At 46.9% G+C, this 115,343-nt stretch carries 120 protein-coding genes, 4 pseudogenes and 1 riboswitch (1 of these 125 only partly in view); of the genes and pseudogenes, 105 read left to right on the top strand and 19 right to left on the bottom strand.

All coding sequences use genetic code 11. From position 1 onward, the window contains the following. The first annotated feature begins 51 nt into the window (after positions 1–51). From rpiA to NST83_RS09675, 7 genes are all read left to right on the top strand, one after another. Positions 52–720, top strand: coding sequence for a ribose-5-phosphate isomerase RpiA (gene rpiA, locus NST83_RS09645; protein ID WP_137062641.1), 669 nt, complete (start codon positions 52–54; stop codon positions 718–720). After that, entirely contained in the window at positions 720–1,166 is a 447-nt protein-coding gene (locus NST83_RS09650; RefSeq protein ID WP_342417444.1) for a VanZ family protein, read from the top strand. Before rpiA ends, NST83_RS09650 begins: the two co-directional genes overlap by 1 nt. A 181-nt stretch (positions 1,167–1,347) precedes the next feature. After that, positions 1,348–1,806: a MarR family transcriptional regulator gene (locus NST83_RS09655; protein WP_137062642.1), complete on the top strand. Its 459-nt coding sequence runs from the start codon at positions 1,348–1,350 to the stop codon at positions 1,804–1,806. 242 nt (positions 1,807–2,048) lie between these two features. Then, positions 2,049–3,290, top strand: coding sequence for an MFS transporter (locus NST83_RS09660; RefSeq protein ID WP_342417445.1), 1,242 nt, complete (start codon positions 2,049–2,051; stop codon positions 3,288–3,290). Positions 3,291–3,322: 32 nt separating this feature from the next. Further along, positions 3,323–3,877: a nucleotidyltransferase family protein gene (locus NST83_RS09665; RefSeq protein ID WP_342417446.1), complete on the top strand. Its 555-nt coding sequence runs from the start codon at positions 3,323–3,325 to the stop codon at positions 3,875–3,877. Positions 3,878–3,919: 42 nt separating this feature from the next. After that, positions 3,920–4,342 carry a GNAT family N-acetyltransferase gene (locus tag NST83_RS09670; protein WP_044648503.1) on the top strand — a complete coding sequence of 141 codons (423 nt, stop codon included), beginning with the start codon at positions 3,920–3,922 and terminating at the stop codon, positions 4,340–4,342. A 126-nt stretch (positions 4,343–4,468) separates the two neighbouring features. Continuing rightward, positions 4,469–5,107, top strand: a complete 639-nt coding sequence (locus tag NST83_RS09675) for a GDSL-type esterase/lipase family protein (RefSeq protein WP_342417447.1) — start codon at positions 4,469–4,471, stop codon at positions 5,105–5,107. A gap of 93 nt (positions 5,108–5,200) precedes the next feature. On the opposite strand, the gene NST83_RS09680 is transcribed toward NST83_RS09675, so the two are convergent. The 5 genes from NST83_RS09680 to NST83_RS09700 all read right to left on the bottom strand — a co-directional run bounded on the left by NST83_RS09680 (position 5,201) and on the right by NST83_RS09700 (position 12,036). Then, the gene (locus NST83_RS09680) at positions 5,201–6,082 is read right to left on the bottom strand and encodes a helix-turn-helix domain-containing protein (RefSeq protein ID WP_137062646.1); all 882 of its coding nucleotides are present in this window, start codon (positions 6,080–6,082) and stop codon (positions 5,201–5,203) included. Beyond that, positions 6,079–9,159 carry an efflux RND transporter permease subunit gene (locus tag NST83_RS09685; RefSeq protein ID WP_342417448.1) on the bottom strand — a complete coding sequence of 1,027 codons (3,081 nt, stop codon included), beginning with the start codon at positions 9,157–9,159 and terminating at the stop codon, positions 6,079–6,081. The genes NST83_RS09680 and NST83_RS09685 overlap by 4 nt, the downstream gene beginning before the upstream one ends. Next, on the bottom strand, positions 9,156–10,559 hold the full coding sequence (locus tag NST83_RS09690; RefSeq protein ID WP_342417449.1) for an efflux RND transporter periplasmic adaptor subunit: 1,404 nt from the start codon (positions 10,557–10,559) through the stop codon (positions 9,156–9,158). Before NST83_RS09690 ends, NST83_RS09685 begins: the two co-directional genes overlap by 4 nt. Positions 10,560–10,789: 230 nt before the next feature. Further along, entirely contained in the window at positions 10,790–11,467 is a 678-nt protein-coding gene (locus NST83_RS09695) for a tetratricopeptide repeat protein (RefSeq protein ID WP_342417450.1), read from the bottom strand. A gap of 359 nt (positions 11,468–11,826) precedes the next feature. Further along, a complete protein-coding gene (locus NST83_RS09700; protein ID WP_137062649.1) occupies positions 11,827–12,036 on the bottom strand; it encodes an XRE family transcriptional regulator in 210 nt (69 codons plus the stop codon). Between the two features lie 238 nt (positions 12,037–12,274). On the opposite strand from NST83_RS09700, the gene NST83_RS09705 reads away from it, so the two are divergent. From NST83_RS09705 to NST83_RS09715, 3 genes and pseudogenes are all read left to right on the top strand, one after another. After that, entirely contained in the window at positions 12,275–13,672 is a 1,398-nt protein-coding gene (locus tag NST83_RS09705; protein ID WP_342417451.1) for a DNA-binding protein, read from the top strand. Between the two features lie 648 nt (positions 13,673–14,320). Continuing rightward, positions 14,321–14,398 (top strand): annotated as a pseudogene (locus NST83_RS09710) (YjcZ family sporulation protein); the annotation flags it as partial. A gap of 84 nt (positions 14,399–14,482) precedes the next feature. Then, the gene (locus tag NST83_RS09715; RefSeq protein WP_342417452.1) at positions 14,483–14,776 is read left to right on the top strand and encodes a winged helix-turn-helix domain-containing protein; all 294 of its coding nucleotides are present in this window, start codon (positions 14,483–14,485) and stop codon (positions 14,774–14,776) included. Positions 14,777–14,973: 197 nt separating this feature from the next. Here NST83_RS09715 and NST83_RS09720 read toward each other — a convergent pair whose 3' ends face one another. Then, complete coding sequence (locus NST83_RS09720) at positions 14,974–15,960, bottom strand: SPRY domain-containing protein (RefSeq protein ID WP_342417453.1); 987 nt, start codon at positions 15,958–15,960, stop codon at positions 14,974–14,976. A 166-nt stretch (positions 15,961–16,126) separates the two neighbouring features. Here NST83_RS09720 and NST83_RS09725 point away from each other — a divergent pair, with 166 nt between their 5' ends. Next, on the top strand, positions 16,127–16,762 hold the full coding sequence (locus tag NST83_RS09725; protein ID WP_342417915.1) for a discoidin domain-containing protein: 636 nt from the start codon (positions 16,127–16,129) through the stop codon (positions 16,760–16,762). A 1-nt stretch (position 16,763) separates the two neighbouring features. Here the strand turns inward: NST83_RS09725 and NST83_RS09730 are convergent. Next, a protein-coding gene (locus NST83_RS09730) for an IS3 family transposase (RefSeq protein ID WP_342417454.1) occupies positions 16,764–17,890 on the bottom strand; the annotation gives its coding sequence in 2 pieces (ribosomal slippage) (positions 16,764–17,641 and positions 17,641–17,890; 1,128 coding nt in all). A gap of 85 nt (positions 17,891–17,975) precedes the next feature. Between NST83_RS09730 and NST83_RS09735 the strand changes: the two are divergent. Beyond that, a pseudogene (locus tag NST83_RS09735) lies at positions 17,976–18,203 on the top strand (hypothetical protein); the annotation flags it as partial. Between the two features lie 155 nt (positions 18,204–18,358). Beyond that, a pseudogene (locus NST83_RS09740) lies at positions 18,359–18,532 on the top strand (transposase); the annotation flags it as partial. Positions 18,533–18,751: 219 nt separating this feature from the next. Here the strand turns inward: NST83_RS09740 and NST83_RS09745 are convergent. Beyond that, positions 18,752–19,240, bottom strand: coding sequence for a PLAT/LH2 domain-containing protein (locus NST83_RS09745; RefSeq protein ID WP_342417455.1), 489 nt, complete (start codon positions 19,238–19,240; stop codon positions 18,752–18,754). Positions 19,241–19,409: 169 nt separating this feature from the next. Between NST83_RS09745 and NST83_RS09750 the strand changes: the two genes are divergently transcribed. Both NST83_RS09750 and NST83_RS09755 read left to right on the top strand, forming a co-directional pair. Beyond that, the gene (locus NST83_RS09750) at positions 19,410–19,676 is read left to right on the top strand and encodes a hypothetical protein (RefSeq protein WP_342417456.1); all 267 of its coding nucleotides are present in this window, start codon (positions 19,410–19,412) and stop codon (positions 19,674–19,676) included. 8 nt (positions 19,677–19,684) lie between these two features. Then, positions 19,685–19,857: riboswitch (M-box (ykoK) riboswitch) on the top strand. A 313-nt stretch (positions 19,858–20,170) separates the two neighbouring features. Next, positions 20,171–20,728: a DUF1003 domain-containing protein gene (locus NST83_RS09755; protein ID WP_137062660.1), complete on the top strand. Its 558-nt coding sequence runs from the start codon at positions 20,171–20,173 to the stop codon at positions 20,726–20,728. 153 nt (positions 20,729–20,881) lie between these two features. Here the strand turns inward: NST83_RS09755 and NST83_RS09760 are convergent. The 5 genes and pseudogenes from NST83_RS09760 to NST83_RS09780 all read right to left on the bottom strand — a co-directional run. Continuing rightward, positions 20,882–21,073, bottom strand: a pseudogene (locus NST83_RS09760) (ran-binding protein 10); the annotation flags it as partial. Between the two features lie 98 nt (positions 21,074–21,171). Further along, positions 21,172–21,465: an immunity 53 family protein gene (locus tag NST83_RS09765; RefSeq protein WP_137062661.1), complete on the bottom strand. Its 294-nt coding sequence runs from the start codon at positions 21,463–21,465 to the stop codon at positions 21,172–21,174. A 59-nt stretch (positions 21,466–21,524) separates the two neighbouring features. Then, positions 21,525–22,559: a stalk domain-containing protein gene (locus tag NST83_RS09770; RefSeq protein WP_342417457.1), complete on the bottom strand. Its 1,035-nt coding sequence runs from the start codon at positions 22,557–22,559 to the stop codon at positions 21,525–21,527. Between the two features lie 85 nt (positions 22,560–22,644). Next, on the bottom strand, positions 22,645–23,547 hold the full coding sequence (gene murQ, locus NST83_RS09775; RefSeq protein WP_342417458.1) for an N-acetylmuramic acid 6-phosphate etherase: 903 nt from the start codon (positions 23,545–23,547) through the stop codon (positions 22,645–22,647). Between the two features lie 109 nt (positions 23,548–23,656). Then, positions 23,657–23,875, bottom strand: coding sequence for a hypothetical protein (locus tag NST83_RS09780; protein WP_342417459.1), 219 nt, complete (start codon positions 23,873–23,875; stop codon positions 23,657–23,659). 154 nt (positions 23,876–24,029) lie between these two features. On the opposite strand from NST83_RS09780, the gene NST83_RS09785 reads away from it, so the two are divergent. Beyond that, positions 24,030–24,452 carry a MarR family transcriptional regulator gene (locus tag NST83_RS09785; RefSeq protein WP_137062673.1) on the top strand — a complete coding sequence of 141 codons (423 nt, stop codon included), beginning with the start codon at positions 24,030–24,032 and terminating at the stop codon, positions 24,450–24,452. A gap of 72 nt (positions 24,453–24,524) precedes the next feature. Next, entirely contained in the window at positions 24,525–25,106 is a 582-nt protein-coding gene (locus NST83_RS09790) for an NAD(P)H-dependent oxidoreductase (protein ID WP_342417460.1), read from the top strand. A gap of 128 nt (positions 25,107–25,234) precedes the next feature. Here NST83_RS09790 and NST83_RS09795 read toward each other — a convergent pair whose 3' ends face one another. Continuing rightward, positions 25,235–25,702: a GNAT family N-acetyltransferase gene (locus NST83_RS09795; RefSeq protein WP_342417461.1), complete on the bottom strand. Its 468-nt coding sequence runs from the start codon at positions 25,700–25,702 to the stop codon at positions 25,235–25,237. Between the two features lie 127 nt (positions 25,703–25,829). Between NST83_RS09795 and NST83_RS09800 the strand changes: the two genes are divergently transcribed. Both NST83_RS09800 and NST83_RS09805 read left to right on the top strand, forming a co-directional pair. Beyond that, a complete protein-coding gene (locus tag NST83_RS09800) occupies positions 25,830–26,267 on the top strand; it encodes a winged helix DNA-binding protein (protein ID WP_342417462.1) in 438 nt (145 codons plus the stop codon). A 21-nt stretch (positions 26,268–26,288) separates the two neighbouring features. After that, positions 26,289–27,119 (top strand): DegV family protein, encoded by an 831-nt coding sequence (locus tag NST83_RS09805; RefSeq protein ID WP_342417463.1) that lies wholly within the window; start codon positions 26,289–26,291, stop codon positions 27,117–27,119. A gap of 227 nt (positions 27,120–27,346) precedes the next feature. Here NST83_RS09805 and NST83_RS09810 read toward each other — a convergent pair whose 3' ends face one another. Beyond that, the gene (locus tag NST83_RS09810; protein WP_342417464.1) at positions 27,347–28,573 is read right to left on the bottom strand and encodes an MFS transporter; all 1,227 of its coding nucleotides are present in this window, start codon (positions 28,571–28,573) and stop codon (positions 27,347–27,349) included. A 138-nt stretch (positions 28,574–28,711) separates the two neighbouring features. After that, a complete protein-coding gene (locus tag NST83_RS09815) occupies positions 28,712–30,739 on the bottom strand; it encodes a beta-galactosidase (protein ID WP_137062679.1) in 2,028 nt (675 codons plus the stop codon). 139 nt (positions 30,740–30,878) lie between these two features. Between NST83_RS09815 and NST83_RS09820 the strand changes: the two genes are divergently transcribed. The 5 genes from NST83_RS09820 to coaD all read left to right on the top strand — a co-directional run bounded on the left by NST83_RS09820 (position 30,879) and on the right by coaD (position 36,568). Continuing rightward, the gene (locus NST83_RS09820; protein ID WP_137062680.1) at positions 30,879–31,715 is read left to right on the top strand and encodes an AraC family transcriptional regulator; all 837 of its coding nucleotides are present in this window, start codon (positions 30,879–30,881) and stop codon (positions 31,713–31,715) included. Between the two features lie 192 nt (positions 31,716–31,907). After that, complete coding sequence (locus tag NST83_RS09825) at positions 31,908–33,725, top strand: APC family permease (RefSeq protein ID WP_342417465.1); 1,818 nt, start codon at positions 31,908–31,910, stop codon at positions 33,723–33,725. Between the two features lie 160 nt (positions 33,726–33,885). Continuing rightward, positions 33,886–35,004, top strand: a complete 1,119-nt coding sequence (locus tag NST83_RS09830; RefSeq protein WP_342417466.1) for an acyltransferase — start codon at positions 33,886–33,888, stop codon at positions 35,002–35,004. Positions 35,005–35,415: 411 nt separating this feature from the next. Further along, positions 35,416–36,054, top strand: a complete 639-nt coding sequence (gene rsmD / locus NST83_RS09835; protein ID WP_137062684.1) for a 16S rRNA (guanine(966)-N(2))-methyltransferase RsmD — start codon at positions 35,416–35,418, stop codon at positions 36,052–36,054. Further along, complete coding sequence (gene coaD, locus NST83_RS09840; RefSeq protein WP_342417467.1) at positions 36,047–36,568, top strand: pantetheine-phosphate adenylyltransferase; 522 nt, start codon at positions 36,047–36,049, stop codon at positions 36,566–36,568. The genes rsmD and coaD overlap by 8 nt, the downstream gene beginning before the upstream one ends. Here coaD and NST83_RS09845 read toward each other — a convergent pair. Continuing rightward, entirely contained in the window at positions 36,531–37,826 is a 1,296-nt protein-coding gene (locus NST83_RS09845) for a nucleoside recognition domain-containing protein (RefSeq protein ID WP_342417916.1), read from the bottom strand. The two genes, coaD and NST83_RS09845, sit on opposite strands and share 38 nt — an antisense overlap. Positions 37,827–38,058: 232 nt before the next feature. Between NST83_RS09845 and NST83_RS09850 the strand changes: the two genes are divergently transcribed. Then, positions 38,059–39,090, top strand: coding sequence for a S16 family serine protease (locus NST83_RS09850; protein WP_342417468.1), 1,032 nt, complete (start codon positions 38,059–38,061; stop codon positions 39,088–39,090). On the opposite strand, the gene NST83_RS09855 is transcribed toward NST83_RS09850, so the two are convergent. Continuing rightward, complete coding sequence (locus NST83_RS09855) at positions 39,080–40,315, bottom strand: nucleotidyltransferase (RefSeq protein WP_342417469.1); 1,236 nt, start codon at positions 40,313–40,315, stop codon at positions 39,080–39,082. The genes NST83_RS09850 and NST83_RS09855 overlap by 11 nt on opposite strands. A 357-nt stretch (positions 40,316–40,672) precedes the next feature. Here NST83_RS09855 and NST83_RS09860 point away from each other — a divergent pair, with 357 nt between their 5' ends. The 28 genes from NST83_RS09860 to NST83_RS09995 all read left to right on the top strand — a co-directional run bounded on the left by NST83_RS09860 (position 40,673) and on the right by NST83_RS09995 (position 67,172). Next, positions 40,673–41,191, top strand: coding sequence for a DUF177 domain-containing protein (locus NST83_RS09860; protein WP_342417470.1), 519 nt, complete (start codon positions 40,673–40,675; stop codon positions 41,189–41,191). 182 nt (positions 41,192–41,373) lie between these two features. Then, positions 41,374–41,547: a 50S ribosomal protein L32 gene (gene rpmF / locus NST83_RS09865; RefSeq protein WP_007429979.1), complete on the top strand. Its 174-nt coding sequence runs from the start codon at positions 41,374–41,376 to the stop codon at positions 41,545–41,547. Between the two features lie 276 nt (positions 41,548–41,823). Then, positions 41,824–42,420 carry a transcription factor FapR gene (gene fapR / locus NST83_RS09870; protein ID WP_044644904.1) on the top strand — a complete coding sequence of 199 codons (597 nt, stop codon included), beginning with the start codon at positions 41,824–41,826 and terminating at the stop codon, positions 42,418–42,420. Beyond that, positions 42,404–43,396 carry a phosphate acyltransferase PlsX gene (gene plsX, locus NST83_RS09875; protein ID WP_137062690.1) on the top strand — a complete coding sequence of 331 codons (993 nt, stop codon included), beginning with the start codon at positions 42,404–42,406 and terminating at the stop codon, positions 43,394–43,396. The genes fapR and plsX overlap by 17 nt, the downstream gene beginning before the upstream one ends. 8 nt (positions 43,397–43,404) lie before the next feature. Beyond that, positions 43,405–44,394, top strand: coding sequence for a beta-ketoacyl-ACP synthase III (locus NST83_RS09880; RefSeq protein WP_137062691.1), 990 nt, complete (start codon positions 43,405–43,407; stop codon positions 44,392–44,394). A gap of 81 nt (positions 44,395–44,475) precedes the next feature. Next, the gene (gene fabD, locus NST83_RS09885) at positions 44,476–45,417 is read left to right on the top strand and encodes an ACP S-malonyltransferase (protein ID WP_342417471.1); all 942 of its coding nucleotides are present in this window, start codon (positions 44,476–44,478) and stop codon (positions 45,415–45,417) included. A gap of 52 nt (positions 45,418–45,469) precedes the next feature. Continuing rightward, positions 45,470–46,219, top strand: a complete 750-nt coding sequence (gene fabG / locus NST83_RS09890; protein WP_137062693.1) for a 3-oxoacyl-[acyl-carrier-protein] reductase — start codon at positions 45,470–45,472, stop codon at positions 46,217–46,219. Positions 46,220–46,328: 109 nt separating this feature from the next. Continuing rightward, positions 46,329–46,562 (top strand): acyl carrier protein, encoded by a 234-nt coding sequence (locus NST83_RS09895; protein ID WP_007429985.1) that lies wholly within the window; start codon positions 46,329–46,331, stop codon positions 46,560–46,562. A gap of 220 nt (positions 46,563–46,782) precedes the next feature. After that, positions 46,783–48,021, top strand: coding sequence for a beta-ketoacyl-ACP synthase II (fabF, locus tag NST83_RS09900; RefSeq protein ID WP_137062694.1), 1,239 nt, complete (start codon positions 46,783–46,785; stop codon positions 48,019–48,021). A gap of 12 nt (positions 48,022–48,033) precedes the next feature. Next, complete coding sequence (gene rnc, locus NST83_RS09905) at positions 48,034–48,732, top strand: ribonuclease III (protein ID WP_014281046.1); 699 nt, start codon at positions 48,034–48,036, stop codon at positions 48,730–48,732. Positions 48,733–48,991: 259 nt separating this feature from the next. After that, complete coding sequence (gene smc, locus NST83_RS09910) at positions 48,992–52,561, top strand: chromosome segregation protein SMC (RefSeq protein WP_342417472.1); 3,570 nt, start codon at positions 48,992–48,994, stop codon at positions 52,559–52,561. A gap of 38 nt (positions 52,562–52,599) precedes the next feature. After that, entirely contained in the window at positions 52,600–53,616 is a 1,017-nt protein-coding gene (ftsY, locus tag NST83_RS09915; protein WP_137062696.1) for a signal recognition particle-docking protein FtsY, read from the top strand. Between the two features lie 185 nt (positions 53,617–53,801). After that, positions 53,802–54,452 carry a hemolysin III family protein gene (locus tag NST83_RS09920; RefSeq protein ID WP_342417473.1) on the top strand — a complete coding sequence of 217 codons (651 nt, stop codon included), beginning with the start codon at positions 53,802–53,804 and terminating at the stop codon, positions 54,450–54,452. A 166-nt stretch (positions 54,453–54,618) separates the two neighbouring features. Continuing rightward, positions 54,619–54,987 carry a putative DNA-binding protein gene (locus tag NST83_RS09925; protein ID WP_137062697.1) on the top strand — a complete coding sequence of 123 codons (369 nt, stop codon included), beginning with the start codon at positions 54,619–54,621 and terminating at the stop codon, positions 54,985–54,987. Between the two features lie 52 nt (positions 54,988–55,039). After that, on the top strand, positions 55,040–56,416 hold the full coding sequence (gene ffh, locus NST83_RS09930) for a signal recognition particle protein (RefSeq protein WP_342417474.1): 1,377 nt from the start codon (positions 55,040–55,042) through the stop codon (positions 56,414–56,416). A 67-nt stretch (positions 56,417–56,483) separates the two neighbouring features. Next, entirely contained in the window at positions 56,484–56,756 is a 273-nt protein-coding gene (gene rpsP, locus NST83_RS09935) for a 30S ribosomal protein S16 (protein ID WP_342417475.1), read from the top strand. Positions 56,757–56,779: 23 nt separating this feature from the next. After that, positions 56,780–57,010, top strand: a complete 231-nt coding sequence (locus NST83_RS09940) for a KH domain-containing protein (protein WP_013309863.1) — start codon at positions 56,780–56,782, stop codon at positions 57,008–57,010. 97 nt (positions 57,011–57,107) lie between these two features. Then, positions 57,108–57,623, top strand: coding sequence for a ribosome maturation factor RimM (gene rimM / locus NST83_RS09945; RefSeq protein ID WP_342417476.1), 516 nt, complete (start codon positions 57,108–57,110; stop codon positions 57,621–57,623). Next, positions 57,623–58,426, top strand: a complete 804-nt coding sequence (gene trmD, locus NST83_RS09950) for a tRNA (guanosine(37)-N1)-methyltransferase TrmD (protein ID WP_342417477.1) — start codon at positions 57,623–57,625, stop codon at positions 58,424–58,426. Before rimM ends, trmD begins: the two co-directional genes overlap by 1 nt. Before the next feature lie 243 nt (positions 58,427–58,669). Next, on the top strand, positions 58,670–59,014 hold the full coding sequence (rplS, locus tag NST83_RS09955) for a 50S ribosomal protein L19 (RefSeq protein ID WP_010346403.1): 345 nt from the start codon (positions 58,670–58,672) through the stop codon (positions 59,012–59,014). 101 nt (positions 59,015–59,115) lie between these two features. After that, positions 59,116–59,739 carry a signal peptidase I gene (lepB, locus tag NST83_RS09960; protein ID WP_342417478.1) on the top strand — a complete coding sequence of 208 codons (624 nt, stop codon included), beginning with the start codon at positions 59,116–59,118 and terminating at the stop codon, positions 59,737–59,739. Between the two features lie 87 nt (positions 59,740–59,826). Further along, positions 59,827–60,687, top strand: a complete 861-nt coding sequence (ylqF, locus tag NST83_RS09965; protein ID WP_342417479.1) for a ribosome biogenesis GTPase YlqF — start codon at positions 59,827–59,829, stop codon at positions 60,685–60,687. Positions 60,688–60,886: 199 nt separating this feature from the next. Beyond that, a complete protein-coding gene (locus NST83_RS09970) occupies positions 60,887–61,534 on the top strand; it encodes a ribonuclease HII (RefSeq protein ID WP_342417480.1) in 648 nt (215 codons plus the stop codon). A 214-nt stretch (positions 61,535–61,748) separates the two neighbouring features. Continuing rightward, positions 61,749–63,869 (top strand): DNA ligase, encoded by a 2,121-nt coding sequence (locus NST83_RS09975; protein WP_342417481.1) that lies wholly within the window; start codon positions 61,749–61,751, stop codon positions 63,867–63,869. After that, the gene (locus tag NST83_RS09980) at positions 63,866–64,165 is read left to right on the top strand and encodes an EscU/YscU/HrcU family type III secretion system export apparatus switch protein (protein WP_342417482.1); all 300 of its coding nucleotides are present in this window, start codon (positions 63,866–63,868) and stop codon (positions 64,163–64,165) included. The genes NST83_RS09975 and NST83_RS09980 overlap by 4 nt, the downstream gene beginning before the upstream one ends. Next, positions 64,165–64,548: a YraN family protein gene (locus NST83_RS09985; RefSeq protein ID WP_137062705.1), complete on the top strand. Its 384-nt coding sequence runs from the start codon at positions 64,165–64,167 to the stop codon at positions 64,546–64,548. Before NST83_RS09980 ends, NST83_RS09985 begins: the two co-directional genes overlap by 1 nt. 156 nt (positions 64,549–64,704) lie before the next feature. Next, the gene (locus NST83_RS09990; protein ID WP_137062706.1) at positions 64,705–65,256 is read left to right on the top strand and encodes a nitroreductase; all 552 of its coding nucleotides are present in this window, start codon (positions 64,705–64,707) and stop codon (positions 65,254–65,256) included. A 149-nt stretch (positions 65,257–65,405) separates the two neighbouring features. Beyond that, a complete protein-coding gene (locus NST83_RS09995; RefSeq protein ID WP_342417483.1) occupies positions 65,406–67,172 on the top strand; it encodes a YifB family Mg chelatase-like AAA ATPase in 1,767 nt (588 codons plus the stop codon). A 387-nt stretch (positions 67,173–67,559) separates the two neighbouring features. Here the strand turns inward: NST83_RS09995 and NST83_RS10000 are convergent, their stop codons facing one another. Further along, positions 67,560–67,988 carry an organic hydroperoxide resistance protein gene (locus NST83_RS10000; RefSeq protein WP_137062708.1) on the bottom strand — a complete coding sequence of 143 codons (429 nt, stop codon included), beginning with the start codon at positions 67,986–67,988 and terminating at the stop codon, positions 67,560–67,562. Between the two features lie 147 nt (positions 67,989–68,135). Here NST83_RS10000 and NST83_RS10005 point away from each other — a divergent pair, with 147 nt between their 5' ends. From NST83_RS10005 to NST83_RS10260, 52 genes are all read left to right on the top strand, one after another. Beyond that, on the top strand, positions 68,136–68,609 hold the full coding sequence (locus tag NST83_RS10005; RefSeq protein ID WP_342417484.1) for a MarR family transcriptional regulator: 474 nt from the start codon (positions 68,136–68,138) through the stop codon (positions 68,607–68,609). Positions 68,610–68,943: 334 nt separating this feature from the next. Further along, complete coding sequence (gene sucC / locus NST83_RS10010) at positions 68,944–70,104, top strand: ADP-forming succinate--CoA ligase subunit beta (RefSeq protein ID WP_137062710.1); 1,161 nt, start codon at positions 68,944–68,946, stop codon at positions 70,102–70,104. 49 nt (positions 70,105–70,153) lie between these two features. Next, complete coding sequence (gene sucD / locus NST83_RS10015) at positions 70,154–71,083, top strand: succinate--CoA ligase subunit alpha (RefSeq protein WP_137062711.1); 930 nt, start codon at positions 70,154–70,156, stop codon at positions 71,081–71,083. Positions 71,084–71,312: 229 nt separating this feature from the next. Then, positions 71,313–72,431 carry a DNA-processing protein DprA gene (dprA, locus tag NST83_RS10020; RefSeq protein ID WP_342417485.1) on the top strand — a complete coding sequence of 373 codons (1,119 nt, stop codon included), beginning with the start codon at positions 71,313–71,315 and terminating at the stop codon, positions 72,429–72,431. 217 nt (positions 72,432–72,648) lie between these two features. Further along, positions 72,649–74,751, top strand: a complete 2,103-nt coding sequence (gene topA / locus NST83_RS10025) for a type I DNA topoisomerase (RefSeq protein ID WP_137062713.1) — start codon at positions 72,649–72,651, stop codon at positions 74,749–74,751. A gap of 27 nt (positions 74,752–74,778) precedes the next feature. After that, positions 74,779–76,119 (top strand): FADH(2)-oxidizing methylenetetrahydrofolate--tRNA-(uracil(54)-C(5))-methyltransferase TrmFO, encoded by a 1,341-nt coding sequence (trmFO, locus tag NST83_RS10030; protein ID WP_342417486.1) that lies wholly within the window; start codon positions 74,779–74,781, stop codon positions 76,117–76,119. Positions 76,120–76,145: 26 nt separating this feature from the next. Beyond that, positions 76,146–76,688 (top strand): ATP-dependent protease subunit HslV, encoded by a 543-nt coding sequence (gene hslV, locus NST83_RS10035; protein WP_014281071.1) that lies wholly within the window; start codon positions 76,146–76,148, stop codon positions 76,686–76,688. 36 nt (positions 76,689–76,724) lie between these two features. Beyond that, on the top strand, positions 76,725–78,125 hold the full coding sequence (gene hslU / locus NST83_RS10040) for an ATP-dependent protease ATPase subunit HslU (RefSeq protein ID WP_137062715.1): 1,401 nt from the start codon (positions 76,725–76,727) through the stop codon (positions 78,123–78,125). Between the two features lie 407 nt (positions 78,126–78,532). After that, positions 78,533–78,940: a flagellar basal body rod protein FlgB gene (flgB, locus tag NST83_RS10045; RefSeq protein ID WP_137062716.1), complete on the top strand. Its 408-nt coding sequence runs from the start codon at positions 78,533–78,535 to the stop codon at positions 78,938–78,940. Between the two features lie 6 nt (positions 78,941–78,946). Continuing rightward, positions 78,947–79,399, top strand: coding sequence for a flagellar basal body rod protein FlgC (gene flgC, locus NST83_RS10050; RefSeq protein WP_137062717.1), 453 nt, complete (start codon positions 78,947–78,949; stop codon positions 79,397–79,399). Positions 79,400–79,438: 39 nt separating this feature from the next. Further along, positions 79,439–79,753 carry a flagellar hook-basal body complex protein FliE gene (gene fliE, locus NST83_RS10055; protein WP_137062718.1) on the top strand — a complete coding sequence of 105 codons (315 nt, stop codon included), beginning with the start codon at positions 79,439–79,441 and terminating at the stop codon, positions 79,751–79,753. A gap of 35 nt (positions 79,754–79,788) precedes the next feature. Next, positions 79,789–81,375, top strand: a complete 1,587-nt coding sequence (fliF, locus tag NST83_RS10060; RefSeq protein WP_137062719.1) for a flagellar basal-body MS-ring/collar protein FliF — start codon at positions 79,789–79,791, stop codon at positions 81,373–81,375. Positions 81,376–81,386: 11 nt separating this feature from the next. Continuing rightward, the gene (gene fliG, locus NST83_RS10065; protein ID WP_137062720.1) at positions 81,387–82,403 is read left to right on the top strand and encodes a flagellar motor switch protein FliG; all 1,017 of its coding nucleotides are present in this window, start codon (positions 81,387–81,389) and stop codon (positions 82,401–82,403) included. Further along, positions 82,396–83,232: a FliH/SctL family protein gene (locus tag NST83_RS10070; protein ID WP_137062721.1), complete on the top strand. Its 837-nt coding sequence runs from the start codon at positions 82,396–82,398 to the stop codon at positions 83,230–83,232. Before fliG ends, NST83_RS10070 begins: the two co-directional genes overlap by 8 nt. After that, positions 83,219–84,538, top strand: a complete 1,320-nt coding sequence (gene fliI / locus NST83_RS10075) for a flagellar protein export ATPase FliI (RefSeq protein WP_342417487.1) — start codon at positions 83,219–83,221, stop codon at positions 84,536–84,538. The genes NST83_RS10070 and fliI overlap by 14 nt, the downstream gene beginning before the upstream one ends. 10 nt (positions 84,539–84,548) lie before the next feature. Continuing rightward, complete coding sequence (gene fliJ / locus NST83_RS10080) at positions 84,549–84,992, top strand: flagellar export protein FliJ (RefSeq protein ID WP_044644869.1); 444 nt, start codon at positions 84,549–84,551, stop codon at positions 84,990–84,992. A 47-nt stretch (positions 84,993–85,039) separates the two neighbouring features. Next, positions 85,040–86,029 carry a kinesin gene (locus NST83_RS10085; RefSeq protein ID WP_342417488.1) on the top strand — a complete coding sequence of 330 codons (990 nt, stop codon included), beginning with the start codon at positions 85,040–85,042 and terminating at the stop codon, positions 86,027–86,029. Positions 86,030–86,055: 26 nt separating this feature from the next. Further along, complete coding sequence (locus NST83_RS10090) at positions 86,056–87,519, top strand: flagellar hook-length control protein FliK (protein ID WP_342417489.1); 1,464 nt, start codon at positions 86,056–86,058, stop codon at positions 87,517–87,519. An 18-nt stretch (positions 87,520–87,537) separates the two neighbouring features. After that, a complete protein-coding gene (locus NST83_RS10095) occupies positions 87,538–88,074 on the top strand; it encodes a flagellar hook capping FlgD N-terminal domain-containing protein (protein WP_137062724.1) in 537 nt (178 codons plus the stop codon). Beyond that, positions 88,067–88,447 carry a TIGR02530 family flagellar biosynthesis protein gene (locus NST83_RS10100; RefSeq protein ID WP_134910133.1) on the top strand — a complete coding sequence of 127 codons (381 nt, stop codon included), beginning with the start codon at positions 88,067–88,069 and terminating at the stop codon, positions 88,445–88,447. The genes NST83_RS10095 and NST83_RS10100 overlap by 8 nt, the downstream gene beginning before the upstream one ends. Before the next feature lie 105 nt (positions 88,448–88,552). Continuing rightward, positions 88,553–89,362 carry a flagellar basal body rod protein FlgG gene (gene flgG, locus NST83_RS10105; protein WP_342417490.1) on the top strand — a complete coding sequence of 270 codons (810 nt, stop codon included), beginning with the start codon at positions 88,553–88,555 and terminating at the stop codon, positions 89,360–89,362. Positions 89,363–89,422: 60 nt separating this feature from the next. Then, positions 89,423–89,647: a flagellar FlbD family protein gene (locus NST83_RS10110; RefSeq protein ID WP_014281086.1), complete on the top strand. Its 225-nt coding sequence runs from the start codon at positions 89,423–89,425 to the stop codon at positions 89,645–89,647. Then, complete coding sequence (locus tag NST83_RS10115) at positions 89,644–90,117, top strand: flagellar basal body-associated FliL family protein (protein ID WP_014281087.1); 474 nt, start codon at positions 89,644–89,646, stop codon at positions 90,115–90,117. Before NST83_RS10110 ends, NST83_RS10115 begins: the two co-directional genes overlap by 4 nt. A 42-nt stretch (positions 90,118–90,159) precedes the next feature. Further along, complete coding sequence (gene fliM / locus NST83_RS10120; RefSeq protein ID WP_137062728.1) at positions 90,160–91,158, top strand: flagellar motor switch protein FliM; 999 nt, start codon at positions 90,160–90,162, stop codon at positions 91,156–91,158. After that, on the top strand, positions 91,148–92,455 hold the full coding sequence (fliY, locus tag NST83_RS10125; protein WP_342417491.1) for a flagellar motor switch phosphatase FliY: 1,308 nt from the start codon (positions 91,148–91,150) through the stop codon (positions 92,453–92,455). Before fliM ends, fliY begins: the two co-directional genes overlap by 11 nt. A gap of 29 nt (positions 92,456–92,484) precedes the next feature. Then, positions 92,485–92,850, top strand: coding sequence for a response regulator (locus NST83_RS10130; RefSeq protein WP_014281090.1), 366 nt, complete (start codon positions 92,485–92,487; stop codon positions 92,848–92,850). Between the two features lie 12 nt (positions 92,851–92,862). Beyond that, positions 92,863–93,396, top strand: coding sequence for a flagellar biosynthetic protein FliO (locus tag NST83_RS10135; protein WP_137062730.1), 534 nt, complete (start codon positions 92,863–92,865; stop codon positions 93,394–93,396). Beyond that, positions 93,393–94,148 carry a flagellar type III secretion system pore protein FliP gene (fliP, locus tag NST83_RS10140; protein WP_342417492.1) on the top strand — a complete coding sequence of 252 codons (756 nt, stop codon included), beginning with the start codon at positions 93,393–93,395 and terminating at the stop codon, positions 94,146–94,148. The genes NST83_RS10135 and fliP overlap by 4 nt, the downstream gene beginning before the upstream one ends. 37 nt (positions 94,149–94,185) lie before the next feature. Next, positions 94,186–94,455 (top strand): flagellar biosynthesis protein FliQ, encoded by a 270-nt coding sequence (gene fliQ, locus NST83_RS10145; RefSeq protein ID WP_014281093.1) that lies wholly within the window; start codon positions 94,186–94,188, stop codon positions 94,453–94,455. A 9-nt stretch (positions 94,456–94,464) separates the two neighbouring features. After that, entirely contained in the window at positions 94,465–95,250 is a 786-nt protein-coding gene (gene fliR, locus NST83_RS10150) for a flagellar biosynthetic protein FliR (protein ID WP_137062732.1), read from the top strand. After that, complete coding sequence (gene flhB / locus NST83_RS10155) at positions 95,250–96,362, top strand: flagellar biosynthesis protein FlhB (RefSeq protein WP_137062733.1); 1,113 nt, start codon at positions 95,250–95,252, stop codon at positions 96,360–96,362. Before fliR ends, flhB begins: the two co-directional genes overlap by 1 nt. Before the next feature lie 23 nt (positions 96,363–96,385). Then, positions 96,386–98,419, top strand: a complete 2,034-nt coding sequence (gene flhA, locus NST83_RS10160; protein ID WP_342417493.1) for a flagellar biosynthesis protein FlhA — start codon at positions 96,386–96,388, stop codon at positions 98,417–98,419. Beyond that, positions 98,416–99,852, top strand: a complete 1,437-nt coding sequence (gene flhF / locus NST83_RS10165) for a flagellar biosynthesis protein FlhF (protein WP_342417494.1) — start codon at positions 98,416–98,418, stop codon at positions 99,850–99,852. Before flhA ends, flhF begins: the two co-directional genes overlap by 4 nt. Then, positions 99,849–100,736 (top strand): MinD/ParA family protein, encoded by an 888-nt coding sequence (locus tag NST83_RS10170; RefSeq protein ID WP_137062736.1) that lies wholly within the window; start codon positions 99,849–99,851, stop codon positions 100,734–100,736. The genes flhF and NST83_RS10170 overlap by 4 nt, the downstream gene beginning before the upstream one ends. Positions 100,737–100,766: 30 nt before the next feature. Then, on the top strand, positions 100,767–102,287 hold the full coding sequence (cheB, locus tag NST83_RS10175) for a chemotaxis-specific protein-glutamate methyltransferase CheB (RefSeq protein ID WP_342417495.1): 1,521 nt from the start codon (positions 100,767–100,769) through the stop codon (positions 102,285–102,287). 33 nt (positions 102,288–102,320) lie between these two features. Then, positions 102,321–104,420 carry a chemotaxis protein CheA gene (locus NST83_RS10180; RefSeq protein WP_342417496.1) on the top strand — a complete coding sequence of 700 codons (2,100 nt, stop codon included), beginning with the start codon at positions 102,321–102,323 and terminating at the stop codon, positions 104,418–104,420. A 62-nt stretch (positions 104,421–104,482) separates the two neighbouring features. Further along, complete coding sequence (locus tag NST83_RS10185; protein ID WP_014281101.1) at positions 104,483–104,944, top strand: chemotaxis protein CheW; 462 nt, start codon at positions 104,483–104,485, stop codon at positions 104,942–104,944. Positions 104,945–104,947: 3 nt separating this feature from the next. Next, positions 104,948–105,574: a chemotaxis protein CheC gene (locus NST83_RS10190; RefSeq protein WP_044644853.1), complete on the top strand. Its 627-nt coding sequence runs from the start codon at positions 104,948–104,950 to the stop codon at positions 105,572–105,574. Then, on the top strand, positions 105,567–106,064 hold the full coding sequence (locus NST83_RS10195; RefSeq protein WP_025684946.1) for a chemotaxis protein CheD: 498 nt from the start codon (positions 105,567–105,569) through the stop codon (positions 106,062–106,064). The genes NST83_RS10190 and NST83_RS10195 overlap by 8 nt, the downstream gene beginning before the upstream one ends. Positions 106,065–106,066: 2 nt before the next feature. Then, on the top strand, positions 106,067–106,489 hold the full coding sequence (locus NST83_RS10200) for a hypothetical protein (protein ID WP_137062738.1): 423 nt from the start codon (positions 106,067–106,069) through the stop codon (positions 106,487–106,489). A gap of 5 nt (positions 106,490–106,494) precedes the next feature. Further along, on the top strand, positions 106,495–107,283 hold the full coding sequence (locus NST83_RS10205; protein WP_134910108.1) for a FliA/WhiG family RNA polymerase sigma factor: 789 nt from the start codon (positions 106,495–106,497) through the stop codon (positions 107,281–107,283). A gap of 45 nt (positions 107,284–107,328) precedes the next feature. Next, complete coding sequence (locus NST83_RS10210) at positions 107,329–108,738, top strand: FapA family protein (protein WP_342417497.1); 1,410 nt, start codon at positions 107,329–107,331, stop codon at positions 108,736–108,738. A gap of 76 nt (positions 108,739–108,814) precedes the next feature. Further along, a complete protein-coding gene (locus NST83_RS10215; protein WP_342417498.1) occupies positions 108,815–109,135 on the top strand; it encodes a hypothetical protein in 321 nt (106 codons plus the stop codon). Positions 109,136–109,176: 41 nt separating this feature from the next. Further along, a complete protein-coding gene (locus NST83_RS10220) occupies positions 109,177–109,803 on the top strand; it encodes a hypothetical protein (protein WP_342417499.1) in 627 nt (208 codons plus the stop codon). Further along, the gene (locus tag NST83_RS10225) at positions 109,800–110,447 is read left to right on the top strand and encodes a peptidase (protein ID WP_342417500.1); all 648 of its coding nucleotides are present in this window, start codon (positions 109,800–109,802) and stop codon (positions 110,445–110,447) included. The genes NST83_RS10220 and NST83_RS10225 overlap by 4 nt, the downstream gene beginning before the upstream one ends. 258 nt (positions 110,448–110,705) lie before the next feature. Then, complete coding sequence (gene rpsB / locus NST83_RS10230; RefSeq protein WP_013309916.1) at positions 110,706–111,404, top strand: 30S ribosomal protein S2; 699 nt, start codon at positions 110,706–110,708, stop codon at positions 111,402–111,404. Positions 111,405–111,537: 133 nt separating this feature from the next. Beyond that, entirely contained in the window at positions 111,538–112,188 is a 651-nt protein-coding gene (gene tsf, locus NST83_RS10235; RefSeq protein ID WP_014281109.1) for a translation elongation factor Ts, read from the top strand. Positions 112,189–112,310: 122 nt separating this feature from the next. Continuing rightward, on the top strand, positions 112,311–113,039 hold the full coding sequence (gene pyrH / locus NST83_RS10240; protein ID WP_137062744.1) for a UMP kinase: 729 nt from the start codon (positions 112,311–112,313) through the stop codon (positions 113,037–113,039). Beyond that, positions 113,039–113,593: a ribosome recycling factor gene (gene frr, locus NST83_RS10245; RefSeq protein WP_137062745.1), complete on the top strand. Its 555-nt coding sequence runs from the start codon at positions 113,039–113,041 to the stop codon at positions 113,591–113,593. The genes pyrH and frr overlap by 1 nt, the downstream gene beginning before the upstream one ends. Positions 113,594–113,676: 83 nt before the next feature. After that, a complete protein-coding gene (locus tag NST83_RS10250) occupies positions 113,677–114,444 on the top strand; it encodes an isoprenyl transferase (protein ID WP_342417501.1) in 768 nt (255 codons plus the stop codon). Between the two features lie 17 nt (positions 114,445–114,461). Further along, entirely contained in the window at positions 114,462–115,253 is a 792-nt protein-coding gene (locus tag NST83_RS10255; RefSeq protein ID WP_342417502.1) for a phosphatidate cytidylyltransferase, read from the top strand. 82 nt (positions 115,254–115,335) lie between these two features. Next, positions 115,336–115,343, top strand: partial view of a 1-deoxy-D-xylulose-5-phosphate reductoisomerase gene (locus NST83_RS10260; protein ID WP_342417503.1) — the 5' end (the start) only. The gene runs 1,132 nt beyond the window's last position; the window shows 8 of its 1,140 coding nt (coding positions 1–8); it begins with the start codon at positions 115,336–115,338; the stop codon falls past the right edge of the window.

The following is a 115,343-nucleotide window of genomic DNA, read 5'->3' on the forward strand; positions in this document are numbered from 1 at the left end:
ATATAAAATGAATGAGGATCTATACTAGCCTATAAAGCGGGAGAGATGACAATGAATTTGAAGCAAAAAGCAGCTGAAAAAGCAGTTGAAGCCATTCAGGACGGCATGAAAGTAGGACTCGGCACAGGCTCGACAGCTTATTGGGCCATTCAAAAAATAGGTGAGCGTGTGGCGCAAGGCTTACATATACAGGCTGTAGCTACTTCCCAAGCCTCGGAGGATCAGGCCAGAGAACTGGGAATTCCCATCGTTCCATTTGATCAGATTGGACGACTCGACGTAACCATTGACGGAGCGGACGAGGTGAATGAGCAGCTTGTTCTGGTGAAGGGCGGAGGCGGAGCTTTACTGAGAGAGAAGATCGTGGAAAGCAACAGCAACCGGCTAATCATTATTGTGGACGAGTCCAAGGATGTGAAGGTGCTGGGTGCATTTCCATTACCGGTCGAAGTCGTACCTTTTGCCAGTGTATGGACGTTGGAGGCAATACAGCAAACAGGCTGCCAGGCTGAATGGCGCATGAAGGACGGTGAGCGTTTCCTTACGGATAACGGCAATTATATTGTCGATTGTCGTTACGGAACCATTGATAATCCGCAAGAGCTGGAAATCCGATTAAATCAAATTCCGGGTGTGGTTGATAACGGACTGTTCATTAACATGGCGGACCAGGTTATCATCGCACGGGCCAATGGGCAGATTGATATTCGAAACAAGTGATGCCTAGCGTCCGTCTGCTTCGTACTGTAGCTTTCGTGGTCTTCATTTTATATACGGGACTGTTATTATACTGGATGTTTCTTGGTTTTGGACGTACAATACGACCGGGTTCTCCATATTCGTATAATATGGTTCCGTTGGATACGATTGGGCGATATCTGAGGGCTGCGCAGTCGCTTTCTTTCCGGGTGTGGGGTGTCAATTTGCTCGGTAATATTGTTGTTTTCGTCCCGTTTGGCATCCTTCTGCCTATCATTTGGGTATCGTTACGCAGATTAGGTAGCTTGCTACTGACAGTGGTGGTCGCGCTGGTGATTCTTGAAGTGTCCCAAATGCTGCTCGGCGCAGGCACGATGGACGTGGATGATGTGATCCTGAATGTAACGGGTGTGCTTTTCGGCCGGGTTGTTTACGAGCTTCTACGAAAGAGGTTAGGGAATGAATAATGAAAGCCCTGCTCTCACGAACGGTGCTTCTGGTGCCGATTGGGGACGGGCTTTTTTACATAATAGACTGTAATTTTCACATCATACACCTTATGAACAAAGGGATAAAACGGTTGAACTTGACAAAAGTTTGCAATTAAGATATCTTTGAATAAAGATATGAGTAACGGAGGCTGTTAATATGTCAGTAAAACCAGATGATCAGGACTTGGCGCTTAACTTGTTTGTTGTGCTGGCGCGCGCCTATAATTCGGTCACATCCCGCACGAATCGGGATATTCATAGTCATGGATTGAACACAACGGAATTTGGTGTACTTGATCTGTTATATTATCGTGGTTCACAGCCCTTGCAGAAAATTGGTGAAAAGGTGCTGATCTCCAGCGGAAATATTACGTATGTCGTAGATAAACTTCAGAAAAAAAAGCTGCTTACCCGGCGTGCATCACAGGATGATCGTCGTGTGATTTATGCAGAACTGACTGACGAGGGACGTCATTTCTTTGAGCAAATATTCCCACAGCATCATCGTGTCATCATGGAGACAGTAGACGGTTTATCCGTAGAAGAGAAAGAGCAGGTTATCCATTTGCTAAAAAAGCTGGGACTCTCGGCTGAAGGCCAGAAGAGTAACGACTAATAAGCTGCAAAAATCCACGTTAAATAGGCTTGTAGATAAAATACCGGTTGTCCGGTATTTTATTTTTTTGTTGCAATTTTGGGCAACGGGGTTAATGTAGAGGCGGAAATCAGGTATAATTGACGAATAGTCACCATCAGTAATCGTTGGAATTATCCCTGTTAGACTTGCACACAGATGGAAGAGCTGGGTGCAAGTTTTTTTCTGGAGACAGGGCAGAGAAGGAGACATAGATAACAGATATGAAGGAACAGCTTCGTTCGATTCACCCACTGGCCTGGACGATTATTGTGGGTACCATATTTGGTCGGATGGCGACATCCATGAGTATCCCGTTTTTGTCTATTTATTTGACTACCCGGTTGGGGGTATCCCCTTTCCATACAGGGATGATCGTATCCGTCAGTTCATTAGTTGGCATTTTTGCCAGCTTTTATGGCGGCTACATTTCCGATCGGATCGGACGGCGTAAAGTGATGCTGGTGTCCATCGCCAGTTGGGCGCTTGTATTCGTGGCTTTTGCGCTAGCTGAAGCGGCCTGGGCCTTTTTTGTCATCAATGCTCTGAATGGTCTGTGCAGATCCTTGTTCGAGCCAACCTCGCGGGCGCTGTTATCAGATGTAACCCCCAAGGAAAAAAGATTGCTCATCTACAATATGAGATATGCGGCGATTAATGTAGGTGTAGTGGCAGGGCCGTTGCTTGGTTTGATGTTAGGATCGGCATCCTCGGGTACACCGTTTATGGTAGCGGCTGGTGTGTATGCGCTGTACGGGGTGTTGCTGTTGATCCAATTTGCTCGGTATGCATCGGATCTTCGTACAGGGACAACGGCGGGAGAGGCTCCACTACGGATGGGTGAGGCGTTCCGTACAGCCAGCCGTGATCCGGTGTTTATGCCGATTTTGCTGGGGACGGTATTTTGCGTCATGGGTTATGCTCATTCCAATTCCACGATGCCTCAATTCTTGTCCTTATCCTTCGAGGAAGGAACCCGGTGGTTTACATATATGCTTACAGTCAACGCGGTGTGTGTATTGGCTTTTCAATATCCGCTGGTACGGCTGGCAAGCCGTTTTTCCCCGGTGAATTCCTTGATTGCCGGAAATATATGTATTGCGGTCAGCCTATTGCTGTGCGGTATGTTACATTCGGGCTGGTTGTTTATACTGGATATGGTGCTGTTTACAGTGGGCGAAGTGCTATTGTTCACGATGCTGGACGTACTGATTGACCAAATTGCAGATGCTCAATATAAAGGGACCTATTTCGGTACGATTGGCTTTAATAATCTGGGTAGCGTGCTTGCTCCTTTGTTTGGTGGCTGGCTGCTGGATACTTATGGCCAAACAGCGCCGCTTGCCGTTTTTGTTCCGGTTGCGCTGTCGGTTGTGATGGGCATTCCTTTCCTGCTGGTCGCACGTCGTCGCTTGGCGCAGCGTACAGCCCGGATTGCAGCTCAAGGAGGGCAGCCCGTGCAGTAACCGTCATCATAAAAAAGGGAGCTGAGTGCAGGATGAAGTCGGAAGAGGATGTGCTACGAATCATACAATATATGAATGATCCGCAGGTGCTGGAAGACCTGCGTTATGTGCGAGATCTGAGGCTGCCGCAAGGGTGTATTGCCGCAGGCTATGTACGTAATCGGGTGTGGGACAAGCTGCATGGATATACAACTCCTACACCTTTGAATGATATAGATGTTATTTATTTTGACCCTAAAAATACGCTGGAGGAACGGGACGAGCATCTTGAGCTGTCCTTGAACCGCAAGCAGGCGGGACGCAACTGGTCTGTCAAAAATCAGGCGAGGATGCATCTTCGCAACGGGACAGCTCCTTATGCTTCGGTAGAGGATGCGATGAGCCGCTGGCCGGAAACGGCTACGGCAGTAGCGATTAGATTGAATGACGAGGATCAAATGGAGGTCGTTTGTCCGCATGGATTAAAGGATCTGCTGGATATGCGGGTACGCCAAAGCCCATTGTTCCGCCATACGACGGCCTTTCGTCAGCGTGTATTTGAGAAGCAGTGGCTGGATAACTGGCCGTTGCTTATGTTGGAGAACTAGAACGTAATCCCAATTTCAGGATATAAGGAGAGACGACGAACGATGTTTAAAAATATAAAAACAGATTCAGATCGTGAGGAGGTTCTGGAGCTGCTAACCTACGCCGTGCTGGATCACCCTGAACGCGGAGAAGCAGCTTTACGTACCTATCAAACCTCGGATGACTGGAAGCTGTTCGGTGTAGAAGATGAAGGACTTATTGTAGGTATTGTCGGATTTGAGGAGCAGGAGGATGAAACCATCGTAATCCGTCATCTGGCTGTGTTGCCTGAAAACCGTCATAGAGGATATGCCAGAGGTATGCTGCTGACGCTCATTCAGGAACGTAATCCGAAACGGCTTACTGTGGACACCGATGCGGAAGGGGCAGACTTCTTTCGCAACGTAGGCTTTGCTGTATACGGATCGGAGGACTTGTCCGAGGATGGGCAATTTCATTGTGTGTATGAAATGGACGAAGAATAAGCGAATCTCCGGGTCCTGCGTCTCTTTTTTTACATAAGATATGATATGTCGGGAATTGACATTATTCTCATGTAAAAGTTGATGTGCCTTTGGTTCCAAAGGCATTAGCGGGGGAGTTGGGTTCTAATGGGTTACCACTATACGGCTATAGGAGATTCATTAACGACAGGTGCCGGGACGCTGCTGACTGGCGGATTTGTGCCTATCTATCGACGAATGGCGGAAGCACGTCTTCGTACTCCAGTCAGTTACGAGAATTTGGGAATCAACGGACTGACATCGCAGGAACTGCTGTCTTTGATCCGCAACAATCCGCTCTTTCGGTCGGCGTTGAACGCGGCTGAACTCATAACGGTGACGATCGGCGGGAATGATCTGCGTCCATACGTCAGCGCCCTTGCTGGAGGCTCCGGTTCGTCTGCATCGTCCATTCCGCAAGCGGTGAACCGCACAAAAGAACATGTACGCCAAATCGTACATGCCCTGTATCAGATAAAATCCGGCCAGCGTGAGCCATTTATCATTCGAATGGTGGGGTTGTATAATCCTTTGCCGGGCGTGCGGGAGGCGGGGATATATGTACGCCAATATAACTCATTTCTCGCTACGCTGGGCGGTCCAAATTACCGGGTGGCGAACATTTACCCTGCGTTTGAGGGCAACGAACGGGAGCTGCTCTCGCTGGATCGGGTGCATCCGAACAGTCGCGGCTATCGCGTCATTGCGGAGGAGCTGAATCGGCTTGGATATTCGCCATTACGGTGAGCGTAGAAGGAATTTGCAACAGAAGAAAGAGGTCCATCATGGCTGTGTATCTGACCATAGTGGACCTCTTTATCTTTAGCTGAATTGAACCTTTTAAACTTCCAAAATAGCTTTCAGCTTGGTACAGTCTTCCTGTAACTCGGGTAGCTGCTCCAAAAAAAGGAGGAGTGCTTTAACGTGGGCAGTTTCCACGTTTTGTTCCGAAAGCTCCCCCTGTAGCCTGCTTAGTATTTGCATATGTTCATTCTGGATTGCTTCATCTAATTCGATTTGTTTCAAGACTGCGTCCATATGTTGAAGCACATGGGCGATTTGTCTTCCTTTGGTCCAGATTTGATCAGAATCTTCATGGAATCCGGAATCGCGGCCCCACATGATTTGATGTTGAACATCAGGGCTCAGCATACTTTGTGCCAGCATATCCGTAATGCTGACGATAAATTCAGCCAGTGTTTGATGTTCCGTCCAGGACAGCTCTGAATCGCTCATTCGGAAGGAATTGATAATAATGCTTTTGACGACAAACCCAATATCGTACGCATAGTCATTTATGGACTCTCCATAAGCATCAATTAAGAAATCAACCATCACGTTAGATAAATGGTGTTCAACACGGTCAATAGCTTGTGCGATTTTTTCTTCCTTGGAACCGATTAAAGGGACGGAGTATACCAGCAAATGAACTTTATTCTTATAAATCCGGCCCAGCGCAATCAAATTCAGTTGTCTCAACTTTTCACGGGAAGGTAGCTGGTGCTTCAAATAAAGTTCTTTAATATCTGCATCAAGAAGTTTTTCAATCAGGACGATTGTCCCCAGCAGCAACTCTTCTTTACTTTGAAAGTATTTATAAAAGGAAGCCTTCACCATCCCGCTTTCGCGGGCAATCTCATCGACCGAGGTGGCATCGTATCCCTTTTCTGAAAACAGGGAAAGGGCGGCATATATAATATCATCGCTCGTTATTTTTTTCATTGTACCCCCAATTTTTTGCTCTGTCTTTTTAATTTCCAGCGGGCAATAACCATATACAGGGACGGAACCACAAACATCGTAAGAATGGTCGAGTACATCAATCCAAACATAATGGTATACGCCAGAGGTCTAAACATAAGTTCCCCAATTAGAGCAATCGGTATCAGACCGACAATGGCTGTCAGCGAAGTAAGCAGTATGGGGCGGAAGCGCGCTTTGGTCGCTGCAATAATCGCCTCTTTCAGTTCGATCTCTTCGCGTCTTGCATCCTCTATAAACTCGATCAGCACAATACCGTTCCGTACGACAATACCTGCCAAGGTCATCAATCCCAGCACCCCCATAAAAGTGACCGGTGTGTTCAGAATGAACAAGCCGAGGAATCCACCCGCAGCCGCCATATACACGGTAGTCAAGATGATAAGTGGGGTTGAGAACGAATAAAATTGCAAAAAGATCAGCATGAAGATTAATAGTATGACGACAACATATAACCATCCTATTTCTGATAAAATGTCATCTTGTCCTGAAATCTCGCCGCCAATTTCCCAAGTGTAGCCTGGAGGAAATTTAATGTCCTGCAATTTAAGCTTGACATCCTTCATGACTTCGGAAGCTGTACGCCCGTGAACTTCAGCTTCAACAGTAATCGAACGCTTTAAATTATAATGGTTAATTTTTTGTGTTGCAAAGGATGGCTTCAACTCAGCCAATTGAGATAAAGGGATCTGAACACCATTGGCATTGGTCACATTCAATTGCTGAAACAAAATTTCAGGATTTTGATCGGTTTGGCTTAGCTTCAGCTTAATATTTATCAAATCTTTCCCCGTATCAAATCGGCTAAAGCTCACGCCATTACCCATTAACAAGAGTGTACGTGTCAGATCATTATTGCTAATCTGATATTGATCCATCGCTTGTTTATTGATTTGGAAATCCAGCGTATAGCCTTCATTTTCCATATTGTCTTGTATGTCCTGTGTTCCTCTGGTAGCCATAATGCCTTCTTTTAACTGCTGTGACAACGAACGCAACTGATCTACATCATTGCCTAAAATCCGAATGGAGATCGGCTTACCGAGAGGCACCCCCACTTTGGCTATTTTCAAGGAAATGGATTGACCCTGATAACGATCCTTTAAGATGGAGGGCCATTTGTCTGCCATTTCATCGGGATCAAATGCACCTTCTTCCCCAACAATAGCAATCTGCCCCACGGTTGTGCCTGTTTTGGCGTCAGCGGTCATATCTTGAAACAACGGGGGGGCGTCGCCGCCAGCCGCATAACTGATCGTTTCCACATGAGGCTGCTGCTTCACCCATTTGGCAATATCCTCGGTGACCCGCTTGGTTTCTTCTATAGAAGTACCTATAGGCATACGCACATTAATGCTTAATTCCGGATCGTTGGTTCTGGGGAACAGGTCGATCGGAATCAGAGCAAGTACACCGTACAGCGTGGTACTAATCAATAATCCTAATGAAGCATACAATGCAGGTCGCTTGATGACTTTGGGAATCAGCTCACTGACATATACGTTACGAAGAGCATCAATTTGTTTGCCCAGCAGTCCCGGCGGCTTCATGGTGGAGTTGGGCGTTTTTTGACTTCGTTGTCCATACCATTCTCTAAAGATTGGGATGACGGTAAAGGACATGAGCATGGAAGCCAATAACGTAAAGATAACAGCAAACGGTAATGGTTTTATAAGGGAGCCTGCATCGCCTGATAAAAAGAACAGCGGGGCAAAGGAGGCTACAGTTGCCAGAGTTGCGGTCAAAATGGAAATGGAAACTTCTTTTGTTCCATTTAATGCAGCTATCTTGGGACTCTCACCCAAGGTCATCATCCTGCGCTCAATATTATCATTAACCACCACAGCATCATCGACTAGAATCCCCATTACAATAATTAAGCCAATGACCGTAACCTGATTCAATGTTATTCCGAGCATAGGGAGAATAATGAGACCTATGGCGATTGAAATAGGAATAGCCAGTGCCACAAAAGAGGATGTAATCAGATTCAAGCCCAATGTACATACGATCACAACCGCCGCAATGGCAAACAGCAATTCACGGGTCAAGCCATGAAAAATATGATCAATCCGCTCGGTCTGTGAAAATAACGTATTCAGTTGAAACGTATTAGGCAGATCTGGTTTTAACAACTGCATCTCTTTATTTACTTTGCTATAAATCGTGTCTACGTCAGAGCCGGTATTACCGTTAATCGTCAGTGTAATAGCTGGTTTACCGTTAAAAAAGGCCATATAGCTGCTGGTGTTATGTGTAAGCAATATGGTGCCCACATCACTGAGATACACAGGAGCGCCGCTGTCCGTTCTGGAAATAATGACTTTACTCAAATCCTGAGCATTCTTGGACTGCGTTACATTCATTCGGTACGTACGTTCATTGTAATCCAGATTGCCTATCGGATATTGCTCATTTTCCTTCTGCACTGCACTCATGAGCTGTTCCCAACTGATATGGTACTGCTGTAGCTTTTGAGCATCAATCTGAATCTGAACCTCTTGATCGGGTAATCCCTTAATTGTTACTTCCGATACACCGGGAATGGTTTTTAATTGATCCTTCCACGATTTCACCATATCATTTAGTTCATACAATTGCTCTATAGAGTCCCCCGTGATGGCGTAGGAATGGATAAATACTTTATTCAAATCATCGTTAACGACAGGCTTTTGAGCATCTGTGGGCAGAGAAGACTGGGCATCGTTTATTTTTTTGCGTAATGTATCCCAGGCTTCCTTAGCATTGGCATTGCCTTTGGTCTCAATGATAATCGTCGAAAGTCCATTTTCAGATGTAGAAGAAATCTTTTTAATATGATTGATTTCTTTCATTTTTTGTTCCAAAGGCTTCGTGACCGTTTGTTCTACCTTTTGGGGTGTAGCTCCAGGGTAGAGGGTCGTGACCACAGCGGTTTTCTTGATAATATCCGGCGTTTCCTGCCGGGGAAGTTGAGAGACACTATACAGCCCGGCAACAATCACCATGATAAAAATGAAGAGGGTCAGTTTTTTCTTTCGGATAAAATATGCAATCATTTGCTGGTTCCCTCCGTGACCTGAAGAGGAAGTCCATTATAGATCAGGTTTACTCCGGTCGTAACCACACGATCCCCGACATTCAGCCCCTTGGTAATTTCGAGCTTGTTGTTGGACATCTGACCGACATTCACGATGGTTTTTAGCGCCTTGTTGTTCACCACTTTATAGACAAAGGTATCTGTACCGTTATTAATGACAGCCTTGGCCGGGAGCAAAATTTGCTCACTCTGGGTCAGTTGGCGGCCTGCCTTTACGACTTGTCCCGGGGCCCAATCACGCTGGGTGTTAGGAACAATCACTTCCACGTTGATACTGCCCGTATTGGTGTTGGTGGCCGGATAAATTTTGCTGACCGTTCCTTCTCTGTTCTCATCGTACAGTTGAAGCTGGACGGTCTGACCTTGTTTCCAGTTCGTGATTTCATGATCGGGAACAGGGAGCAGCACCTTGAGCTTGTCGATTTGTCCGATACGATATACCGGTTGTCCAGCGCTCGCCAATTGTCCGACGGTTGCTTTTTTCTCCAGAATAACGCCGGAAATCGGTGCTTTTAAAGCTGTCTTGGAGAGGGCAAGCTCGGCCTGCTTTTTGGCAATGACCGCTTGCTGGTATGCCGCAGCAGAGTTATCTTTGGAGGCTACGGCCTGTTCCTTCGCGGCGATGGCAGATTCTTTCCCGGCTTGGGCTTGCTGTAAACTGGATGCTGCCGATTGCCGATCTTCTAATGTTGCTCCCTCCTGGATTAAGGAGAGGGCTTCTTGTGCATCCTCCAGGTCCTTGGTGGCATTGGTCAAAGCGAGCTGCACATTTTCATAATCGTTTTTGGTTGCAGCTCCCTGATCATATAAAAGCTTGGTGCGTTCAGCAGTAGCCTGTACTTTAGTCAAAGCGGATTGTGCTCTTTGCACTTTGGTGCGCACCTGCGCTTTTTCCTGCTCTCTGGCTCCTTTATTCACTTTGTTAACTCCGGCCTGAGCTGCTGCCTTTTGCGCATCAGCGGATTGGATGGAGGCATCTGCGCTTGAAATGGCGGCTGTAGCATTTTTGATACCTGCTTGTGCTTCAAAAATAGTCGCATTCGCTTGCTCCAGTTGTAGCTGATAGCTGGATGGATCAAGCTTCGTTAATATCTGCCCTTGGGATACGGAGTCTCCCACATTGACAACTGTGTCGCGTATTAGTCCAGATAACTCAAAAGATACAGAGGTATCCTCATAGGGCTGTAGTGTGCCTGAAAGGTCAAAAGACGCAGACAGTGGCTCTTTTTTAACGATCATTGCTTCAACCTTTTGGTTTTGTTGTTCTGCTGCTTCATGATCACTCGATCCTGTAGATGAGCAAGCTGAGGTGAACAGAAGAATGAATATAGCAGATATGTAGAGACTGTGTTTCAACAAGATGATCATCCTTCCTGATTTGTACTTTACAGTTTATATTTAAACTCATTAGTTCATAAACGGATTATAGGGTCTGATCTGTGGCATGTCAATAACTGTTATGAAAAAACATTCCAAATTCAGGTGTCAAAAAAAGCCGATTCAGGCGAGTGGAGGTGCAGGGTGGACAAGCATAAAAACGACCTTTCTCAAAGGATGAGAAAGGTCGTTAAGAAAAAAATATAAGCTCGTTAGCCGATTAATTTACGGAATAGGCTGCGTACAGCCCACTTGCGCTCACTTCGTTTGCGGTATTTGGGCAGGGAGCGGTAGACGGCAATCGACTGGTTAAAGGCTGTCGTGGCCTCCTCCTTGCGTCCCAGCAAACGATACATCAAGCCTGTCAGATAATAGCCTTCGCTGGAAGAGGACTGAATTTCCTGAAATTGCTGAAGATAGTGAAGCGACTTATTTACATCACGTTCCTTGAAAGCTGCGGCTAAATGCAAATAGGGTTCGCCGTATTGTACCCGCGGGTTAATGTCCAGTGCTTTCAGCAAATGCGCTTCTCCATCTTCGATGTGCCCCGTATGTACCTCAGCCGTTCCCCGTGCGTTCCAATAATCTGCGGAGTCCTCATAGCGGGACTCGATGTCCAGCAGCAGCTCCAAAGCCTGATGGTATTTCTTGCTCTCGATCCAAATACGAGCCAGATCGAACTTGGCAGCCACATCATTGGTATTTAAAGCGATCTGTTGACGCAGCCGGGCAGCATTGCGCCTTCTTTTCCATGGCTTGCTGATGCTGGGCAATACACCGACAAAGCTGCGATCCAATATATAGATCACAATCAGCAGTACGAGCAACGCCAGAAACGGGTTGCCGAGCAAGCTCCATAATAGAGAGAAAATTAAAAATTTCCCGATCATTCTGCTCCCATCCTCCTGTATATGTCACTATCCATACTTTCCACATTATAGCATACGGTTATCTCAAGGGTCACTAGCATGGCGAGGTTGTAAAGGAGTGTAAAACAGGCAGTGTGAAGTAGTGTGTTCATTTATGATGTTCGATGTACATTCTTACCAGAAAGGCAACTTTGGAACGGTGGTAGCTCTCTAACTTGGTAGGGTACTTGTACGTGCTTTTGAGATAACAGTGGGCGCAAATGAAGGCACCTTTGGACATAATGATAGATTCGGTCGAATGGCAGAGTACACAACGTTCAGGCTTATGCTTATAAAAATGTCGCATGTTCAAAGTTTCCCCTCATATGTACGATAGGTTTCTATGACTCGTCCTGAATGCCAAGTATTTGGGATACTATTTTCCTGTGTCGTTTGGCTTTTCTTGTACCATGAATGAGATTCGACAGACGAGAAGGCGGAATTTGGTACGTCTCACAAAACGTTTTCTGATCCAGTTGCCTTTCCACAAGCTTCTGCTTGATCGTCCATCCGAAGGGCGTTACAGGGTGTTTTTTATTATTGTCCAACATGATTCACCTTCTCTGTGTATATAGGTTGAAAAATTAGTCTTGATTGGTTGCTAATTGGGTATTTAAAGCGTACCATGAGATAAAATAATTATCGAAAATAGATTTTCTTTGAAAATTGCAACTTCATCGTGGGTATAATTGACATTATTTATGTCTAAATTCTATAATCGGAATATTACGTAAAAAAGTAGGTTCTCTGAATGAAATTTTGAAATCATTACTGGAGGCGGGATATTCATTGGAACAAGCCATTGTGATTCGTTCAGAAATACGAAAGTGTATGCAGGAAAAAGGCTTTACGCTAGGCGGTTTCTCGAAAGCAACAGAAATAAGGGGTAGCTACCTTAGTTTATTGCTCAATCATGATCCCCATAAATATCCTCTTCCATTGCGGCATTTTGATAGTATGATCCAGGCTTTAGGAAAACCAGAGGGATGGATGTATGAGTGTTACGTAGAAGAGTGTTTTATTACAGGAAAGCCAGACCGTCGCCGGGTGGAACCTTTTTTGCTGCGTTGTGCAGAGCTTGGGAAAACCGCTTGTATTGAACGAGTATTATCTCGTTTGATAGAGAATCTAAGTCAGATTTCTACGGTGTTTGAAATTGCAGAGAAGGTACACGCAGCAGGAAATCAGCAGGGGGCGGTACCATTCTATGAATGTGTGGCTGAACATGAGAAACACCAGCATTCCGAAACCTTGGCGATTAGCCAGTATCGACTGTTTCGTGCCGCCTTGGGACAAGACTTGCAGAAAAATAGAGATGCAGCCACACGGTTTTTACAGTTTCGAAATCGTTTACCTGTACATTTCCAGTTGGATGGACTATTACAATTGGCAAACACATATTATACATTGAGTGACTGGAAACGAATGGGGGAATGCGCTGACGAGTTAATCGTATTGGCAAAGGTCGTTTATCAGGAGCAGAATCAAAGAAAAGGGAGTAAGCGAGAAAAGACTCCTTTGAATACCGAAAGACATTTGGTTGTGTATTATGGTCAAGGGTACCTATTAAAAGCAACTGAATATGAGAAGCAGGGTTTCTATGAAGACTCTAGAAAATATATTGATGGATATTCTGATTTGTCTTGGTTTAAAGACCTGAATATTATTGGAACAGAAGAAGTGAATAAGTTTAAAATGTTTGCAGTAGCTAATTCGTATATGTTGGATATGCTTATGGGTCATAATTATATGTTAACGGAATATACACATTATTTAGCCTCACATCCTCGTGAAGTTCTATTTGGATTGGCGATTATCGCAGGGACAGCAAATAAATACGGTTTTTCTATAGATAAATCCCTAGAGGAATTATCTGAAGAAATATCAAAGTTCAACCAATATGATGATATTATTGCATTAGGACGAAGATTACATTTTCATTATCATTTATCCCTGTATTATTTAGATAAAGGTGCGTCAGAACAGTGTATTCAAAATACTTTACAGAGTCTCAATTTATCAGTTACTATTAACAACAGTAGTATGTTTGCTCAGGGAGTTGCTTTGTTTGAATTATGCAGAGAACAAGCTACAGAAGGCCAACTAAACTGTTACAAAAAAATTTTGGAGGAGGTAAGAGTACATGAGAGGATTAATCTCTGCCATCTTAGTAATAAGTTTCTTTAGTTTTACTTTCTGGAGTGGACAAATTTCAACTACTTTTCCTGATGCTATTATAAAGCCAATGGATCACGGTGTAGGTTCCTAATTTCAAGACTGTCATACAAGAAATTTTCTTATCGTAATTTCTTTATATATTTATATGATTAAGGTTTCAATAAAAAAGATAATAGACCCACATACACTACATAATGACATCAACCCTTGCCAATTTTGTGACAAGGGTTTTCTGCTTTTTTTCTCTCATTTAATCACAGCAAAAAGGAGTAATATTCTGTTAAAAGATACGAAAAGGTACTTTCGGCATGGGGAAAATGATTTATTCAAGCAATCACATGGAGCGATGTAAAAGAGATATCAGGATAAAATACGGATATACGTCATTTCAACCTTCTGATAACATCGCGTACATCCTACTTTATAGTAAGCGTGGACTTATAGTGCGAATATTAGTTCCACCTGACAAACTGTTACAGATACCTGAGGTTAACAGGATTTTTTAATTGAAGTAATTTCCGTTTAGCCTTGTCAAATTAATTGAATGACACATACGGTATACAGTATCTTAAAAAAGGAGGAGTTCATGTGAGTGGATGTGTTGGAGGAGCTGAGCGTAGGGAAGAGCGTAGGGAAGAGCGTAGGGAAAACTGTTTTGGTGCTTTCACATCGCCAGCAGCAATTTTGGTGCTCTTTATTCTGTTGGTTATCATCACTAAAGCCTGTTGGGTTTAATTTTTAAAGCAATGTCACGGTAATGCCCGATCATTGTTTCGGTATAAAAGGCTCTATCGGTATGTAACCGGTAGAGTCTTTGTAGTGTGTACCTGTCATTTTTTTTCGGGTATTCCTCCAAGTGTCATTACCCCTGAATTAAAACCTGGTATCCGTCGTGACTACACCTATTGTGGAAATGCTGGTGAGCAAGCGGCCCGCAGATGTAGGTACACCTGGAAACTGACCTTAATCGCCGCTTGGATTCAGCGTGAGTTTGGACAGGGATACACCGTTCGCGGTGTTCGCAAAGTGTTGAGACGACTGGGATTAGCTTCACAAAAGCAATGTATACCCTGCCAAAGCAGATCCGCAGGAGCAGGTCGTTTTTCGGGATGACACGTTCCCGCAGCTGAAACGCAAGCTGGAGGAAAGACATCGACCATCTGTTATTTGAAGATGAGGTTAAAGTAATAGCCCAGGATACTTCTGAAAAGGTAGGACGCACTATAACGCAAGGCAGTTAATTTGAATTAAGAGTAGATGTAGAGAAGGACTCCACTGGTATGTAGCCGGAATGGAGTCCTTCATATCATTTATTTAGTTGAATACTCACTTACTTCAAACGTAAGTATTTTATTGAATATTACGTAGTCTTTACGGTTGCTGAATGGACCCTTGTTATTATTGTGCTTATCAATGGCAAAGAATGAAGCACCTCTACCAGCATCTTTAGCATCATACCAAGCGATGAAGGAATTCAGTTCTTTTTTGCTTAAATCGAATTCTTTATCTAAACCATTGTCCATTGTTACAGTCAGAATTGCACGGTCACCAGTAGGCTGGGTGGTACCATCTGTATCCGACGGATTCGGTGTTGTAGTTGGATCAGGTTTAGTAGACGGATCCGGTGTTGTAGATGGATCGGGCTTTGTAGATGGATCGGGCTTTGTAGATGGATCAGGCTTTGTAGATGGGTCAGGTGTGGAAGATCCGCCCGTAGCTTGATAAGGTAAAAATCCTTCAGGAACTGGATACTTAAACTCACTTGCTCCAAAATTAGCTTCAAAAGATATTTTCTGGCCAGTTCCGCTTAAAACAACAGGGAAAATCTGGGTCCCCTCTAGTTCAGATGGTTTAATGGAATTAGCTCCGCGTGAGACCCCATTAATGTACCAAACAATTTTATCGTTATCTAAGTCCAATGCAATGCCGATAACGTAACCAACTCCAAAACCAGAATTGTAACCTACTGCTACTGGTGATGTGATGTTATTCCAAATTTGACCACCAGCTCCATAAATCACTTGGTATTGTTTGTCCGATTCACCTGTTATTCCTACGTATGAGGCAACATTGTTTACCTTTACTTCCCAATACCATTTCCCATTTGTTTTCCCTACTGTCGCTCTGTCCCTTGTTTCTCCCTTCTCACGATCAATAGTAGTTGTTGTAGATCCATTTGTCCAAGTTACGTTTGTAGTCTCAGCTTTTGTAACTGTAGGAAATAATGAGAACACAGAAACTCCAATAAATAATGCTAACAAGATACTCCCAAGCTTTTTGAACATTTTATTATTCATGACTTCCTCCTAAAATTATGTAATAACAAAATGGATTATAAAACTGAAATAAAGGAATGTCTAAACATTTATATCTATATATTTAAATATATGTGTAGACAAATTCCGAGGAATTTATTACCTTTGTATCTGTTCAACTAGATCATTAGGGGGAAATAAAGTGAAAATGCAGTTCCTTAAAAAAGTAAGTATCTTGTTTGGAATGTTTTTATTTGGGGCACTTGCGCTTTTTCATTCAAGCATGTATGCAGCGTCTGAGCCTGGGAGTAGTGAAGGGGTAACCAATCTTATACCTAAAATGACTTCTAATACTGCACCGTCAGGCGAAGCAAGCGCAAGCAGCACTTGGAGTTCTGGACATCAGGCCTATAATGCGTTTGATCATACAGCTGAAGGAATTGGATGGGCAACTAAAGATGGGGTACCGTACGGTTGGTTAGGTTATGAATTTGAAAAACCAGTAGCTATAAATACGTACACGTTAGAACCTCGAAAAAATTATACTGAATCGGGTACAGAATCTCCGAAAGTTTGGACTTTTGAGGGATGGGACGGAGCAAATTGGGTTATACTAGATACTCAAAAAAATATTACAGACTGGAAACAAGGAGTCAAGAAAGTTTTCACCTTTAATAATGACACAACATACAAAAAATATCGACTGAATATCACAGAAAATAACGGGCGTCCTTATTATGTGACCTTAGGTGAAATGGAAATGATGTATGATCCTTCAATTGTGGCCCCTGAGCCCGCAGAGCCGTCTCAACCAACAGGCAACCGTGTGGATTGTCAACACTAAACTAGACAACTTTTTTATGGTGCCTCTGCTTGAACTCAGCCGGACTCAAGTACTCCAGAGAACCGTGAATCCGAATATGGTTGAACCAGTGCACATAGTCATGTAATTCTGTGGTTAGCTCAGCTAGACTTTCAAAATGACGTTTCTTCACAAACTCCGTTTTGAAAATTTTAAACGTGGCTTCCGCAACGGCGTTGTCATAGGGGCAGCCTTTCATGCTTAAGGAACGCTCAATCTGAAAAGCCTCCAGCGCATCGTCGATGAGCTTATTCTTGAATTCATTGCCTCGGTCCGTGTGGAAGAGCTGAATGTCATTCAGGTTGCCCTTAATCGAAGCCAAAGCACGGTAAACCAGCTTGGCATCCTTGTGTGCCCCCGCACTGTAACCGATAATTTCGCGGTTAAACAGATCCACAAAGAAGCATACGTAATTCCAATATGAACCTACTCTAACGTACGTCAGATCGCTTACGACGACAGATAACGCCTGCTCTTGCTCAAATTTCCGGTCCAATACATTCGCTTGCTTGGCTTCATTGCATTTCGTGGGATGAGGCTTGTACTGAGCGATCGTATACGAGGAAACCAGCCCATATTCTTTCATGATTCGTCCTATTCTCCGCCTGGATACCGTAAAGCCTTGTTGGTGCAACTCTTTTTTTATCTTACGCGTACCATAGTTTTGTCGGCTGCTTTGAAAAATGTCCATAATCAGGGAGGGAAGCTCATCCTCCGATGTCACTTCCACTTTGTTTTCTTCATAATAATAGGTGCTTCTAGGGAGCTTTAGGACGTCGCACATTGCTGATACCGAGTATTTATGTTTATTCTGGCGAATGACATTTACTTTCGTCCCATGATCAGCGCGGCTTGCTTTAAAATGTCATTCTCCATGAGCAGTTGCTTGTTCTGTTTTCGAAGCTCGATCAGTTCTAATTCCTCTGGAGTTCGGTTGTCTTTCTCTTTGAAGGATCCAGATGTGGAACTCTGTTTCACCCATTTATCTAACGATGAAGGATTCAAATCATACTCTTGAATGATATCCTTTCGCGGTTTACCACTCTGATAGAGTTGAACCATTTGTGCTTTAAATTCAGCGCTAAAGGTACGTCTTTCTTTTTTAGTCATCGTCCATTTGCTCCTTCTAGGTTGGTCTGTAGTCTACTATATTAGACCACAATTTTTCTGTCTAGAAGAGTGTAGCCGATCCAGTGCAATATTGGTAGTCACCATGACCACCGGCTTAGAAAAAGAGTTCGACCTGAGTATGAAAGAGGTCAACGACTTCATTACCTGGTATGAAGGCAAGCAGGCTGGAACCAGCAAAGCTTCATATGCCATAAATAAACACGACAATAATAAAGGTCCATTTAGTAGTCGTAAGGATTACATGCTATATGAGAGGATATTAACGTTTGAAGTGAGTGAATACTCAAAATAAGAATAAATCCCCGCTAAACTTAATTGGTCGGCGGGGAATTTTTCGTTGAGGTGAATTCCGTTTGCCTAGCCAAATTTATTGAATGAAACATAAGGTATGCGGTATCTATATTAGTTGAACTAAAGATTAGAAAACTATGGTAGAATTATACTTTAGAAACATTTTTGATCTTTTTGAAAAGAGTGTTAACCGAATATCCGACAGGTAAAATTGCGATGATCCTGGACAATGCGCGAATTCACCATGCGAAGCTGCTGGCATCGTTCCTAAACGAGATGAAGGATCTACTTGAGCCTCCCCATAGTCTCGAACTGAATGCAGTCGAAGGGGGCTGAAATGGCTTAGTCCGATGTGAATGTTTCTTTAATCGAATTAAGCATTAAGCACCCGTTGTGCAATCCGAAAGCAATGGTGACACGCTACTGACTACCTTGGTGGTTTTTTTGTATTTAAGGGATGAATGTTAAAGGGTAATTAATCTATATATTACAAAAGACTCCATCATTATTGACAGAGTCTTTTGTATTAACTGTTATAAGAATTTGTTATTAGGATGGGAAAAGTGTTTCGGAATCTGCGGAACCGCCATCACCAAGCCAGCGGTTAGGGCCTGCAAATGAGAAAGTTTTCCCGTTTCCAGTTATTTTAATATTAGCGATTTTCCAACCAGGTTTATATCCAGATCCATCTGTTCTAATCGTAATTTTTCTGATGTCACCAAGGTTGCTGGTGCTGATTCTTGTTGTATCAGAATCCCCCTGTTCAAAGCTTCCATTGAGTGTAGCGGTAGCATAATCTCCATTAGAACCATACAGAGTTATAGAAATATTTGAATCGGTTCCAGCATCTTTAAGATTGGCAGTGTTTACAGTAACAACATATTCAACATTAGCAAAAGGTGTAACTGACTCTATACTTCTACTAGAGTCTTGAAATGAACTATAAGTGTCACTTGTGACCTGATCGGCAAAAGAAGGCGCTGCGAAAGCTACAGATGAGATAAACAGTGCTGATGCTAGTAAAGATACTTTTTTCATTAAATTGTTACCACCTTTCTAGTATTTGTATTTAATGTTATACATGTGGCATATACTTGTACATAGTTCTTTGGTAGTGAAGAAGAATATTTTTATTGTCTTTGTTTGTCATATTTTATCCTTATGTGTCGATATCCTTGTTTCCATATGAATTACTGAGGTGATCAGCATGAATCATACATATAAAGTGTTAAAGTCGCGTATCGAACTATTTGCAGCAGCATTAAGCCAGGTAAGAGTATATGTAGTAAAGCCGTTGGGTGAGGATACGGTGGGGGTTGTAGACTACCTTTTTGCCGCACCTGAGGCACAGCGACTTTTTATTTTACATTATAAGGGGGTGTGCCAGCGCCGTTGTCACCAGGTGCATACATATGTAAAATATAGCGAATATATTTGGGTTGACAGCACATTTGGACAGCAGTATGCTTGCTAGGGAAATATGGATGTCCTCGTTAGGTGAGGCTCCTATACGAACATAAGCCACTGCCCGGAAACATCGAAAGATGCCAATGGGTATAACAGGAATTGCCGGATTAAGGCTCTTCTTAATGTGGCTAAAGAACTTTGGTTCTTTTACGTCGTATAGTGCTAAAGCTCGACTTGGGGGAATCGGATATTTGCATGCCTTATCTTGCATGCAGAACGACGCCCCTTCAGTTGAACTGAGGGGCGTTTTTATTTCAATGTGTTAGGTATTGGCAGTGACATGGTTCTTGTGAGATCAGTAAAATATGGAGCCAACAATACGATATGGGAGAGGGGGGTAACCATTCTATGAGTAGTCGAAGTTCGACTGAACCGGATCCAGAGCCAGTGAGTCTATTGGCAGTCGGGTTAAAACTAGATACCGTAATTGAGTATGGTTGCAGCTCCTCTCCTACGGGGTAGTATTGGGCCTGACTGCCTTAAAATAAGGAGGTAGTCGACATGTCAAAAATGAATTTTTTTCAAAAAAAGCAGCAAAATAAAAGTGCTGCTCAAATTCAAGGCTTTGATATTGAATTGAATCCGGAAAATACTCGTCGTATTGATCGGCTAGTCGATAGTTACGAAAATAGCATTCTTTCTCATTTAGATGAAGCGTACCAAAGAACGACAAGCTGGCAAGATCGTCTTGCGGATCGGATTGCATCATTCGGCGGTAGCTGGAGATTTATTACTTATTTTGCTATCTTTCTGACCATCTGGATACTCTTGAACAGCTTGCCGTTTACTCGCTTTCATTTCGATGAACCTCCATTTATCTTGTTGAACTTGTGTTTGTCCTTTATCGCAGCATTCCAGGCTCCAGTCATTATGATGAGTCAGAACCGCCAAGCTGCAAGGGATAAGCATGAATCGATCATTGACTTTGCGATCAACTACAAAGCGGAACAAGAGATTGACGATATGCAAAGCCACCTTCATCGGATCGAAGGCGAGCTGATTGAGATTAAAAAACTTTTACTTGTTCTAAACAACCGAATGAATGAAGAACACAAATGACCCTTTGGATTATATGGAGGCCCCGTAGTAAAGTTTTCACCTGAATCGATTAAGATTAACGGAAGCTATTTTATGAGGAATCAGTTTGAATTAAAAGTAGATGTAAAGAAGGACTCCACTGGTATATAGCCAGAATGGAGTCCTTCATATCATTTATTTAGTTGAATACTTGCTTACTTCAAACGTGAGTATTTTATTGAAGATTACATAGTCTTTACGGTTGCTGAATGGGCCTTTGTTATTATTGTGCTTGTCAATGGCAAAGAATGAGGCACCTCTACCAGCATCTTTAGCGTCATACCAAGCGATGAAGGCACTCAGTTCTTTTTTGCTTAAATCGAATTGACCGGAATTGTAATTGGACAGATAACCAATTTTGCATTATCAAAACGAGAGAAATAAAAGCCTGTTTGTCTCGAATTGCATAACTACTCCTCTTGTCTTTATTCCAAAGACTCTACCCAGTTTTTAAAAATAATCAGCAACTCATTTAGATTTTGTACACCACCGTAGCCTTTAAATGTTGTTTCGGCTTTTTTACAATGAATCCAATCTGATTCACTTCGTTCGACAGATATCGGTTCAAAATCTTTTTCAGCCAGTATCGTTCCTTCTAAATGAATGAATATAGACCAGCCTGGATTATCCAGTGTTAAAATCTGTATTCCTTCTGCATGTTCCCAGACTCCATTACAATGTTGAGCAAACCAATTTTGTATCCATGTCATAGTATCCATTGAAGTATAATACCTCTACATAATAGACTTCGACAATATAAAATAGGGCCGACTTCATTCTAAAACAGCCTGCGGGCTGTTACGAAACGTTGCTGCCATTTATCGTCAAGCGTGTCAAAATGAACGCCGCGTTCTTTGGAGAACGTATGCAGCAATTTGTTGTTCCCCGCATAGATAGCCACATGGCCGATCTCCAGCCCGCGTGCGCTGAAGAACAGCAGGTCGCCTTTGCGCAGCTCGTTTAGCCCGACCTTCCGGCCTTCTTTAGCTTGATCGTAAGAGACCCGGGGGAGCTCGATGGAGAGCGTATGCCGGAACACTTCCGCTACAAAAGAAGAACAATCAAAGGTCGATGTCTGGCTGGTTGCTGCGCCGAATTCATAAGGGGTACCGAGGAATTTCTCCCCGTAGGCGATCAGTTCTTCCCCTTGCCGTTCCGCCAGGGATGGGCTGGTATAATCGCTGTATTTTGGTTTTGCCGATATGTATCCGGTCAGATTGTCTTTGGTGCGCACTTCCAGCCAGAGGGCATTGACCTCGCGGATGACATGAACCTTTTCGCCGCCTGAAATAAGCCGCAGGGAAGGGGAAGCTCCCGATGAATCTGGCTCGCTGCGCAGGTTGACCCTGGAAAGAACCGTTGTGAAAAAATCGTTCCTGGAGACAATCCGAATCGTCCGAGTCAGTGCATCCCACTTCACTGTGCTCCCAAGCGCTTCGCTTACAAAGCGCAGCGGAATCATCGTATTACCTTGAACAATCTGTCCGGGAACATTCAGGGACAGCTCATTGCCGTTTAGGGTGGAGGTGAGTTCCCCGATACGGTAGGTCAGCACCGTGTCGTCTTTGGTTGCCGTTACGGTTTTGCTAGATCCGTTCCAGGAGAGCCTGGCTCCTTGCGCCTCAAACAACTGGCGCATGGGGACGAGCGTTGTCCCGTCTAGCAGCAGCGGCGGGGCGGCAAGCTGGAGCGGGCGGTCATCCAGATAGACGGTCGTCACTGGAGTCAGCGGCACCGATTTCGCATAAGACGGGTTCGCTTGGAGCTGCGATACGGCCAGTAGAGCCAGCAATACTCCCTTTTTGATTGTCATGCTGTCATCACCTCGTTGTTGATATGTTCATCTAAGTTGTACGAGGCTACCCTTAATTAGTTGTGTACCAAATATTGGAGCGATTCTAGCTTTCCTTCAAGGCGCCGTGCACGAATCCATCCGCCGCCGTCAACCGGCGATGTGCTTCAGCGGCGTCAACTCCAGCCAGCAGCATAACAATCGCCGTCTTCACGTGACCTTCCGATTCATGGAAGGCTTGTTCAATTTGCTCCCCGGAAGCATCTGTAGCCAGTTCGATAATGCGCTTGGCCCTGTAGACCAGCTTCTCGTTAGAGGGGTTCAAATCGACCATCAGATTCCAGTACACTTTGCCGATACGGATCATTGCTGTTGTGGTCAGCATGTTAAGAATCATTTTTTGCGCCGTTCCCGATTTCATCCGCGTCGAGCCCATGACAACCTCGGGCCCGACGACGGCTTCAATCGTCAGCTTGCCGAGCCTGGTCATCGGCGTTCCGTAGTTGTTGCAGAGGCCGATAACCACCGCTCCCCGTTCTCCGGCGCGTTTCATCGCGCCCAGCACATAAGGCGTACGTCCGCTGGCGGCAATGCCGATGACGACATCGCTCACGCTGATTGCGGCATCGTCGATATCGGAGGCGCCCAACTCCTCGCTGTCCTCCGCGCCTTCGACCGGGTCCTTGACGGCCCAGAATCCGCCGGCGATTAAGCCCTGTACCATCTCGGGGGTGGTCCCGTAGGTCGGCGGGCACTCCGAGGCGTCAAGAATGCCAATTCTCCCGCTCGTTCCGGCACCAACGTAGAACAGCCTGCCGCCATTGCGGAACGCCTCCACGATAAAGTCGGCTACTTCGGCAATCTGCGGTATCAGACCGTGGATTACCTCGGCGACCTGGCGGTCTTCATTGTTAATTAGATGCATAATTCCAGCGGAATCGAGATGGTCGATTGCATTTGTTTGGTCATTGGGCTGCTCTGTAATCAAACTACCTAAAATATGGTTCATGAGGTTCCTCCTACCAGTCTAGTATACTGAGTATTTCGCATAATTTCCCAAGCAATATTACAGCGGTATTTCAATTGAATATGCAAAATCCTGTTTCTCTGTATTGAAGCTACAACAAGGTGGATGGGGGTTCATCCTGCCGCCCGTCCACCAGTTCGCGGGCCAGCCGCGCTGCTCCGACCGAAGGCGGCGCTCCCTGGCTCCCGTCAACAAAAACCAGTCCACCGAATGACTCCTGCAGTCTACCGCACAGCATTTCGCGGAAGAGCGGGGCGTATCTGAAATGTATCTCATGCCTCGAATACCCCTTAATTTCATAATTAAACAATGTAAGTCAAAATACTCAAAGTCATTAATGAACTAAGGGTATTTTGGCTTTTTAATGCGTCTGTGAGATGAGAGCATTCATACGTTAAACTTAAAACCAGATAAGACTGACAAAAATACTTGATATATATAGATGTCTATGTAATAATACTTGTATGTTAAAAAATAACGCAGCTGCACTGATAGGAACGATCAGAGACTCGATCAATAAATTGATTGTGTCTGAACTCGAATCCTATGGAGTTGAAGGGATTGTTCCTTCCCATGGTGGAATATTAATGTTCCTCTATCAAAAGGACGGGCTTTCTATTAAAGAATTGACGCAAAAAATTTCTCGTCAGCAGCCCACAGTCACGGTTCTGATCGACAAGCTAGTGAGGCTGGGGTATGTCGAAAGAAAAAAAGAAAGGGAGGATAGCAGAGTAACCCTGATATATCTGACCGATAAGGGGAAAGAGCTGGAGCCTGTATTTGAAGTGATCTCCAATAGATTAAAAGAAACCATTTATGGTGGTCTCAAAGACGAAGAAAAAGAACAACTGGAGTATCTGCTGGAACATGTAAAAAACAGATTATAAATTTTTTTAAATTAATGTATAGATATCTATATTAAATTCAAAATAACATAAAAACATCTGGAGGTAATTAAAATGAAACATCTTATCGTTTATGCTCACTCTAACGCTGAAAGTTTCAATCACGCGATACTGGAAACTGTTGTAAATACCTTGAAAGAAAAAGGTGACGAAGTCGTTATACGCGATCTATATGCCCTTGGTTTTCAACCTGTATTAAAAATTGAGGATACTGCCGCTATGAGAGCTGGGCAAACTCCAGCTGATATTAAAGTAGAGCAGGAATACATTTCGCAGTCCGATACGATCACGTTTATTTCTCCGATTTGGTGGACAGGTCTTCCTGCTATCCTGAAAGGTTACGTTGATCGTGTATTTGCCTACGGCTTTGCATATACGGCTGGTCCGGAAGGGATTAATAAGCTCCTTACAGGTAAAAAAGGTTTTATTGTGAATACACACGGTACCCCCAACGCGATCTACGATGAAATTGGTATGAGCGCAGGATTGAAGATCACTTCGGATACGGGGATTTTTGATTTCGTTGGGATTGAATCCGTCGGTCACTTGCTGCTTGGAAGTATCGGCTACCTTGATGAAGATGGCTATAAAGGACTGTTGAAGCAGGTCCAAGACACCGTCAAATCGGTATTGTAAAATATAAGTCAGTCTTCAAATGATGAGGTCAACCAGCATTTACTGGTTGGCCTTTTCTTCTATATAAGCTGATTCCGAATGCGCAGTGGCAATTACATGAAATTTTTAAGTTCAGTTTTATATAGATGCTAATATCCTTCGACGGTTTTGGAATGTCCCTCTACGATTAAGGACATGTAAACGTCAATAGGATCCTCGCTTTCAACTTTAAAACCAAACCGTTCATAAAGACGTCTGGCAGAGCTTCCTTGCAGGACATTTAAGGTTACACGTTTTCCTTTTACATCATTTTGTTCAAGCAGATTACTTAATACTTGGTTTCCGACTCCTTTACCTTGGTAATTGGGGCGAATATAAAAATGCTCCAATAAATAACCGTCTAACGTCGGTTTAAAAGCTATGCAACCAACAAAAGAAGAATCTACTTCGATGATCCAGGTATGTACAGAGTCGAATGCATCACGGAAGCGTTGACGAACTTTTTCTTCATCAAATCTTCCTAACCTGGTTAAATCGTTACGCAGTACAGTGGCCCGTAAATGAGCAATGGTTTCAACATCGGAATTTTGGGATTGGCGAAGAGTAAATGGTTTCACCTAATGTAACAACTCCTCTATGTATTAAAATTCACAAATAATTCATTGTTATTATCGTCAGCAATTCATTATAGTACATAGTATTAATAGTTAACTATATGTATTATGCGTTTTACGGAGGTTCACTATGAAAGATTATGAATTAAGGGATGATTTGAGAGAATCCGTTAACCGGATTTATGACATGGAATTATTCAGCAGCCTGACGGAGCTTATCCAAGGGGAAAACCATGTGCTTCAATATTTAGTTCAGCATCAAGATGATGAAATTAACCCATCCTTACTCAGTGACCACCTGCATGTATCCAGATCAAGAATTACGGCAGCGCTTACGGCCTTAAGAAAAAAAGGTTATGTGACCATGGAAATGTCTGAGCATGACAGACGACGAATGTGTGTAAGGCTCACATCAGAAGGTGCATCCCTGATTAAACAAAAACAAGAGAGAATTGAGGGCTATTTTGAAGCACTGGTAGGGGGTTTGGGTGAGGACGATGTCAAGGAATTTATACGATTGATCGAGCTTTCCATAAGTATCATGAATGCGGATTCAACTGAAAAATAACATAATGTGAGGGTGTACAGGATGAAGTATAAAATAATAGCAGATAGCTGCTGTGACTTAACGACAGAGCTTAGAGAAGAAATGAAAATCACGACGATCCCGTTAAACATGACTTTGGGAGAAAAATGCTTTATAGATGATGAAACGCTAGATTTACCTCAGTTTATGGAAGAAATGAAAGCCTGTACAACCAAGATCGGATCGGCTTCACCGTCACCTATGCTGTATAAGGAAGCATTTCAAGGTGAGCATACTTCTTTTGCCATTACAATATCCAGCAATCTGTCCAGTTCGTATTCAAGTGCATTGGTTGGTAAGGATATGGCGGAGGAAGAAGGGGCTGATGTTCATGTATTCGATTCGAAAAGCGCGTCGGCTGGACAAATATTGTTAGCTCTAAAATTACGCAAACTGATCGACGAGGGGTATCATAAAGGAGAGATTATTTCTTCACTGGAAAGCTTTATCACGAAGATGAAAACCTATTTTGTGCTAGAGAACCTGGATAATTTGGTGAAGAACGGACGAATGAATAAAATTACGGGAAAGATACTTTCATTCCTGCATATCAGACCCATTTTGGGTTCAGACGGTGACGGAAATATCGCATTGTTTACCCAAGCGCGTGGTCAAAATCAAATCATTGAAAAGCTGACAGATACGATTGAAAAGAGTGGTCGGGCTACGGATGGGGAAAGCATTGTGATTACCCATTGTAATAATCCCGGGCTTGCGGAGAAGCTGATGAATGCGTTAAAGAACCGCTATCAATTTAAGGATATTCTGATTGTGTCCACCAGAGGAATCAGTTCGATGTATGCCAATGACAAAGGAATTATTATGGCGTTTTAAGCTAATGGATGAATGATACTCTCTTATTAAATCAAGGTTTATGCCAATTCGAGCCTGAGTTGGAGTAAGCCTTTTTGACATGCTGATATACACATTGAAATATTATGTCTATCTTTAGCTCAAATTAGGCCTTTGTACAAGGTACATTCGTCCAGTATGTAAAATAACGCATCGGCTGTTCCCTAGGATGATACCAAGGAACAGCCGATGCGCCGAAAGAGGCATTATTAGGATGAAGCGGTTTGAAGCCGTTTTTTGCGCATGTATAGGACGTACAGAATGCCGCCAAGCAGGCAGAGGATACAAGCAAAGCCTGCCAGCAACCAGGCTGAAGCGACTGCTCCGCCACGATCCATGCTGTTTCCAAGCCATAAGGGCAGCATAGCACCCCCGACTCCACCCGCACCAATCAGCAGGCTGGTGGTGGATTCTACTGTACCTGGCATCATTTTGCTGGCAAAAACGAGTGCGATGGAAAATATGCCGGACATGCATAGCCCCAGGAGTGCAATAAGGACAAAGGTAACAGCAGTGCCCTTGATCAGCGGGAACACGCACAGCAGCACGGTCGCCGCCAGTGAGCTTAGGGCGACAAAGACACCATAGCCGTAACGATCGGCAATGTTGCCTGCGAACAGCCGCCCGGCGGCCATCGCCAGCCAGAAGCAAGTAACACTGAGTGCCGCCTCAGCTTGTGTAAGGCCCAGCCGTTCAATGAACATAGAAGGTAGGAAATTGGCAAGGCTCATTTCTGTCCCTACATAAATAAAGAAAAAGATGATAAACAGTGCCAGTAGCAGCCAATTTCCCGCAGGGCCCCCTTTGGAAGCTCCCGTGGATGGAGAATGTGGGGCCGAGCCGGAATGTATATGCTTTTCCCCACGACCCTCATATTCGTCCAATACGGCATCCAGCTTGCCGAAGGATCCCCGTAGCCAGGCTACGACTGCCACCGTCGCACAGACGGAGATAACAGGAAAGGCCAACCGCCACCAGCCAAGGGCGATCAACTGGCTGGCAACCGCGGGCATTGCTAACGCGCCGATCCCGAAGAAGACTTCCAGGCGGCTCATAGCTGCACCCGTTCCTTGGGTAATACCGCTAATCACGATGGTGCCGATGACCGCTTCCACCATACCGAAGCCAAAGCCGGCTGCCGCTCCGACGGCATATAGCCAACCCCATGGGGGCAGCAGTGAGTAGAGCCCTTCTGCTGCACACAGCAGTAGCAAGGCGAATACCAGCGTCCGGCGTTTGCCGAATTGCCTTGCAAGCCATGGCGACAGCAGGACGCCAGCCAGAAAACCGGAAAATTGGGCGAAGATCAGACTTCCGCCCTCCGTATAATTCCGGTCATAGTGGTCCAGCAGCACGGGCAGCAGAGACCCTACAACCACGTGCGCCAGGCCAATTAAAAAATAAGATAAGCTGCCAATCCATAGCAGTCGTTTCATGATGAACTCCTTTGATACCTGAAATTGCAATTATACTGAGTATTTTGCATAAACCCAAGAGCGATTTCAAATCAGCAATATAGAGACGAAACGGTTTAGTTCGTCTATATATTGTACTTTCGAGCGTTGGGAATCGAATTATGATAATTCCAGCACATGAAAGCCATAGCCTTCGATGGTAACATCTCCTTCCAGGAATTCGCCGCTGAGCAGCTCATGTCCTTTTTGTTCATCCAGATGATAATTCTGTTTCTGGGCGTTATGGTTCAGAATGAACAAATACGATTTTCCATCCTTGGAGCGCACGCTGGCCTCCACACCCGCAGGAGCACGCAGCAAGGACGGAATCCCTTTTTCCTCACAAATATAGCCCAGCAGGCCGTCCAGGAAAGCTTCTTCAGGGTCCGAAGCCACATACCATGCTTCGCCTTGACCAAAACGATTGCGTGTCAGCACGGGCATTCCCTGATAAAAATCATCGCCATACTCCGCCAGCACCTCGGCACCTTCGCTATGCAGCAGGTCGCAGAGCAAGCCGCATTCATATTCCCCTTGTAATGCTCCTACCTGTTCCTTCAATACGATCCGATTTCGTGACTCCGGCAAAAGCGCGTCAATTTCTTCTACCCAAACTCCGAGAAGCTTACGCAGCTTACCCGGATAGCCTCCGGTTGTGACTAGATCGTTTTCATTCACAATTCCGCTGAAAAAGGTGGTGACAAAGGTGCCGCCATGTTCAGTAAATTGTTCCAGCTTTTCCGCTGTACCCGGCTTGACCATGTAGAGTACAGGCGCGATAATGAGATCATATTTCTGGAAATCTGATTCCACGGAAATCAAGTCTACCTGCACGTTACGGTGGAATAGAGCGGCATAATATTTGTGCACCTGATCGACGTAATTCAGTGCTACAGAAGGACCGCTTGATTTCTCCAGTGCCCACCAATTATCCCAATCGAACAAAATGGCTACTTTTGCGTTAACGGTTGCATCCAGCAGCGTATTACCTAAAGTGCCAAGCTCTCTGCCGAGCTGTGCCACCTCCCGGAATACGCGTGTATTCTCATGACCGACATGCTCAATCACAGCCCCGTGGAATTTCTCACAGGCTCCGATGGAACGGCGAAGCTGGAAGAACATGACCGTGTCTGCGCCATGCGCAACTGCCTGGTAACTCCATAACCGCATGACACCAGGCCGCTTGAGTGAATTGTATGCTTGCCAGTTTTGCTGGCTCGGTGTTTGCTCCATCAGCATAAACGGCTGCCCATCCTTAAGACCGCGCATCAGATCGTGGGCCATCGCGGTATAGCTCGGTGGGGTATTAGCCCGCGGATAGCTGTCCCAAGACACAATATCCATGTGCTTTGCCCATTTGAAATAGTCCAGTTGCTTGAAAAAGCCCATCAGATTAGTCGTTATGACAGCTTCGGGGATATGCTTTTTGATCGCGTTATACTCCAGTAAATAGCATTCCAGCATACTGTCTGAATTAAAGCGTGCGTAATCAAGGGAAATGCCCTGAAAGGTGGAGTGGTTTTCGCCCCAATGCTCGCTCAGATTATTTGGGGGTACAATTTCATTCCAATCATAGAAGGTGTGCCCCCAGAACGAAGTATTCCATACCCGGTTCACTTTTTCCAGTGTTCCATATTTTTGTTTGAGCCACACCCGGAATGCAGCAGCACAGTTATCGCAATAGCAATCCCCGCCGTACTCATTGGACACGTGCCACACGAGGATCGCAGGATGATTTTTGTAGCGTTCTGCCAGTCGGTCAGCCATGCTCTCCGCATATTTGCGGTAGGTGGGACTGTTCGGACAGGAATTGTGGCGTCCGCCGAATTTTCGTTTGCGCCCGTCGGCATCGACCCGGAGAATATCTGGGTATCGAGTCGCCATCCAGGCAGGGTGAGCTGCAGTGCTGGTGGCAAGACACACAAAGACACCGCTTTCATATAAACTATCGATGAATTGATCCAGCCATTCAAAATGATATGTGATTTCATCCGATTGAATTTTGGCCCAGGAAAATACGTTGACTGTGGCGATATCAATTCCTGCCAGCTGGAACATGCGTAAGTCCTCCTGATGTGTGGTGTTATCCCATTGCTCAGGATTGTAATCTCCGCCGTAAAATACTTTAGGCAGTTTACCGCTTATCATGCTAATCACCTCTATATATAAGAATAATTCTATCTTATAATACAAGTAAATGCTTTTAAATATAATAAAATGAACATGGATATAACAATATGGATCTACATTAAGGAATACATAACCGCGTGCGCCGGAGGTGCTTTTAATGATTTTAACTCCCCATCATTTGCGATTTTTTCTAACTACGCGTGAGCATTCTTTACCGCTTTTTATCGAAAGTATCGGATTTAACAGCAGGCAGGAGGATGTATCCCGTCCGGAGGGCTATCCGTGCTTTCACTGGATTCAGACGGTGTCCGGGGAAGGGGTGTTCACGTTCAAGGGGGGCTCCTTCCGTTTGGGAGAACAGGCCGGAGTTCTACTGCTGCCGGGCGAGTCCCATGCTTACAGCCGGGCGACGAAAGTATGGCGAACGCTGTACATTACGTTTGACGGACCGATAGCCGCTGCTGTGCTGACAGAGCTAGGATTGAAGCATACACGCGGGTATCATTGGGACGCCCATAGTGAACTGCACAGCTTCGGAGAAAGTATGCTTCATACTATAGCAAGTGAACGGGATTTATCAGGGCTGGACGCTTCGGCCAATATGTACCGCTTTCTAACTTTGCTGCGCAAACATGGTCAATACAGCTCTATGCCTTCCTTGTCTCATAATGTAGAACGTTTGGGGCCTGTGCTGGCTTTTATGGAACAAAATTATGCCAGCCCGGATATCGGCCTGTCTGATATGGCGGTGATGATGAATGTCAGCGCCCGTCATTTGAATACGTTATTTAAGCAGGCATTCGGTGTGACCTCTTATGCGTATCTGATCGTCATACGTTTGCGCAAGTCTAAGGAAATGATGGCTGAATCCCCGCACTTAACGGTAAAAGAGATCGCCGAGCGGGTAGGGTTCCGTGATGTCAGTCATTTTGTGGCGACTTTCCGCAAGACCGAAGGAATTACCCCTGAAAGGTTCAAATTATTGTATATATAAGGGTATTTAATCGAAATACTCTTTCTTACGCGGGAATGCTCTTTTTAGTGAGCATTCCTTATTGTTTTTTTCCGGATGAGGGAGTATAAAATAATAGTTCATTTGTTTCATCAATCTGATGTTCAGGTGACATAATAACAAATAGTTCAAAGTTCTTCTGCAAAACCCTCATCCAAAGAAGGAGTTAACGAAATGCTGAGTAAAGTCAAAAGATTACTAATCGGTCGTCCACGAAAATCGACGGCTCTTGAAGATGAGAAACTAAACAAGCTTAAGGCTCTGGCCATCCTGTCCTCGGATGCGTTGTCCTCTGTAGCTTACGGAACGGAGCAAATTCTGATTGTTTTGATTACAGCGGGCTTCACTGCTTTATGGTATTCCATTCCAATATCCATCGCGGTATTGGGATTGCTGGTTATTCTGATCCTGTCCTACAGACAGACTATTTTTTCCTATCCCGCTGGTGGTGGCGCCTATATCGTCGCTCAGGACAATTTGGGCAGGGCTCCGAGTCTGATTGCAGGCGGATCTTTGCTGGTCGATTATATTCTGACGGTAGCAGTCAGCTCGTCAGCGGGTACAGATGCCATTACATCGGCGTTTCCATCCTTGCATGATCATCGGATCGCCATTGCACTGATCATGATCATCTTTTTGACCATTATGAACCTGCGCGGAGTAACAGAATCAGCCTCAGTGCTGGCTGCACCGATTTATTTATTCGTAATTTCGATCTTTGTCCTGATTATTAGCGGTATCATCCATTACGTGGCAGGAGGAGCCCATGCTGCGGCACCGCAATTTGGAGCTACGGTATCCAACGTCAGTCTGTTTCTGCTGCTGAAGGCGTTCAGCTCAGGCTGCTCGGCGCTAACCGGGGTAGAGGCTGTCTCGAATGCCATTCCGAATTTCCGTAAGCCTGCTGCCAAAAATGCGGCAACTACGCTGATGATGATGGGTTTGATTCTCGGTTGTATGTTCATCGGAATCAGTCTGCTGGCTTATTGGTATGGTGTTCGTCCAAATCCGCACGAAACGGTCATTTCGCAAATTGCGAACGCAACTTTCGGGCGCGGTGTGATGTATTACATCATTCAGGGCGTGACGGCGTTAATCTTGTTTTTGGCGGCGAATACAGCTTATTCGGCCTTTCCGCTGCTTGCATTTATGCTGGCAAAAGACAAATACATGCCGCATATGTTCATGGTTCGCGGAGATCGACTCGGTTACTCGAACGGTATCCTGTTTCTGAGTATTTTCTCGGCATTGCTGGTTATCGTATTTGGTGGAAATACAGGAAATCTGATTCCACTTTATGCTGTAGGGGTATTTATCCCGTTTACGCTTTCCCAGCTTGGAATGATGATTCGCTGGATTCGTCTCAAGCCGTCAGGCTGGGTCGTCAAGCTTGCTATTAATACGATTGGGATGCTGACCACGCTGTCCATTACGCTTATTTTTATTTTCACCAAGTTTAGTCAGGTGTGGATGGTGTTTATCTTCCTGCCTTTGGTTTTGTATTTCTTTATGAAGATCAATGGTCATTACAAAAATACGGCTGAGCAGCTGCGGATCGACATTACGAAGGATAAGCCTATGGTCAAAGGCAATACGATCATTATTCCAGTGGCTGGTATTACACGAGTCGTGATGAATACCATCAGCTATGCCAAGACCTTGTCGGACAATGTGGTTGCTGTATATGTAGGTGTGGATGATGAAGCAATCCGCAAGATGGAGCAAAAATGGGAAGAGTGGGATGTAGGTATCCGTTTGGTGGTGCTGAAATCCCGTTATCGCAGCATTATTAATCCGCTTCGCAAGTTCATTGATACGGTGGAGTGGAAAAAAGCGGACGAGGATCATATTACCGTTCTTATTCCACAATTCATCACGAAGCACTGGTGGGAAAATATTTTGCACAACCAGACCAGCTTGCTGATGAGAGCTTATCTGATCAATTACAAAGACGTCATCGTAACGACTGTCCCTTTTCATTTAAACAAATAAATGGAACAGGCGATTATAGCATGACAAAATGAACATCTTCTGGTCGCATTTCGTTGCGGCTGGAGGGTGTTTTTTTATACCTGCATATTTACTTTAACGATACGTTTTATGTATTATTGATACAAAACGTATCGTTAAAGAATAGATATGGAGGGCTACAATGCCAGGAACCAAGGGTGAAACGGAACATAACAAGCTGCAATTTGTAGATACGCTGAGAGCGCTGGCAATTATGGGCGTGTTGCTTGTACATGTCAGCCAGCAGGTAGATGGATTAAACGGATGGTTGCAAAAGGGATTAAGCTTGGGAGCGAAAGGGGTCGCTTTATTTTATCTGGCCAGTGCTTTTACACTCTTTCTGTCATTGAGCAGACGTTCCGGTGACAGAAAAGAGCGTGTCTCGGCGTATCTGGTGCGTCGTTTTTTTCGAATTGCTCCCTTGTATTACATTATGTTAATCACCTATTTGCTTGTGAACGGAGCAGGGCCCCGTTTCTGGCTTGGGGATCAGGAAGGGATCACTGTTGCGAATATCGCAGCTCATATCTTGTTTCTGAATGGACTGAATCCGTACTGGATCAATAGCATTATCGGTGTGGAATGGTCCATAGCAGTGGAATGTATGTTTTATCTATGCGTGCCGTTATTATTTAAACTGATCCGATCGATTCGGCATGCTGCCTGGTTTGTGGTGGGAGCGCTTCTACTGAGCTTTGGGCTGAACACGGTATTTGCGAATGCTCCATGGATCGGTGATCACCTGTTGTGGGGGCATTATCTATATTTATGGTTTCCGAACCAACTGCCTGTCTTCGGACTGGGTATATTGCTGTTCTTCATATGGAAAGACGAGCGGCATTGGAAAAGTGTAGACCGATTCAGCGGCGTATTGCTGCTTGGCTCCATGCTGTTTGCTCTTTGTACAGGTATGACGGATTATCTCATCGGTGTCCTGTTGCTGCTGGGAGCCTATGCTTTGTATCACTGGAAGCCTGTGTGGCTGTTAAACTGGGGATGGTCATGGATCGGCTGCCTCAGCTACAGTATGTATTTGACGCATATGCTTGCTCTGGAGATTGTAAGTCAGATTGAGTTTCCATTTTCCCCCGTTGTTAATTTGACTCTTATGTATGTTATGACACTTCTGTTGACCACAGGTTTGTCCTGGCTCACCTATTCATGGATCGAACAACCCGGCATCCGTTGGGGGAAAAATATCATATCACGTATGAAGTCTGTACGCTCACAGGAAGATTCGGTCAATGAAAGTGTTGCCTGAGATGTAACTTTTTTCTGCATCCGATAACATTTGTTGAAGTGCTTAAAGAATTTATCCAATCCTTGAAAAGGAGATGCGTACTTTTAAGCGTTGGGAATCGAATGATGCAAAATGCTGATATACATAGGCTGCCAGTGAGCAGCTTCTTTTTTTTGTAAAAAAAATCAGGCGCTCCAATAAGAGCGCCCGAATGGGAGAGGAGAAACCGGACGAAGAGCTTATGGGGAAACGTAAGTCTTCTCCGCGGTTGTCTACGACATTGGTTGAATGCCGATATCCTAAGGATGCCCACGATATGGGTTTTTATACCTCCTCAAATCCTGCGTTTTTCAAACGGCGATCCATGTGGTACGATAACGTCATAATCTTTATATGGTTATGAACACATATAGAAAATAGGTGAGTTTCAGCGTGAGAGTGGTATCGGGTAGTGCCAAAGGAAGGCCGTTAAAGGCAGTTCCCGGCACAGGGACGCGGCCGACCACGGATAAGGTCAAAGAAGCGCTATTTAGCATGATAGGTCCTTATTTTGATGGGGGAGTCGCGCTTGATTTGTTTGCAGGCAGCGGCGGCCTGGGTATAGAGGCGCTTAGCCGAGGAATGGACAAGGCAGTCTTTATTGATATGGAATCGAAAAGTATTGATGTCATTAAAGAAAATTTGCGAAAAACCGGATTGGAAGGACAGGCTGAAGTGTTCCGCAATGATGCCGGACGAGCGCTCAAAGCGCTGGCAAAACGTGGAGCTCTTTTTGATGCTGTTTTTCTGGACCCGCCCTATCGTCTCAAGCATGGTGATGAATTGATGAGCCGTATGGCTGAACTGGACTTGCTTTGTTCTGAGGCAGTCATTGTGCTGGAGTATGAGTCGGGACATGAGTACCCGGAAAGCTTTGGGCCGTTCGAACAGGTCAGAAAAGCAGTCTATGGCGAAACAACGTTATCTATCTACCGCTTTGCAGCAGAGCAACCGGACGATGCAGAACATACTGAGACCGGAACGGAAAAATCTGATATAGCCGAATCAGGCGGGGAGGACCATCATGACTGAGCACAAACCACGTATTGCCGTATATCCTGGGACCTTTGATCCCGTGACGATGGGGCATCAGGATATTATTCAAAGAGCGGCGAGGCAGTTTGATCTGCTTATTGTCGCGGTACTTAACAATATTAGTAAAAATCCACTGTTTTCTCTGGAGGAGCGAATGGAGCTGCTGCGGACGGTAACCCGCGATATTCCGAACATTGAGGTGGACAGCTTCCGTGACCTGACAGCCAATTATGTACGTGAAAAAGGGGCTCAGGTTATCGTCAGAGGAATCCGGTCAGTGACAGATTTTGAATATGAGCTGCAATTGGCTTCCACGAACCATAAGCTGAACCCGGATGCTGAAACGATCTTTATGATGACGAACCCGACTTATTCATATCTGAGTTCCAGTATGGTGAAGGAAATCGCCCATTTTGACGGCAAGGTCGTAGATCTGGTGGCTCCTGAGGTCGAGGATGCGCTGCGTGCCAAGGTCAACGCCAAGCGCGGCGGCTCCACCATGAAGTTATAAAGGAAATGACAAGCAGTGTAAGTATAATCGCGCCCAGAAGCACAATAGACAACATGGTCAGTTGCCAGGGATACAGCGACGGACTTTCCAACTGTGTCCACAGGTTGCTGCTCTCCGCCATGACGGAATGCACGGCGGGATCATAACCGCTTTCGGCGAAAGAAGAAACGGAGCTACGGCTAACATAAGCTGGAAGTGTATTGCTTGTCATACGGCTAAAAGTCGTCCATGCAACGAGTGTAAGCACAAAGGCGATGATGCCATGAAGCACCCTGGATATAGTGAACGTGATACCTTTGTCCGATGGCTTGGTGACAGCTGTGATTTGGAGCCAGCCGCATAGCCCTCCCCAGCCTAGTACGGCGCTGATCAGAGCCGCTTGTGTGCGGAGATCATACGGCAGGCGGCTGATTTCATAGGAACCGAGATGAATTTCCATCCACGCGGGCCATATGAAAGAAAATGCTCCTTGGCCTGAGTACATGGATAGCAACCGAATCAGCACGGAAAAGAAAATAATGAATCCACCTGTCATCATAAGCGTCTGTACGGCATGGGATACGGTTTCGCCCAGCAGCTTTCCAAAGCTGCGGCCGTCCCGTTCTCTGGCAGAGCGTGTGGCGTCCCAAGCGGACCGGATGAGAGTGGTAGAAGTACGGGAAACAGAGGTTCGCCGGAGGGCAACTGGCGTTTCCCGTTTTTGCGATTCTTTTGAGGACGCAGTCAGTCTGACTGTAATCCATCCCGCCAATAGGCCGGAGATCCAGTGAACGGCAAGCAGCATGACTCCTACAGCAGCATTATGCAACAATCCTGTTCCGATAACGAGCAGGATGGTCATCGGATTGCAGAAATGAGCGATAGCGGTCAGTCTTCTAAGCTGACGCTTGGTCATATCCTCCTGCTGTGCCCATTGGCGCACAGCTTCCGCAGCAGCCGGAAATCCGGCGGTCAGGCCGAGGGCCAGTACCCAGCCGCTGCGACCTGGAAGACGGAACCAGGAGCGCATGAACGGCTCCATAAGGACGCCAAGCCCATGCACCAGACCGAAGGCGACAAGCATTTCGGACAGCATCAAAAAAGGGAGCATGGCCGGGAAAATAATGCTCCACCATAGCTTAAGCCCTTGAGCAGAGGCTTGGAACACCTCTTCCGGTGAGGCGACAACAGCCAGCACAAGCAGAATGGCTCCAAGGGCAAGCAACAGGGTTGTCCAATAGGGAGCGGAATGGGCTTCCTTTTGTAGCAAAGGTTTCACCTCTTTGGAAGTGATATGATTTAACATTTTAAAAAACGAGCCTCATCGTGCATAAATATATTAGGATGCATCGTATGTTGTTTCTAACGCTTTTCGCGTTTGGAATCGGGCGAGGTGCTCGTACACGCTGCTGGTAAACAATGTATGCTTTTTTGTAAGAATTGAGAACAGGCAGGGCGCTGAGTTAGTTTGGGTGAAATAGAAGAAGTTAAGGCTGTGAGGGGGAGAAGCGATGAAGCGAATAAACCAGAATAGAGCTTTTTTTACAACCGGATATGTTCTGTTCCTGGCCACCATGGTCTATGTGCTGGTATATATGCCAACCCCATATCTGATCTATGGACCCGGTGGGGCAAATGAAATCAAGCCGATGGTAACTGTTCAGGAAGGCGACCGAAGCGAACGGGGGACCTTTATGATGACGACGGTATCGGCGCGTTATGCCAATATCGTGATGCTGGGGATATCGAAGCTGGATGCCAATTCAGAGATTCAGCGCAAGGAGGATCGGCTGCATGGCAGAAGTGAAGACGAATATGCAGCAGAGCAGGTGTGGTATATGGGAGATTCCCAGTCTTCAGCGATGGAGGCTGCTTATACCCGGGCCGATATTCCTTATCGCATTGTGCCGGATTATGTGTACGTATTTAAGGTGCCCAGCTCAAGTAATGTGTTTCATCCCGGAGATGAAATTCTGGAGCTGAACGGGGTAAGGGTAACAGATAATCGTTCCATCCGAAACGCCTTGGAGTATGAAAAGTCAGGAACGATTGCCAAAGTGAAGCTAAAACGTGATGGCAAGCTGCTGACGGTGCAAGCTCCATTAATGACCATCACAGACAGTGAAACAGGCAAACAACGACCCGGTTTTGGAGTCAGCATTGCCACGGTTCAGAAAGTAGAGCCGAAGGATGAGCGTAAAACGATTCATTTTACGTCAACGGATGTAGGTGGACCCTCTGCTGGTTTGATGTTTACGATGGAAATTTATAATCAACTGACACCGGGCGATCTGAGCAAGGGATATCGTGTAGCCGGTACGGGTACGATTGATAAGAGCGGCAAGGTGGGAGCGATCGGTGGTGCAAAGTATAAAATTGTCGCCGCTGACCGTCAGGGTGCTGAATTGTTTTTCGTCCCGGAGGACAATTATAAGGAAGCCAAGGCCAAAGCAGAGCAAATCGGAACTAAGATGAAGCTCGTTCCGGTTCGCAAGCTTGACGATGCGTTAACTTATATGGAGAAGCTCCCGATCAAACCATGACGGGCGGCCGCAAGTAATCGGCATACATGTCACGGATGGCGGGATGTGGCATTCCGGCCGCGTGTATGGCGGCTGCGGCCGTATCCCAGTCCAGATGGGGATGCGATCCGGCTGATGGCTTGACCCATACCGGAAGGGTCGCTGTCTGCTTCATCCGGGCCAGCAGCTCGCGTCCGGCACCGTTAAAGCCGAGCACGCGGATATAGCCGGGGCCTTTCGCCAACTCGGAGGGAGCCATATCCGCCTTGGCATGATTCAGTAAAACATGTGTGAACATACGTTGAAGCTTCGTACGAGTGTAGCGTTTTGTCTTGACGGCGGCGAGTAATGCCTCTACAGAGGGCTGGGGCAGCGTGTATAGCGAGTGCCGCAGGCGATGCTCCAGCCCTTCGGTAACCCCGTGCAGCTCCGCCAACTGCTGTGGGCTGCGCGTGATGAGGGCGTTCAGCAACGGCTGGCTGAACGCTTCCCATTGCAGCGGCGCGCGTCGGGCTTGCCATTCGCGCCGCAAAATCTCCAGCGTCGCCGCAGGCACGTACGGCGATGCGGCCTCCAGCCCGCCGTCGAGGAGGAGACGGCGGATGGCCGTGGCGCTGGCGATGACTTCGTCCGCGGGCGCCTCGGCCTCGTGGTAGCCCGATCCCGTGCGGGCTACGGTGAAGGGCTTGATTGCGCTGTCCAGCCGTTCCAGCGCAATCAAGTAATGCAGCCCCAACGTATTGTTGGGCTGCTGCATGAGGGCGGCTAGCGCAGCGCCGTCCGCCCCTTCGGCCGCGAGCTCGGCTGCGGCCCCCGCATAGGCGGCGGGGTAGCTTACGCCGCTGCTCAGGCGCAGCGCGATGCCGGCCTTAAGCTCGGCCGGCTCTGCCGCCAGCACGCGGGCCAACGCGCGCAGCGGGCCGATGTCGCCGCTCTCGCTGCCGAAGCAGAGCGTATCGACGACGCCAGTGGCGCGGAGCAGGGCCACCGCCCCGTGGGCGAACCATTCTGCGGGCTGAACGGCATAGGCCACAGGCAGCTCCAAAACCAGGTCCACGCCCATGGCGAGTGCCATTTCGGTGCGGGACCATTTGTCCACAATCGCGGGTTCCCCCCGCTGGAGGAAGGGACCGCTCATCACAGCCACCGTGCGCTGTGCGCCAGTGATGCGAAGAGACTCCTTCCAGTGATGAATGTGACCGTTATGCAGCGGGTTGTATTCTACAATAATACCGAGTGTTTTCAAGGCTGTACGTCGGCTCCTTTCTTTTGTTGCTAGTCTGGTAACTATCCTGAAAATGATGGTTATCCATCAGCTAATGATTGTTTTTAGGGCAACGATGCTGATTTTTCGTGATCAGAAATGAACAAGGCCATTGAGACCTGGAGAAAAAACCTTTATACTACGCATTATTGTACACGAAGAGTGGCGGGGGTACGAGTACGCTCAGGTACATGATCCATGCAACGTATTTTCGCTTCCGCATAAAACTTGCCGAACCATTGGAAAACCGATGGATTTGTGAGAGGTGTAAAGTGAAAGGTGTTGACAAACGACTCGATCAGTCGGTATAATAATTTTTGTTTGTTTGGAGTGATAGTGATGCAACTATTTTTTCGTAAAGTAGCAACAAGTGATGGTCCTTTTCCGATCCGTGAAGCTCTTAATGTGAGTGAATTGGTGGATGATCGTCCTGATGTTACGGCCGTTTCCCCGCTGGAGACCGATTTGGTCGCCGTTAGTCTGGGTCAAGGCTTAATGAGCGTGGAAGGCACGTTGACCGCAGGTCTGGACATGCTGTGCTCACGCTGTTTGAGTCCGATGCACGAGGATTTGAAAATTGAATTCCGTGAACGGTTTAAGCAAACCTCTTCGGTTGGCGAAGAGGAGGGTGAAGATGGCGAATTTATCGCAGTGACGGGGGATTCCTTCGACATTGCACCGTATTGTGAAGAGCTGTTTGTACTGCACGTGCCGTTTGCGCCTGTGTGCAGTGAGAATTGTCAAGGGATCGCTCCTGCGGCCGGACAAAACTGGAGCGTTGGCTCCGATGACAGAGACGATGACGATACGAAAAAGATTGATCCGCGTCTGGCAGGGCTTAAGGATTTTTTTAAATGAGAATTGAGTTCAATTCTGACAAATCATCATCCACTTGTGCGGAGGAGTTAACCGACGCATGGATGTTGCAGGCTTGATTCACCGGCTGTGAGGTAGCTGCTTTCGGCAGTTTCCTTCAGTCTTGAATGAGATAAGAAGTCACACCCGTTATACGGGTTGATCTGGTTAAGGAGGTGGGAATAATGGCAGTACCTCAACGGAGAACATCCAAAACTCGTCGCGACAAACGTCGTACTCACTTTAAACTGGCAGTACCAGGTATGGTGAAATGCTCCGAATGCGGCGAATTGAAACTTGCTCACCATGTGTGCAAAGTTTGCGGAACGTACAAAGCTAGAGAGATTATCTCTCAATAATGTCCGATAAGCGGATTCTGTGGAATCTTCGCAGGAAAAGTAGCGCTTCACTTTAGTGAGGCGCTACTTTTTTTTGTCTTCGTACTTTCTTTTTGCGGCGGCATGCTATATACTATTTTAGTACCAGGTTCTAAGAAAGAAGGACCGAAGGGGTTCTTTATACATACAAGATGACAAATCGGCATAACCATTCGCCGCTAGCACGTGGAGTAACCCGAGCCGTCGGCTAAACGGTAGTTTATTGCAGGGAAAGGAGGCGCCACTGATATCGAACGTTTGCCAAAGAGACAGAGACAGCAACGGCTGACTCAATTAATTGATGAGAATCCGTTCGTAACGGATCAGGAACTGACAAGACAGCTTAAGGTGAGCATTCAGACGATTCGCCTGGATCGGATGGAATTGGGTATCCCGGAGCTGCGGGAGCGACTGAAGCTGATGGCTGAGCGTTCCTACGATCAGGTTCGCTCCCTGCCTTTACATGAAGTGATCGGGGATATCGTTGATCTCCAGTTGGACAGGAGTGGTATTTCCATTTTTGAAATTAAAGAAGAGCATATCTTTTCACGTACCGGCATTGCGCGGGGGCATTATGTGTTTGCCCAGGCCAATTCATTGGCTGTTGCCGTGATTAATGATGAGATAGCGTTGACTGCTTCAGCGGATATTCGCTTTGTCCGCCCTGTTCATTTGGGGGAAAAGTGCATTGCCAAAGCATATGTGCGTTCAAATCCCGAGCAAAAGGGAAAAGCCAAAGTGGAAGTGTTTGCTTACGTGGGAGAAGAAATGGTGTTCCAGGGGAACTTTATCATTTACCGCTCCACAGAGGAAGAGTATAGCGAAGGAGGAAGTCAGCATGCGGATCGCCATTGATGCCATGGGGGGAGACAATGCTCCCGAGGCGACAGTAGAGGGCGCGTTATCTGCGGCGGCGGAATGGAAGGATACAGACATTACGCTGGTTGGTGACCGGGGACGAATTGAATCGGTGCTGAACGGCAGAGTGCTGCCCGCGAATCTCAGCATTCGTCATACATCTGAAACGATAGATGCACAGGACGAGCCTGTGAAGGCAGTACGACGTAAAAAGGATGCCTCAATGGTCGTAGCTGGCCGAATGGTCAAAGAAGGCGAAGCCGATGCCATGATATCGGCAGGTAATACAGGTGCGCTGATGACGACAGGGCTGCTGGTGGTCGGGAGAATGGAAGGCATTGAGCGTCCTGCTCTCGCACCGATGATTCCGACGATTGACGATCAGGGTGTGCTGGCGCTGGACTTGGGAGCTAATATGGACGCCAAGCCTGAACATCTTGCCCAATATGCGCTGATGGGTAGCTTGTACCGCCAAAAGGTTCATGGTGTGGCTTCCCCCAGAGTGGGTTTGCTGAATGTTGGGACGGAAGCCGGGAAGGGCAATGAACTGACGAAACTGACTTTCCCTCTGATTGAGCAGTTGCCTGTTAATTTTGTAGGAAATGTAGAGTCCAGAGACGTACTGACCGGGAATTGCGATGTGCTGGTGTGTGACGGATTCGCCGGAAACATCATGCTGAAATCGCTGGAAGGTACGGCGGGTGCGATATTTTCTCTCTTAAAGGAGCAGTTTAGTAAATCTTTAAAGACCAAGCTGGCAGCGGCCCTGATTATGCGTGAGCTTCGCGGCTTGAAAGATAAGCTGGACTACAAAGAGCATGGCGGTGCTCCCTTGCTGGGGCTTAGCGGACTCGTCTTGAAGGGCCACGGTTCATCTGACAGCATTGCCGTCAAAAACGCGGTAAGACAGGCCCGTACGGCCTTGCAAAACCAGTTGGTGGAAAGTATATCCAAGGAAATCAGCAGGAAGTGAGTGACGATATGAATAATTTGCGGTCGGTTGGTGTTATCGGAACAGGGAAATACGTGCCTGAGAAAATATTGACGAACAAAGATTTGGAAGCAATTGTGGAAACAAGTGACGAATGGATTGTCAGCCGTACAGGAATTCAGGAGCGCCACATTGCGGCTCCAGAGCAGGCCACATCCGATCTGGCTTATGAAGCAGCGATTAAGGCATTGGCATCCGCAGGTATGACAGCACAGGATTTGGATCTGATTATTGTGGCTACGGTTACGCCGGACATGGCGTTTCCTTCGACTGCCTGCATTCTTCAGGACAAGCTTGGAGCCAAAGGCGCAGCGGCTTTTGATTTGTCTGCGGCATGCTCAGGGTTTGTATATGGGCTGGCAACTGCCACGAGCTTTATTAAAACGGGCATTTATAATAATGCGCTAGTCATTGGGGCAGACTGTCTTTCCCGAATTACGGATTATACAGATCGCAATACCTGTGTTCTTTTTGGAGACGGTGCAGGAGCAGTAGTAATTGGTGAAGTACCTGAGGGTAGAGGATTCCAATCCTTTGATCTAGGAGCCGAAGGAGCAGGAGGCGGATTGCTTAAGCTGGAAGCTGGCGGCTCACGTTTGCCTGCAAGTGCGGATACCGTGGAGAACAAGCAGCACTATATTTATATGAACGGACGCGAAGTCTTCAAGTTTGCGGTACGTGTTATGGGAACGGCAACCGTCGATGTGCTTGAAAAAGCAGGGCTTTCCAAAGATGATATTGATGTGTTCGTTCCGCATCAAGCCAATATTCGCATTATCCAATCGGCGATGCAGCGTTTGGATCTACCGGAAGAAAAGGTTGTTATTAATGTTCATAAATATGCGAATACATCAGCAGCATCGATTCCTCTTGCACTGGTGGAAGCAGCCGAGGAAGGCCGCATGAAGGAAGGCGACCGGGTATTAATGGTGGGCTTCGGTGGTGGTTTGACTTGGGGCGCGTCGGTTCTTGTCTGGTAAGAAAGCGGCGGGTTTGATACAATATTGAATTTGTCTGGTACTTTACAGGACAAGCATTGGATACAGAGAGGTGCATGCAAGATGGGCAAAACGGCATTTATATTTCCCGGTCAGGGTTCACAAGCTGTAGGTATGGCTAAAGATGCTTATGAAGCGGTTCCTGCGGCAAGAGAAGTGTTTCGCCAAGCGGACGAACGGTTGGGCTTTGCGCTAAGCTCACTGATTTTTGAAGGTCCGGATACGGCCTTGAAGCAAACATCCAATACGCAGCCTGCGCTGTTGACGGCGAGTATTGCGTTGTATGAAGCGTTCAAGGAAAAGGGTATTCGCCCTGATTACGTGGCTGGACACAGTCTTGGAGAATACAGCGCACTCGTTGCTTCCGGCGTACTTGCATTCGAGGATGCAGTTGAAATCGTTCGTACTCGTGGTGAGTTCATGGAGCAAGCCATTCCTGACGGACAAGGCGGGATGGCTGCTGTATTGGGAGCCGATCGTGAAGCGCTGGCAACTCTATGCCGTGATATTACAGAATCCGGTCAACTGGTTGAACTGGCGAACATCAACTGTCCGGGACAGATTGTCGTATCCGGTGCGAAGGAGGGCGTAGCCGCTGTCGCTGAACGCGTGAAGGAAGCGGGTGGCAAGCGTGCTATTACTTTGGAGGTCAGTGGTCCTTTTCATTCTTCGTTGATGAAGGAAGCAGCGATTAAGTTGTCCGGCAAGCTGGAAGACGTAGCTTTCTCCAAGTCTCAGGTTCCGGTTGTAGCCAATGTCACTGCGAAACCTGTGCGTGAGGGTGGCGAAATTCGCCAGCTGCTGGTCGAGCAGGTCTATTCCCCGGTATTGTGGGAAGACAGTGTAGCATGGCTGCTGGAGCAGGGAGTTGACACTTTTATCGAGTTCGGACCGGGCAGTGTTTTGACCGGACTGGTTAAAAAGATTGACAAAACGGTTAAGCTGTATAATATAAGCAACCTGGAATCGCTTGTTTCGGTAACGGAAGCCTTGGAGGCCCGTTAAAAGTAGCAATTACCGCCTTAACGGTTATATACTTGCAAGGGGAGGTAGGATCATGTCTAAGCCATTAAGTGGCAAAACGGCGCTCGTTACAGGGGCGTCACGGGGGATCGGTCGCAGTATTGCATTGGCGTTGGCTGAAGCGGGCGCTAATGTAGCGGTAAACTACGCTGGTAGTGAAGCGGCTGCGGCAGAGGTTGCGGAGCAAATTCGTGCCAAAGGCGTAGAAGCTATTATGGTCCAGGCTAATGTCGGTCGCGCCGACGAGGCAGATCGGTTAATCAAGGATGTGATCGGCGCTTGGGGCCAGATCGATATTCTGGTGAATAATGCCGGAATAACAAGAGATAATTTAATCATGCGTATGAAGGAAGAGGAGTTCGATCAGGTGATCGAAACGAATCTGAAAGGTGTGTTTAATTGCCTCAAGGCAGCGACTCGTCCGATGATGAAGCAGCGCTCCGGTCGGATCATCAATATTTCTTCCGTTGTCGGTGTACTCGGCAATGCAGGACAAGCCAACTATGTGGCTGCCAAAGCAGGAGTGATCGGCCTTACCAAATCGTCTGCAAGAGAACTTGCTTCGAGAGGTATTACAGTCAACTGCGTAGCCCCGGGATTTATTGATACCGAAATGACACAGGTGCTTGCTGATGATTTGCGTGACAATATGCTCAGCGGTATTCCGCTGGCCCGTCTCGGACGGCCTGAGGAAATTGCGGATGTGGTGCTATTTTTGGCCTCTGATGCTTCCTCATACATGACGGGCCAGACTTTGCATGTGGATGGCGGCATGTACATGTAGCTACATGTTGCTAATCCTCATGCCCGGAAGAAGAGTAGTGATTGAAAACTCTCTTCTATGGCATTTTAATTGTAATTTTCGTATAATACCTAAGGAGGAGGTGAGCCGGATGTCCGACGTATTGGAGCGCGTAAAACGCATTGTCGTTGACCGTTTGGGAGCCGACGAAGCCGAAGTTACACTTGAAGCATCTTTCAAAGATGATTTAGGCGCTGATTCTCTCGATGTAGTTGAATTGGTTATGGAATTGGAAGATGAGTTTGATATGGAAATCTCTGATGAAGATGCAGAGAAAATTACAACCGTAGGTGAAGTTGTAAAGTACATACAATCTCATACCTAATTCAAGTCAACAAAAGTCCCGTTCTGTTACAGGCGGGACTTTCTCCTAATCATACAGATTGAACTAAAGACGGAATTGCCGCGTGTTCTTGAGCTTGGCATGACTTAGTCAAGGCTGGAGTATGCGGCATTACTAACTTTAGTTGATTCTATATTATTTTTGCACACAAGAGCGTATGGCCTTGAAATACAATATGCAGTAGACATAGAGGTGATTATCTTTGAAACAACGTGTTGTCATAACAGGAATGGGTGTAATCACTTCGCTGGGACAGGATTTGAACACACTATGGGATAATCTGATGGCTGGAAAATCTGGCGTCAGTGAAATCGAAGCTTTCGATACCAGTGAATATACAACGAAAATTGCCGCTTCTATTAAGGATTTTAATCCTGAGGATTATATAGAGCGCAAGGATGCCCGTAAAATGGACCGTTTTGTACAATTCGCCGTTGCCGCCAGTAAATTGGCACTCAAGGATAGCGGACTCGTAATCGGAGAGAACGCCGATGCCGAGCGTGTTGGTGTATCTGTTGGTTCCGGTATTGGCGGATTGGGTACCTGGGAGGATCAGCACAATGCGCTGATTGAAAAAGGACCTAAACGCGTAAGCCCTTTCTTTATCCCGATGATGATTGCTAATATGGGTTCCGGTCAAGTGTCGATTTCACTCGGCGCTAAAGGACCGAATACATCACCAGTTACGGCTTGTGCAACAGGTAGTCATGCGATAGGCGATTCGTTCCGCATGATTCAACGTGGTGATGCTGACGCTATGATTTGCGGTGGTGCCGAGGCAACGATTCGTCCGATCGGAATGGCTGGCTTTTGTTCGATGCGGGCGATGTCCACTCGTAACGATGAGCCTGAGAAGGCAAGCCGTCCTTTTGATATAGACAGAGACGGATTTGTTATGGGTGAAGGCTCCGGTGTTCTGATCCTGGAATCATTGGAGCACGCTTTGAAGCGTGGCGCACGCATTTACGGCGAAGTGATCGGCTATGGTCTGTCAGGCGATGCACATCATATGACAGAGCCAGATCCGGAAGGTGCAGCACGCTGTATTAAAATGGCGATCCGCGACGCAGGGTTGAATCCCGAAGATATTGATTATATCAATGCGCATGGTACATCTACGCCAGTTGGTGATAAATCGGAAACAGAAGCGGTTAAGAAAACGCTTGGAGAGCACGCCTATAAAGTTGCGATTAGCTCAACCAAGTCAATGACAGGGCACTTGTTGGGTGCAGCCGGAGGTGTTGAAGCCGTGATCTGCGGATTGGCTCTCCAGCATCAGATCATTCCGCCGACGATCAATCTGGATAATCAGGATCCGGCTTGCGATCTCGATTATGTACCTAACGAGCCGAGAAAAGCGAAACTGAATGTCGTGATGTCCAATTCCTTTGGTTTTGGCGGTCACAATGCTACGGTTATTCTAAAAAAATATGAAGCGTAAGGGGTCAGTTCGTTGAGTGGAGACTTGAAGCAATTACAGCAGAAACTTCATATTCAATTCAACAACCGGCAGCTTCTGAAGCAGGCCTTTACGCACGCTTCCTACGTAAACGAACATCGGTTTAGTCAGCATGCAGACAATGAGCGGCTTGAATTTTTAGGCGACGCAGTTCTGGAGCTGACCGTATCCGAGCAATTGTACAATCAGTACCCTAACCGGCCGGAAGGCGAGCTCACCAAGCTGCGTGCAGCCATTGTCTGTGAGCCTTCTCTGGTGAAATTTGCTGTCGGACTTGAGTTCGGGCAATATGTACTGCTTGGCAAAGGTGAAGAGCTGACAGGCGGGCGTACTCGTCCTGCTCTGTTGGCCGATGTATTCGAAGCGTTCGTAGGCGCGCTTTATTTGGATCAGGGTCTGGATGCCGTCCGGTCGTTTCTGGAACGTTATATTTTTCCTCAAATCGTGTTAAATGGTAAGCTTCAGATGAGTGATTTCAAAACAGAGCTTCAGGAACTGACGCAGCATCATAACATGGGGATGCTTGAATACAAGATTGTGGAGGAACGCGGACCTGCCCATGAGCGCGAGTTTGTAGCTGAGGTGTATATGGACAGCGAACGACTGGGTACAGGTACAGGACGCTCCAAAAAAGAAGCTGAGCAGCAGGCGGCGGCAGTGGCCTTAAACCGTTTGAAGCTGGCAGAATCGTAGTTGGTACCTGAGCGGCCCGGACGGGTTACACGAGCAGGGGACACAAAGTAAGAGCAAAGGGCAGTCCGCGGGGGAGTCCCGGCCCGCAAATGGCGAATGGACTGCGTTTTGCTCTTTTTTCGTGGCTTTGCTACTGTAGCTTTGTATGTCTTTGCCGCGCTTTATCCGGGGTAGTCTTGTGCTACAATAGGGATGATTCTTGTTAATCGGGTAAACGGTGTTGTACAAGCATATTTAAATGTTAGAGGTGAGATTGAGTATGTTTTTAAAGCGCATTGAGCTGGCGGGCTTCAAATCGTTTGCAGATAAAACGGAGATGGAATTTGTCCGCGGCATTACAGCGGTCGTCGGACCTAACGGAAGCGGAAAAAGTAATATATCCGACGGTATTCGCTGGGTGCTGGGTGAACAGAGCGCCAAATCACTGCGCGGCGGTAAAATGGAGGACATTATTTTTGCGGGTAGTGATGCTCGTAAGGCTGTTAATTACGGCGAGGTGTCGCTTACGCTGGATAATGAGGATCAGGCGTTGCCTCTTGATTTTGGCGAAGTCACGGTTACACGGCGTGTGCATCGCAGTGGAGATAGTGAATATTTCATTAACCGACAATCATGCAGACTCCGAGACATTACTGAGCTTTTTATGGATACAGGTATTGGTAAAGAAGCTTATTCCATTATAGGACAGGGGCGCATTGAAGAGATCTTGAGCACTCGTTCCGAGGACCGCCGGGGGATTTTTGAGGAAGCGTCAGGTATCGTGAAATACAAATCACGTAAAAAAGATGCAGTTCGCAAGTTGGATGACACGGAGCAAAATTTGCTTCGTATTCATGATTTGGTCAGTGAGCTGGAGGATCAGATCGGACCGCTCAAGGAGCAATCGGAAAAGGCGATCCACTATAAGGAGCTGCGGGGTGAGCTGAAATCAAAGGAAATTTCGATGTATGTCCATCAGATTGAACAGATTCATACCTCGTGGAGCGATGCGACTTCCAAGCTGGCTTTGTTGCAGCAGGAGCAGCTACAGCTGTCTACGGTGGTGTCCCGTCATGACGCGATGCTGGAGAGTGATCGCAACGAGCTACGTCAGCTGGAGGAGCAAGTGGAACGTCTGCAAAGTGATCTGTTGCAGTACAGTGAAGCTACGGAAAAGAGCGAAGGCTACGGCGAACTGTTGAAAGAGCGCACACGCAATCTGGAGGCAAATCGGGAGCAGCTCATTTTATCACTCAGCACGAGCGAATCACGTCATTCCGAGCGTAAAAGTGAGCTGGATCTACTAAACGAAAAACTATCTGCGTTGACCGTCGAGCTTGATGAGCTGCGTGAACGGCTATCTGACGAAGAGGCGAAGCTGATTGGTGTCACAGGTGGAATCAGTCAGGAGCAGGAGGAAAGCCTGAAGGGCGGACTGCTGGAGCTGATGAATCAGATGGCACAGGCACGTAACGAAATCCGTTATACCGACCAGCAGAAGGAAGCGTTAGAACGGCGGGTGACTCGTGTAAGTGACGAATCCGGTAAATGGGAAGCCCAGCAAGCTGAACTGGAACAGCGTAAAAAGGGTTTGGAAGCGGCTGTGCAGAAACTGGGTCAGGAAATCAGCAGTTTGCGTAGCGGATATATTCAGGGGAGCGAAAAATACCAGTCACTGCAAAAGCTGCTGGAAGAAAGTCAGGGCACTGTCCGCAAATGGGAGCAAAAACGAGAGGCCCAAATTTCACGGCGAGATACGATGAAGGAAATGCAGGATGACTTCGACGGCTTTATGCTGGGTGTTAAAGAAGTATTGAAAGCGGCCCGTAAAGAAACCCTACATGGTGTGCATGGGGCCGTAGCAGAGCTGATCCGTGTACCTGAGCATCTGGAGCAGGCGATGGAAACGGCTCTAGGTGCCTCGGTGCAGCATATCGTGATGGAAAATGAATCGGTGTCCAGACAGGCGATCAGCTTTTTGAAGCAACGTCAGCTGGGCAGAGCGACATTTTTGCCTATGGATGTTATCCGTCCGCGTCAAATTGGGGCGGGTGAACGCCAAATCGTGGAAGGGGCCGAGGGTTTTGTCGGAATCGGTGCGGATCTTGTTCAGTATGATGAACGGTATGCTGGCATTGTAGGCAGCCTTCTGGGAAATGTGGTTATTGCCCGTACGCTGGAAGATGCGAACCGTATTGCGGCTCGTTGTCAATATAGATATCGCGTCGTGACGCTGGAAGGCGATGTTGTCAATGCAGGTGGTTCCATGACAGGTGGTAGCCAATTCAAGAAAAATGCCAACCTGCTTGGACGTAAACGTCAGTTGGATCAGCTGGATCAGGATATTATCGATACGGAGCAACAAATTGCAAGGCTGCGTCAGAGCACGGTAGATATAAAACGTCAGTTGGAAGAGACACAGACCCGTTTGGACGAGCTGCGTCAGGGCGGCGATGTGAAGCGCGGCGAAGAGCAGCAGGCAGCAATGGAGCTCAAGCAATTGGAGCATGAGCTTCGTCATGTTCTGGAGCAGGTGGCTGCATCTGGCCAGGAGAAGAAGGGCTTTGATCAGGAGATCAAGGAGTTGGAAGCTTCCCGTGAAGAGGCGTTGCTGAAATTAGCTGCGTTGGAGGAAGAAGAGAAGAAAACCCACCAGGCTATCCATGCCGCTGAATTTGCCCGTAAGGCTAACGAATCTGCCAAAGAGCAGCTACAGGGAGAGCTTACGAATCTCAAGGTAAGAGAAGGAAAGCTGGATCAGGAGCGTTTTTCACTGGAAGAGCAACTGCGTAGATTACGGGGCGATTATGATACCCTTGGCAAGGATTCGAGACAGAACAAGACCTTACTTGCTTCCATCGAAGCTGATCTGCTGACCAATGAGCAGGAAAGCGTGAAGCAAATTGAAAATCTCAATCAATATCGGCTTAAAAAGGCAGAGGCTTCGCAGCAATTGGAATTTAAGCGTGCTGCACGCAACAGCTTGTCCAAAAAGCTGGAAGTGGCCGAAAACGAGACGAAAGAGCAGCGTATTCAGCTCAAGTCGGTCGAGGAACAGCTCCGTCAGACCGAAATCGGAGTGAATCGGCTTGATGTAGAGCTGGAGAATGTCCTGAAAAAATTAAGTGATGACTATGAACTGAGCTATGAGCTGGCCAAGCAGCGTTATCCGATACCGGAAGATATCGAAGGTACGCAGGCTGAGGTACAAAGGCTCAAACGCGGTATATCTGCGCTGGGTGAAGTAAACCTGGGGGCCATTGAGGAATACCAGCGCGTGCATGAGCGTTATACGTTTCTGGATGAGCAGAAGTCTGATCTTGTGGAAGCCAAGACAACACTCTATCAGGTTATTCGTGAAATGGACGATGAAATGTCCAAACGCTTCAAAGCCACGTTCGATGCCATCCGGCGCGAATTTGGTACGGTGTTCTCCAAGCTGTTCGGGGGCGGACGTGCTGATCTGGTGCTCATTGACCCGGAACGCATGCTAGAGACGGGAATTGATATTGTGGCTCAACCGCCAGGCAAAAAGCTGCAAAACCTGCAACTACTGTCAGGAGGCGAGCGGGCGTTAACGGCGATGGCGCTATTGTTTGCCATTTTACATGTCAAGCCTGTCCCATTCTGTGTGCTGGATGAAGTGGAGGCCGCTCTGGATGAAGCTAATGTGGTGCGTTTTGCCCAATATTTACGAGAGTTCTCCGAGCAGACGCAGTTCATTGTAGTTACACATCGCAAGGGAACGATGGAGGAAGCTGATGTGCTATATGGGGTTACGATGGAGGAAGGCGGAGTTTCCAAGCTCGTATCCGTCAAGCTGGACAACGATGAAGCCGAGATTGCCTGACATAAAATAACATACTTTCAGATCAACGGAGGGAACCTATGAGTTTCTTTAGGAAATTGAAGGAAAGCATTGCAAGCAAAACCGAGTCCGTCACCAAACAGTTCAAGGACGGTCTGGAAAAAACACGCAAAGGGTTTGTTGAAAAGGTATCGGATCTGATGATTCGCCGCAAGAAGATTGATGAGGAGTTTTATGAGGAGCTGGAAGAGATTCTGATTGGTGCCGATGTTGGCGTCAACACAGTTATGAACCTCATTGAAGACCTTCGGGTAGAAGTGAAAAAACGCAAAATCGAGGATGCATCCGAGCTACAGCCTGTATTATCGGAAAAGCTGTCTGAGCTACTGCGGGGCAATGACAACAGCCAACTCCAGATGAGCTCTGACGGGATTACGGTTATCCTGTTTGTTGGCGTCAACGGTGTTGGCAAAACAACTACCATTGGTAAGCTGGCCCATCGCTTTAAACAAGAGGGTAAAAAAGTGCTGCTGGCTGCCGGGGATACGTTCCGTGCTGGCGCAATTGAGCAGCTGGAGGTATGGGGTGAACGGGCTGGTGTAGAGGTCATTAAGCAGCAATCCGGCTCTGATCCAGCCGCGGTTATGTTTGATGCGGTACAGGCTGCCAAGCAGCGTCAGGTGGATGTGCTACTGTGTGATACCGCAGGACGTCTCCAGAATAAAAGCAATCTGATGGAGGAGCTGAACAAGATTTTCCGCGTGATCCAGCGCGAAATTCCAGATGCTCCTCATGAAGTATTGCTGGTACTTGATGCGACGACTGGACAAAATGCGCTCAATCAAGCCAAAATGTTTGGTGAGAAAAGCGGCGTAACCGGGCTGGTACTGACGAAGCTGGATGGTACAGCGAAGGGCGGCATTGTCGTGGCGATTCGCCAAGAGCTGAATTTGCCGGTGAAGCTGGTGGGATTGGGTGAAAAAGTGAATGATCTCCAGCCATTTGATTCCGAGCAATTCGTTCACGCGTTGTTCGCTGGTTTGATTCAGGAAGAAGGCATAGATGAAACCGCTCCGGGTGAGGAAGAACAGGCTTAATCAGATTTGTTGTAAGGTTGGACAAGGCTTTTTTGATCTTAAGACCTGTCAGGTCTGGGGCTAAGTATGATCCGGTTGATGCGTGAGATCACAGGGATGTATAATGAAAGAAAAGGATCTGTCGGCGCCGGATATGAATTTTTTGGATGTAAAAAATATTTCACAGGAAGCCGGGTGAAGAACCAATGGCGAACACCTATACTTATTCCCGCCGGGAAGAAATAGCCAATGCGATCACACATGGAATTGGAGCCGTTTTAAGTGTGGCAGCACTTGTGCTGCTCATTGTTTTTGCAAGCTTGAAAGGGACCACTTGGCATGTCGTCAGTTTCACGATTTACGGAATTACGATGCTGCTGTTATACACCAACTCCACGTTGCTTCATAGTCTGCGCGAAGGAAAATTGAAGGATTTGTTCGAAATATTCGATCATTCTTGCATTTACCTGTTCATTGCAGGCAGCTACACCCCGTTTATGCTGGTTGCACTGCGCGGGACTTTGGGCTGGACGCTGTTTGGCGTTATTTGGGGAATCGCCCTGTTGGGTGTGCTGTTCAAGGCATTCTTCACCAAGCGTTTCCTGTTCATGTCTACTGTGTTTTACATCGTGATGGGCTGGCTCATCATCATTGCCTGGAACCCGCTGGTGGCAACTGTTCCCGCCGGAGGCATGACGCTATTGTTCGTGGGTGGTCTAATGTATACATTGGGCACAATCTTCTATGTGTGGCGGGCGTTTCCGTATCATCACGCAATCTGGCATCTGTTTGTTCTGGCAGGCAGCATACTTCATTTTCTGGCTGTACTGCTGTACCTTACTCCGGTAAGAGTTTAAACCCTAGTAGGCAAAAAACCGATTCGTACTTCCGTTTAAGGGCAGTGGATCGGCTTTTTTTTGGTTGACAAGGGATACCGCTTGACATCTTCTTTTCTTTTATGTATGATAAGGATCGTTGAAAAGAACTGTAAAGTGTTTTTCCTTGACGATGGAGGTATATGCGATGAGTCAGGAGAATCGGCTGGAAAAGACAAACCGGATTAACCGACTGTTTGACTTTTATGAACCTCTGCTTACGGAGAAGCAACAGATGTTTTTGAAATATTACTTCCATGACGATTTTTCTCTGGGAGAAATTGCTTCGGAATTTGAAATTAGCCGTCAGGCCGTGTATGAGCATATTAAACGTGCCGAGCAGGTGCTGGAAATGTATGAGGAAAAGCTCGGATTGCTCCATAAACACGAGCGCAGAAGCCGAGACCTGGAAGAACTAAATACGGCGTTGTATGAGACCTTCGGTAAAATCGGTGAACCCGATGAAGGCACTTTGCAACATATTCATCAAATTGTAAATCGCCTGCAGGAATTGTAGGTCATATAGATTAGTGAATAAACAACCCTGGTAGACAAGGAGGTGCGAAAACATGGCATTTGAAGGATTATCGACCCGCTTGCAAAATGTATTTAGCAAACTGCGCGGCAAAGGAAAAGTGTCTGAGGATGATGTAGCTCAGGCGATGCGCGAAGTACGATTAGCTTTGCTGGAGGCGGACGTTAACTTCAAGGTTGTAAAGGACTTTATTGCCAAGGTGAAGGAGAAATCCGTTGGCAAGGAAGTGATGGACAGCTTTACACCAGGTATGGTAATCATCGACATCGTGAACAAGGAACTGACCGAGTTGATGGGTGGCAGTCAAGCCAAGCTTGCCAAGGCAAACAAACCGCCTACGGTCATTATGATGGTGGGTCTCCAGGGCGCAGGTAAGACGACGACATCCGGTAAGCTGGCGAAGTTGCTGCAAAAGCAAAATCATCGCCCATTGCTTGTAGCTGGTGATATATATAGACCGGCTGCGATCAAGCAGCTACAGGTACTTGGTGAGCAGATCAACGCTCCTGTATTTACGCTTGGTGATCAGACAAGCCCGGTGGAGATTGCAAAGCAGGGCTTACAGCATGCCAAGGATAACGGTAATGACTACGTTATTATAGATACTGCCGGTCGTCTTCACGTGGATGAAGAGCTAATGGAAGAGTTGCGCCAGATTCATGCGAATGTGAATCCTGACGAAGTTCTGCTGGTTGTTGACAGCATGACAGGTCAGGATGCGGTAAACGTCGCGGAGCACTTTAACACTAGCTTGGAGTTAACAGGGGTTGTACTAACGAAGCTGGACGGCGATACCCGCGGTGGTGCGGCCTTGTCGGTTAAGGCTGTGACCGGATGCCCGATCAAGTTCGCTTCATTGGGTGAAAAGCTGGATGCGATGGAGCCGTTTCATCCGGAACGAATGGCTTCACGGATTTTGGGTATGGGCGACATGTTGTCCCTGATTGAAAAAGCGCAATCCAATATCGACGCTGATAAGGCGAAGGAAATGGAACGGAAAATGCGCAATGCTGAATTTACCTTCGAAGATTTTCTAGAGCAGATGGATCAAGTTAAAAAGCTTGGCCCGATCGACCAGATTCTCGATATGATTCCCGGCATGGGCAACATGAAGCAAATGAAAGACGTCAAAGTGGATGACAAGCAGATGGGCCGGATTGAGGCTATCGTTCATTCCATGACCACACAAGAAAAGCAAAACCCGGACATGATTAATCATAGCCGTCGCAAACGGATTGCTGTAGGCAGTGGAACATCACTTGCTGAGGTAAACCGCTTGATCAAGCAATTTGATGAAATGCGGCGCATGATGAAGCAATTCTCAGATATGATGGGACCCAAGGGTGGCAAAAACAAAGCCCTGAAGCAGTTGAAGGGTATGGGTAAAGGGTTGAAGTTTCCTTTCCGTTAAGGCCAATAGGCCATTGGAATTATGGGATAACAATATACAGTCTACTTTTTGAAGGAGGTGAATTTTCGTGGCAGTTCGTATTCGTCTGAAACGTATGGGTGCACATAAAGCTCCTTTCTATCGCGTCGTGGTATCGGATTCCCGTTCCCCGCGTGACGGTCGTTTTATCGAAGAAATCGGTTATTACAACCCTATTACAGTACCAGCAGTTGTAAAAATTGATGAAGATAAAGCGTTGAAATGGTTGCAAGATGGTGCACAAGCATCTGATACAGTCCGCAACTTGCTTAGCAAAGCGGGCGTACTGAAAAAGTTCCATGAGCTTAAACAACAGAAATAAGGTGCTGATACGGAGGGTCAACCATGGAAGAATTAGTAATAATCATTGCTAAGGCTTTAGTCGATCATCCGGAAGATGTAACCGTGAAGACCTTGGAGAAGGATCGGCTTGTCGTATATGAGCTTAGCGTGCATCCTGAGGATGTAGGTAAAATCATTGGCAAGCAGGGTCGTATCGCCAAGGCGCTTCGCACTGTGGTTGCATCAGCAGCCGTTAAGATGGATAAACGGGTTACCGTAGACATCATATCTTAAAGATATACGAAAGTGGGTTAGGATGTATGTCCTAACCCTTTTTCGTACATGATGAAGATGATATGGAGCGGAACCGATTACATGCAGGAGGAACACGATGCAGCAATTGTTTAATGTTGGGAAAATTGTGAATACACACGGAATCCGCGGCGAGCTTAAAATATTAACGACTACTGATTTCCCGGAGGATCGTTTTGCCAAAGGCAGTGAGCTGTTAATCATTCCTGCGGATGGTAAAGCACCGATCCCTGTAACTATTGAAACAGCACGTTTTCAAAAAAATATGGTTGTAGCCAAATTTAAGGAATATCACAACATCAATGATGTTGAAAAGTATAAAGGCAGCTTATTGAAGGTATCCGCTGAACGGCTAGGCGAACTAGAGGAAAATGAGTTCTATTTTCATGAAGTTGTTGGCCTGGAAGTAGTGACAGAAGACGGAGAAAAGCTTGGTGTAGTGAAAGAGATTTTGACACCAGGAGCGAACGATGTATGGGTAGTCACAATGCCCGATGGCAAGGAACTGCTATTGCCGTATATAGAAGATGTCATTTTGGATGTAAATGTGCCTGAAAAACGGGTTACGGTACGGTTGATGGAAGGACTGCTGTAATGCGAGTGGATGTGCTAACCCTGTTTCCTGAAATGTTTGATGGTGTATTTAATGCAAGCATTCTGGGAAAAGCAAGGGATAAGGGAATCATATCGCTGCAAGCGGTTAATTTCCGCCAATATGCCGGGAACAAGCACGGTCAAGTGGATGATACACCCTATGGCGGCGGGGGCGGGATGGTATTGAAGCCTGACCCGATTTTCGCTGCGGTGGAGGCGCTACTGGATGAAGCAGAGCGTCCAACCATATTAGGGAACACAGACGAAGTTGTTCAAGGTGAAGAGGCCGAATCGAGTGCAGGTATGAAAGCTCCGCGTATTATTTTGATGTGTCCGCAAGGTGAGACTTTTACGCAAAAGAAAGCGGAGGAGCTTGCTACAGAGGAGCATCTTATTTTTATATGCGGGCATTATGAGGGCTATGATGAGCGTATTCGCGAGCATTTGGTGACGGATGAACTTTCTATCGGAGATTATGTGTTGACTGGTGGGGAACTGCCCGCCATGGTCGTTATAGATAGTGTGGCACGATTGCTGCCTGGAGTGCTGGGCAATGAAACGAGTGCGATAACGGACTCTTTTAGTACGGGTCTGCTGGAGTACCCGCATTATACGAGACCTGCTGAGTTTCGGGGCTGGAAGGTACCAGAGGTGCTGTTGTCAGGACATCACGTTAATATTGATGTCTGGAGACGACAGGAGGCGCTGCGTCGTACGTTGGAACGTCGACCGGACCTGCTGGAGCAGGCTGAATTGACAGGCAAGGAACGAATATGGATAGAAGAACAGCGCAAGATGGATTGATCATGGGAGATTGTAATGATCGTTTTAACAATGAGTGGATTTGAAAGAGGAGCCGACCTGTTTTATAATGTAATTAATTAAATATAATGTTTGGTCAAATCCCTTTTTCTTGTTGCAATGCGGTATCCTCCATGATACAATACATCTGTTGTGTGTAATACGGTGGTCCTCTGTGGATGATGAAGGAAACGGATGTGTTTCCAGAAGATGCATGAACACCTGTACGGAAGGAGGGAGTCATAGATGAATATCGTCCAAGCGATCACTGAAGAACAACTGCGTAAAGATTTGCCTAACTTTCGTCCTGGTGACACTTTGAAAGTGCACGTGAAAGTTATTGAGGGAACTCGTGAGCGTATCCAGTTGTTTGAAGGTGTTGTAATTAAACGCCGTGGTGGTGGAATCAGTGAGACTTTTACAGTTCGTAAAATTTCTTACGGTGTAGGTGTGGAAAGAACTTTCCCGCTTCATTCCCCAAAAATCGATAAAATCGACGTGGCTCGCCGTGGTAAAGTGCGTCGTGCGAAGCTTTATTATCTTCGTGAACTGCGCGGTAAAGCAGCGAGAATTAAAGAAATTCGTCGTTAATACAACGAATAACGAAAGGGGCTTGATTACAAGCTCCTTTCGTTTTTTCTACGTACATAGGGAACTGTGGATTATTGACCGTAAAGAGAGGACAGTGAGCTATGGAGCAAGAAGTAGGACAGGGAGCTATACAGCCGACTGATCAGGATGGTACACCCAAGCGTAAACCGAAAAATGAGATTTTTGAGTGGATCAAAGCCATTGTTATCGCGTTAGTGCTTGTCTTTTTAATCCGGTGGTTTCTTTTTAAACCGTTTATTGTGGATGGCCCGTCGATGCAGCCTAACTTTCATACCGGAGAACGTGTCATTGTAAATGAAATTTTGTATGATTTCCGTTCCCCCAAACCGGGAGAGGTCATCGTGTTTCATGTGCCGGATGAAGGAAGAGATTTCATTAAGCGCGTCATTGCCGTTGAGGGCGACACGGTCAAGGTAGAAGGTGACACGATTACGGTGAATGGTAAACCTATTCAGGAGCCTTACTTGAAAGCTCCGTTGGAGGAAGCGCATCAAAATGGTGAGCTTTACAACAAGTTTACAAATTTCCCAAATGAAAACTTTAAGGATGGTAAAGTTCCGGCAGGGCATATTTTTGTGATGGGGGATAACCGTTCCAACAGTACAGACAGTCGGATGATTGGATATATTGATTTGAAGGAAGTCGTGGGCCGGGCTGATGTTATTTTCTGGCCGGTGAAGGATATGAAGTGGATTAACCACTAGAACAACTAATATGCAGCATAGCTGCCGTAATCCTAACGATGAACCTTAAGGGGAGCGTTAGGAGTTACGATCAATGAGGTGATGACGGTGACGATTCAATGGTTTCCTGGTCATATGACCAGAGCGCGCCGCCAAATTGAAGCAAAATTAAAGCTGATTGATTTGGTAATTGAGCTGATTGATGCTCGTTTGCCGCTTTCCAGCCGTAATCCAATGATTGATGATATTTTGCAGGGCAAGCCGCGAATGATTATTTTAAATAAGGCAGATTTGGCAGACCCGGTAGTATCACAGCAGTGGATTGCCTACTTTAAGGAGCAGGGGCATATCGCTTTTCAGGTGGATGCTACAACAGGTACAGGAATGAAAGAAATTCCGGTTCAGGCCAGGTTGCTGCTTAAGGAAAAGATAGATCGGCAGATTTCTAAAGGTATGAACCCACGTCCTATGCGTGCTTTGATTGTTGGTATACCAAATGTCGGTAAATCGACCCTGATCAACCGTATGGCAGGACGTAGCATTGCAGCTACGGGCGATCGCCCTGGGGTGACGAAGGCACAGCAATGGATCAAGATTGGTGAAATTGAGCTGTTGGATACACCGGGTATTTTATGGCCCAAATTCGAGGATCAGAATGTTGGCTATCGTCTGGCGGTTACAGGTGCGATCAAGGAAGAAATTTTGAATGTTGAGGATATCGCTTTTTTCGCGACAAAATATTTGGTTCAATATTACTGGGATGAGCTTGCAGCACGTTTTGAGCTGACTGAACGTCCCGAGGATACGGAAAATGCCGATGAAATTGTTAGTGTCATGGAAGCGATTGGACGTAAACGCGGCTGTATTGTCAGCGGTGGACGTGTAGATCTCGAAAAGTCGTCAAAAATCATTTTACGTGAGCTGCGTGCAGGTAAGCTGGGACGTTTCAGTTTGGAAGCTCCTTACTGATTCGATTCTGCCTGATTTATCGGATACACCGCATAGCATAGTTTGGCAAGGAAGAACCTTCCCCATCTCTCCGGAGAGAGGAAGGTTTTTTGGTATGTGAAGGTAGGTTAACTAAAGGGGTTTTGGGATGGACAGGTCTGTGTTAAGCTGAATAAAAATGTGCAGTGCTTAAAATATATAGAGATAGGCGGTAAGGAGTATGGAAGAAAAAGTGGTAGCGGCAACGGACATGCTGCGCTATGAAAAAGAGCGCTGGAAGCAATCCTATGAACGCATCGCTGGTATTGATGAGGTAGGCCGAGGATGCTTGTTCGGGGATGTTGTGGCTGCTGCGGTTATTTTGCCGAAAGGTGAGCTGCTGGAGGGTGTAGATGATTCCAAAAAGCTGACGGACAAGAAGAGGGAAACCTACTATGAGCTGATTATGGAGAAGGCCATTGCCGTAGGAATCGGGTATGTTGACGCACAAACGATTGATGCCATCAATATTAAACAGGCAGCTCGTTTGGCTATGAAGCAGGCTGTTGAGGCTCTGCATGTATCTCCTGATTATTTACTTGTAGATGCAGAAAAGGTGGATTTGCCTATATCCCAGCTTTCTATTATTAAAGGAGATGCGAGCAGCCAATCTATTGCTGCGGCTTCAATCATTGCCAAGGTAACCCGTGATCGACTGTGCAAAGGTGAATGGGATGCAAAGTACCCGGAATATGGGATTGGCATACATAAAGGTTACGCTACCAAGCTGCATCGGGAACAAATTTTGGCGCTGGGGGCTACTGCAATGCATAGACGTAGCTTTCTTGGTAATTTGTTGATCGAGCAACCGACGTTGTTTGACCTGTAAATACTTATTATGAGTCGGGACTGTGCCGATATAATGTATACCTAAGGATTTTGCAAAAATCCGGAAAGCAACCTGTAATCGACAATATATAGATTGAAATGATTTCGTTCGTCTATATATTGCTACTTTGGAGCGGCTGGAATTGAATTTTGCAAAATCCTGACCTAATAAATAAACCCCTTTGAATATGGGGCATGAAGAGAGGAGGGACCCTATGAATATCGGATCTGTATTTCGAGGATTACTTGGTGATGTGAAGGCGGGAGAGGCTAAAAAGCTCGATATGCAGCCAGGTCAAGTCGTACGGGGCGTCGTATTAAAGGTGTCTGAGGACGGCGGTGAGGCTGTGTTGCAAATTCAAGGCTCCCAGGTCAGAGCCAAGCTGGAAACCCCTCTTCAACCTGGCCAGTCCACATTACTTCAGGTCCAGCCAGCCTCACCCAGCGGGATGACTGTGCTTAAGCCTTTGAACGATGCAGCCAATACAGGGCAGAAGACTGTAGCGCTGGCAGACGTACTGGATTCGGTGGGACTACCAGATACAGCGCAGAACAGGGAACTGATACAGGCGATGCAAAAGAATGGCGTACCGTTGACATCGGAAAATGCGGCTTCTTTACGGGACGCTTTGGCGAAGCAGCCAGGAAAATTACAAATGGAGACGTTTGTGCAGGCAGCAGCGGTTGCCTTTCAACGTGGATTGCCATTGACGGCGGAAAGTATAAACGGTTTGCGACAGGCGATGTTTGGCCCTCCTTTAAATGATCTTTTGTCTTCGCTGGAGCAGCAGCTTGAAGCAGTATTCAAGCAGCAAGGACAGGGAGCATCAGCTGACCGTATGGCGGGAGAAGCAACAGCTGCAAAGTGGGCTGATCGAACGTCCTCTGCTCCATCAGGCGTTTCTTCAGCTGTTGTTGCAGATGCACCAGAAGGCCTAGTTCCTGTATTGTCCAAAGATGCCGCTGCTGTTGCTACAAAGCAGTCAGAAGCGGCACAGGCAGCAGGAGGCAAGGAGACGCTGAAAGGGACTCAGGCAGCAAATCTTGCTGCTATAGTCGGTGAAGCGGGCGCCTCGGCGACAGACATGGATGCACCGACTGGAACTGCTGCATCTGTAGCTAAAGGGGATGTTTCGGGAGAACCAGTTGTAGCTAATGGGCGTGGAGCTATAGCCTCGGACCTGGTGGCGGATTCTGGTGTAAATGCGCCTGAATCGGGCGCTGATGTATTGAGGGCTTCACGCGCCGGAGCGGAGCAGCCGCAAGCTGCTACAGCGGGTACACAGCAGCCTAAGGGTACCGACGGCGCTCCAGCGGCGACAACGGCAGAGCCTGCCGGGGCGAAGCCCGCTGCAACCGCCAATGCGGCCGACCGCACCGCCGCGCCGCAGGCCGCTGCGGGCAACTCGGCCACACCGGAGGCGCCTCTCCAGCGGCTGCGCACGCTGCTGCAAGAGCTGCGCGCGGCGGTGCCGCCCGCGCTGGGCACGGCTGCGCCGGAGCAGCCCGCCGCAGAAGCGCCGCAGCTTGCGGCTGGCGCTCAGCGGGCTACGGACACCGCTGCTGCCCAGCCAGCGGCGGCCGTGCCGTCCAGCACGCAGCTCACCCCCACGGAGGATCCGTGGGTGGGCCGCGTGCTGAAGCTGCTCGGTGCAGAGCACGAGCAGCAGGTACATCGCGCGGCTGCACAGACCGCGCAGGGAACGGCGGCGGCCCGTATGGAGCCGCCGGAAGGAGCGCAGCCGCTGCCGGGATTAGCGGCTGCGGCGGGCGGTGCGGTGTCAGCGGACGCCGACACCGTGAAAGGAGCGCTGCTCCAATTGATGAGCAGCGATGACCTGCCGCCCGCGCTGAAAGAGGCGGCGCAGCAGGTCGTGCAGCACCTGACGGGTCAGCAGCTACTGCTGAATACGGACCGGACGGCCCCTTTTGCACAGGTACACATGTTTATTCCATTTGTCGGTCCGGATGGTCGTGAAACAGCTACGATTCAGATTCAGTCTCGACGCGGTAAACGCGGAGAGCTGGATGCATCCAACTGCAGACTTTGGTTTGACTTGGACATGAAGGCGCTCGGCCCGACATTGGTGGATGTGCAAGTCGTGGACCGGATTGTGAGCCTCAAGCTCCATAACGATCAGGATTGGGTCGCTTCGCTGTTGACCAGCGGGCGTGAATCCATTCATACGGCGCTGGAATCGATAGGCTATCAGCTTTTAACGCTTCGAACCGAGCCGATGCCAGTAAGGACTGAACAGGAGAGCAAAGGTATGGTCTTTTCGGAGGTACAGAGCTATGTGCCTCAGCCGTATAAAGGAGTCGATCTTAAAATATGAAAGAGCCGTTGGAGGCTCCTTCTCCTTTCAGGAAGAAGGCTGTTGCCCTTAAATATACGCCCGGTGAGAGCGAAGCCCCAATCGTCGTTGCCAAAGGCAGTGGTCGTATTGCGGATAGCATTTTGGAAAAAGCCAAGGAGCACGGCGTTCCCGTTCAAGAGGATGCCGCACTGGTTGAGGTATTGTCCAAGCTTGACTTGGATGAACAAATTCCTGCTGAGCTATATCAATTGGTGGCAGAGGTGCTCACCTATATATATCAAATGGATAAGCTTGCTCCAAGGGATGATAGCTGATGAGGAACGATATGAGGACCGGAAGCAAGGATCAACGAAAAGCCAAAGGAGCTTTGGGTGAACAGGCAGCGGCTTCGTTTTTGGAAAATCTGGGGTATCGTATCATAGAGCGTAACTGGCGATGTCGTAGTGGTGAAATGGATCTGATTGCCTCCCGGGAGGATACTCTCGTGTTTATTGAAGTACGCAGCCGAAGTAGCTCCAATTATGGAACGCCCGCAGAATCAATCACTGCACGTAAAATAACTCAGGTTCGCCAGACAGCTGCTGTTTATTTGCATATGAACGGGATTAGAGATATTCCAATCCGTTTTGATATGATTTCTGTACGATTGATTGACGAAACCGCAGTCGTCACGGAGCATATAATTGAGGCATTTTAAAAGAACAGTAAATTTTTTTGAAGGCTCATTTCGAATTTCATATGTACAGGTTGACAGGAAGGAATGCTACAGGTATATTTTATTGAGAATGGTTATCATTTTGATTATATTGTTATAGTGAGCATTCACAAGCTATACCTGCGAAGGAGGATATACGTGACAGAGCATACCTTTAGTGAACATGTCATAGATGTAATTCAGGAACGGCGGACCATTAAACGGTTCAAATCCGACCCCATTCCGGTAGATACCATTAAAGAACTGCTGGACGTTGCTGTATGGGCCCCCAATCATAAAATGCGCGAGCCATGGCGTTTTCTCTTGTTTGCCGGCGACGGGCGGAGAAAGCTCGCTGAAGCTATTGAAGCTGATATGGGCAAGGATAACAAGTTCGAAAGCGGCATTTTGCACAATCCAATTCAGCTTTTAGTTGTGTTGGAGGAAGACCCTCGTCAGGCAGTTTGGGATGAGGATTTTGCAGCAGTTAGTGCCCTTGTACAAAATTTTATGCTTGCCGCATGGAGTAAAGGAATCGGAACGTTCTGGGTCACAAAGCCTTTTCTGTATTCGCCGAAATTCCGCAAGCATTTGGGAATCCAGCCTGGTGAGAAGGTCATCGGAATGGTGTATGCAGGTTATCCTGAAGTCATTCCAGAGCCAAGACCACGTATCCCAGCAGTGGATAAGCTGACCTTATTTGACAAATAGTCTTTTGTCGAATAACCTTGATTAGACAGTTTGGAAATTAAAGATGTAACATTATATTTGCAACGCATGAAAATTTGGAAGCACCTTTTTTCATATATGCAATGCTCCCCGGGGGAGACATTTCAGTATGAGGAGAGGTGTTTTTTGTTATGTATGGAAAACTACATGGAGCTTGTCTTTATGGAATAGACGGTGTTTTGATTGAGGTGGAGACGGATTTGTCGAATGGGTTGCCTCAAACTGCGATTATCGGATTGCCGGATTCAGCAATTCGGGAAGCCGTAGAGCGCGTAAGAGCAGCGATCAAAAACTGCGGTTTCAAGTATCCCTCCCAGCGTGTAACCATAAATTTGGCTCCTGCTGATTTACGTAAGGAAGGTTCATCCTTTGACTTTGCAATCGCTTTGGGATTGCTGACAACCAGCGAACAAGTCGTTTTACCTGCGGGTGAACGGACGTTATTCATCGGTGAACTAGCGCTGGACGGCAGTATTCGCCCCGTGAACGGGGTATTGTCTATGGTTGATTTGGCCAAGCGAGAAGGATTTCATTCGGTGCTGCTTCCTGAGGAAAATGCAGGTGAAGCACGCCTGATCACGGGTATACGTATTTACGCTGTTCGTCATCTGATGGATCTTATTCCAGCAAAAGATCACGCACAATACATTATTGAAGGACAATCAAAAGATCGGAATACTAACGACTTACCTAATCCAATGGATGATGAGGGAACTAATCAAACAGGTAATCAAATAATTAGTCAAGATATTAAGCAAGCTATGGATCCAGCTCCTAAGGCAATCCCGAATGAAGCCGAGCATTATGTCCAAGGCAAGCGTATTACAGTTAGGCAGCGGGCTATGATCCATTCTTATGACCATTTGCCCCAGGCAGATCAGATACCCATGTGTGAGGTCAAAGATGTGATTGACGTTATGGAGGATTATAGCGATGTATTGGGCCAGCTACACGCCAAACGAGCCCTAATTATCGCTGCTGCCGGAATGCACAATATCATCCTTATTGGGCCGCCTGGTGCCGGAAAAACGATGCTAATCCGCCGGCTTCCATCCATTCTGCCGCCCTTGACCGAAAAAGAGGCACTGGAGGTTACCAAAATATACAGCGCCGCCGGGAAGTGGAAGGAGTCATCGCCTCATTTAATGAACATTCGCCCCTTCCGTTCACCTCATCATACGATTTCTGCTGCTGGACTGGTGGGAGGAGGCGGCATTCCCAAGCCGGGAGAAATTAGCCTTGCACATCGGGGGATTTTATTTCTGGATGAGTTGCCTGAGTTTAGTCGTCATGTGCTAGAGGTGCTGAGGCAGCCGTTGGAAGATCGCAATGTGACAATCAGCCGTTCACGTGCAGTTTTTAAGTACCCGGCACATTTCTTACTTGCAGCTTCTATGAACCCGTGTCACTGCGGCTTTTTCGGAAGTGATACGCAACATCAGCGCTGTACCTGTTCATCTTCTGTGGTAGCTCGCTATCGTTCGCGTATTTCTGGTCCATTACTGGACCGGATCGATCTTCAGCTTGAGGTATCGCAGCCGAAGGACTGGCGTGAGGAAAAAGAGTCACTGTCGTCCGCTGAAATGCGTAGACAGGTGTTGTTAGCTGCTCAAAGGATACAAATCGATAGGTACAACAAGCTTCCTTTTTCATGGAATAGCGAATTATCCGGTCAAATGCTCCGGAAATATGCGGTATTAGAACTCCATGCGGCAGAACTGCTTGATCAGACGATGGATGCGCTTGGTTTAAGCATGCGTGCGTATGATCGAATTCTCAAGCTGTCACGCACTATTGCAGACTTGGGTCAATCAGAGCAGATCATGGTGTCGCATGTAGCTGAAGCCATTCAATATCGGAATATGGACAGGGCACAGGCCAATATTTCAGAAGAATAAAGCGGTATAGGGAGTAACTCCATGTCCATAATTTTTATGTAAGGATTTTGCAAAATTCGATTCCAGTCGCTCCGAAGTGCAATATATAGACGAACTAGCCCATTTCGATCTATAAATTGTTCATTGGAAGTCGCTAACTGGATTTTTGCAAAATCCTCATGTAAGACAAAAAAAGCTCCAGACGCTAAGTTCTGGAGAAGAAAAAAAGATTATGACAACGTGATTATACAATAAGTATATCAATTTCGTATATACGATTATGCATCATTCCCCATGTTACTTGATGGAAGAAAAACCAGCTATCCATCCTTTGTTGAGAAAGTGTAGCTGAAAGTAACAAAACCTCCGAACCAGAAACAGCTCGGAGGTTTATTTATAAAATTCGGATTAGAGCACGTTCAGCTTGACTTCAATATTGCCGCGGGTAGCGCGGGAGTAAGGACACTGTTCATGTGCGCCTTCAACCAGTTTTACCGCTGTTTCATGGTCAACGCCTTTCACCAGTACATCAAGGTTTACTCCGATACCAAAGCCGCCATCTTCAACTTTACCGAAATTGACGGTTGCTGTTACTTCGGTACCTTCATGCTTAATACGCTGCATGCGGGCAACCATATTCAAGGCACTGTCAAAACACGCTGAATAGCCTGCTGCGAACAATTGCTCCGGGTTCGTACCCGCGCCACCTGCACCGCCCATTTCTTTGGGTGTATCAATATTTAAACGAAGTTCAGGAGAAGAAGACTCGACATAACCATTACGTCCTCCAACTGCTTTTACTGTTGTTTCATACATTTTTTGTTGAATGGTCATCATAATTCAATCACTGCCTCTCGCTCAATTTATATTTCACACAATTTAATTTATCAAAATAATTATTATTTGTAAAGTATTTTGTGCAATTAGCATGCTTTTTGTTATATAATGTGATAAAATAATGACGAAAGTAGGTGATCTGACAGGATGGACAACAACAAACATAATGAAGGTACAGCATTAAAACTTGATAATCAGTTATGTTTTGCCATATATGCGTGCTCCAGAGAGATTACGAAGCTATACCAGCCTTATCTGGAAAAGCTTGGTGTGACATACTCACAGTATTTGGTGCTCATTGTGTTGTGGGAGCGCGAGGAATGTACAGTGAAGGAATTAGGCGAGGCGCTGTATTTGGACTCAGGCACACTGACCCCGTTATTGAAAAGATTGCAGAATGCCGGACTCATTGACCGGAAGCGTTCGACTCAGGATGAGCGCAAGGTGCTGATCTCCTTGACTCCAGAAGGGAGTACATTGCGGGAAAAAGCGCTATCTGTACCGGGATGTATTCAAGAAAAAACAAGCATGACCCACGATCATTTCGGTTCGCTCCTGCATCAGTTCAATGATCTGCTGGATCGGGTTCATGAAGCGAATGTGCAGGTTGAAAAATCATAATAGGCATTTCCGGTTACTTATATGAAACTTGTTGTTATGTAGCCGCCTGTAACTGGATGTAAGAATGCCCCGATGAACTGAAGTACCTCTCATACGGATTTAATAAATCCCGAACATGAAGAGGTGCTTTTTTTGTGTGTATTCTATCTAAATAAAATATCCATTAATATCCAAGCATTCGATTTTGGGAATGATAATGATATCAAAATACTGTAATTCATAACGTTAAAATATAAGGAAAGCGTTTTAAAAACATGTTACAATGATGTAGGTTTAGTATAGATTTCCTTGTGAACCGCCCTTGTTGCAGTCATGTTGATAGGAGGATTCCAGAATGAATATCCATGAATATCAGGGTAAAGAAGTATTGAAGCAGTACGGAGTGGCTGTACCGAACGGTAAGGTTGCCTATACGGTGGAGGAAGCCGTTGCTGCAGCAGAATCGCTTGGAAGCGCTGTTACGGTGGTAAAGGCGCAAATTCATGCTGGTGGACGTGGTAAAGCCGGCGGTGTGAAGGTGGCCAAAAGCTTGGATGAAGTGCGCACTTATGCTTCAGAAATTTTGGGTAAGGTGCTGGTGACACATCAGACCGGGCCTGAAGGCAAAGAGGTTAAACGCCTTTTGGTAGAGGAAGGCTGCGATATTCGTAAAGAGTATTACGTTGGTGTTGTCGTGGATCGTGCGACCGGACGTGTCGTGATCATGGCCTCGGAAGAAGGCGGTACGGAAATCGAAGAGGTAGCTGCGGCTACTCCGGAGAAAATTTTTAAAGCGGTTGTTGATCCGGCGATTGGGCTTCAGGTATATCAGGCGCGCAAGCTGGCGTATGACATTAACATCCCGAATGAGTTGGTAAACAAGGCGGTTAAGTTCATGCAGGCGCTCTATGAAGCTTTTGTGGACAAGGATTGTTCGATTGCAGAGATCAATCCGTTAGTCGTCACAGGTGACGGGAATGTGCTGGCGTTGGATGCCAAACTGAATTTTGACTCTAATGCGCTGTTCCGTCATAAGGATATTTTGGAGCTGCGTGACCTGGACGAAGAGGACGAGAAAGAAATCGAAGCTTCCAAATACGATTTGAGCTACATCGCATTGGACGGAAATATTGGGTGTATGGTCAACGGCGCAGGTCTTGCAATGGCGACGATGGACATTATCAAATATTACGGTGGCGATCCGGCCAACTTCCTGGACGTAGGGGGCGGTGCGACGACAGAAAAGGTAACCGAAGCGTTCAAAATCATTTTGTCCGATCCGAAGGTAAAGGGCATTTTTGTGAACATTTTCGGCGGAATTATGCAGTGTGACATCATTGCGAACGGTGTGGTGGAGGCTGCCAAGCAATTGGGGCTGACACGTCCGCTTGTTGTCCGTCTCGAAGGTACGAATGTCGAGTTGGGTAAACAGATTTTGGCAGAATCTGGTTTGAACATCGTGGCGGCTGATTCCATGGCGGACGGTGCCCAGAAAATCGTCGAACTTGTTCAATAGCCTGTTTGCATTCCGATATGCCGAATAAACGATAGGGGATGTGAAGATCGTGAGTATTTTGGTCGATAAGCATACAAAGGTGATTACACAGGGGATTACGGGAAAAACGGCGTTATTCCACGCCAAGGGTGCGCTTGATTATGGCACACAGATGGTAGGAGGCACCTCACCAGGCAAGGGCGGCACCGAGGTGGAAATTACGTTGGAGAACGGACAGCAGGTCAAGCTGCCTGTGTTTAATACAGTCAGCGAAGCGAAGGCTGCTACAGGCGCGACAGCAAGTGTTATTTATGTACCGCCTGCTTTTGCTGCGGATTCCATTTTGGAGGCTGTGGATGCAGAGTTAGACCTCGTTATTTGTATAACCGAGGGCATTCCGGTGCTTGATATGATCAAGGTCAAACGATTTATGGAAGGTAAAAAGACCGTTCTGATCGGCCCTAACTGTCCAGGCGTAATTACACCTGGAGAGTGTAAAATTGGCATCATGCCGGGTTACATTCATCTGCCGGGCCATGTAGGCGTTGTGTCACGTAGTGGCACGCTGACCTATGAAGCGGTGCATCAGCTGACCACTCGTGGCATTGGACAATCCTCTGCGGTAGGTATCGGTGGGGACCCGGTTAAAGGATCGGAATTTATTGATATTTTGCAGCGCTTCAATGAAGATCCTAACACGCATGCTGTCATTCTGATCGGAGAAATCGGCGGTACAGCCGAGGAGGAAGCTGCCGAGTGGATTCGCGACAATATGAAGAAACCGGTGGTCGGTTTTATCGGCGGTGTGACTGCGCCTCCAGGCAAACGAATGGGGCATGCGGGCGCCATCATTTCCGGTGGAAAAGGAACTGCCAAGGAGAAAATCGCTACGCTTGAAGCCTGTGGTATCAAGGTGGCACCAACGCCTTCCGAGATGGGCTCGACGCTGGTCAGTGTGCTGGAAGCACGTGGTATTTTGAATTTATGTACGACACATTAAATCGTGTTTCTTCATTAATATACAAGCAGTAAAATAGCATCGAAATTTGCCGCTTGCTAGTGTATAATGAAAGAAAGGTAAGCAACCTTTTTGTCTTCTTAAACAGGGGATAAAAAGGTTGCTTTTTTTTGCGTTGAGACAGGCTTATCGGGGAAACGCTTGCAAAATAATACGTTGTGCCACAAAATAAGGGAGGGTTCACTCTTCCCGTGAATGGGGGAACCGCAGTTTGGAAGAAAGATGGCTTTTGCTGGGTTTGCATGAATTAGAGGGTATCGGTAGAAAAACAATTCAGCGTATTTGGTCGAGTGACTATCGGCTGCATGAACTGCTGCATTTTAGCGAGCAGAATTGGGTTGAAGTAGGATTAAATCCCACCCAGGCCCGTATGGCAGCACAGCGTTACGATGAAGATTGGATACATGAAATATGTCAGCGCGTTCGATCTGGCGATATCGGAGTGATTACTTATGTGGATGAGGATTACCCCCTATTAATGAAGGAAACGGTCGACGCGCCTTGGGTATTGTATACGAAAGGGGACGTTTCACTTTTGCATACATGCTCTGTAGCTATGGTGGGGACCCGAATTCCTACGGCTTATGGACGCAGAGCGGCCGAGATGCTGACAGAAGGATTGTGTGATGCGGGCATTACAGTGGTCAGTGGATTGGCGAGAGGGATCGACAGTATATGCCACGAAGCCGCCCTGCGCCGGGGAGGAAATACGATAGGGGTTCTTGGCACGGCGATTGATCAAATTTACCCGCCCCAAAATGCATCTTTATTTGCAGAAATGGCGAGCAAAGGCTTGATTGTATCGGAATATCCACCAGGTACCAGATCGCATCCGGGAATGTTTCCGCAGCGTAACCGGATCATTGCTGGTCTGACACAGGGAACCGTTGTGGTGGAAGCAGATGTAAGAAGCGGTTCCCTAATTACAGCCGATGCTGCGTTGGAGGCGGATCGAGATGTGTTCGCCGTTCCGGGGCCGATTACATCACCGAAGAGTAGAGGTACGTTAAGCCTGATTAAGCAAGGGGCTAAAACGGTCACCGAAGCTTCGGATATTGTAGAGGAGTACGTAGCCGATTTGCGTATAAGGGATGTTTCTTCATACAATAGAGAGCAGGGTCTGGATGTGAATGGGGTCTCCAAAGCACCAGCGAGTGAGACACCCGAGGAAAAGCGTGTCGTGCTTTTGCTGGAGCAAGGAACCATGACACTGGATGAACTGCTTGAAGCAACTGCATGGGATTTTGGACTTTTACACTCAGTTCTGTTATCGTTAATCATAAAAAAAAGGATCGCCCAGCTTACGGGTACAAAATACAAACTTATTTAATAGTTAATTTTGCAAATCCTTAATGTAGTAATTGTACAAATTCAGTATTAAACAACCGGGGATGGGAGTTTTGATATTTATCCGCACAGCGGATTCCTGTTCCCTCCCTTCTTCCTGAAATGTGTTGACTTTATAGCTCGGAGCGTCTTCGCGCTATAACTCACCACATTTCAGGAAGTCTATCCTAGTTGTACGTAATTGAGAGGAGGAAGAGCCTATGGCGGATTCACTCGTCATCGTGGAATCGCCTTCCAAGGCGAAGACGATCGGCAAATACTTGGGCAGCAAATATATCGTCAAGGCTTCCATGGGTCATATCAGGGATTTGCCAAAGAGTCAGATCGGCGTAGAGGTCGAAAATGATTTTAATCCCAAATACATTACCATTCGAGGTAAAGGCTCGATTTTGAAAGAATTAAAGGATGCCAGAAAAAAAGTGAAAAAAGTATATCTGGCGGCTGACCCGGATCGCGAAGGCGAAGCTATCGCTTGGCATTTGGCGCATGCGCTGGATCTGGACGATACAGCAGACTGCCGCGTTGTATTTAATGAGATCACAAAGCAGGCCGTCAAGGATGCATTTAAAACACCGCGCAAAATCAATATGGATTTAGTCAATGCCCAGCAAGCACGGCGGATTCTTGATCGGCTTGTCGGCTACAAAATCAGTCCATTACTTTGGAAAAAGGTAAAGAAGGGCTTGTCCGCAGGGCGCGTGCAGTCGGTTGCCGTGAAAATTATCCTGGACCGTGAAAACGAGATTAATGAGTTTGTACCGGAAGAGTATTGGACAATCACAGCTAAACTGGCGATTAAGGACAGTACCTTTGAGGCGAAATTCCATCAGCTTCGTGGCGAAAAGAAAGAGCTCTCCAGCGAAGCGGATGTACAAGAAGTGCTGGAGGCTATCGGCAAGTCGTCTTATAAGGTTCGTGATGTGAAAGAGAAAGAGCGTTTGCGCAATCCTTCTCCACCATTCACGACTAGCTCCTTGCAGCAAGAGGCGGCTCGGAAACTTAACTTCCGTGCATCCAAAACGATGTCCGTGGCCCAGCAGTTGTATGAGGGTGTGGACTTGGGCAAAGAAGGAACCGTGGGTCTGATTACGTATATGCGTACGGATTCCACACGAATAGCCGTTTCGGCCCAAGAGGAAGCGAAGGAATTCATTATTCAGAAATATGGCGAAGCTTTTGTACCTGAAAGTCCTCGTCAATATTCCAAAAAAGCGGCCAACGCCCAGGATGCGCATGAAGCGATTCGTCCAACCTCCGCGTTGCGTGACCCGGAAACGGTTAAGCCGTTTATGAGCCGGGATCAGTTCCGTTTGTACAAACTGGTATGGGAGCGTTTTATGGCCAGCCAGATGGCTTCCGCTATTATGGATACCTTGTCTGTTGATATTGAAGCGGGTGAGACTATATTCCGGGCAGCCGGCTCGAAGGTTCGTTTTCCAGGCTTCATGAAAGTGTATGTGGAGGGGAATGACGATGGCAAAACCGAAGAAGATAAGCTGCTGCCGCCGCTTAAACCGGGCGACAAGCTGAAAAAGGAATCGGTTGAGCCGAAGCAGCATTTCACGCAACCGCCTCCCCGTTATACAGAGGCACGACTGGTGAAAACGCTGGAGGAACTGGGTATCGGGCGTCCGAGTACGTATGCACCGACACTGGAAACTATTCAGAAGCGTGGCTATGTCGCCATTGAAGAGAAGAAGTTTTTCCCTACCGAGCTGGGAGAACTGGTCATCGAGCAGATGGAGGAATTCTTTCCTGAGATTCTGAACGTAGAATTCACGGCCAATATGGAGGGTGATCTTGACCACGTAGAAGAAGGCGAAGGAGACTGGGTCAAGGTCTTGAGTGACTTTTACGAGTCGTTTGAGAAGCGTCTGGAAGTGGCAGAGGAAGAAATGAAGGAAATTGAGATAAAGGATGAAGAATCCGATGTCATTTGTGACAAATGTGGCAGCCCGATGGTGTATAAGCTTGGCCGCTTTGGTAAATTTCTGGCCTGCTCGGCATTCCCGGATTGCCGTAATACGAAGCCGATTGTCAAGGATATCGGAATCAATTGTCCTACGTGTGGTGAGGGCCATGTGGTGGAACGGCGGAGTAAAAAAGGACGTATCTTTTATGGATGTGACCGTTATCCTGAATGCGATTTTGTATCCTGGGATAAACCCTCCATTAAGCCTTGCCCAAGCTGTAGTGGCCTAATGGTCGAAAAACGTACCAAACAGGGAACGAAGCTCAACTGTACTGTCTGCGATCACAGTGAAATGCTGGAAGAGAGCGACGAGGGTGTAGAGACTTCATAAGAACAACAATAGCAGGGGGATTTAAACGTGAGTGAACTACAAAAGGTAACAGTCATCGGAGCAGGTTTGGCGGGCAGCGAAGCTGCCTGGCAGATCGCAAGCCGTGGTGTGCCTGTCCAGCTATATGAAATGAGACCGGTTGTTAAGACACCGGCGCATCATACAGATAAATTTGCCGAGCTGGTGTGCAGCAATTCTTTACGGGCAAATGGTTTGACCAACGCGGTAGGTGTGCTTAAAGAAGAAATGAGGATATTAAACTCCTTGATTTTGAATGCCGCAGATCGTCATGCTGTTCCGGCAGGTGGTGCGCTGGCGGTGGATCGTGATGGATTTTCCGGACATATTACAGATACCCTTCATCAACATCCGCTTATTGAGGTGGTCAATGAGGAGCTTCAGGAAATTCCCCAGGATGGGATTGTGGTCATTGCTACCGGGCCTTTAACTTCTCCGGCTTTGTCGGAGCAGATTAAATCGCTGATGGGAGAAGAGTATTTTTACTTTTACGATGCAGCGGCCCCGATTGTGGAGAAGGACTCTATCGACATGAGTAAGGTTTATCTGGCTTCCCGCTACGATAAGGGAGAAGCAGCCTACTTGAACTGTCCGATGAATGAAGCGGAATTTGATGCTTTTTATGAGGCGCTGATTACGGCTGAAGTGGCACAAGTTAAGGAATTCGAAAAAGAAATATATTTCGAAGGCTGTATGCCCATTGAAGTGATGATGCAACGCGGTAAGCAGACGGCATTGTTTGGGCCGATGAAACCAGTCGGTCTGGTGAACCCGCATACAGGAGAGCTGCCATATGCTGTTGTGCAGCTTCGTCAGGATAATGCGGCGGGTACACTGTACAATCTGGTTGGCTTCCAGACTCATTTGAAATGGGGAGAGCAAAAGCGCGTATTTTCCATGATACCGGGCCTGGAGAATGCAGAGTTTGTGCGTTATGGTGTAATGCATCGCAACACCTTTATTAATTCCCCACAGCAGCTTCATCCGACCTACCAGTTCAAAGGCAGAAGTAATCTGTTCTTTGCCGGACAAATGACTGGAGTAGAAGGGTACGTAGAATCTGCGGCCTCGGGTTTGCTGGCGGGGATGAATGCAGCCCGTGCGGCGCGTGGACAAGAAATGTTTGTATTCCCTGCGGAAACGACACTGGGCAGTATGGCCCGTTACATCACAACCGCTGATTTCAAGCATTTTCAGCCGATGAATGCAAATTTCGGTCTGCTGCCAAAGCTGGAGACACGCATCCGCAACAAGAAGGAAAAGAACGAAGCGCTTGCTAACCGTGCGCTGGAAAGCTTGCGGGGTTATATCAACGAAGCGGCAGTTATGTCAGAGGAAGTACAGACATAAGGATGAAGGAAAAGGAGGAGCGCGTTATGGATATGTCCTTTCATGCTACCACCATCTGTGCTGTACGCCACAATGGCAAAGGAGCTATTGCCGGTGATGGTCAGGTAACGTTCGGTAACAGTGTCGTCATGAAGCAGACGGCGAAAAAAGTACGCAGATTATACCGTGGTCAGGTAGTCGCAGGTTTTGCTGGTTCAGTGGCGGATGCCATCACATTGTTTGAAAAGTTTGAAAACAAGCTGGAGGAACATCATGGCAATCTTCAGCGGGCTGCGGTGGAACTGGCTAAGGACTGGCGGCAGGACCGTATCCTGCGTAAGCTGGAGGCTTTGATGATTGTTATGGATCAATCCGGAATGCTACTCATTTCCGGGGGCGGTGAAATTATCGAGCCGGACGATGATGTGCTTGCGATCGGCTCAGGCGGCAATTTTGCATTGGCGGCGGCGCGCGCATTCAAGCGTCATGGCTCCGGTATGGAGGCAAAGGATATGGCCAGGGAAGCGCTGGAGGTTGCCTCGGAAATATGCGTTTATACGAACAATCAGATTATCGTGGAAGAACTGTAAATCGGCTCTGAGTATTCAAGGGTGGAGGAGTGCAAAATGAATAATCAATCGTTGACGCCCAGACAAGTTGTATCCGAGCTGGATAAATATATTGTCGGACAGAAGCAGGCTAAAAAATCCGTTGCCGTTGCCTTACGCAACCGCTATCGGCGCAGCAAGCTGCCGGATGATATCCGGGATGAAATTGTGCCCAAAAATATTCTGATGATCGGTCCAACGGGCGTGGGTAAAACCGAAATTGCACGCAGACTGGCCCGGCTCGTGGGAGCTCCTTTTGTTAAGGTAGAGGCGACTAAGTTCACAGAAGTGGGTTATGTTGGCCGGGATGTAGAATCCATGGTGCGTGACTTGATGGAAATTTCGATTCGCATCGTTAAAGCGGAGCGGACGGAGAATGTGAAGGACAAAGCCGAGGATATGGCGAATGAACGGATTGTCAGTATTCTTGTACCTGCGGAGAAATCAAATAAATCCCAACGCAACCCTTTTGAAATGCTGTTTGGCAATAACACCGGGAATTCGGTAGAGGAAGAACCCCCGCAACAGGACACATCCTTGGCAGAGAAACGGCGTAAGGCTAAATTCGATCTATTGTCCGGCAAGCTTGAGGATGAAGTTATTGAGATTGATGTGGAGGATACCGCACCCAATATGCTGGATATGTTTGCTGGGCAGGGAAATGAGCAAATGGGTATGAATATGCAGGAAATGTTCGGAAGCTTTCTGCCAAAGCGGACCAAAAAGCGCAAGTTGCCGGTGAAGGAGGCCCGCAAGGTGCTCATTCAGGATGAGGCTGCCAAGCTGATCGACATGGATGATGTCATTCAGGAGTCGGTGAAACGTGCTGAACAATCCGGTATCATTTTTATTGATGAAATCGACAAGATTGCCAGTCAGGGCAAGGGCAGTGGTCCTGATGTATCTAGAGAAGGTGTCCAGCGCGATATTTTGCCTATTGTCGAGGGTTCTACCATTATGACTAAATACGGCCCGGTAAGGACAGATTATATTCTTTTTATCGCCGCTGGAGCTTTTCATGTTGCCAAGCCTTCTGATCTGATCCCTGAGCTGCAGGGACGTTTTCCAATCCGTGTTGAACTGAGCAGCCTCACATTGGATGAATTTGTGTCTATACTGACAGAGCCTAAAAATGCGCTGACCAAGCAATACACGGATTTGCTTCGTACCGAAGAGATTGAAGTGGAATTTTCGGCGGAAGCCATTCGCGAAATTGCCAGCATTGCCGAGTCAGTAAACCGGAACACGGAAAACATCGGTGCGCGCCGCTTGCATACCATTTTGGAAAAGTTGTTGGAGGATTTGTCCTTCGAGGCTCCAGAGCTTACTTTGGACCGCATGCTCATTACCCCGGAATATGTTCGGGAGAAGCTGGGTGATATTGCCCAAAACAGGGACCTTAGTCAGTATATTTTATGAGTAGAAGCTTTTAAAATAGGATGCGTTGGCTAGAATAACACTATCTTGCACCGTCATATAGACCTAGATGAACGTTCCTTAGATGATTTTACTGTCTATTCCAAAAGTAGGACGTATAATCTTTTACAGGTGCAAAGTGCTAAAAAAACATTCATTTCATTGAAAAAAACCTGAAAAATTTAACATTTTATGCATCGAAAGCCCTCTTTTTTAAAAAAGATAGGGCTTTTTTCTTATTGTAATTAGGTCCCAACTCTACGAAACTTAGAATATATGACAGGAAGCAATTATTTTCTACTTAAGACCTAAGAGAAATGTATAATTATGAAATTTTATTGTCGAAAAAAAGTGAAAAATCTTGTTTTATTGAATCTTACTTTGGAGTAGACGCTGGAAGGAGGAGCTAAATGAATCTGCTGGGTGATATGAGCTTTCAAAAACTTCAGGCAGGTGTTCAGGCAGCAAATACGAGACAACGCGTGATGGCCAACAACATTTCCAATGAGGATACCCCGTATTTTAAGCGTTCAGAGGTTTCATTTGAAGAATTACTTCAGCAGCAAATGGGTGGCGACGTGACACCATTACGTGGAAAAGTAACCAATGTGAAACATTTTCAGATAGGACCTGTGAACTCCATTCCAGATGCTGTGGTTACCAAAGATGGGTATTCTGTCATGAACAACAATATGAATAACGTGGATATTGACAGAGAAATGAGCCTTATGGCTGAGAATCAACTGAGATATAATACCTATATCCAAGAAATTAGTGAACGCATCAAAATGATGAGAACAGCGGTAGAAGGGAGATAGGACCAGGTGAAGATTAACAACGGCTTTGATATCAGCGCATCTGCTCTTACGGCCCAAAGGTTGCGGATGGATGTCATATCAAGCAACATTGCCAACGCAGAGACAACCCGGGCAAAAGTGGAGAATGGACAGGCGGTTCCATATCGGAGAAAAACGGTTGTTTTGGAGCCTAACCAATCTCGGTTTGCCGATGTTTTGCAGGCTCAAATGGATGGAAATAGCACAGGAGCCGCTGGCGTCAAGGTTTCACAAATACAGGAAGATCAGTCACCTTTGAAGCCTGTGTACAATCCGGGTCACCCGGATGCTGATAAAGATGGCTATGTGTATATGCCTAATGTAGACATTATGAAAGAAATGGTAGACATGATTTCCGCAACACGCTCTTACGAAGCCAATGTAACAGCTCTGAATGCATCCAAGGCAATGGTTTCCAAGGCACTTGAAATCGGTCGCTAAGTTCCAGGACTACTAACTACAGAATAGGGAGAGTAGAACATGATTCAGAACGCCATGTTTAATGTACAGACACCGGCAATACAGCAAACTCAATCGCCTAACAATGAGTTGACGAAATCGACGCCCTCCGAATCCTTGAAGGATTTTGGTTCGTTCCTAAAGGATGCGCTCAATGAAGTGGGGCAGCAGGAAGCCGCTACACACACGATGTCCGACCAGTTCATGGCGGGAAAAGTTGATGTTGATCAGGTCATGATCACTTCCCAACAAGCGCTGCTTTCTCTGCAGCTTACTACTCAGGTCCGAAACAAAGCGATTGAAGCCTATCAGGAGATCATGCGTACACAGATGTAAAGAGGGTCTAGCAAAGTTTCGGATGGGGTGACAGAGTGAACGAGAGAATCGCCCAATATCGGGATAAGATTTCCGGGTATTGGAATAATTTCAGTAAAAAACAGAAGATATTACTTGTTTCGACATTGGCATTCATCATCATTGCCATTGTAGTGCTAACGATGCAGTTTACCAAAACCGAGTATGAAGTGGCTTTCCGGGATTTAAACGCAAACGATGCTGCCGGGGTCATTAAATATCTCGATTCTGCGGGTATTCCGTATCAGCTCAATGCTGGCGGGACGCAAATCGCAGTCCCAACCGCAAACGCGGATAAGGCAAAGGTAGATGTTGGGTCTCAGGGCCTAATTCAGAAGGGTTCAATCGGCATGAGTGCCTTTGACCAGTCCTCCTCGGCCATTGGTATGACGGAGAACGAGTTCAATGTGAAGTACAATAACGCATTGAACGGCGAAGTGCAGCAACTGTTGGAACGGATGGATGGTGTCCAAAGCTCCAAAGTTGTCATTAATATGCCGAAGGAAAACATTTTTGCCGGGCTTGAAGAAAAGGACAAAGCTTCTGCTTCGGTTCAAATGGAATTTGAACCTGGCTTTACGCCAAATCAGCAAGCCATCGACGGATACTTTAATCTGGTAAAGACGGCAGTGCCGAATTTGCCTGTAGAAAACATTACCATCACCAATAAGGAGTATGAACTGATTCCAACGGCCAAGGGCGGTCAGGGAGGTCTCTCCAGTGGTGTTGAGGAAAACATGGCTCTGCAGAAGAAGTTTGAGAGCGATGTAAGGAATAATGTCCAACAATTTTTGTCGAAAATTGTTGGCGAAGACAAAGTGAATGTGCTGGTTATGTCCCAGCTAAATTTCGACAAAGTAACGTCGAAAGAGCAGTTGGTCACACCAGTTGATCAAGCGAAAATGAAGGGCATTGAAATCAGCGCCCAGCAAATTCAGGAAAGCTACACTGGTAGTAGTGGACAAACCGGAGGAGTCGCAGGCACAGGAACACAGGATGTACCTGGTTACCCTGGAGGAAGCAATTCGGGCAATACAAGCTCAGATAAGAGCTCAAGCACAATTAATTACGAAGTTAACCGAATTGCCAAGGACATTATCCAAAGTCCTTACACTGTAAAAGATTTAACCATTAATGTAGCAGTTGAACCACCAACGGGGCAGCAAACTTTGGATACAGCAACTCAGGCCGCAATCCAAAACATCTTGGTTAATATCGTAAGAGCTTCATTAGCGAATTCCGGGGTTACTATTACAGACGCTGATTTAGCCAAAAAAGTTTCAGTGTTCTCTCAATCCGTACCGACGCCAGCGAACACCAACACGTTTTTCTCAGCTTCCAACCCTTGGGTATGGGGCATCGGGGCTGCTGTACTGGCACTGTTGGCAGGCGTAATTTTCCTGATTGTTCGCGGTCGTCGTAAGCAGCAGGAAGAAGAATTAGATGAAGATCTGCAACTTATGCCAACACCGACGGAGTTCCCGTCCATTACCATGGAAAGTGTGACAAATGAAAGTCAAGTGCGTAAACAGCTTGAGAGTCTGGCGAAAAAGAAACCCGACGAATTCGTCAATCTGCTTCGTACATGGCTGGCTGACGAATAGAGGTGAGTTCATTGGCAAAAGCAAGCAGTCAAGGTTTAACGGGAAGACAAAAAGCGGCAATTCTGCTAATCACGATGGGACCGGAAGTATCTGCTCAAATATTCAAGCATTTGCGTGATGAAGAGATTGAGCAGCTTACATTGGAAATCGCCAATGTGCGGAAGGTCGATGCAATGGAAAAAGACTCGATTATGGCTGAGTTCCATCAAATTTGTTTGGCTCAGGAGTACATTTCCCAAGGCGGCATCAATTATGCCAAAGAAATATTGGAAAAGGCACTCGGGTCGCAAAAAGCAGTTGAGGTCATTAACCGTCTGACGGCGACGTTGCAGGTGAGACCGTTCGATTTTGCCCGCAAGGCTGATCCAAACCAGATTTTGAACTTTATACAGAACGAAAATCCACAGACGATTGCTCTCGTGCTCTCGTACTTGCAATTTGAGCAGGCGGCGGCAATTCTGTCGTCCCTGCCACAGGAAAAGCAGGCTGAGGTGGCCCGGCGTGTCGCTGTAATGGACAGCACTTCGCCGGAAGTCATTTCACAAGTGGAACGTGTGCTGGAGCAAAAGCTGTCAGCAACCGCGACGCAGGATTACACGAATGCGGGTGGTATTGAGTCCATTGTTCAGATTTTAAATGGAGTAGATCGCGGAACAGAACGCACGATCCTCGATTCGCTTGAAATTCAGGACCCAGAACTGGCCGAGGAAATCAAGAAAAGAATGTTCGTATTCGAGGATATCGTCAATGTGGACAACCGTTCCATTCAACGTATTATCCGCGATATCGACAATGCCGATTTGCAGTTGGCGCTTAAAGTGTCCAGCGAAGAAGTTCGCGATGTGATTTTCCGAAATATGTCGAAACGGATGGCAGAAACTTTCAAAGAGGAAATGGAGTATATGGGACCGGTACGGCTGCGTGATGTGGAAGAAGCACAGACTCGCATCGTATCGACGATCCGCAGATTGGAAGAGGCTGGTGAGATTATAATCGCACGCGGCGGAGGAGATGACATCATTGTCTAACTTGATCAAATCTTTCCAATATGTGCCTGTTGAAGCTTTGAAAACCATTGATGTGGCACATACGTATGCGCCGGAAACGTCGGACGAGGAAGTCACAACTGAACATATAGAGCCGGAACCACAGAAAGATTACGAGACTGAACGGCTCCGGGACGAAATGCTGAATGATGCCAAGGATTTTGCCGAACGGCAGGTTCGTGAAGCGGCTGAAGAAGCGGAACGGATGCTTCAGGAGGCACAGCAGCAGATTGAAGCCTGGTGGCAGGAACGCCGTGAGCAGGACGAGCAGTTAACAGAGTCCTTAAAGGCTGACGGGTTTCAGCAAGGCTATGAGGAAGGCCAAAAGTTGGCTGAGGCTGAGCTTCAGGTGAAATCGGAACAGATGATGGTAGAAGCACAGGATATTTTGCGTCAGGCCTATGAGACCAAGGAGCAATTGATTCAGGAGGCTGAGCCTTTTCTGGTCGAGCTGAGTAGTGCTATTGCTGAGAAAGTTATTGAAAAACAGCTTAGTATTGAGCCTGAATATACAATTGAGCTCATTCGTAAAAACTTGGCTCGTAAGCGAGAAAAAGGAACAATTACACTGTGTGTGTCGCCTCAGCATTTCGCATTTGTGCAAGGTGCACGCGAAGAATTGTCATTAACTGTCGATTCGCAGGCAGAACTGCAAATTATTCCTGATGGAACTGTGAAGGATCGCGGCTGTGTTATTCGTTCTTCCTTTGGAAGTGTGGATGCACGGATAGATACACAACTGGTTGAGATCAAAAAGGAACTGCTGCGTCTGGCACATGAGAACGAGGAGCGAAGACATGAAGGGGCTTAATGCGCATCGCTACATGGATCATTTGCGACAAATAGACCCGGTTCGGGTAAACGGCAAAGTGACGCAGGTTATCGGTTTGATGGTGGAATCGGAAGGTCCGGACGCCAGTATCGGGGATGTTTGTTACATTTATCCGGGTAAAACGGCTAAGCCACTGCAAGCGGAAGTTGTAGGCTTTAGAGACAACAAGGTACTTTTGATGCCGCTCGGAGAACTGCAATCCATTGGTCCCGGCTGTGATGTCGTAGGAACTGGGAAGCCATTGAACGTGCAGGTGGGATCGGAGCTGTTAGGTAAAGTGCTAGACGGTTTGGGCCAACCATTGGATGGTTCGCTGATTCCCTCACGGATGGCGAGATACTCGACCTTCAACATTCCATCGAATCCGCTGAGTCGCCCGCGTGTACAGGAGCCGATCAGTATTGGTGTACGAGCCATTGACGGATTGCTTACCATCGGTAAAGGGCAGCGGGTCGGTATTTTCGCAGGCTCCGGTGTAGGTAAGAGTACCCTAATGGGAATGATTGCCCGTAATACGGAAGCAGATGTGAACGTAATTGCTCTGATCGGGGAACGTGGACGTGAAGTGCTGGACTTTATTGAACGGGATTTGGGTCCGGAAGGGCTTGAACGCTCAGTAGTCATCGTGGCAACTTCCGACCAACCCGCGTTGATCCGTATTAAGGGTGCGCTCATTGCAACGACGATCGCTGAATATTTTCGTGATCGCGGATTGAACGTCATGCTGATGATGGACTCGGTTACCCGGTATGCGATGGCGCAACGTGAAGTAGGACTGGCAGTCGGGGAGCCACCAGCGATGAGGGGTTATACCCCTTCAGTATTCGCCAGTTTGCCCAAGTTGCTGGAGCGTGCGGGAACCGGGCCTACAGGTTCCATAACCGCTTTTTATACGGTGCTGGTCGATGGTGACGACATGAATGAACCCATTGCGGATGCGGTACGCGGGATCTTGGATGGGCATATCGTGCTCAACCGGGGGATAGCGAATAAAGGACATTTTCCCGCAATTGATGTGTTAGCCAGTATTAGCCGGGTCATGAAGGATATTGCACCACGTGACCAGATTGACGCTGCCGAGAATATTAAGCGCCTGATGGCGGTTTATAAAGATTCAGAGGACCTGATTAACATTGGGGCTTATCAGCAGGGTTCGAATGCAGAAATTGACGAATCCATGGACCGCATACGGGATATATGGGATTTTACAAGGCAAAGAACAGATGAAAAGGTTGAACTGGACGAGGTTCGTGAGCGTTTGATTTCTGAATTTACGAGGAGATGAAGGTTGAACGATGAGATTTCAGTATTCCTTTCAGAAGGTTGTAGACTTGAAAACCAACGAAAAGTCACAGGCCGAATGGTTGCTTTCCAGTGCTGTTGGACAATTGCAGGCTGAGGAGCAGACATTGATACAGCTACTAGGCGAAAGGAATCGGGTCATATCAGCCATTCAAAAGGCTGCCGAGGATTGTGCGCCGCTCTCTACCATTCAGGAATTACAGGCTTACGTAAATCATCTGGATCAATGTATCACACGCAAGCATAGGGACGTTCAATATGCGCAGCAAAATGTGCAAAGCAAACAAACCGTTTTGACCGATAAAATGCTGGATGAACAAGTTTGGCTGAAAGCGAGAGAGAAGGCCAACGTGAAATTCCAACAGGAAATGCTCCTGCGCGAGCAGAACGAGCTGGATGAAATGGCTTCCGTGAGATTTGCCATGAAAGCCCGGTAAGCGGAAGGTCACAGGATACGCATATCAGCTGCCTGAGGAGGAAGACGATGGCACGGAATTTAGCAGAAAATGAACTGGATATGGATTTGGAAAAAGAGTCAGGCGGGGGATTTGAACGGTTTATGTTTTTCCTGATTCCAATTGTTTTTACAATCGTTCTGGTCGGGGTCCTGCTTACGCTGTTCAACATGGATTTCAGAAGTGAAATGATTTCATTGGGAAACAAGATTCCGATTGTGAAGAATTGGCTTCCTGAACCGAAAGACAAGGTTGCCAAGAGCAAAGAGGCTGATCAGAAAGCCCAGTCCCAAAGCTCCGAAGCCACTATCCAGCAGCTTAAGGCAGATTTGGCCAAGCAGACAGAAGAACTTAAAAAGGCTAGTGATGCCAAAGCGACTCAGGATAAAAAAGTTACAGAACTTCAAAATCAGGTTAGTACGTTGCAAACGCAACAGGAACAACAGCCGCAGGCCAGTCAGCAGGGACAGACACAGACAGGTACGCAAGCGGCAGATGGAACAGCGAATGAAGACCCATATGTAAAACAGGCCAAAGACCTTGCTTCTATGTATGAAGGAATGACGGCAAGTAAGGCAGCACCGATTATGGAAAACTTGACCACCGAAGAAACGGTACAACTGCTAAGCTATATGGACCCAGCAAACAGTGCGAAGATCTTACAAAAGATGGATGCTAAAAAAGCAGCCGATATCACGATGGCTCTGAAAAACGTAACGCCATCTACTGATTTGTCTTTGGCTGCGTTGCAGTCACGCTTGAAAAAGGACCAGAGCACTGCAGCGGGAAAAACGAGTAAAAATCTGCAAAATACTCAAATTAGCAGTACATTCGCTTCCATGGACAAGAAAAGCGGAGCCGAGCTTATTTTACAAACTTACAAAATCAGTCCAGACAAGGCATTAAACATATTAAACACAGTAGATGATTCGACACGAGCTTCTTTACTGCAAAATATGTCTGCGAAGGATGCTGCACAGACGGCGAAAATTTTGAACAAGCTGATGGGCAGCAAGTGATTTGAATGAAGGGAGGTGAAAAAAAAATGACGCTTATTTCTCAAAGTGTATCTCTCAGCAGTTCCAGTCAGACGGCTGGTAGCACAGCTAGTACAGCGACAACTTCAATAGCAGGGACAGCAGCAGGAGCCACAGGCGGTGCTTTTAATCAGACGCTTACGCAAATGATGACTGGTGGGCAAACGGGTTCTACAAGCACAGATTCTGGGAAATCTCCATTAGTTATGGTGCTGCCGTTGATTACTGCCGGAGAATCGACAGAAGCTTTAGCAGAACCGCTTGTTGAGACATTGGCTCCATTACTGCAAAATCTTGAAAACTTAGATGATCAGGTAACAACTGATCCAGCCTTGTTTGCAGCTCTGCAGTCGTGGGTTCAGCAAGTACAGCAGTTTTTAGGCGGTGGAGCGGAGCAGCAAACAGACGGGGCAGGAACGAATGAGGCGACAGGCTTAACGGCTTTGGCAACTCATCCAGCTACCATTCGGTTTGCATTACAGGATGCTTTGTCACAGCTTGCAAATGTAGCGAATCAGGCTACGGGAGACCAAAAGTCCCAGATTACACAGCTGTTACAATCGCTTCAAAATACGACGGCTGGTACGGGAGCTTTTTCCGATGAGCAGTGGACCGGCGTACTGAAAGCTGTGGAGCTTGCTGATGGCGCAAATTCACAAGCAGCTCAGCCTTCCGCGAATCGGGCGAATGGCACTCAGACATTAACGACTGTTTCTACAGGCAAACAGGTAGTTGCTACTGAGCAGCAGACGAGTCAAGGTGGGACAAGTCAGCAAGGTACAGAAGGACAACGTTCATCAGCTAATATTCATGTTCAAGCCGCTGTTAAAGCCACTCCAACGGATGAAACCGGTGCAGTAGTAGACGTAACCGAGCAGACTGATCCGGCAGCGACCGACAGTCAAACTTCTGTGATTACGACCGCAGGCCAGCTTTCGGTGCAGACGCAAGGCACAACTCCTTCGGCTCCGGCGCAGCCTGTTGTACATGTACGACAATTTGCTAAGGAAATGACGGAATTTGTAGTGCAAAAGCTTGATATCGTGAAGCATTCTGGGTTAACGGAAGCGACTATCATGCTTCGTCCAGATCATTTGGGACAACTGGAAGTTAAACTGACGATGCAGAATGGGCACTTGGTCGCCCAGTTTATGACTGAGCACAGTGGAGCTAAGGATTTGCTCGAACAGCAAATGTCACAGCTGCGCGCAAGTCTTCAAAGCCAGGGTATTCAGGTAGATAAAGTGGAAGTGACGCAAAATGAATCACTCTCTTCCCACATGTATCAGGATGGCCGTGGATCAGGTGCAAATCAGCAGCAGCAATCCGAGCAACGTTCCAAGTCGCGGAGTAGGGAAGAAGCCGAGGATGCTCTAAAGGTAGCTGAAATGGCGGAGGAACTCCGCAATTGGACAGCAGAACAACGCACAGATGATGTAAATCGGACAGGCTCCTTTACAGCACAAGCGTAGCATGGAGGTGAGAACACAATGACGACTACGGACAATAATGTATCCACCAGTAACGTCTGGCCGAATTACAACGTGAATAACGTCAAAACGGCAAGCGCCAAGGATACCAAAACGATGGGTAAGGATCAATTTTTGAAAATTTTGATTACCCAGCTCCAAAACCAGGACCCAATGCAGCCTCTGGAGGATAAGGAATTTATCGCGCAAATGGCGCAATTTTCTTCCGTGGAGCAGTTGATGAACATTTCTACCCAGTTGAATACGTTGGGACAGTCTTTAGGAATATCCTCCGGTTTGATTGGAAAAGAAGTCAGTTGGATTGAGGCTGGTAAAAAGGATTCGCTTACGGGTGAAACGGGCGCAGGTGCGGTGAAAAGTGGAATCGTGGATTCCATCGTTATTCGTGACGGTGTACAGTATGCCAAAATCGGAAAGTCAGAGGTAGCCCTGAAAGATGTGACATCGGTAAGCCAGGCTCAAACAACGGCTTCCTCGGCAGGGACATCGGATACTACAACTTCTTCCTCTACTGGAAGTGGTGAGACACATGAATGACCGGATAACGGTCGGACGTCTTTTTCCCGCCAATGTCCCTCCGGCAGCAATCTCGCAGAACCGGGTAAATCCGGTACCTAAGGATGGTAGGCCATTCGGACAGGTGTTGCAGGATCAAGTACTCAAGCTGAGCAACCATGCAGCAAAGCGCTTGGAGCAGCGGGGGATAGAACTGAGAAGTGACCAGATGGCGAAGATTAACTCCGCTGTGGATAAAGCAGCTGCCAAAGGCGCCAAAGAATCATTGATTTTAATGCAGGATATGGCGTTGATTGTAAGTGTGCCCAACCGGACAGTAGTTACCGCGATGGATAAGCAATCCATGCAGGATAACGTATTTACGCAAATTGATAGTGCCGTTATTATTTCATAGAAAATTTAGCAAGAAGTGGCTGGCCCGAGCAGGAAAGTCATGAAGAAGCCGCGGATCGACTGATGCGGTTAATCGAGCAAGCATTCAGAGGAGGATTTATACTCAATGTTGAGATCAATGTATTCGGGTGTATCGGGTATGAAGGGCTTTCAAACAAAGCTGGACGTTATCGGTAACAACATTGCAAACGTAAATACAACAGGCTTCAAGTCCAGCCGTGTCATGTTCAAGGATATTTTGAGCCAAACGAGTTCAGGCGCAAGTGCGCCGGACGCAACGACTACTGCGGGGCAAAACGCCAAGCAGGTCGGTTTAGGGGTATCGGTCAGCTCAATTGATACACTTCATCTTCCAGGTAGTGCCATGACTACGAACAATCCGACAGATTTGCGGATTAACGGTGACGGATTTTTCCTGGTCAAAATGAATGATGCACAGGAAGTTCCTTATCTGACTCGCGCGGGTGATTTTCACGTGGATGCGAACCGAAATTTGGTTACCGCAGATGGGTTTTTCGTAGGAGACGCGGGTGGGGATCCGATCACACTTGCTGACAATGTGACATCGTTCTCTATCTCGCAGGACGGTACGATTGTACAACAATTGGATGATGGCACAGTAGACAATGGCACGCAAATTGGTATAGCCAGAGTGACAAACCCCGAAGGCTTGGAGAAAATCGGAGGTAGCTTGTACCGTACCACGGTTAACTCCAACATTGATGCACTTGAGCCTGGAGTAGCTAATTCGGAGGGCCGGGGCGCTATCATTGCGGGCCAGTTGGAAATGTCCAACGTCGATTTGACAGGTGAATTTACCGAAATGATCGTGGCGCAGCGCGGCTTCCAGGCGAACTCGCGTATCATTACGACCTCGGATGAAGTGCTTCAGGAAGTTGTAAACTTGAAACGATAATCGCATCTAAACGCGGGGAAGTAAAGGCTTCCCCGCTCCTATCAGGAGGTTGGTGTAACGATGATCCCGTTAACGCGGCTGAACGGCTCGCCTATGTGGCTTAATGCTCTGCTCATTGAGACTGTGGAGGAAACGCCGGATACATACGTCACTTTAGTGACGGGGAAACGGTTGATTGTATTGGAAAAAGCGGCAGATGTCGTCTCCTTGATCAAGGGTTACAGCCGTGAAATCGGCATACATGCCGCCACGATAAAAGTGCAACAAATGGAGGAAGACGAATGAAAAAGATGCTGCCATGGCTCATTACAATTTTACTCGCGATTACTTTGATTGCAGGTGCGGCCTTTGTACTTATACCAGCGCTTAGTGGGAAGAAGTCGGAAGCCACTCCAAATGCGCAAGCTGCTCAAGCAGAACAGCTTCCCCGACTGTCAGCAGATGAATTAGTGGAAGTGAGTTCTGAAATTACCGGTATCAAAACAAATTTGGCAGACGCTGATTATATTGTCCAAATGAACCTTTCCTTTCAATTAAACGATGCTAAAGCAAAGGAATCTTTTGAAAAAATCAAGGACATCAGTATAAAGCCAATCGTTATTCAATTACTTGCAGACACCAAGCCTGATGAGCTGAGAACAGCTAAAGGCCGGGACCAGTTCAGTGACAAGCTGACGGATCTCATCAATAAGTCGCTCCCTGAAGGTCACCTGGGGAACGCCAAAATTACAGACTTTTTGCTGGCAGCCATTTGATTCCAGGTGAACTTGTCAGAACATGTAAGGGGGTGAATAACATTGGTGGATGTAATGTCGCAAGGGGAAATTGATGCCCTTTTAGCAGCTCTATCGTCTGGTGAAATGGATGCGGAAGAACTTAAAAAGGAAGATACCCAAAAGAAAGTTCGCGCTTATGACTTCAAAAGAGCGCTTCGGTTTTCTAAGGATCATATTCGGAGTTTGACGCGGATACACGAAAATTTTGCGCGGTATCTGACCACTTATTTTTCAGCACAGCTTCGGACGTTTGTCCAAATTAATGTCGTTCAGGTGGAGCAGCTTCCTTATGATGAATTCATTCGCTCCATTCCAAAAATGACCATTTTGAACATTTTTGAAGCCGAGCCGCTGGAAGGACGCATGGTGCTTGAGGTTCACCCGAACGTAGCTTTTGCAATGCTGGACAGGCTTCTCGGGGGAACCGGATCAGCACCGTCCAAGGTTAACGCGTTGACAGAAATTGAGACGACAATCATGGAGCGGATTTTTAGTCGTACCTTTGACAGCCTGCAAGAGGCTTGGAAAACGGTATTGGATATTGAACCGCGTTTGGAGGCGATGGAAACCAATCCGCAGTTTATGCAGATTGTTTCACCAAATGAAACGATTGCTCTAATCTCACTTAGTACCAAAATTGGTGATACCACAGGGATGATTAACCTTTGTATCCCACACGTGGTATTGGAGCCGATTATGGCCAGACTGTCCACGCACCAGTGGTTTACATCCGAAAAGAAATCAAGGGCGCCTGAAGAAATTGACGCCTTGAGATTACGGGTCACGAAAGCACAGCTTCCCATTATTGCCGAGCTAGGTGAATCCCGAATAAATGTGGCCGAGTTTTTGGGTCTTTCGGTGGGGGATGTCATTTCATTGAACAAACCCGTCAAGGAAGGGCTCTCCATCCGGGTGGGCGAAAAACTGAAATTCTTGGGAAGTCCCGGTATGGTAAAAGATCGTGTTGCCGTACAGATTGATGAAATTGTCAGCGAAGGAGTTGAAGAAATTGACGAGTAAAGACTATTTGTCCCAGGAGGAAATTGATGCCCTGCTGAAACAGTCTGAAGCGGGCACGGATTCTACTCCCGCCAACAAGACCGTTGACGATTTTCTGACTCCTCTGGAGCAGGATGCTCTCGGAGAGATCGGTAATATTACGTTCGGCAGCGCAGCGACAGCTCTTTCCACACTGCTCGGTCAAAAGGTTGATATTACAACCCCTAAAGTTTCAATTATTACCCGTTCTGAATTCGAAACAACTTTTCCTAAGCCGCACGTAGCGGTACATGTGAATTATGTAGATGGATTTGAGGGTATTAACTCGCTCGTGATCAAAAAGCGTGATGCGCAGGTCATAGCGGATTTGATGCTTGGCGGTGAAGGAAATCCGGTAGATGAAGAATTGAATGAAATTCATATCAGCGCTGTGCAGGAAGCGATGAACCAGATGATGGGCTCGTCGGCAACCTCAATGTCTACTATGTTTAACCGTTTTGTTAATATTTCTCCACCTGGAATTGATATTTTGGATCCAATGCATGGTGATGGAGTATCCAGCCTGCCAGACGAACAGACGTTGATTACAGTATCCTTCCGTTTGTTGATCGGTGACCTGATTGACTCTACATTGATGCAACTGTTGCCTGTGCATTTTGCTAAAAAGATGGTGAGCATTCTGATGAATGGCGGAGAGGAAGACGAGCAACCGCAAGCGTCCGCACAGCAAGTAGCTGCAACGGCCGCTCCAGAAGTGCCGCAACAAACCGAGATTCCGCAACAGCAACCCGCACCAACGTATCAACAGCCACCGGTAGCCGCACAGGTGCCTGTACAGACGCCGCAGGATGCAGGTTATGGACAGCAACCGCCCATGTACCCTCAAGACCCGGGATACGGTCAGCAGGGAGCGCCAGGTTATGGAATGCCTGGAGGTGTCCCACCGCAGGCCCCATATGGAGCGCCTCATCATTATGGTTCGATACCAGGACGAAATGTAAATGTGCAGCCTGTACAATTTTCAAACTTGCAGTCCGGTGCATTTCCACAAGTGGATGAAAACAATTTAAATTTATTGATGGACATTCCCCTTAGAGTCACCGTAGAATTAGGAAGGACCCAAAAGCAAATTAAAGATATTCTAGAGCTCTCACAAGGTTCAATTATTGAACTGGACAAGCTTGCTGGGGAGCCAGTAGACATTCTGGTTAACAACAAACTGATTGCCAAAGGTGAGGTTGTCGTAATCGATGAGAACTTCGGTGTGCGTGTGACGGATATTGTAAGCCAATGGGACCGTATTCAAAAATTACAATAATAGCATAATTTAGGGAGGATTTATTTCAGATGGCAAACCGTATTTTGATCGTGGACGATGCTGCATTTATGAGAATGATGATTCGGGACATCCTGTCCAAAAATGGATATGAAGTAGTAGGAGAGGCCCAGGATGGATCACAGGCTATTGAAAAATTCAAAGAGCTTCGTCCGGACCTGATTACGATGGATATTACGATGCCCGAAATGGACGGCATTGCCGCTCTGAAGGAAATCAAAAAAATTGACGCGAACGCAAAGGTCATTATGTGTTCCGCGATGGGTCAGCAAGCGATGGTTATTGATGCCATCCAAGCAGGCGCAAAAGATTTTATTGTCAAGCCTTTCCAATCGGATCGGGTTATCGAAGCCATCAACAAAACACTGGGTGTGTAAGGCGCATCCGGTATGGATACACAACAGGGTGCCTCTGACGCACTGAGTACATCCAGCAATATAGGCAACATTGCCTGGGTCCTTATCGTGCTGATCTTTATCATCGTACTGATCGTGTACTTGATACGGTTTTTGAGTAAAAGAAATCAGAGCTGGTTCAGCAACCGCTCCGTTCGCATACTGGGAGGTGTGGGGCTGGGCCCTAACAAATCCCTTCAGCTTGTTGAAGTTGGCAGCAGTGTGTACCTCATTGGTGTGGGAGAAGATATCCGGCTTGTTGACAAAGTATCCGATCCTGAAGAAGTGGAGCAAATTTTGGCCGCACTGGAGCAAGAAGCTTCTCTGCAGCGCGGCCCAATTGCCCCGCTATTCGCTAAAATTGCGGATAAGCTTCGACGGAACACCGCGGTACAGCAGCATCCTGAAGAGGAAACATCTTTTCACGAGATGTTCGAATCCAAGCTTCGGCAGATGCCGAATCGTAAGGATAAACTCGAAAAGTTGCGCAATGAGGAGAATATTACAGATCGGTCGGGAGATTCATGAGAAAAAAGATTATACTTGCATGTTTGCTGCTTGTCTTATTCAGCTTCATTTCGGTGACGGCGGCCTCTGCGGAACCGATTCCGAACATTGATATTCAAGTCGGCAACTCGGATAAAGGACAGCCCGGTGCCACCTCGCTGTCTATTATTTTACTTATTACTGTCATCAGTGTAGCGCCCGCGTTGCTTGTGCTTATGACGAGCTTTACGCGAATTGTGATCGTACTGGGCTTTGTTCGCACCTCGCTGGGGACTCAGCAGATGCCACCTAACCAGGTGCTTGTCGGGCTGGCCCTGTTTCTTACCTTATTTATTATGGCGCCGACGTTCTCGGCTATGAACGAGACTGCGCTCCAGCCGTATCTCAAGGGGGATTTGACACAGTCTCAGGCGCTGGACAAGGCTGCGGTACCCATCAAGACCTTTATGTTCTCTCATACACGGGAGAAGGATCTACTGCTCTTTATGAAATACACCAAGATGGAAAAACCGAAAGACTATCAGGATATTCCATTAACGGTGATGGTTCCGGCTTATGCTATCAGTGAGTTAAAGACAGCATTTCAGATGGGCTTCATGATCTTCATACCGTTTTTGGTTATTGACATTGTGGTGGCGAGTACGCTCATGGCTATGGGGATGATGATGCTGCCCCCAGTAATGATTTCGCTTCCTTTTAAAATACTGCTGTTTGTGCTCGTAGATGGTTGGTATCTGGTCGTCAAATCATTGCTTCTGAGCTTTAACGCATGAATATTTCCCGTAGGGACAGCAATCAAGGAGGACGGCAATGACTTCGGAGTTTATTATTTCTCTTGCCGGACAAGCGGTGTACACAGTGCTTAAAGTTAGCGCTCCGATGCTGATTTTGGGACTGGTCGTCGGTTTGATTATCAGTATTTTTCAGGCGACAACCCAAATTCAGGAGCAGACTTTGGCATTTGTTCCGAAGATTGTCGCCGTATTACTGGCATTGCTCTTGTTCGGACCTTGGATATTGACGACATTAGTGGATTTTACGTTTAACATTCTGGACAATTTGTACAAATATATAGGTTAGGCTGAAGTTATGGACATGTTGTTACAGAGTTTTCCTGTTTTTTTGCTGATTTTTTGTCGGATTACCTCGTTTTTTGTAGTAGCGCCTATATTTTCAACCCGAGGAGTACCTAGTACCTTTAAGGTCGGGATTTCCGGATTTCTCGCATTGATCGTGTATCTCACTTATGGTACGCATCAGCAAGTACCGACGGATGCAGTGTATGTGCTGTTGGTAGGTCGCGAGGTGCTGATTGGATTGTTGCTGGGTTTTACCGCTTATTTATTCATGACAGCGATCCAAACCGCAGGTTCCTTTATTGACCTTCAGGTAGGTTTCGGGATGGCCAGTGTGTTTGACCCGATGACAGGAGCTTCGTCGCCTTTAACGGGAAATTTCAAGTTTGCCATAGCCGTGTTGCTCTTTTTAAGCTTAAACGGGCATCATCACCTGATAAACGCTATTTTATACAGCTATGATTGGGTGCCGCTGACGAATGATTTTTTTGTAAAGCTGTATGGAGGCAGTGTGACGGAATTTCTGATCCGTTCCTTTGCTGAATCTTTTATGCTGGCTTTTCAAATTGCTGCTCCTATAGTAGTAGCTACTTTTTTAACAGATGTGGGACTCGGATTTTTGGCTAAAACGGCTCCGCAGTTTAACATTTTTGTTATTGGTGTGCCACTCAAAATTATTGTGGGACTGTTCATGTTACTGCTTCTGATGCCGAGTTTTGCTTTTATCTTCGAAAAATTGTTTACTGTGATGTTCGAATCCATGCGCAACTTGTTGGATATTATGGGCAACCGTCCTTAATATCTGGTTTGGAGGAACGTAGTTTGTCATTTAAATATGCTATGAACCTGCAGTTGTTCTCAGGGGAAAAAACGGAAAAAGCCACACCCAAAAAGAAACAAGATGCCAGGCAAAAGGGGCAGGTTGCCAAAAGTATGGAATTGCCCGCAGCAGGTGTCCTGCTGGTAACGTTTTTCGCCCTAATGATTTTTGGTGGGTATTTCAAGGATCATGCGGTTCGCTTGTTTCGGGATGTTTTTGTAAATCGGTTATTGATGGAAGTAACGCCGAACACTACAATGCTCATGATGGGTGAGTATGGTGTGCAAATCATGATTATGCTGGCTCCTATTTTTATTGGGGCCATTGTCATCGGAATCGTGGCAAATTACATGCAGATCGGTTTCTTGTTAACCGGAGAGGGGATTACGCCCAAATTTAGCAAGATTGACCCGATTAAAGGATTTAAAAATATTTTTTCCATGCGGTCACTGGTCGAATTCCTCAAATCTGTTTTAAAAATGACCGTGATCGGTTATCTGGTGTACGGCGTGCTGTGGAAAACAAAAGCAGACTTACCCAAGCTGGCCGAAATGTCTGGTGACCAGATGTTGAGCTTTGCGGCTTCATTAACAATGGAGCTGGGACTCAAAATTGGTGTGGTGCTGTTCGTTTTAGCAGTATTGGATTATATGTACCAACGTTATGAGCATGAGAAAAACCTAAAAATGTCCAAACAGGACATCAAAGATGAATACAAGAAAATGGAAGGCGACCCGCTGATCAAAGGGAAAATTCGTGAACGACAGCGCCGAATGGCTATGCAGCGCATGATGCAGGAAGTTCCCAATGCAGATGTCATCATAACCAACCCTACGCACTTTGCTGTGGCTTTGAAATATGACGGTTCGGAGATGGAAGCGCCGCAGATTATTGCGAAAGGGCAAGATTATTTAGCGCTCCGAATTAAGGAAATTGCCAAGCAAAATGGCGTTATAACGATGGAAAACAAGCCGCTGGCACGGGCGCTGTTTCAAAGAGCCGAAATCGGGGATGCGATTCCAGCTGATCTGTTCCAGGCTGTTGCCGAAGTGCTGGCGTATGTATATAAATTAAAAGGTAAAGTGAAATAAAGGGATCGGAGGCCAAGAGACCCGTGAAAATAAAAGAAATAACCGTCCTTGCAGGCGTCATCGGCATCGTTCTTATGATGATTCTACCGATCCCTTCATGGTTGCTCGACATTTTGCTCGTGATCAACATATCGATTGCTTTGATGATTCTACTTGTGTCCATGAACACGAAGGAAGCTTTACAGTTCTCTATTTTTCCTTCATTGCTGCTCATCACAACGTTGTTTCGTCTGGCGCTTAACATTTCTACGACCAAGCTCATTTTAGGTGAGGGACATGCCGGGGAAGTAGTGGCTACGTTCGGTAGTTGGATTGCAGGTGGACAAATTGCGGTCGGTTTTGTTGTCTTCCTGATTCTTGTGGTTGTGCAGTTTATCGTGATCACCAAGGGCTCCGAGCGGGTTGCTGAGGTAGGCGCACGGTTTACACTGGACGCGATGCCGGGTAAACAAATGAGTATTGATGCCGACCTGAATGCAGGTCTGATCAACGAACAGCAAGCTCGTGAACGGCGTAGTAAAATCGAGCGGGAAGCGGATTTTTATGGAGCAATGGATGGTGCCAGCAAATTTGTTAAAGGTGACGCCATTGCCAGTATCATCATTTTGATTATCAACCTGGTCGGCGGTTTTATTATCGGTATGGCTGTTCAGGGTAAAGGGTTTCAGGAGGCACTGTCGACTTACTCCGTTCTGACCATTGGTGATGGACTGGTTAGCCAGATCCCCGCATTGCTCATATCCACAGCGTCAGGCCTGATCGTTACACGAGCTACATCTGACGGAAACTTGGCGGATGATTTGACGGGGCAGCTCTTTTCATATCCAAAGCTGATTTACATCGTGGCTACCACGATTGCTTTGTTGGGCTTCTTTACTCCTATTCATATCATTACAACCCTTCCACTGGCTGTTCTGCTGTTTGTTGCGGCCCGAAGAATGCAGGGCAATATGGAACGTAAGCAAATTGCTGATGAACAGATGGAAGAAGAGCAACAGATTGAAGAGGTGCGCAGTCCGGAAAGTGTCATTAATTTGCTTCAGGTCGATCCGATCGAATTCGAGTTTGGATACGGGCTGATTCCGCTGGCTGATACACAGCAGGGTGGGGATTTGCTTGACCGGATTATTATGATACGCCGTCAATGTGCGCTGGAACTGGGATTGGTTGTGCCGGTCATTCGCATACGGGATAATATCCAGCTCAAGCCGAACGAGTATGTAATCAAAATTAAAGGCAATACGGTAGGCGGCGGGGAATTGCTGTTGAACCATTATCTGGCGATGAGCCCGGGATATGACGACGATTCCATTACAGGGATTGAAACGACAGAACCAGCCTTCGGATTGCCTGCGCTCTGGATTGATGAGAATACCAAGGATGTTGCGGAGCTGTCCGGTTATACGGTTGTGGACCCTCCTTCGGTTGTAGCTACTCATTTGACGGAAACGATTAAGAAACATGCCCACGAGTTGCTTGGCAGACAGGAAACGCGGTCTCTGGTCGACAATCTCAAGGAAAATTATCCGGTGCTTGTGGACGATCTTATTCCTTCCGTGCTGGCGATTGGAGATGTACAAAAAGTGCTGGCCAAGCTGTTAAAAGAAAAAATCTCCATCCGCGATATGGTGACCATTTTCGAAACGCTGGCTGATTACGGCACTTATACAAAAGATCCAGACGTGCTGACTGAATATGTTCGTCAGGCGTTATCTCGCCAGATTACACAACAGTTCGCCCAGCAGGGAGAGACGCTACGTGTCATTACCGTGGGACCAGGGCTGGAGAAGAAAATTGCCGAAAGCGTGCAACAGTCGGAGCAGGGCAGCTATCTGGCTCTTGATCCGGTATCAACGCAGACAGTGTATCAAAGGATGATGGAGCAAATCAATCGTCTCATTCAATCCGGGCAGCAGCCTATCGTATTAACATCACCGACGATTCGTATGTATTTGCGGCAAGTGATGGAACGGACGATGCAGGATGTCCCGGTACTGTCGTACAGTGAGCTGGAGCCGAACGTTGAAATTCAAAGTGTCGGGGTGGTGAACTTATGAGAGTGAAACGATATGTAGTGGATACAATGCCGGAGGCCATGATGCAAATCAGAGGTGACTTCGGAACGGATGCCGTCATTTTGAGCACCAAGGAAATGAAGATCGGCGGATTCATGGGTATGTTCGGAAAAAAGAAAATTGAGGTCGTCGCTGCGGTAGAGGAGCAGCAGCTTCAAAAACCACGACGGGTTCAACCCCCACAGCAGTCGGTTGAGGCTTTTCCACCCATGAATGCTCCTGAGCAGCAGGAAGTACCATCGTCACCAGTGGTTCCAAGACAAGCCGCTCCTGAAGCCTATCGACGGGTAACGCAGATGACGAACAGTTCCAAAGAGGGGTTGGCTGATTTGCTGGCTGGCGCCGAACAAGCTGCCTCAAGCATAGAGCGTTCTTCACACGGGGCTGGTTTTAGTGGGGAAACAGAAAATGAAGTTTTTAACAACAAAGCAGCGGTTCCGAAAAAGGAAACATCCAACGAATTGTTTAAGCTACCTTCGGAGGCAAGCGTTCCAGACAAGATAGGGCCAGAGGAAAACCAAGCCCTGCTTCATGAATTACGGGAAATGAAAGCTATGATGACTCGAATTTCCCGCAATTCTGTGATGGAAAATACTTGGCCGGAACCGTTACAAAAGATTTGTGAGCGTATGCTGGAGCAGGAAGTGGAACGCGATTTGCTAGAGCATTGGCTTGAACGGGTATATGAGCGCCGAAGTGAGCATCCGTCTGATTCTGAATCTTTTGATTGGGAACATGCTCTTCGTGCAGAAGTGGCCGGATTCATTCAGGAAAGGCTGGACAAGGGCATCTCGAAAGATACCAAAATTGTGTATGTGGCAGGTCCAACCGGAGTGGGAAAAACGACGACCATTGCCAAGCTGGCAGCAGAACAGCTGTTTAAGCATCACCGCAAAGTCGGATTTATTACCTCTGACACGTACCGTATCTCGGCTGTCGAACAGCTGCGTACATACGCTACGATTTTGAATGTTCCGCTTGAAGTCGTGCAATCTCCCGGAGAGGTTCACAGAGCTATTCAGCGTCTGGAACATTGTGACTTGATCCTGATGGATACTGCAGGACGAAATTACCGTAATGAGCTGCTCGTTTCGGAATTGCAAAGTCTGCTTTCACCTATTAAGGAAAGTGAGACGTACCTGGTGCTTAGCCTAACGTCCAAAAGCAAGGATATGCTCAACATAACCGGACATTTCAGTAAGTTTGGCCTTGGTAAGGTTGTATTTACCAAAATGGATGAGACAGGTAGTTGTGGTGGTATGTTTAATCTGTTGCACCAGTTTCCTATGCAACTGGCCTATATTACGAACGGTCAAAATGTACCTGACGATCTACTGCATCCAGATACAGAAATGGTGACAAACCTGCTGTTTGGAAACACAGAATCGTCAGGAGATACCGGGGATTCTGTATGAATGACCAGGCCCAATCTCTTAGACAAATGGCTTCAGCCCTGGATAAGTATCGACTGCCTGCACGTAATCGCCATGCGAAAATAGTGACAGTCACCAGTGGTAAGGGTGGTGTGGGCAAATCTAATTTCACCCTCAATTTTGCTTTGGCCTTGCAATCGCTTGGCAGAAAGGTACTCGTATTTGATGCTGATATCGGTATGGCCAATATCGATGTGTTGATGGGAGCCAATTCAAGATACAATCTTCTTCACCTGTTAAAACGTGAGAAATCAATGGCCGAAATTGTTCAAACGGGCGTGGGAGGCTTGCCTTATATTGCTGGAGGATCTGGCTTGAGCGAGCTGTTTACGTTATCCGATGACGATTTGAATTATTTTGCCGATGAGGTGGAGAAGATTGCCGCAGATATGGATTATATTCTGTTTGACACTGGTGCGGGGTTATCTAAAGAAAACCTTAAATTTATCACATCCGCTGACGAATGTATGGTCGTAACTACGCCGGAGCCGACGTCCTTAACGGATGCTTATGCGCTGATCAAAGTCGTCAGTGGATTGCAAAAGGATACAGTATTCAAAATTATAGTCAATCGTGCCGATAACGATAATGAGGCCCGTCAAGTTGCCGATAAGATAGCGCTGGTTGCACGACGCTTTTTGGAGATCGACATTCCGTTGCTGGGACATATCAGTGATGACACTCATGTCATGCAGGCAGTCAAAAGGCAGGTGCCTTTTTCAATTGCTTATCCGGGATGTGCGGCATCCAGAGATGTATTGAATCTGGCGCACCGTTTTGCAGCGATGCCACAGGCTCCGCATCCAGGTGCTTTAAGCGGAATTAAAGGGTTTATGCAAAAATGGTTGCGACGTTCGGCACAATGATTTTGATGAAAGGAAACAGAGGTGTTTAACATGTGTGCTTACCGGGTGCTGGTTGTGGATGATTCGGCCTTTATGCGCAAAATTATTTCAGATTTAATTGTAAGGGATGATTCGTTCGACATCGCAGGTACAGCCTCTAACGGCAAAGAGGCTGTAGAGAAAGTGAAGGAGCTACAGCCTGACCTGGTCACAATGGATGTCGAAATGCCTGTAATGAATGGTCTTGAAGCACTTCCTATGATTATGGCGGCCCATCCGCTTCCGGTCATTATGCTCTCTGGTATTAATGAGCAGGGTATGAAGGAGACCATTATGGCTCTGGAAGCAGGAGCTTTCGATTTTATACGGAAGCCCTCCATCTCTCATGCGCAGGATATCGGGCAGGTGGGCAAGGCGCTACTGGAGCAGATGCATGCCGCTATGCAAGCAGTCCGCAGCCGATTGGAGCGTAAGGAAGCTAATGAACGAAAAGCGGCGCTAGATAAGGCTCCAGAAGGACAGGCTGTAGCTGACAAAGGAACGGAAGGTAAAGCATCTACAGGCGAGACTCCCAATGCACCGATTGCTTCTGCAACTGCTGCACCGGTTCCGCCGAAGAGGGATACTGGCAAGTCTAATTCGCCAGCCAAGCCGGAAGCAAAACGGCCACAGACGGAAAGCACTGTGCCTGACAGCCGTTTTAGTAAGCCAGCCGCCGAGCCACGGAAGACGGCGCAAGCTTCTGCTGCGCAGAAGAAGAAGGAGCTACCTACGGCAGCTGAACGTACGCCAGGACAGTTGAATATTTCCGGTACGGTCGCAGCCAAATCGCTGCACGGGACGGATAAGTCAGGACTAATCAAGCCGGAGCCCCGAAAAACGGTGTCTGCGACGGCTCCAGTTGCTTCTACGGCTGCTACGCCCCCAGTGACTGCACCAACAGTTCAGACAGCCTTCAATGGGTTCTCCCTTAAAAAAGGAGTGTACTCGCCCAATTTCCGCAAACTGGTGGCGGTTGGATGCTCTACAGGTGGTCCACGTGCGCTCAAGACGTTACTGGAACGCATTCCCGGGGATTTTCCCGCCCCGATTGTCATTGTGCAGCATATGCCGCCAAACTTTACCCGTTCACTGGCACAGCGTCTGAATACGTTGAGTCCGCTCCGGGTGGTTGAAGCTGAGCAGGGAATGACGTTGGAGACCGGAACAGCTTATATTGCTCCGGGAGGATATCAATTGAGAATTGTGCCAGGAGCCAGTGGTAAATACACGGTATCACTGAAGACGGAAGAAGCTCGTAACGGTCACCGTCCTTCTGTAGACACGATGTTCGAATCGTTACTCCCGTTAACCTCTCTGGAACGGCATTTGGTGTTGCTGACTGGGATGGGAAGCGACGGGGCTAAAATGATGAAAAAGCTTTATGATGCAGGGGTACAATCCACATTTGCTGAAAATGAGGAAACTTGCGTAGTGTACGGAATGCCTCGCTCGGCTGTAGAGTTAAAATGTGTGCGCCACCTTCTGCCGATGCAGGAGATCGCCCCCAAGCTTGTACAAGTTGTGAAATAATCGGAGTGTAACTCATGGAGGAGGTGTCTCACAATGGACATGAACCAATATTTAAACATGTTTATTGATGAGTCGAATGATCATCTGCAATCTCTTAACGAAAAAATGCTTCAACTGGAAAGTAGTCCTACCGATCTGGGCATCGTTCAGGTGATTTTCCGGTCTGCCCATACCCTCAAAGGAATGGCTGCTACAATGGGCTTTGAAGACCTGGCATCGCTCACCCACCAAATGGAAAATGTTCTTGATCTGGTGCGTAACAACAAGCTTGCGATGCAGGAATTTATATTCGATACCTTTTTTAAAGGGTTGGATGCGTTGGAGTCCATGGTACAGAACATTACAGAGGGTGGCGATGGAAAAGCGGATGTATCCTCTATTGTAGCTTCATTGCAATCCATCGTGCGTGGCGATTTCCAAAAATCCCACACAGATGCTGTTACTGAGGCGGTTACGCCGAAAAAAGCGGCGGACAGCGAAAGCGAGGGTCTTGTTCTGGATCAATTCCAGTATTCTGTACTGGAGCAATCTATTTCTGAGGGGCATCGGGTGTACTATATACAGGTAACGATTAGCTCAGAAAGCCAGTTGAAGGCCGCGCGTGCCTTTATGGTATTTAATACACTGGAGAACTCTGGCGAAATCGTAAAAGCTTATCCGTCTGTACAGGATATTGAGCAAGAGAAATTCGAACAAAATTTCTCGTTATATTATATAACGCAGAAAGAGGTAGGAGAGCTGGAGAAGGAAATCGCTGGTATTTCCGAAATCGAATCCGTCTCCGTTGTACAGCTGGATCAGGAATCGCTTAAGCAAATGAGCGAAGTCAAGGCCGGGCTTGCAGAGACTGCTGCGGTGCAGGAAGCCCAGGTAGCTGTACAACAACAGACCGCTGCATCCCAGCCGCAGTCTCCAACTGCGGCCTCCGGTGCGAAGCCAGCTGATGGTAAAGCTCAAGTAGCCAAGCCTGCAGCACCTACGCACAACCGTACGATTCGTGTAGATATTGAACGACTGGACGTATTGATGAATTTGTTTAGTGAATTACTTATTGACCGTGTACGGTTGGAGCAACTGGCGAGTGAGGCTTCTAATCCGGCGCTGACCGAAACGGTAGAACATATGAGCCGCGTAAGCAGTGACCTGCAAAATGTCGTGCTTAAATTGCGGATGGTACCTGTGGACACGGTTTTCAATCGTTTCCCGCGTATGGTGCGTGATCTGGCCAAATCGTTGGATAAAAAGCTGGATTTGGTCATTACTGGCGCGGACACCGAAATGGATCGTACCGTTATCGACGAAATCGGTGATCCGTTAGTGCATTTACTGCGCAACTCTGTGGATCACGGCATTGAGTCAGTAGAAACCCGTATTGCGGCAGGCAAACCGGAAACAGGAACAGTTCATTTACGTGCTTTCCACAGTGGCAATAACGTGTTCATTGAGATTGAAGACGACGGAAGCGGCATTAATCGTGAGAAGGTACTGAAAAGTGCCATTTCCAAAGGGATTATGACGGAGGAACAAGCAGCTGCAATGAGCGATGAAGAGGCCCATCAGGTACTTTTCGCTCCGGGATTCAGTACAGCTGAGGTCATTTCGGACGTTTCAGGACGCGGCGTTGGACTTGATGTAGTTAAATCTAAAATCACTTCCCTTGGCGGTAACGTTACGATTCATTCCGTTCTGGGCAAAGGGACCAATTTTTCTGTGCAGTTGCCACTGACACTATCCATTATTGCGGCCATGATGATACAGATCGGATCCGAAAAATATGCGATTCCGTTGTCTTCTATTGTGGAGACTGCAATCGTCAAACGGACACAAATCCGTTCTGTACACGGCAACAAAATGATCGCTTTCCGCGAATCCCATATTCCGCTTATCTCCTTGAGTCAGCTGTTTGAAGTACCAGACTTCAATGAGGATGAAGAAGAAGAGACAGAGGTTGTTGTTATCCGCAAGGGTGACCGTCTAGCAGCTCTTTCTGTTCAGGACTTTTTGGGACAAAGTGAAATTGTCCTTAAAAACCTCGGCAAATACCTACCGAACATCCAAGGAATTTCAGGCGCCACGATCCTGGGTGACGGTCAGGTTGCTTTGATCATTGACCCTAATGTTTTCATTAAATAATGTCTTCATTAAAAATGAAAGAAATGTGAGATTGCTGACATCCATAAGGAGGGTTTTTAGACATGGGAGAAGAAATTAAAGTTATCGTATTTAAACTTGGTGAAGAGGAATACGGTGTCGAAGTAGAAAAAGTCCAATCCATTGAGCGCATGGTGCCGATTACACGTGTTCCAAGAACATACGATTTTGTCAAAGGTGTATTCAATATGAGAGGCGTGGTCATTCCCGTTATTGATCTGCGTGGTCGCTTTGGATTGTCTGAGGCGGAATACACCGATCAAACCCGGATTATCATCGTTGCAGTGGGTGAGATGCAAGTCGGCTTTATCGTTGATTCGGCAAACGATGTAATTGACCTGAATACCGACAACATTGAGACACCACCGGAAGTCGTTGGCGGAGTCAAGGCTAAATATTTGCGTGGAGTCGCTAAAATCGGTGAAGAGCGCTTGCTCATCATGCTGAATTTGTCTGAGGTGCTGAATCGGAGTGAAATGAACCAACTGGAAGGCTTAGAGGATTAATTTATGGAAAATCTTGAAAATCTCGAAGATTTCAAGTTGGATGTTTTGAAGGAAGTCGGTAACATTGGTTCGGGGAACGCTGCTACAGCGCTCTCCCGACTTCTGAATAAACCGGTTGATATGGGCGTACCTAAAGTACAGATGCTGCCTTTTGAGGAAATTGCCGAAAAGGTTGGTGGGAATGAGCAGCTTGTCGTTGCTATATTTTTCAGAGTCGAGGGCGAAGCTCCAGGTAATCTCTTTTTCATATTGCAACCCCATGCGGCAAAAAGTCTGCTTTCCCGGCTTGCGAATATTCCCTCGGATGATGAGGACAGCTTTAACGAAATGGAGCATTCGGCTCTGTCTGAAATCGGTAATATTTTAGCGGGTTCATACTTGTCCTCGTTGGCCGATTTCACCCGGTTGTCCATGTATCCGACGGTTCCCGCACTAGCTTTGGATATGGCCGGGGCCATTCTCAGCTACGGATTGTTGCAGTTTGGTCAGATGGGGGATGCAGCCCTGTTGATTGACACAACGTTTCTGGAGGGGCAGAATCAGATTGAGGGTCAATTTTTCCTGATTCCGGATCCAGAATCGTTTGGTAAAATATTCAGGTCGTTAGGAGTCCCGATGAACGATGATTGAGGATAAAAGCATCATCAAAGTGGGCATGGCAGACTTGAACGTAACCAGCAATCCAAACTCCATTCGTACGACAGGACTTGGTTCCTGCGTCGGATTGACCCTCTACGATCCTCATTTAAAGCTGGCTGGTATGGCACATGTAATGCTACCATCCTCAGACATTGCGCGTGAAGGGCAGCTTAACATCGCCAAATATGCCGATACCGCGTTGCCGGAGCTATTTGAGAGGATGCTGAAATTGGGAGCCGAACGCCGCAGACTGGTCGCCAAAATGGCAGGAGGAGCGCAAATGTTTGCCTTTGCCGGCAGTGGGGACACCATGCGAATTGGTCCGCGCAATGTGGAGTCATGCAAGGAAATGCTCGTAGATCTCGGTATTCCTCTGCTTGCGGAGGATACAGGTGGTAGTTATGGCCGAACGATTGAGCTGGACTGTGAAACTGGCGTTTTGAATATTCGAAGCGTACAAAAAGGTGTAAAGGAATTATAATCATGTTATTTGGCAGCTTACGCATTAATCTTTGGTCTGGAGTAGTCGGATTTATTCTGACTTTTGTGTTGTCCACTGGCAGCAATCTGCTGACCACGAGCTTAATTCGTGGCTTGGTCGCTTTCGTTTTTTGGTTCCTGCTTGCATTTGTGCTGCGCTGGACACTGGGTGTCGTAGCGCGGCCAGATCTGGGTAATGCCCAAAGCCGGGCAAGCTCTCAGGTGGATGGCGTAGGGGGGAATCTGGACCTGACGACACCAGACGAAGATGAAAACCTGAATGAATTGTTGAAGCCGAAACCAGAGCAGACGGATGGGAAAAACATCGGTTTTGCGCCCTTAAACCCGCCTAAGCTGGTTTCAAACAAGGACCCTGAAGAATTGGCCAAGGCCGTTCGTCACCTGACAGACAAACAAGGAGGGTGAAGCCGATGAACGAGCGAAAAGCCGCTCATTTAAACCATTCCGAACTGTGGGAGCAATGGAAAGAACACGGTGACAAGGAAGCGAAAAAGCAGCTAATTGAAAAGTACCTCCATATTGTGGAGTATGTGTCGGGACGCCTTGCAGTAGGTTTGCCTAAAAATGTATCTAAGGATGACCTGGCCAGTAACGGTGTCATGGGCTTGATTGATGCTCTTGAAAAGTTTGACTATGAACGTGGTTTGCAGTTTGAGACTTATGCTTCCTGGCGCGTTCGAGGAGCGATTTTGGATGGTCTTCGCCAAGGAGACTGGGTTCCACGTTCGGTCAGGGAAAAAGCGAAAAAAATTGAGGATGCCTATCAGCATCTGGAGCAGAGATACTTACGCACGGTAAGTGACGAAGAGATGAGCCATTATTTGGACGTCTCTGAAAAAGAGTTTCAAACCATGATCCAGGAGGTCGCCGTTATGTCGATCGTTTCACTGGAGGACCCGATCCGCGAAGAAGAGTCGGAGACACGACTTTCCCTTTTAGTCGATGAAAAAGCGAAAAATCCGGATCACAAGGTCAATGAATTTACACTTCGTGATGCCCTTGCACAAGGCATTGACAAATTGACTGAAAAAGAACGTATCGTTGTTTCTTTATTGTATTACGAGGATTTGTCTCTCAGTGAAATTGCTGAGGTCATGTCCCTTTCCCCTTCGCGTATTTCACAACTACATTCCAAAGCCATATTGCGGCTGAGGGCAACACTGGACAAACAGCGGGATCTGCTAATGCGTAAAGATTAAACGTACGGGAGGTTACAGTAACAGTTAGACGGAAGGAGCACCCCTGTGGAGAAGCACTATGCTTTGGACCAGTATTTAAAAGTGGTCGTCTCACCCGATAAACTTAGCGCTTATTTGGAGTTTGCTAAACGTGAAGAAGGCTTTTCCTGTTCTGTAGAAGAATTGGAGCGTTTCCTGAGCAGCCAAAAAATAAGTCATGGTTTGATTAATAATGAGATTTACTCGTTTGTGGCAAGATCGGAAGATTATTTCTTCACCAAATTGCTGATTGCTGAGGGAACACCGCCAGTTCATGGTAAGGACGGAAAAATTAATTTGGCTGAAGTTGTGACTGGTGAAGATGCACGTAAGCCGCTCGAAACCTTGGATGGACGAGTGGACTATAAAGAATTGACCCGTTTAAAAAATGTAAAGCGTGGACAACTGATTGCCGAGCGGATTGATCCATTGCCGGGTGTACCTGGTATTGCCGTCACGGGAGAGGAAATTCCATATCTTCCAGGCAAAGAGGCACGTTTTAAAGTAGGGAAAAATGTAGTTGTTCATCCAGAAGGTGTTGCAATGTACGCAGCTATCGATGGATTGGTGACTACGACTGAAAAGGGTAAGCTCAATGTGTTTCCCGTATATGAAGTGAACGGGGATGTGGATTATAGCGTCGGCAACATTGATTTTGTTGGAACCGTCGTCATTCGTGGTAATGTCCTGACAGGTTTCCGTATTCGGGCGGCTGGAGACATTCGTGTTATCGGCGGTGTGGAAGGCGCTGAATTGGATGCGGAAGGCTCAGTCGACATTAGTGGTGGTATTATTGGATACCATAAGGGGTATGTGAAAGCTGCGCAAAATGTGAAATGCTCCTTTATACAGGATGGTAACGTGATTGCCGGGGGCGATATCCTTGTATCCCAAAGCATCATGCATTCCCAGATCAAAGCCAGTAAGAATGTACTTTGCGGAGGGGCTAAAGGACTCATCGTAGGTGGTAGTGTACAAGCTGGTGAAAAAGTGGTGGCGCGCACCATTGGTAATACGATGTCTACGGCCACTATAATCGAAGTAGGTGTATTACCGGAGCTTCGAGATGAATTGACTGAACTCCGAGCACGTTTGAAGCAACAAACAGACAGTCAGGATAAGACCAATAAGGCGCTCACCATACTGGATCAGCTTGCTGCTACTGGACAGCTTGCCCCTGAAAGAATGGCGATGCGAATCAAGCTGACATCTACTAAAAAATCAAATGACAACGAGCTTCTGGAAACTAAATCAAGAATGCTGGAGATCGAACGAACTTTGGAAGATACAACCCGCGCGCGGGTAGAAGTCAAAAACGTTATTTACGGCGGCTCTAAAATAGTTATCGGCAGATATACAAAATTTATTAAAGATTCGGTGGAAAGAATGGCGTTTTATTATCATGAGGGTGATATCAGTATGTCCTCCTCCGTGTAATCTGGCACAGGGATAACGAGTTTCCTTATTCCTCGGAAAACAGATACGGATGCCCAATCGGAAAGGGTGTGGTCCAATGAGCTTGAAAGCTGTTGAATTACAAGTCGCCGTACCTCGTACCAGTGAAGCGGGTAAGTATCAAAGTGAATACCAGCAACGTCCGATGAATGAGCAAGCGTTGTTAGGGCAAAAGACCGAGCAGGAGACGGAGAAGATTCGCCAGCGAAGCAGTGCGGTGGATGAATCTGCCGAAACATTCGTCGGTGAGAGGGAAAATGGAGGGCAGGGTAGTAATACTTCCGGCCAGAGCCGATCTCGATCCGGTGAGAATGAACTGCCAAAGGAGCATCCTGCAGAGCATCCATACAAGGGACATCATATAGATTTTTCGCTCTGATCCGACAGGTCGAGTAGCGTTATAAAAGGAGACGATGGGCAGTGGATCAACCATGGATATATATTGTTCTGCTGGGCGCCGTAGCTGTTGTCTACGCCTGGCTGCTGCCGAAGCGGCAGGCAGGCAGGGGAACAGAAGAGGCCGTCGTCCAAAAGGTTGAGGCCACCTTGGAGCAATATATGGCCGATATTGAAAACGGCAATGATGAGCTGATTGAGCTAGTATCCGGCATAAAGCAGGAATATGCAGTTAAACAGGCCTCATTGCAGGAGCAAGTGGCTGAGCTTCGGAAGCGAATTGTGGAGCTAGAACGCCAAGCTGCGATTGCTTCAATTTCTACACAGACAGTGCCTGGATCTGAGGTACAACTACATACAGGTACTCCGCATCAGGCGGTGGCAGCTTATGGTCAGTTCCGCAATGCGCAGACTGTTATTCCCATACAGGCAGAACAGTCTGACGCTTCTATTGTAGCTGTGGAAGACCAGACCCCGTTGCAAGAGGCTGAGACTGAAGCTCAGCAGGAATCTATCCGTGAGCGTTATCAGGAACTGTTCGAGCTGTATGAGCAGGGCAAATCGGTGGATTACATTGCTAAGCAATCAGGCATCCAACGGGGCGAGGTACAGCTCATATTACAATTGGCGGAAAGGGAGGACCTGACGTGATCAAAAATCGTTCATTCATGCTAGGCATGGGCACCGGACTTATTACAGGCGCACTACTGCTGCAATTGGCGATGATCGGTCAGGGTCAATCGCAGCCGTCTTCAGCGGAACCAAAAAACATGACACGTGAGCAATTGGAGGAGGCGGCAGCCAGACTGAATCTTCAAATAAGTGAGAGTTCTGATCCGAAGATGACAGAAGAGGAATGGCGTAACAAGGTGATCAAGGAAGGCAATAAAACACCGGTTGCCCCCAAAAAGGCAGAAGCGGCGCAAATTCCGTCGACACCAAAGACTCCTGCCAGCAAAACGCCTTCGGCTACTTCTAAGCCTTCAGCAAGCACATCTTCACTCCAAAGTCCAGATAAGCCACAAACTAAAGGTTCGAGTGCTACGACTACTCCAGATACCCCCAAACAGCCATCCACTCCGCAAGTGCAATATCGCATTGCATCCGGAAGCAATCTGAAGAGTGTGGCATCTGGTTTGCAGAAGGCAGGCATCGTATCGGATGCCAGTGCGTTTGAGGCTGAGGCTAAGGCTCAAAAAATCAATACCAAAATCCGTACCGGTACCTACGAGTTTGCCAAGGGTGAGGATTTTGGTTCTATCATTACTAAAATTACAAAGAAGCCGTCCAACTGACCGTGATCTGGAAAGTGGGCGGCATTATTTTTCGCTTAAAAGCTCGACAGGAGGGAATAACCAGTCCCCTTTCGCGCTTATCCTCCTATTGTCGAAAAGTTAGTTGCAACGCTGCGGGTGTTATGGTATATTAATTGACGGTGTTAAAAACGCACGTCGATTAATTTTGTAAAGGGTGCTTTCCAAATGGAAAGTCTTTGCGAGAAATGATTTCGGCGGAGGACACACAAAAAAACCAAACTTAGGAGGTGTGTGAAGATGGCAGTAATCTCCATGAAACAGCTTTTGGAAGCTGGGGTTCACTTTGGTCACCAAACACGTCGCTGGAACCCGAAAATGGATCGTTATATCTTCACTGAAAGAAACGGTATTTACATCATTGACTTGCAAAAGACAGTGAAAAAGGTTGAGGAAGCTTACAACTTCGTAAAAAGCATTGCAGCTGAGAATGGTACAATTCTGTTCGTAGGCACGAAGAAACAAGCACAAGATTCCGTTAAAGAAGAGGCAGCACGCGCTGGTCAATTCTATATCAACCAACGTTGGTTGGGCGGTACGCTGACTAACTTCCAAACTATTCAAAAACGTATTGATCGTTTGAAACAACTGGAAGCTTGGGAAGAAGATGGTACATTCGCTGTACTTCCTAAAAAAGAAGTTATCATTCTCCGTAAAGAGAAAGATCGTCTTGAAAAATTCTTGGGCGGAATCAAAAACATGAAGGGCCTTCCAAGCGCTCTGTTCATCATTGATCCACGCAAAGAACGCATTGCGGTTGCTGAAGCTCGCAAATTGGGCATTCCAATCGTGGGTATCGTTGATACAAACTGCGATCCAGACGAAATTGACTATGTTATCCCAGGTAATGACGACGCGATCCGCGCTGTTAAATTGCTGACAGGTAAAATGGCTGATGCAGTTATGGAAGCAAACCAAGGCGAAGAAACTACAGCATAATATTTCCTTACGGAAATACCTATATGAATTAAATGAAAAGGGTGGTTGGCAGGTGTATAACCTCTCACTACCCTTTTTTTTAAGGAATAAAGCTTGTGTACACCACTGAAAATCAAATTTGGAGGGAATTAATATGGCAGTTAATGCTAGCGCAGTAAAAGAGCTTCGTGAAAAAACAGGCGCAGGAATGCTGGATTGTAAAAAAGCGCTTGAAGAAGCAAACGGTGATTTGACAAAAGCAATTGAAGTTCTGCGTGAAAAAGGACTTGCAGCTGCAGCGAACAAAGCAGGCCGTATCGCTACTGAAGGCGTTGTTGAATCCTACATCCATGCTGGCGGCCGTATCGGCGTACTGGTAGAAGTAAACTGCGAAACAGACTTCGTAGCTAAAACAGACCAGTTCAGAGATTTTGTGCGTGACATCGCTATGCATATCGCTGCATCAAACCCTCGTTATGTTCGTCGCGAAGAAGTGCCACAGGAAGAGATCGAAAAAGAAAAAGAAATCCTGAAAGCACAAGCTTTGAACGAAGGCAAACCAGAAAAAATCGTTGAGAAAATGGTTGAAGGCCGCATCGGTAAATTCTATGAAGAGTTCTGCCTGTTAGAGCAATCTTTCATTAAAGATCCGGACAAAACAATCTCCACACTCATCAACGAAAAAATCAGCACCATTGGTGAAAACATTTCTCTGCGTCGTTTTGTTCGTTTTGAACTGGGCGAAGGTTTGGAGAAAAAAGAAGACAACTTCTACGAAGAAGTTATGTCTCAAGTGAAGCAATAATTACCAACGAACGGTAATTGCATACAGAAAGAGCAAAGAAATGGAACACATCAGTGTTCCTTTTCTTGCAACAGGACATCTATCCTGTACATACAATATAGTCCCTATTGGAGGGTGATCATTTGGAAAAACCTGTGTTTAAGCGTGTAGTTCTGAAAGTCAGCGGAGAGTCGCTGTCAGGCTCGAACGGCTATGGTATTGATGCGGATACAATTGCGTCGATCGCCGAGCAGGTCAAGGACGTTGTTGAACTGGGAGTAGAAGTTGCTATCGTGTGCGGAGGCGGCAACATTTGGCGGGGTATTGCAGGAAGCGCCAACGGAATTGACCGTGCGACAGCAGATTATATGGGTATGCTGGCAACGGTGATGAACTCACTGGCATTGCAGGATGCATTGGAGCAAATTGAAGTACCTACGCGTGTGCAGACTTCTATTGCAATGCAGCAAATTGCTGAGCCTTACATTCGTCGTAGAGCTATCCGTCATTTGGAAAAAGGTCGGGTTGTTATTTTTGCAGCAGGTACAGGGAATCCGTTCTTTTCGACCGATACTACGGCTGCTTTGCGTGCTGCTGAAATTGAGGCTGAAGTGATTCTGATGGCTAAAAATAAAGTGGACGGCGTATATTCAGCTGATCCATTTAAAGACAGCACAGCCGAGAAGTATGAGCAACTTACGTATTTGGATGTGCTCAACAAAAATCTCGGTGTCATGGACTCTACGGCTTCCTCGCTGTGTATGGATAACAATATTCCGTTGATTGTCTTTGCTATTACAGAGCAAGGTAACATTAAACGTGTCGTGTTGGGTGAGAAAATTGGCACGATCGTCAAAGGGAGTGTAAATTAATGCCACAATCTGTTAAAAAGAGCGCTGAAGAGCGCATGCATAAAGCCATTCAGTCGTTGCAGCGGGATCTTGCATCTTTACGCGCTGGTCGAGCGACTCCAGCTCTACTGGATCGCGTTCAGGTTGAGTATTACGGTGCAATGACTCCGGTCAATCAGTTAGCTAATGTAAATACACCGGACAGCCGGACTCTGATGATTCAGCCTTGGGATAAATCCTCCCTAGCCGACATTGAGCGTGCTATCCAAAAATCCGATCTGGGTTTGACTCCTTCCAATGACGGAAATACTATTCGTCTCAGTATTCCTGCATTGACAGAAGAACGCAGAACGGATCTGGTGAAGCTGACGAAAAAAAACGGCGAAGAAGCGAAGGTTGCCATTCGTAACATTCGTCGCGATGCGAACGATGATATTAAAAAAATGGAGAAAACTGATATTTCCGAGGATGAATCCCGCAAGTATCAGGAAGAAATCCAGAAAACAACCGATAAATTTATTGCCGAAGTGGATAAAATTTTGGCTGCAAAAGAAAAAGAAATTATGGAAGTATAAGAGACTGGTAGCCCCTCCCTTACGGTGGGGTTTGTCTCTTTTAAGCCTGAGGCACATTTTCAGAGAATGCTGGAGGAACTGGAATGATCAAACGGGTTCGGTCTTGGTGGAACGGGGAACAAAAACAGCAAACACCGGCCATTTCAATAGACAATATTCCGCAGCATGTTGCTGTCATAATGGATGGGAACGGCAGATGGGCCAAACGGATTGGGATGCCGAGGATTGTAGGGCATCAAAATGGAATGAAGGCAGTGAAGCGCACAGCGATTGCTGCGGATGAACTAGGCATTAAATATTTGACCTTATTTGCTTTTTCAACTGAAAATTGGTCGCGTCCCAAGGATGAAGTCGATTTTTTGATGCGGCTGCCGCAAGAATTTCTGGCTATTGAGCTTGATGAGCTGATTGAAAAAAATGTACAAGTGCGTATGATGGGAAATAAGGAGCATTTGCCTTCTCATACTGTTGATGCGCTGACTGAAGCGACACGGCGAACCGAAAATAATACCGGACTTGTTCTTAATTTTGCATTGAATTATGGAAGTAGGCTGGAGATCACTGAATGTATGCAAGCGTTGGGTCGTGAAATTGAGGATGGGAAGCTTAAATCCGGAGATATTACGCCTGAACTGATTGAGAAATCTTTGCTCTCAAGTGGTATGCCGGACCCTGACCTACTGATTCGGACAAGCGGTGAGCTAAGACTCAGCAATTTTATGCTATGGCAACTTGCTTACAGTGAGCTATGGTTTACTGATATTTATTGGCCTGAGTTTAAGAAAGAACATTTATACGAAGCAATAGTCGAATATCAGCGAAGATCACGGCGGTACGGTGGACTGAAGTAAATGGAGGATGAAGGCCGTTGAGACAGAGATTGATTACCGGTATTTTGGCAGGCGTATTTTTTTTGGCGATGGTCCTGTGGGGCGGCTTGGCCTACCATTTGCTCATTTTGGCCATGGCCCTAATCGGATTCTATGAATTCGCGCGGATGACCAGGGTATCTCCTTTCGGCGGTACAGCGTTAGTTGGGTATGCAGGAATATTAGCTTTTGTATTTCCTTATCAGCCCTTGGGTCTGCACTCACCATTACCGTCTATAACTCTGCTTTGGCTGCTGATGATTATTTTTATGATCATTACGGTGGGAACGAAAAATAAAATTACAATTCAAACGGTGTCCATACTATTTCTCGGTACCGTTTATATAGGCTTCGGATTTTCGTATATGGCGGAATCACGTCATATGGAACATGGGCTCTTATGGACCTTTCTGTTACTGGCTTGCATTTGGGCAAGTGATGCAGGGGCTTATTTTGTAGGCAAAATGGCGGGGAAGACAAAGCTATGGCCTGCGATCAGTCCAAACAAAACAGTCGAAGGATCTATTGGCGGGATTGTTTTAGCGTTAGCTACAGCACTGGTATTTGCCGGATTGTCAGAAGGGCTGCTGCCGTGGGACAAAGCCTTCGTTATCGGTTTATTTTGTGCAGTTGTGGGTCAATTGGGCGATTTAGTCCAATCTGCGTACAAGCGGGTGTACGACATTAAAGATTCCGGTAATCTGTTGCCAGGGCACGGTGGTATATTAGACCGCTGCGACAGCTGGATTGTTGTTTTTCCAATTGTACATATGCTGATGCTGCTTCCATGACCCTTACCTGGTGGTTACAGTTCATGCTCAGGTTAAAATTAGCCGCAGAGTAACGGTTATTTTCAAGATAGGAAGGTGCTTCATGAAAAG

This window comes from Paenibacillus sp. FSL R10-2782 (genome assembly GCF_038592985.1).
GTDB classification, from domain to species: Bacteria; Bacillota; Bacilli; order Paenibacillales; family Paenibacillaceae; genus Paenibacillus; species Paenibacillus terrae_C.

Excerpts from the sequence above, each read along its gene's own strand:
- rpiA (WP_137062641.1), top strand. The coding sequence starts at position 52 with ATGAATTTGAAGCAAAAAGCAGCTGAAAAAGCAGTTGAAGCCATTCAG.
- NST83_RS09650 (WP_342417444.1), top strand. The coding sequence starts at position 720 with ATGCCTAGCGTCCGTCTGCTTCGTACTGTAGCTTTCGTGGTCTTCATT.
- NST83_RS09655 (WP_137062642.1), top strand. The coding sequence starts at position 1,348 with ATGTCAGTAAAACCAGATGATCAGGACTTGGCGCTTAACTTGTTTGTT.
- NST83_RS09660 (WP_342417445.1), top strand. The coding sequence starts at position 2,049 with ATGAAGGAACAGCTTCGTTCGATTCACCCACTGGCCTGGACGATTATT.
- NST83_RS09665 (WP_342417446.1), top strand. The coding sequence starts at position 3,323 with ATGAAGTCGGAAGAGGATGTGCTACGAATCATACAATATATGAATGAT.
- NST83_RS09670 (WP_044648503.1), top strand. The coding sequence starts at position 3,920 with ATGTTTAAAAATATAAAAACAGATTCAGATCGTGAGGAGGTTCTGGAG.
- NST83_RS09675 (WP_342417447.1), top strand. The coding sequence starts at position 4,469 with ATGGGTTACCACTATACGGCTATAGGAGATTCATTAACGACAGGTGCC.
- NST83_RS09680 (WP_137062646.1), bottom strand. The coding sequence starts at position 6,082 with ATGAAAAAAATAACGAGCGATGATATTATATATGCCGCCCTTTCCCTG.
- NST83_RS09685 (WP_342417448.1), bottom strand. The coding sequence starts at position 9,159 with ATGATTGCATATTTTATCCGAAAGAAAAAACTGACCCTCTTCATTTTT.
- NST83_RS09695 (WP_342417450.1), bottom strand. The coding sequence starts at position 11,467 with ATGATCGGGAAATTTTTAATTTTCTCTCTATTATGGAGCTTGCTCGGC.
- NST83_RS09700 (WP_137062649.1), bottom strand. The coding sequence starts at position 12,036 with ATGTTGGACAATAATAAAAAACACCCTGTAACGCCCTTCGGATGGACG.
- NST83_RS09720 (WP_342417453.1), bottom strand. The coding sequence starts at position 15,960 with ATGAATAATAAAATGTTCAAAAAGCTTGGGAGTATCTTGTTAGCATTA.
- NST83_RS09725 (WP_342417915.1), top strand. The coding sequence starts at position 16,127 with ATGCAGTTCCTTAAAAAAGTAAGTATCTTGTTTGGAATGTTTTTATTT.
- NST83_RS09745 (WP_342417455.1), bottom strand. The coding sequence starts at position 19,240 with ATGAAAAAAGTATCTTTACTAGCATCAGCACTGTTTATCTCATCTGTA.
- NST83_RS09750 (WP_342417456.1), top strand. The coding sequence starts at position 19,410 with ATGAATCATACATATAAAGTGTTAAAGTCGCGTATCGAACTATTTGCA.
- NST83_RS09755 (WP_137062660.1), top strand. The coding sequence starts at position 20,171 with ATGTCAAAAATGAATTTTTTTCAAAAAAAGCAGCAAAATAAAAGTGCT.
- NST83_RS09765 (WP_137062661.1), bottom strand. The coding sequence starts at position 21,465 with ATGGATACTATGACATGGATACAAAATTGGTTTGCTCAACATTGTAAT.
- NST83_RS09770 (WP_342417457.1), bottom strand. The coding sequence starts at position 22,559 with ATGACAATCAAAAAGGGAGTATTGCTGGCTCTACTGGCCGTATCGCAG.
- murQ (WP_342417458.1), bottom strand. The coding sequence starts at position 23,547 with ATGAACCATATTTTAGGTAGTTTGATTACAGAGCAGCCCAATGACCAA.
- NST83_RS09785 (WP_137062673.1), top strand. The coding sequence starts at position 24,030 with ATGTTAAAAAATAACGCAGCTGCACTGATAGGAACGATCAGAGACTCG.
- NST83_RS09790 (WP_342417460.1), top strand. The coding sequence starts at position 24,525 with ATGAAACATCTTATCGTTTATGCTCACTCTAACGCTGAAAGTTTCAAT.
- NST83_RS09800 (WP_342417462.1), top strand. The coding sequence starts at position 25,830 with ATGAAAGATTATGAATTAAGGGATGATTTGAGAGAATCCGTTAACCGG.
- NST83_RS09805 (WP_342417463.1), top strand. The coding sequence starts at position 26,289 with ATGAAGTATAAAATAATAGCAGATAGCTGCTGTGACTTAACGACAGAG.
- NST83_RS09810 (WP_342417464.1), bottom strand. The coding sequence starts at position 28,573 with ATGAAACGACTGCTATGGATTGGCAGCTTATCTTATTTTTTAATTGGC.
- NST83_RS09815 (WP_137062679.1), bottom strand. The coding sequence starts at position 30,739 with ATGATAAGCGGTAAACTGCCTAAAGTATTTTACGGCGGAGATTACAAT.
- NST83_RS09820 (WP_137062680.1), top strand. The coding sequence starts at position 30,879 with ATGATTTTAACTCCCCATCATTTGCGATTTTTTCTAACTACGCGTGAG.
- NST83_RS09825 (WP_342417465.1), top strand. The coding sequence starts at position 31,908 with ATGCTGAGTAAAGTCAAAAGATTACTAATCGGTCGTCCACGAAAATCG.
- NST83_RS09830 (WP_342417466.1), top strand. The coding sequence starts at position 33,886 with ATGCCAGGAACCAAGGGTGAAACGGAACATAACAAGCTGCAATTTGTA.
- coaD (WP_342417467.1), top strand. The coding sequence starts at position 36,047 with ATGACTGAGCACAAACCACGTATTGCCGTATATCCTGGGACCTTTGAT.
- NST83_RS09850 (WP_342417468.1), top strand. The coding sequence starts at position 38,059 with ATGAAGCGAATAAACCAGAATAGAGCTTTTTTTACAACCGGATATGTT.
- NST83_RS09860 (WP_342417470.1), top strand. The coding sequence starts at position 40,673 with ATGCAACTATTTTTTCGTAAAGTAGCAACAAGTGATGGTCCTTTTCCG.
- rpmF (WP_007429979.1), top strand. The coding sequence starts at position 41,374 with ATGGCAGTACCTCAACGGAGAACATCCAAAACTCGTCGCGACAAACGT.
- plsX (WP_137062690.1), top strand. The coding sequence starts at position 42,404 with ATGCGGATCGCCATTGATGCCATGGGGGGAGACAATGCTCCCGAGGCG.
- NST83_RS09880 (WP_137062691.1), top strand. The coding sequence starts at position 43,405 with ATGAATAATTTGCGGTCGGTTGGTGTTATCGGAACAGGGAAATACGTG.
- fabD (WP_342417471.1), top strand. The coding sequence starts at position 44,476 with ATGGGCAAAACGGCATTTATATTTCCCGGTCAGGGTTCACAAGCTGTA.
- fabG (WP_137062693.1), top strand. The coding sequence starts at position 45,470 with ATGTCTAAGCCATTAAGTGGCAAAACGGCGCTCGTTACAGGGGCGTCA.
- NST83_RS09895 (WP_007429985.1), top strand. The coding sequence starts at position 46,329 with ATGTCCGACGTATTGGAGCGCGTAAAACGCATTGTCGTTGACCGTTTG.
- smc (WP_342417472.1), top strand. The coding sequence starts at position 48,992 with ATGTTTTTAAAGCGCATTGAGCTGGCGGGCTTCAAATCGTTTGCAGAT.
- ftsY (WP_137062696.1), top strand. The coding sequence starts at position 52,600 with ATGAGTTTCTTTAGGAAATTGAAGGAAAGCATTGCAAGCAAAACCGAG.
- NST83_RS09920 (WP_342417473.1), top strand. The coding sequence starts at position 53,802 with ATGGCGAACACCTATACTTATTCCCGCCGGGAAGAAATAGCCAATGCG.
- NST83_RS09925 (WP_137062697.1), top strand. The coding sequence starts at position 54,619 with ATGAGTCAGGAGAATCGGCTGGAAAAGACAAACCGGATTAACCGACTG.
- ffh (WP_342417474.1), top strand. The coding sequence starts at position 55,040 with ATGGCATTTGAAGGATTATCGACCCGCTTGCAAAATGTATTTAGCAAA.
- NST83_RS09940 (WP_013309863.1), top strand. The coding sequence starts at position 56,780 with ATGGAAGAATTAGTAATAATCATTGCTAAGGCTTTAGTCGATCATCCG.
- rimM (WP_342417476.1), top strand. The coding sequence starts at position 57,108 with ATGCAGCAATTGTTTAATGTTGGGAAAATTGTGAATACACACGGAATC.
- trmD (WP_342417477.1), top strand. The coding sequence starts at position 57,623 with ATGCGAGTGGATGTGCTAACCCTGTTTCCTGAAATGTTTGATGGTGTA.
- rplS (WP_010346403.1), top strand. The coding sequence starts at position 58,670 with ATGAATATCGTCCAAGCGATCACTGAAGAACAACTGCGTAAAGATTTG.
- lepB (WP_342417478.1), top strand. The coding sequence starts at position 59,116 with ATGGAGCAAGAAGTAGGACAGGGAGCTATACAGCCGACTGATCAGGAT.
- NST83_RS09970 (WP_342417480.1), top strand. The coding sequence starts at position 60,887 with ATGGAAGAAAAAGTGGTAGCGGCAACGGACATGCTGCGCTATGAAAAA.
- NST83_RS09975 (WP_342417481.1), top strand. The coding sequence starts at position 61,749 with ATGAATATCGGATCTGTATTTCGAGGATTACTTGGTGATGTGAAGGCG.
- NST83_RS09980 (WP_342417482.1), top strand. The coding sequence starts at position 63,866 with ATGAAAGAGCCGTTGGAGGCTCCTTCTCCTTTCAGGAAGAAGGCTGTT.
- NST83_RS09985 (WP_137062705.1), top strand. The coding sequence starts at position 64,165 with ATGAGGAACGATATGAGGACCGGAAGCAAGGATCAACGAAAAGCCAAA.
- NST83_RS09995 (WP_342417483.1), top strand. The coding sequence starts at position 65,406 with ATGTATGGAAAACTACATGGAGCTTGTCTTTATGGAATAGACGGTGTT.
- NST83_RS10000 (WP_137062708.1), bottom strand. The coding sequence starts at position 67,988 with ATGATGACCATTCAACAAAAAATGTATGAAACAACAGTAAAAGCAGTT.
- NST83_RS10005 (WP_342417484.1), top strand. The coding sequence starts at position 68,136 with ATGGACAACAACAAACATAATGAAGGTACAGCATTAAAACTTGATAAT.
- sucC (WP_137062710.1), top strand. The coding sequence starts at position 68,944 with ATGAATATCCATGAATATCAGGGTAAAGAAGTATTGAAGCAGTACGGA.
- topA (WP_137062713.1), top strand. The coding sequence starts at position 72,649 with ATGGCGGATTCACTCGTCATCGTGGAATCGCCTTCCAAGGCGAAGACG.
- hslV (WP_014281071.1), top strand. The coding sequence starts at position 76,146 with ATGGATATGTCCTTTCATGCTACCACCATCTGTGCTGTACGCCACAAT.
- hslU (WP_137062715.1), top strand. The coding sequence starts at position 76,725 with ATGAATAATCAATCGTTGACGCCCAGACAAGTTGTATCCGAGCTGGAT.
- flgB (WP_137062716.1), top strand. The coding sequence starts at position 78,533 with ATGAATCTGCTGGGTGATATGAGCTTTCAAAAACTTCAGGCAGGTGTT.
- fliE (WP_137062718.1), top strand. The coding sequence starts at position 79,439 with ATGATTCAGAACGCCATGTTTAATGTACAGACACCGGCAATACAGCAA.
- fliI (WP_342417487.1), top strand. The coding sequence starts at position 83,219 with ATGAAGGGGCTTAATGCGCATCGCTACATGGATCATTTGCGACAAATA.
- fliJ (WP_044644869.1), top strand. The coding sequence starts at position 84,549 with ATGAGATTTCAGTATTCCTTTCAGAAGGTTGTAGACTTGAAAACCAAC.
- NST83_RS10085 (WP_342417488.1), top strand. The coding sequence starts at position 85,040 with ATGGCACGGAATTTAGCAGAAAATGAACTGGATATGGATTTGGAAAAA.
- NST83_RS10090 (WP_342417489.1), top strand. The coding sequence starts at position 86,056 with ATGACGCTTATTTCTCAAAGTGTATCTCTCAGCAGTTCCAGTCAGACG.
- NST83_RS10095 (WP_137062724.1), top strand. The coding sequence starts at position 87,538 with ATGACGACTACGGACAATAATGTATCCACCAGTAACGTCTGGCCGAAT.
- NST83_RS10100 (WP_134910133.1), top strand. The coding sequence starts at position 88,067 with ATGAATGACCGGATAACGGTCGGACGTCTTTTTCCCGCCAATGTCCCT.
- flgG (WP_342417490.1), top strand. The coding sequence starts at position 88,553 with ATGTTGAGATCAATGTATTCGGGTGTATCGGGTATGAAGGGCTTTCAA.
- NST83_RS10110 (WP_014281086.1), top strand. The coding sequence starts at position 89,423 with ATGATCCCGTTAACGCGGCTGAACGGCTCGCCTATGTGGCTTAATGCT.
- NST83_RS10115 (WP_014281087.1), top strand. The coding sequence starts at position 89,644 with ATGAAAAAGATGCTGCCATGGCTCATTACAATTTTACTCGCGATTACT.
- NST83_RS10130 (WP_014281090.1), top strand. The coding sequence starts at position 92,485 with ATGGCAAACCGTATTTTGATCGTGGACGATGCTGCATTTATGAGAATG.
- NST83_RS10135 (WP_137062730.1), top strand. The coding sequence starts at position 92,863 with ATGGATACACAACAGGGTGCCTCTGACGCACTGAGTACATCCAGCAAT.
- fliP (WP_342417492.1), top strand. The coding sequence starts at position 93,393 with ATGAGAAAAAAGATTATACTTGCATGTTTGCTGCTTGTCTTATTCAGC.
- fliQ (WP_014281093.1), top strand. The coding sequence starts at position 94,186 with ATGACTTCGGAGTTTATTATTTCTCTTGCCGGACAAGCGGTGTACACA.
- fliR (WP_137062732.1), top strand. The coding sequence starts at position 94,465 with ATGGACATGTTGTTACAGAGTTTTCCTGTTTTTTTGCTGATTTTTTGT.
- flhF (WP_342417494.1), top strand. The coding sequence starts at position 98,416 with ATGAGAGTGAAACGATATGTAGTGGATACAATGCCGGAGGCCATGATG.
- NST83_RS10170 (WP_137062736.1), top strand. The coding sequence starts at position 99,849 with ATGAATGACCAGGCCCAATCTCTTAGACAAATGGCTTCAGCCCTGGAT.
- cheB (WP_342417495.1), top strand. The coding sequence starts at position 100,767 with ATGTGTGCTTACCGGGTGCTGGTTGTGGATGATTCGGCCTTTATGCGC.
- NST83_RS10180 (WP_342417496.1), top strand. The coding sequence starts at position 102,321 with ATGGACATGAACCAATATTTAAACATGTTTATTGATGAGTCGAATGAT.
- NST83_RS10185 (WP_014281101.1), top strand. The coding sequence starts at position 104,483 with ATGGGAGAAGAAATTAAAGTTATCGTATTTAAACTTGGTGAAGAGGAA.
- NST83_RS10190 (WP_044644853.1), top strand. The coding sequence starts at position 104,948 with ATGGAAAATCTTGAAAATCTCGAAGATTTCAAGTTGGATGTTTTGAAG.
- NST83_RS10195 (WP_025684946.1), top strand. The coding sequence starts at position 105,567 with ATGATTGAGGATAAAAGCATCATCAAAGTGGGCATGGCAGACTTGAAC.
- NST83_RS10200 (WP_137062738.1), top strand. The coding sequence starts at position 106,067 with ATGTTATTTGGCAGCTTACGCATTAATCTTTGGTCTGGAGTAGTCGGA.
- NST83_RS10205 (WP_134910108.1), top strand. The coding sequence starts at position 106,495 with ATGAACGAGCGAAAAGCCGCTCATTTAAACCATTCCGAACTGTGGGAG.
- NST83_RS10215 (WP_342417498.1), top strand. The coding sequence starts at position 108,815 with ATGAGCTTGAAAGCTGTTGAATTACAAGTCGCCGTACCTCGTACCAGT.
- rpsB (WP_013309916.1), top strand. The coding sequence starts at position 110,706 with ATGGCAGTAATCTCCATGAAACAGCTTTTGGAAGCTGGGGTTCACTTT.
- tsf (WP_014281109.1), top strand. The coding sequence starts at position 111,538 with ATGGCAGTTAATGCTAGCGCAGTAAAAGAGCTTCGTGAAAAAACAGGC.
- frr (WP_137062745.1), top strand. The coding sequence starts at position 113,039 with ATGCCACAATCTGTTAAAAAGAGCGCTGAAGAGCGCATGCATAAAGCC.
- NST83_RS10250 (WP_342417501.1), top strand. The coding sequence starts at position 113,677 with ATGATCAAACGGGTTCGGTCTTGGTGGAACGGGGAACAAAAACAGCAA.